Origin of the sequence: Rhodopirellula bahusiensis, from assembly GCF_002727185.1 — a bacterium.
Lineage (GTDB): Bacteria > Planctomycetota > Planctomycetia > Pirellulales > Pirellulaceae > Rhodopirellula > Rhodopirellula bahusiensis.
The window spans coordinates 1-81,302 of the sequence record NZ_NIZW01000028.1 but is presented as its reverse complement, the minus strand read 5'-3'; the positions used below and the strand labels follow the sequence as shown (position 1 = coordinate 81,302).

Below are 81,302 nucleotides of genomic sequence, written 5' to 3'. Positions count from 1 at the left end.
ACGGTCCTTCTCGTTGAAAGACTCGTAGAGTTGCTGCATCTGATTTTCGATGTCCGGTCCGTAAACGTTGTTCATAATTGGCCTCCGTGGAGTCATGACCCTGCGATTTTACACGATTGCCGAAGTTATTTCCGAACGCTTCCATAGTGCTGAGGCGAGATCAGCACGGCCCTCTGCACGGCGACGCCAGTCAGCAAAGAGTGATCCAACCAAAAATCCGGATTCAGAGAATCATCGCCGAGAAAACGGTTGTGCCGAGATGCTGAAAAGTTCGCGAAAGTTGCGGCACTCACCAGTTGATTCGCCACCCTGCAAAGCAACATGGAAGCGAGGCAGATACCGATCCAACGACGAACAGACATTCTTTGAGATTCCGGGTGCCAATTTTGCAAACACAACGACAACCTTGTCTATTTCGAGGAAGACAGAGAATCAATTCCCCGAATGGTTGCTCGTGGTTGGATGCGGTTGGCCCCCAAAAAGTTCAATCGGCGGAAACGCTGAGCGAGGTTGCATCTTGAACATCGACCGTGATGGGAAAACTAGCCACACCACCATCGTTGGCTGAAATCAGAAAGAACGATCGTTTCCCCAACGCCGCGACAGGATCCGCGGTGATGAACAACTCTCGTTCGTCTTCACCAGGCAGCACCAACAATCCGCTCAATCCGATGTTGTCGACGTAGACACCGTGGGCCGCATTGTGGCCGCTACCCGCTCCACCAAACCGAATCTCACCATTGTTCACCTCGCCTTTCGCATTTTTGCCACGGCGAAGAACAATACGAGCCGAAACGGTCGCTCCGCGAGGAATCACCAGCGTCCAATCTTCGTTTTCGGGTACATCCCGATCGATGGGTTGGATCATCGGAATCACGCTCGGAGACGTGCCAACGGTTATACCTTTGATCGTGCCAGCATTCCGCTCGACTCGACGGTTCAAAATCTCGGCATTAGCGACGACTTCGACATCAAACGGTTCAGTCGTATGGTCAATTCCTTCCGGGACAAAAACCAGACCTTCTGCCACATGCTGATCGGATTCGATGACAACGGGAAAATTGGAATGCCACCCGGGCGGCAGATCACCAATTTGGAATGAAACTGGGCCGCGAAAACCATCTTTACGTTCGATCTTCAAGTCGATCTTCCGCCCCGTCCCTGGCAAAACGCTCGCATTCATCTTTCCGATCGAAGCCGAGTACGAAGGTGCAGCCGGTCGGATTCTCAACCGGTATTGAAAGTCGCCTGAGAAATGGCCTCGCGTGTCGCGAATGCAGACGGTGTATCGTCCATCACGCGGAGCCATAAAATCTAAACGGCTCGACTCACCTGCGGTCCGCGTCGGATCATCGTCGTTTTCGTAGAACACTTCAAACACTGGCAACCCATTGGGCTCCGGCTCTTCCCCGGGTCCCAATTCGCGGACAACATAGGCCGGTTCACCCAACGCATGAGTTGTATGCGTTGTACCAAAGTAGGTGTGGCGATTGCCGGCGCCGGGGTAGACGTCAAAACCAGAGTCAGGTCCGCGCGGATGTTGCCACGTCTTCGTGACTTCGCCGTTGGAATACAGGAATTGGTTCAGTCCGATCTCCTGCCAACCAAACAACCGAAAGTCGTTGACTTGGCCGCTGTTCTTTCCGCGAAACGTGAAGTAAGTGTCGCGAACTGCCTGCAATCTGGTTCGCAAGAGCGGCTCGCAGCCTTCATCGAGTATGACGACCTTCGGATCAAGGTCGCCCGATGTGGCGTCCGCCTCGATCACCCAAGCCTCGCCACGACGAGCCGAAAATCGAAAGCAATCCTGTTCACCTTTCGAGGTCAACTTTCCGTTCACTTCAACGCCGCGCGAAACATCTGCGACGCCGTTGGTGACAACGAGCTCGGATTCATCCGACGTGGCCAGCGGGCCTACATCCAGATACACCGGTGCGAGCAAACGGCTTCCCGGCCCGGTATCACGAGTTCCAATCGCCGGCAAAGGACGCTCCACCACACGCCCATTCATCAACGCGATTCGCGCAGTCGATCCGTCAGCCGAGACCACCAAGTCGCTGGGCTTCTCACCGAGTGGTTCCATCGCACCAACCACCGACCAATCATCGGTGCGAAGCAACTTCACGTTGCCAGCTTCGCTGAGAATCACCAACCCACGTCCATCCGGCGTCAATGTCATTCGAGTGATCGGCGATTCATCAACGAATCGAGTTTGGACGATTGGATTGATTGCTGGTTCATCCTTCGAGATCAATCGCCATACTCGCAGCCGGTTGTCAGCACTTCCCGCCAACATCCACCTGCCGTCTTTTGAGAACGAAACACAGTTCACCTCGGCTTCGGGCTGGCTGAGCGTGTCCAAACGTTTCCCCGTTTCCACATGCCAAACCTTGGCGGTCTCGTCCGCACAGGCTGAGATCAAAAGCTTGCCATCGGGAGAGAACGCCAGATCAAAGATCGCTCCGTTGTGACCGTGCAATTCCTGAACGATATCGCCCGTGGCTGAATCCCATATCAAGATCTTCCGGTCATATCCGGCCGTTGCGATTCGTTTGCCATCCGGCGAAAACTGAGCTGCGTACAGCACGTCTTGGTGACCAACAAATTCTTGTGCCACCGTCCAATCAGCAACCTTGAACAGAGTCGCCTGTCCGTAGCCCCCGGTCAGCCCCGAGGCGGCCAGCAGTTGCGTCCCGTCTTGGTTGAACGTCAACGAATTGACTTTCCCCAGTTTGTTCGTGACCTCCAACGACTCGCCCGAGACAAGATTGTTCAGCGTGATCGCACCAAATATTGCGGTTGCCTGCCACGTTCCATCATCGGACCGTGCGATCGCGGTGACGGGCAACGCCACATCGCCGGCGGTGGGAACTTTCGGTGTCTTCAGCTCGCGACGGATCGGCATCTCGCCTTCGGGTCCCTCCGCACCTTCTTCAATCCAATCCGCGAGGATCACCAACTCGTCGCCGCTCGGACCTTCCATGTCATCGGGAGGCATCACGGGCTCGAGTTTGCCCGATGCCATCAGAAACATCCTGCTGCTGGAAGCCACGCCCGACGTGAGTGCCAACCCTGATTCACCTCCGCTCATCAAACCGGCGTACGTGTCCATCGCCAAACCGCCCTGCGCATCGTCTTCGGCGTGACAGCCGACACAATACTTTTGCAAGATCGGAGCTACGTCTTTGACGAAGTCGACCGCGAAGGAATTAGTCGGAAACCCAACAACAGCCAACAACAACGTGAGGCAGAAAGTCTTCATCATCAAATCGCCTCAGTGGTTGTAAGTGAACTCGACGCTGGTCAAAACGCTCCACGCAACGTCTCGCATTGCGGTCGCTTTGTCGTCTGCATATTCGTCCATGACAGAAACCAGCGATTCACGCTCGGCCGCGGTTGGTTCCCGCGACAGAGCACGTTGGAACAGCACGTCGAGAAATTCATCTCTGTCCCAGGATTCCGTCGACGCAAGACTCGGCAGGCTTTCGGGATCGTTCAGCTTTGGATTCAGTGTTTCGCCATTGGAAAGGTGCAGTACCTGAACCATCGAAGGTTCGGCATCACGCTCGCACTCACATACGATCTCACGAGGATTCCGACCGAACGTTTTCAAGAAATACGAATCCACGGCTGAGTCATAAAGTTCGATCGCTCGGGTCCCAGCTTTGTAAAAATCGGTCTTCTGCTTGTCGGCACCCGCGAAAGCGATCTCGGTGAAGGAGGTCGACGTGCCAAGGACTTGATCCATCGAATCCAGCAAGACTTCCGCCATCAATCGTCGCGGTGCGTAGTGGCTGAGATACTTCGGATCCTCTCGATTCCCCGCCACCGCCAGACTGCTTCGTTGGTAAGTCTCGCTTTGCAGAATGGTCCGCATCAACGTTTTCAGGTCGAATCCGGCATCGCTCAAATGCTGAGCCGCGGCGTTGAGAAGAGCTTCATTGCTGGCAGGGTTGCTGAGCCGAAGATCGTCGACCTGTTCAACCAATCCACGCCCGAAGAAGTTTGCCCAAACGCGGTTGGTGATCGATCGAGCGAAGTACGGATTGGACGGATCAGTCAACCATTCCGCCAAAACTTCGCGCCGGTCTTGCGGATCGTCAAACGCCATCGCTTTAGAATCGAGCGGTGCGGGAGGTTGTGGTTTGCCAAGTTTGGGCTGCACCAATTCGCCCGACGTTGAAACATACAATTGCCGCAATCCGTCGCCGTTGCGTGAATCGCCACCCCAGCCCTTCGCTCTAACTCGCGAAAACAGGTTCGCCATCGCGTAGTATTGGTCGTTCGTCCATTTCTCAAGAGGATGATTGTGGCACTTAGCACATCCGATCGATAAGCCGAGAAACGATTGACACGCACTTTCCGTCATGTCTTCGGGTGTTTGATTGACAGCGAAAAAGTTGGTGGCACCGTTGGTGTCACTGCTCCCGGTGGAGGTCAAAATTTCGCGAACCAGTTCGTCCCAAGGCTTGTTGGTTCGGACGCTGTCGTGAAGCCAGTCGTAGTAAGACTTGACCGCGACCGGTCGAAGCTTGTTCCCGTTGATCACCAAGACATCGGACCATTTGTAAGACCAGTAGTCCGTGAATGATTCGGCTGCCAACAACTGGTCAATCAACGCCTCACGTCGGTGGTGCTCCGGCATTGCGAAGTAATCATCGTGTTCTGCCTGAGTTGGAAGGCGTCCAATCGAGTCCAGTGTTGCTCGGCGAAGGAACGTTGCATCATCACAACGGTCCGAGGGCGGCAATTGCAACGTTTCAAGTTGCTGCAAATTCAGATCGTCGATGAAATTGCGACGAGGTGCGAAAGCATAAGCTTCTGCATCAACTGCGTTGGGGTAGGGCACCGTCATTCGTGCCAATGCGACCTGACTGGCATACCAAACCAGCACCGCCGCTTCACCACTTCCGTTGACTTGAACTCGCCCGTCTTCATCCACGCCCGCGACCGCCTCATCGGTGGCGGTGAACTGCGCCCAATGTGTCACGTCGCGTGAACTGCCGTCGCTGTAGTGAGCCGTCACCAAGACCTGCGAGTGATCGCCAGGATTGAGCTTCGCGTTTTCCGGTGTCACCGTGATCTTTTCGATCAACGCGTCTTCATCCGAAGGAGCCGCGGCCCCCTTCGCGATCCACTGTGCCAAGATCTCATAGTCTCGCGATTCGGTGTCCAGACGCAGGCCACCTTTGTGTGGCAACGCCCCAGTGGGCTTCGCCAGCAATAAGCTACGTCCCGGGTCCGCCATTTCGATTCGACGCCCACGAGCCTGACGTGTGATCGATCGAAAATCCGCGTCGCTGTCGTAACCTCGCAACGATAGCACGAAACCACCTTTGCCAGCTAAGGCCCCGTGACAAGCACCCATGTTGCAACCCTGTTTTGCAAGCACGCTTTGCACGTCGTTGCGGAAACTCCACCGATGCGGCTTGCCGGTTCCGCTCACCGTCACTTCGACGGACGATGTTTTGCCGGTCTCCTTGGTGGCTGTCACCTGCACCGTTCCATCGGAAACGGCATGCAGTGTCTTGCCAACAACTTTGACCACGGCCGAATCGGAGGATTCGATCTCGATGTCATCGATCACTGCTCCAGCGATCTCGTCGTTCCACTCAACGACAGACAACCTTTGCAGATCGCCCGAATGCGACATTTCAATCTGACGAGGCAGCAAGACGATCGACGAATCAGTCGTTTCCGCGATGGCCTGTGGGAGTGCGAACGGATGCACCGCAAGGATTGCAATTGCGCAAAACGTCTTGTTCATGAAGGCACTTCTCACGCGAACAACTCCTTGATTTCGCGAACACCGAAGTCAACCAGCGGAAAAGGACGACCGCCGGGGCCAGGCAATTCCGCATGCAGGTCCAGGTCCATCGCTTTGAAAATGGTCGCGATGATCTCACCTGGGTTCGTCGGACGATCCGCTGGAACACCGCCGACCGGATCGGACTTGCCGACCGCGCGGCCGCCGACAACTCCGCCACCAGCAAAGGTGCAAGAGAAACATTGCGGCCAGTGATCTCGACCGCCCGCGGGATTGACTTTGGGAGTGCGTCCAAATTCTGCGAGACCGCATACCATCGTGTCATCGAGCATGCCGCGATCGTGCAGATCGGTGATCAATGCTGAGTACGCCTGGTCGTACATCGGAGCCACAATGTTCTTCATGCCCTCGATGGTAGTGAACGGTTTGCTGCCGTGGATGTCCCAAGTGACTTCATTGAAGACCGTCAAGAACGTGTTGATGGTGACGAACCTCACCCCGGCTTCGATCAACCGACGGGCCAGCAAACAACACTGGCCGAAGCGATTCATCCCATAGCGTTCGCGTACCGAGGTCGGTTCTTTGGAGAGGTCAAACGCCATCCGCGCCTCGGGGCTGTTCATCATCCGATAAGCGGCCTCGAAGTTGGCATCGAACAACTTCGCTGATTCCGTCGCTTCGAATCGGGCCATGTGGCTCTCGATCGAATCCCGCATGCGTCTGCGTCGGTCGATTCGCACATCCGGAAGCGACGCTGGTGGCAACAGGTCGGGAACTTTGAAGTTTGGCTTGCTCGGGTCGGCCATCAACGCAAACGGGTCATAGGCTTTGCCAAGAAAACCACCGGCTTGGCCATTGGGCAAATTCCCACCACCACGTCCCATCGTCTGCGGCAACACCACATGAGCGGGCAAGTCCGTGCGGCGTCCCTGCAAATATTCGACGACGGCACCGGCATGCGGGTAGTTCACTCCACCGGTAAATTGACGACCGGTCTGCAGCATCTGCCATCCCGCATCGTGAACGGCAGCGGCCGTGTGATAGCACGATCGAACGATCGAAAACTTGTCGGCGATCTCCGCATGCTTGGGCAGGATCTCGGTCAACTCAAAGTCACCCCGCGTCGCAATCGTTTGAAAGGGCCCGCGAACCTCCGCCGGTGCATTCGGCTTCGGGTCAAACGTGTCCATTTGACTGGGGGCTCCCAGGTTGAAAATCATGATGCATGATTTTCGATCGGTGTTCTTCCCAGCCGCACCGGCTGCTTCCGCGGCCAGCAATTGTGGCAAACCAAAACCAAGCATTCCGAGGGTACCAACCTGCAGAAAATCGCGCCGGGTGGTCCCGTTACAAGTATGCGTCTTGGCACGCGAAGTCAAATTCAACATGGCTGCGGTTCCAGGGGCTGGATCGAGAGCCGATGATCGATGGTGGGGACGATCAGTGGGCGGATCAGGTGGGGCGGGAGTCGTCCTTCGACGAACTCAACCATTGTAGCTGAACACGACGCCGCATTTGGGCTGCGTTTGGTGCATCTTCGCTTTGCTTTCGGATGGGATATGATTGCAGACAGAGGTCCCAACCTCAGCAGTCATCCCCACGATTCCCCTCGAGTCTGACATGTTCGATCGCGAGTTCCGTTTCCGTTTACCAGCTTGGTCTCCCGTTCTCATTCTCGCTGCGACGTGTGTGTTCAGCGTGAACTGTTCCACCGCGTCGGCACAGTCCTCCGATAGCGAAATGGTCTTGTTCGGGCCAAACGTTTCTTCGAACAACAAGATCACAACACAAGGCGTCCGGATCGAACATCCGTCCAACGGGGAACTGAAGTTCACTGCTCCGCCGAGCGACGGGTACCCGCATGTTCAATTCGAATTCATGGACACGCCGCGTCGTCTGGACTCCTTTGATGCCTTGGAAGCCGAAGTGTTCAACCCTGGCGACAAACCGCTCAAGGTTGTTCTGTCGACTCGCAATCCAGGATCGCGAGGACGTGACGGTAGCAGTGCTGCGGCGGCGACCGTGCCAGCGAATGCGTCGGGTGTGATCCGGGTCGCATTCGGCAGTTGGCACGGACAAACCGACATCCCCTTTGACGCGAGCAAGATTCGCTCGATCACTGTGATGCTCGAGAAACCGTCGGAGGCAAGCTCGCTTGTGATCCGGAAAATTCGTGCCGTGAGCGAAACTCAATTGCTCGAACGACTGAAGACAACCGCCTTCTTTCAGAAGCAAACCCCATTCTTCGGACGCGGCATCAACATTGGCAACACCTTGGAAGCTCCTCGCGAAGGCGATTGGGGGCCACGCTTGGAAGCCAAGCACTTGGACCTGATTCAGCAAGCGGGCTTCGACTCCATTCGTGTGCCAGTCCGCTGGTCAACGCACGCTCAAACGAAGCCTTCGTACACGATCGATCCGACTTTCATGCAACGCGTTCGCTGGGTCGTCGACGAAGCACTTCGCCGGGATCTGAAAGTGATGATCAACATTCATCACTACGAAGGTTTGTACGCCAATCCCGAACAACACTCCGATCGGTTCCTCGAGTTGTGGCGCCAAATCGCGGATGAATTCGAGGGTGCTCCGCCGGAGTTGGTATTCGAAGTTCTCAACGAACCTCACGACAACTTGGACGCGGGAAAATGGAATCGCTTACTGGCAGACACTCTTCCAATCATTCGCGAAAAGCATCCTGAGCGAACGATTGTGGTTGGACCTGCGAATTTCAATTCCATTGATGCGCTGCAATTCATGACTCTCCCCCGAGATCGTTCCAACTTGGTTGCGACCTTCCACTACTACTCGCCGTTTCAATTCACTCATCAAGGCGCAGGATGGTTGGGTGATGAATCCAAGCAATGGAAAGGCACGACCTGGACCGGAACGCCTGAACAACAGAGGGCAGTTCGCAACGATCTTGATCGAGCCCTCCGCTGGAGTGTTGAAAACGAAATCCCGATCTATCTCGGCGAGTTCGGTGCCTACCAAGAAGCCGACATCGATTCGCGAAACCAATGGACTCGCTTTGTCGCCGATGAAGCGATCGAGCGCCGAATCGGAATCGCGTACTGGGAGTTCTACTCAGGGTTCGGAGTTTACGATCCTGAGAAAGAAGAATGGCGAGAAGGACTACGTAACGCGATTCTTGGGAAATAGTTCTGGGCGGCGACCAAGCGTTTGAAATGAATCAATGCCAACTGGAGAGATCTGATGCAACAACCGATCGTCGCGTACCACGAGGACGACGAAGACCATTGGGTCGCTCGTCTCCAGTGTGGGCACAATCAGCATGTCCGCCACGATCCACCATGGATGAACCGCGAGTGGGTCACAACACTTGAAGGCCGCGAATCAATGCTCGGCCACCGACTGCAGTGCAAGAAATGCGACGAGCTCGCTCCGCCCGACGACATTCCCACGCAGACACCGGGGCATTGATAGTCGATTCGCCCGTACGATGGACTTCCAAGTCCGTCGAACAATCTCAGGACGGACTAGGAAGTCCGTCATACGTCTTTTGCCAACAACAACGCGACGTAACCAACCACCCGTTTCGTCGCAGACTCACCCGAGCAGCTTGGCCAGCATGGTGGCCAAGGAACGCAGTGACTCATCATTTTCCAAGCTGATCCGCAACTGAGGCCGGCCACCAGAAATCCCTCCGACGAAACAACGTAGCCGACCACGAGTGGGTCTCACAATGAGGCCTCTTTTCTGCGGGGCAGTGTTGAGCCACAGAGATCACGGAGGACACCGAGTACAGGGACGGATGAATCGACTGAGCCTCGCTTCTCTGTGTCCTCGGTGGCAAAAAGCAATCACCAACCGCTATCTTGTTACGGGGATGGATGCGGCTGGGCCAGCACCGGTACCGCGGAATTCACATGGCGAAGGCCCCTCCAATCCACCTCACTTTTCGGCCCGTCGAAGACGATTTCTTTCCTTGCCCAACGGAAGTTTGATGAATCGATCCATTAACGTCTTGCCGGTCGTTCTTTGTTTGTTTGCAACGTCATTTCTGCGGGCAGACGAACCGGCAGAAGTCGATTCGAATCGGTTTCAACAAGCCCACTCACGCACCTTCCGAGCGTTTGATTCGCAAACCGAACGAACGTGGGAAAAGCCCTTCTTTTTTGTGCAGCTTGCCGACCCTCAGTACGGCATGTTCACCGGCAACGAAGGACTGGACCAAGAAAAGGCTCTCGTCAATCAAGCGGTTAAACACATCAATCGCCTGCAACCAAAGTTCGTGATCGTTTGCGGCGACCTCACCAATGCCACGCCCGCGCAGGCCCGCTACGAAGCTCAAGTCAGCCAGTACCAGCAAGACTTTTCGAAGATCGATCCCGGGATTCCGTTGGTGTGCGTCTGCGGGAACCATGACATTGGCAATCGTCCCACCGCAGAGTCGATTGCTCGCTACACCGAACATTTCGGCGACGACTACTTCTCGTTTTGGGTTGGAGGCGTCTTCAACGTCGTTCTCAATTCAAGTCTGCTGAAAGATCCCAGCGGAGTTCCCGAGCGGTTGCAACAACAGCAAAATTGGTTGGAACAGCAACTCCAGCACTCGAGAGTGAAGGAAGCCAAGCACATTTTCGTGTTTCTGCATCACCCGTTGTTCTTGGAACAGGAAGACGAACCGGACCAGTACTTCAACATCCCCTTGGAGCGACGAACACCGTTGCTTGCCCTTCTGAAAGCAGCCAATGTGCGAGCCATCTTCGCGGGACACTACCACCGCAACGCGTACGGACGAGCCGGCGAGATGGAAATGATCACCACCGGCCCAGTCGGTCGACCGCTGGGCAAGGATCCTTCCGGCTTAAGAATCGTGCAAGTTGAAGAAACGCAGATACAACACGCCTACCATTCGCTGGATTCAGTTCCTGACACCATCGACTGAGCCTTCTCTTCGACAAGCCTGCTCACTTGGTGTCGGGTGTGCTCCTGCTTTTGCCACAGAGGTCACCGAGAACACAGAGCAAAAGGATCAATGATTTCACTCGCGCGGCCGTCTCTGTGACCTCGGTGTTCTCGGTGGCAAAATTCGCGCAACAAATTTGCCTTCGCTCGCAAACAACCGCATCACGCCAACGCCTCGCGGACTCGGTTGACGAGGGAATTGTCTCGGTCGTTCTTTCCGGGCATCAAGTAAGTTGCGGCAGCGAAGTAGCGGTTGCGCAGTTCCGGCGAAACGGCGTAGTAGTCCTCCAGCGCCGCGGAACTGTATTTGTAATCGTGCGAATCGTTGCCTTTCAGAAATGTCAACTGTCGCGCGGCGTGAATCAACTCTTCCGCCTTTCCTTCGGACTCGAGGTACCGGAACGTCGCGGTAGCGGCCTGCGAGCGATCTTGCCCAACCGCATCAAAGATTTGCTCGACGCTGATCGAGTCGTCAGGGGAGGATTCGGAAGTGAGCTTGTTGATATGCGAGTCACCGACTTTGCCGCGAGAATCCATGGCCTGTCGGAAGTGCGGGATGAATGCGGCGTTCTGCAGCAACAAACGCATTCGGTTCTGATCGCTTGCAACCGTTCGATAGGCGTACTGCAAGGCATTGGTCGAAGTAGCCGAGTGCAACGCCACAATCGCGGGTTGTTGCATCACCATTTCACCTGCGGACAAGAACAACGCGTCACTGATGGATTGAGGATGCACACCGGATTGAATCAGCTTCGCCGTTTCGCGAACGGCATCCTCAGGTGTCGCTTGACGGAGCATTTGCAGATGTTCGATCGCGGCTTCATGATTGACCTTTCCTGCATTCCATCCTGAATCCATTTCGTCGACAATTTGCTCGGTCACTCGAATTGCACGGTCGGCGGCGAGGTCGCTGGTCGAGGGGTTCGGCTCACCTGTGTGATTGAGCAGTGCGTAGGTCAGGGACCTCAGCACCGGTTCGGCGTACCTCCAACCGATGCACTGCAACGTTCGAAAACCGTTGGCGACGTAGATTGCTTTGTGACCGATGCTACGAAAGTCCCGGCAACCGTAGTGAGCCATCGACTCGAAGACTTGATTTGCCCCCGCGGAACGAACGTAGCCAGCGATGGCGGCGTCGGCGGCTTCCACATCCCATTTCTGCATCGCTTCTTCAAAGGCACGCTTGGCCCGGTGAGGTGGCGGGACAGCGGACTCGTTGACGGCCGCCATCGTCCAATCGCCCTCGTTGACGTCCTTCGATTGAGCGGACTTGAAGTAGTCCAGCGCCCAAAAGATTGGCAACCATCTGTCTTCATCGGGTGAACCAAGACTGGCCAAATGAGCTGAATTGACGACCAACACCGCGTGGAACTTGAAACCCACCGCCGGCCGAGGCTGCACGTTTCGAACTCCGGCCAACAGCAAAGCAGTCAAAACTTCGCGGTAGCTGGTCCCGCTTCGAATCTTGTCTGCGAAAGCCTGCACGACACGTTTTCGCGGAGTGTCCTCCAACAATCGAACAAGCGGTTCGATGTCATCACTGAAGCGGACAGTGTTGTGATCAAGTTTGGCTTCGGCCGCACTGACTGGCGGCAGTCCCCTCATCATGGCGACTTCAGTCAACGCAAGGGCTGCCGACCCTCCGCCGAGTAGCGTCATAAACTTCCGACGTTGCAGCGGCATCTTTCCACCGTCACTCATTCTCGGATTGAAATGGTTCATCGCAATTCTCCTTCACGCGGCACGGAACCCGTTGTTTCCCACTCAATTGTAAGGGTTACGATGAACTGACGCGAAATTTCGCACCCACCTTCTGGCGGGTTTCCTCGTGAAAGATCACGCCCGGACACTGTCCATGTTCGCTAGACTTCATCGTCAAAGCACCCGATCATTCTCAACGATTCCGTCGTCACCAACCCTCTGGGCAACATGGCTTTCAACTTTTCCAGCGTATTACATTCGCACCGAATCTTTTTCGCAGCCTTCGCCGTCGCTGCATTGGCGTTCGGTTCACATTCGCACGCGGATCAGTGGTCTCAGTTCCGCGGCGATCACGCGAGCGGCATCGCGGAAACATCCCACCCCGCTCGGTGGAGCGAGACCGAGAACGTTGCTTGGGTGCATCCGATGCGGGGCGAAGGATGGTCGTGCCCAGTCGTCTGGAACGACCGAATCTTTCTGACAGAAGCCGTTCCATCCGAACCGGACGCAAACTCGAATACGAACGACGACGCTCGTTCACGAGGCCAAGACCCCAGCCAAAAAACGTATCAATGGCAGGTCGTTTGCGTGGACTCAAAGTCAGGCGATGAGCTTTGGCGAAAGACCGCACGCGAAGGCCAACCGGCACTGGAGCGTCACAGCTCGAACACCTACGCAACGGAAACGCCGGTCACGGATGGCAAGCATGTCTATGCGTACTTCGGAATGATGGGTGTCTACTGCTTTGACATGGACGGCGAATTGGTTTGGCAGCGAGATCTAGGTCAACATGCAATGCGTGCAGGCTGGGGTACGTCCAGTTCACCTGCTTTGCTCAACGACAAGCTGTTTCTTCAAGTCGACAACGAAGAACAGTCGTTCCTTGTCGCACTTGATACCGCGACCGGAGAAGAGCTTTGGCGTGTTGACCGTGACGAACCCTCCCAGTACAGCTCGCCGATTATTTGGAAGAACAGCCTCCGCGAGGAGTTGATCGTGGGTGGTTCGAACTACCGCTCTTACGACCCTGAGACGGGCGATTTACTTTGGCAATTGAACATGCAAAAGGGTCGCAGCTCAGCCACTCCGCTGGCCGTCGGCGACCGTCTCTACGCGGGCACCGAGTATCGAAATCGTGGAGGCGAAGACGACGGCGGGGGTTTTCTGTTTGCGATCACCCCGGGTGGGCAAGGCCAGCTTGGTACGACGGAAGATCCAAGCAGCGACGAATTCATCGCGTGGAAGAATGCCGAATCAGGCATTCAAATGGCTTCGCCCGTTCTTTGCAAAGACCATCTGTACTTGCTGGAACGACGCAGCGGTGTCGTTCACTGCATCAACGCGGACACCGGAGAAATGGTTTACGAAAAACGCATTCCGCGAGCCCGCGCGTTTTGGTCCTCGCCTTGGGTGATGGGCGAAGAAGTCTTCTGCATTGACACCAACGGGACCACGTTCATCCTTGCTGGAGGTCCCGACTTTGAAGTTGTTGCCAAAAATGAAATTGACGAATTGACTTGGTCAACACCAGCCATCGCGGACGGAGCCTTGTACTTCCGCACTGCATCGAAACTGTATTGCATCCGCGATTGAATCAACCGCGCGACGTTCAGAAGAGGCATCGCTTCGTCGTTTGTGAAACGAACATCAAAGTTCGTTGTCCTGTTTGGCTTTGCGGTATTGGCTGGGTGACAAACCTGTCGCGCGTCGAAATTGCCGAGTGAATGCACTTTGGTCGGCGTAGCCGGCTTCGTGTGCGATTTCTACGATCGGCAACTGAGTGGTCTCGAGATGCTCGCACGCGAAATCGATTCGTTGCTTCAACAACCACTGTCCCGTGTTGAGCCCAAACGCGATTCTCATCCGCCGGTCGAGTTGAAAGCGGGAGAGGTTTGCGACTTCGGCCATTTCAGTCACGCTGGTCGGTTTGTCTCGATACAGTTCGGCAAACGCCACCGCTTTGGCAACACCTTGATAGTCGTCGCTGGATTTGTTCGGTCGGCCCAAATCACGAGAGATCCCCACCACGCCAACCGATTCTCCTTGCCGGCCTCGGAGGGGGTACTTGTTGGTCAAGCACCATCCCACGTCTCGCGATGCGTAAAGATGCAGTTCCAATTGCGCTTCGAGCGGTTTGCCGGATCGCAGAACGGCTCTGTCCTGCGCCGTGAAAATGGCCCCAAACGGCGCACGCAAAATCTGTTCCGATGTGCGCCCGATCAACTGTGACTTTTGCTTCAGTCCACAACGCTGAACCAGTGTTTCATTGACGACCACGTAGTGCCCGTCAGCGTTCTTGATGAAGTAGACCGTGTCGTGCAAACCATCGAACAAACGCTCGGCCGTGAAGGGCTCCGCAAGCAGTTCAAACAACTGATTTGGGAGGCTGCTGCTGGGCATGGCTTGTTTATGCGCATTTTCAAGTTGCTTGTCGAGGCTCGGACAAGACAAGCTCGTCCACCGCGAGATACTCTAGCGTCGAACTTCAACCTTTCAATTGTGATCGCAGAGTTACTTTGACATGAGCACCAGCCTACCCGCCGTCGATGCGTCCATCTTCCAAGGCTGCATTCCCGCCCTGATGACGCCCTGCGACGCCGATCGAAAAATCAACTTCGCCGGGTTGGTTCGCAAGGCACAAGAACTGATGACCGCCGGGATGACCGGGGTCGTCTACTGCGGATCCATGGGCGATTGGCCGCTGCTGACGGACGAACAACGCCAGCAAGGTGTTCGTGAATTGACCGAAGCCGGTGTGCCCGTGGTGGTCGGAACGGGTGCCCAAAACACCTCGCTCGCCGTGGCTCATGCCAGCCATGCTGCCGAAGTCGGTGCGGCAGGATTGATGGTGATCCCGCGTGTGCTTTCACGAGCCACCTCGCCCATCGCTCAACGAAATCACTTTGCCGCGATCCTGGCTGCGGCACCAACGACCCCCGCAGTGATTTACAACAGCCCTTACTACGGTTTCGAAACCAAAGCGGACCTGTTCTTCGACTTGCGAGCCGAGTTTCCAAACCTGGTTGGTTTCAAAGAATTCGGAGGTGCTGCATCACTGTCCTACGCCGGAGAGCACATCACTCACTCCAGCGACGATGTGCTGTTGATGGCGGGTGTCGACACGCAGGTTTATCATGGGTTTGTGAAGTGTGGTGCCACGGGTGCGATCACCGGAATCGGAAACTGCCTTCCACTGGAGGTTCTGAAGTACGTCGAACTGTGCGAAGCCGCTGCCAACGGCGATTGCCAAGCCGACCAGTTCGCTCGCGAATTGTCCAACGCTCTGACCGTGTTGTCGACGTTCGATGAAGGCCCCGACTTGGTCCTCTACTACAAGTACTTGTTGTACTTGCTCGGTGACACCGACTATGAATTCCAACTGAACGCGTCGGACGCTCTCTCACCGAGCCAAGCCCGATACGCCGAAAAGCAACTGGCTCTTTTCCAGACATGGTGGAAGAACTGGTCGGGTAAATCCTACTCCTGTTCATGAGCGCGCGATCATGAACGCTCACTCGTCGCCTGAGTCCGTCACCATTGTTGGGGCGGGCGTTGTCGGAATCGCTTGCGCTCACTATTTGGCGGAAGCCGGACTTGACGTCACCGTCATCGACCGCGGATCCATTGCTGCGGAATGTTCCCATTCCAATTGCGGATACATCTGCCCCAGCCACGCTCTGCCTCTGACCGAACCGGGGGCTTTCTCAGTCGCCTTGAAATCGGTCTTCAACCCGAGATCTCCGTTCCGAGTCAAACCGCAATTCAATCCAGCCCTTTGGAAGTGGATGTTGCAGTTCGCCAAACGCTGCACGCACCAGAAAATGCTGGCGGCGGGCAAACCGCTGCAGGCAATCCTGGAAGCCTCGATGAGCGAATACCATTCGCTGATGGAACGACTGAAGCTGGATTGCGAATGGAAAGAAGAGGGCCTGCTGTACGTTCTACAAACCGAACGCGGCATGGAATCGTTTGCGAAAACCGATCGCCTGGTATCCGAAGAGTTCGGCATCCCAGCGACTCGAATCGACGGAAACAACCTGCCTAAATTTGATCCCGGGCTGAAAGAAGGCTTGGCAGGCGCGTTCCTATACCCCAACGACACCTCGGTGCGTCCCGACAAACTGAACTCGCAATGGGCGTCGCATCTAAAAGAACGAGGCGTTCGTTTCGTTGAGAACTGCGAGCTGAAATCCGTCCGAAAAGAAGCGGGCCAAATCGTTGCTGTCGAAACCAACCAAGGTGACTTCACCAGCGACCACTTCGTTTTCGCGATGGGAGCCTGGAGTACCAAATGGGAATCGGCACTTCAATGTTCCGTCCCGGTCCAACCGGGCAAAGGCTACTCAGTCACCATCGAGAAACCGGATCACTCGCCCAGTCACCCGATTCTCTTTCCGGAACACAAGGTTGGCGTCTCGCCATTTGACGATGGGTTACGCTTCGGATCAATGATGGAATTCGCAGGCTATGACACCTCCATTCCCAAACACCGAATCCAACAGCTTCGCGATTCCGCTCGGCCTTACTTGGTTGCTTCCGTTGACGGGCCAGCCCAATCACAATGGTACGGCTGGCGACCGATGACCTGGGACAGTTTGCCGATCATCGGTTCGCTGCCGGAACTCAAAAATGGCATGCTAGCGACGGGGCACAATATGTTGGGTTTGAGCCTCGCGCCGGCAACGGGCCGCTTGGTTGCCGAGATGGTCACCGGTCGAACAACACACCTGGACCCGACGCCTTACTCTCCGAGCAGGTTTGAATGAACCGTCGACTGGTCATCTTTGGTTGCCTTCTTCTCTCGAGCTGGTCGTTGGGCAATGGGCAATCGCCACTGCCAGTCAATTCGGGACATTTGCTGCAGACGCCGATGCTATCTCAAGGTGAACCTGCCCCTGGGAAACGAGTGGCCGTCACTCCGATTGAATACGCAGAAACCGATGTGCACCACACCGTCTACCTTCCTCAAGACTGGACGGCAGACGGAGAATCGCTGCCGATCATCTTCGAGTACACCGGCAATCACTTTCCGGCGTCAGGTTCGACTGGTGAAGTCGCCGACGCGGGATTGGGATTTGGATTGTCCGCTGGCCAATTCATTTGGGTGACGCTGCCTTTCATCAGCAACGACAACCAACGCAATCAAATCACTTGGTGGGGCGACGAACAGGCGACGGTGGAATATGCCAAGACCAACGTCCCCCGAGTCATCAAGCAGTTTTCCGCGGATCCAGACCAAGTATTCCTCTGCGGATTTTCGCGAGGTGCGATCGCGGTGAACTACATCGGATTGCATGACGATGAGATTGCAAGCTTGTGGACCGCATTCATCACCCATGACCATTTCGATGGCGTTCGCGAGTGGAAGGGAACGGGCTGGGGCAGTCCTCTCGCAAGATATCGATCCGAAGCGAGCGAGCGTCTGAAACGCGTGGGGGATCGTCCCTACTTGATTTGCCAAAACGGTTCGTATGGAACGGAAGAGTTCATTCGCAACCTGCTTCCCGAAGCCCGCAATTTCACCTACCTGCCAGTCAACACGTCCGAAGCACTCGGACCATTCCCAAACAAGTTCGCCAAGGCAGGGCACAACGATCGCTGGTTGAATCGTCCCAGCCGATATCGTTCAGTCGCTTGGAACTGGATGAACCGCGTGCTGTCGAAACCGACGAGCAAGACGGCGAACTAAAGCGATGGTCTCGTGGAAGACGCACGTTTCCTTCTGATCGATCAAGAGGTTGGACGCGATCGACATACCGTTGCTCCGTTCCTGCACCGGCCTCAGGAAACAGTGCATCAAACCGTTTGGTGGCTTCGCTTCCACCCACGGGGTACAATCCGACCTCCAAGGCATCTCCCCCAATGCCTCCCACCCATTTGCCCCACCGCACCCACGGGGTCGTGACAACGCCTCGTTGCCTTCCTCGCGACCTCGATGACACCCAATCACGGTGTCTTGCCCTCCGCGATGCCACTCCCTCAGGCAGTCCAAATGAATTCACTCCGCTGGTATGCATTGAGTTTTTTGATCGCCGCGAGCGTCGTGGCAGCCCATGCCGACGAAGGACTCTCGGACACTCAAGTGGAGTTTTTCGAATCAAAAATCCGGCCGGTGTTGGTGGAACACTGCTATGAATGTCACAACAGCGATTCGGCTCAGGAAGGTGAGTTTGCCTTGGACTGGAACGAACCGCTGCGAACTGGCGGTCAGTCAGGAAAAGCGATCGCGGAGTCCTCCAGCAACAGTCTCTTGCTGCAAGTGATGCGACATGAAATCGAAGGACTCGAAATGCCCGAAGGGGGCGAAAAGTTGAGCCCCGCGATACTCGCTGACTTCGAACAATGGATCACCATGGGAGCACCGGATCCACGAGACGCTCCGCCATCCAAGGAAATGCTCGCCAAGTCCACGTCTTGGGAAGCCATTCGAAACAAGCGTGCCAAGTGGTGGAGTTTCCAACCGATCCGCGAGGTTCGCATTCCTGACTTGGATCAAGATTGGTCCAACCACCCGATCGACCAATTTGTGTATCGCAAGATGCACGCCAACGGTTTGAGTCCTTCCCCGCAAGCTGACCGAGTGACACTGATCCGCAGGCTGCATTTCGCGTTGATCGGATTGCCGCCGACTCCGGCCCAAATCGATGCCTTCGTGAACGATGATTCACCCGACGCATACGAAAAGCTTGTCGATCGACTGCTCGACTCGCCCCATTTCGGCGAACGTTGGGCTCGCCACTGGATGGACTGGTTTCGATACGCTCAGTCGCACGGAAGTGAAGGCGATCCGCCTATCGTCGGAGCGGATTTGTATCGCGACTACTTGATCCGCGCGATCAATGCTGACGTGCCCTCCGATCAACTGATCCGAGAACACATCGCCGGGGACCAACTCGCGCAACCACGAACCAATCCCGAACTCGGGATCAATGAGTCGATCATCGGAACGGCCCACTGGCGGATGGTATTTCACGGATTCGCTCCCACCGATGCCTTGGACGAGCGAGTGCGATTCACAGACGATGCGATCGATGTGGTCAGCAAAGCAGTGCTCGGACTGACCGTCTCGTGTGCACGTTGCCACAACCACAAATTCGATGCGATCAGCCAGGCCGACTATTACGCCCTTGCCGGAATCGTTGGCTCCACGCGGCCTGCCCGGGCGGCCATCGATTTGCCGCAGCGTTTAAACCTCCACCGCGATTCACTGACAAAGTTGAAATCGTCCATTCGGGACGCGATCACTGCGGACTGGTCGACCGACGCGGCACAAGTCACCTCTCGATTGCAGGACACGCCTGCGAATCCGAAGCCATCTGAACCACCCCGCGATCTCGTTGCCCTTTGGACTTCCCTGCAACATGAAATCGATGCAGGGAAGTCATTCCAGGAAGCGTGGCAACGCCGGGTTCAGGAGCACGATACGTTGCAAGAACAACAGCGTCAGTATGCGGAGCAAACCTTCTCCCACCACTGGAACTTTGCCGACAGCCAGTCAACCAACAACAACCCCACCAACGATTGGTTTGCCTATGGTGGTGGACTCGCCGATCCCGCGAGCACCGATCGTCAACCGACCCCCACACCGCCAGGCGAGTTTTCCGTGTCGGTGGATGATCCCAACGCTGCTCTTCGGGCGATCTATCCAGCGGGCATCTTTTCCGGTCTTCTCAGCGACAAACTCCCTGGTGTGCTGACATCCACCGACTTTCGCGTGGGCGCTGGCCAGCGCTTATGGTTGCAAATCGCTGGCGATGGCCAGGCATCCAATCGTTATGTGGTCCAAAACTACCCGCGAAACGGAACGGTTTACCCGGTCAACAATTTGGCTGGCCCCAAGGCCAAACAATGGCACTGGCAGGAGTTCAATCTAGGTTACTGGCAAGGCGATGACGCACACATCGAACTGGCCACTGCCCGCGACGCTCCTTTGTTGGTCAAAAACAGCGACCGATCTTGGTTCGGCATTCGGCAAGCGATTGTGACCGCGGCAGAGCAAAAGCCACCGGTCGACTTCCGCGAATCTCTCTCACCGATTTTCCGAGCGGCAGAATCCAAAAACATCCAATCGATGCAGGATCTCGCGAGGCTTTACCAGGATGTCATCTCGGAAGCGATCAAGGCTTGGCAAAGCGAATCCATCGACGATTCACAATCCTTGCTGTTGGACGCGTGTTTACAACACAACCTCCTGCCCAATACGCTGGCCCAGCTTCCCAAGACCAAACCGCTGATCGAACGCTATCGCCAACTCGAAGCGGAAATTCCTGTCGCGACGCGGGCTCCGACCATCGCAGAGTGGAAGGGACAGGACCAAGCGTTGTACGTTCGGGGTGACCACAAACAGCCCGGCGTCCCGGTTCCCCGACGATTCCTGGAAGCGTTTGATGCGTCCCCCTATCAAACGCAACTCAGCGGGCGCAGCCAATTCGCGGAAGACCTGATCGCGGATGAAAACCCGCTGACAACTCGCGTGCTGGTCAACCGCCTGTGGCATCATCTTTTCGGCCGCGGCATTGTGGCAACGACCGACAACTTTGGACGCTTGGGTGACCAACCAACGCATCCAGAACTGTTGGACTACCTCGCCACTCAGTTCCGCCAAAACGGTTGGTCACTCAAAACGATGATCCGCCAAATGGTGACCTCCATGACATGGAGACAGCAGTCCCAGCCAACCGAAACGGCACAACAAATTGACCCCAAAAATCGGTTGCTCTCCTATCGAACGACCACTCGATTGGATGCCGAAGCGATTCGCGATTCATTGCTGTATGTATCGGGTCGTTTGCAGACAACTCCGCCGAAAGGTTCCGTCGCGGGGAACAGCGATCGCCGGTCGGTCTACGTCCGCGTGATCCGCAACAACATGGATCCGTTTCTGGCCAGCTTCGATGCCCCGGTCCCGTTTTCGTGCAAAGGCCGTCGCGATGTGACCAACGTTCCGGCTCAAGCCTTGCTGATGCTGAACAGCCCGTTCGTGGTGGGAACTGCAAAGTCTTCCGCCCGGAGCCTATTGGCGGATCCATCGCTGAAAGACACTCCCGCCAAAATCCGAGCCAGTTGGCGACAGCATTTCGGACGAGAACCGACTCCGACGCAAGTCGCTGCGGCCGAGCAGTTCTTGCATCAAAGCGAATTGGACCACGCCAAACTCCGCCAAAAGACTTCGAGGCTCGAACAACAAATAGTTGAGGCCACCCGCGAGATCGATGCGATCCTTCTTCCCGCTCGCCAGAAATTGATCGCAGCGAAGAGCGAACTTCATGACGCTGATTTGCAGCAACCATCCACGACCGCTCCTGATTCGCCTTCCCGTCCAAGTCCGCTGAAGGAATGGGACTTTCAACGACTGTCCGAATCCGGCGCCACCGCGAAGGACCTGACACTGCATGGTTCGGCCGCGATCCAGGACGGGGCATTGATTGTCGATGGCAATGGCTGGGCGGCCTCGGATCCCTTGCCCGTGACACTGTCCACCAAATCGCTGGAAGTCGTCGTGCAATTGGATGACCTCCAGCAAACCGGTGGTGGTGCGATCTCGGTGCAAACGACGGATGGTGTGCTGTTCGATGCCATCGTGTTCGCTGAACGGGAACCGCAACGCTGGATGAGCGGAAGCGACCACAGCAAACGGACACAGAGTTTCCAGGGCACCGCCGAGGACGTCGCCAACACCGAACCGGTCCATCTGGTGATCACTTACGGCAAGGATGGAAAGATCACCTGCTATCGCAATGGTCAGGCCTACGGAAAGGCTTATCAAACGACGGTGCAGTCATTTCCAGCCGATCGCTCACACGTGATCTTCGGCATGCGTCACGGCACCGGCCTTTCGAAAGGTCGAATGCTGAAGGGACGCCTATTTTCCGCGAGACTTTACGATCAGGAACTGTCATCCGAGCAAGTCAAATCCCTGGCCCAAAACGCGACACACATCGTTTCGCGTCAAGCCATCGTTGACTCTCTGTCCCCGGCAACGCGAGATCGCCTGCTCACGCTCGAAGCACAACAGGCGGAACTTCAGCGGCAACGAGACACGAGCCCTGCGTTCCCGGAACCGCAACAGCACTGGATCGATTTCACGCATTCACTGATCAACATGAAGGAGTTCCTCTATGTCCGCTGAGCCTTCCCCGCACTATCTCGCCTCTCGTCGTCACTGGTTGAAATCCTGCAGCAGTGGTTTTGGCATGCTGGCGCTGTCGAGTTTGCAACACCGCCTTCATGCGACTCCGGCAAACCTATCGATCCAACCGAAAGCGACCAAGGTCATCCTGTGTTACATGTCGGGTGGAGTCTCGCATGTGGATTCCTTTGACCCTAAACCGGATCTGAAAAAACGGCATGGCCAAGCGATGCCCGGCAAAATCGAAAAGACTCAGTTCAACAACAATGGTTCCATCTTTGGCAGCCCTTTCGCATTCAATCGGTACGGCGAGAGCGGACTGGAAGTCAGCGACCTGTTCCCCGAAATTGGAAAGTGTGCCGATCACTTGGCGGTAGTTCGTTCCGCGACAACCACAGTGAACGAACATTCACAAGGAAACTATGTTGCTCACACTGGATTCCCATTTCTAGGTCACCCCAGCGCAGGTGCCTGGATCAGCTATGGGCTCGGAACGGCCAATGAGAACCTGCCCAGCTTTGTCGTGCTGCAAAGCGAAGGCGGCCTTCCACCCTTGGGCGGATCCGGCGTGTTCAGCAGCGGCTACTTGCCCGCCCAACACCAAGCATCCATCCTACAATCCGACCGCCAAGAGCCGATCCCTCACATCCAACCGGCTCAGGCAGCCGACATGCAGCGGCGACAGCTTGACTTCGTCGCCCAAATCGATCAATCCTTCGCAGCTCAATCACGCAACCAACAGGTCGACGCCGCGATCAAGAACTATGAGACCGCGTTTCGCATGCAGACTTCTGTTCCTGAGGTCTGCGACCTCTCCGATGAAACTGCCGCGACGCACAGGCTGTATGGCATCGATGATCCTGACCCGATGACCGCTGCCTATGGGAAACAAGCCCTGCTGGCTCGCAAGTTGGTTGAAAAGGGCGTCCGCTTTGTCGAACTGTCGTGCCTTTCGCCAGCGACGGTTGCCCCCGCCTCCTCGCATCCTTGGGATCAACATGGCAACCTCGAAACAGGACATCGCGCCATGGCACATGAGGTCGATCGTCCGATCGCTGGATTGATCCAAGACCTAGACGCTCGCGGATTACTCGACGAAACCTTGGTCGTGTTCACCGGAGAATTCGGCAGAACGCCCTTCTCGCAAGGATCCGCTGGCCGCGATCACAATCCGTTCGGCTTCAGCATGTGGTTGGCAGGAGGCGGCGTGAAAGGCGGAACGGTCTACGGCGCAACGGACGAACTGGGATACCATGCCGTCGAAAACCCGTGCACGTTTTATGACCTTTGGGCAACAATTCTGCATCAGCTTGGCATCGACCACGAACAGTTGACCTTCCGAAGCGGTGGTCGCGATTTTCGACTCACCGATGTTCACGGGAACGTGCTTCACGACATCCTTGCTTGATGAAATTTGGTGGCCATTGGTTCGCGCAAGCTTTCATCAGAAATAACCTGGCTCCCCTCGCTTCGCTTCGAGGTCGTGCAGTTGGGAAGTGCTGTGCTTGCAATGCCTTGAGAACCCCGCCCGTGCAGCGGGAGGGGTCGGAAAGCGAGCGTTCAGCGAGATTTCCGGGGGAGGGCAATCGGCGCCGCTTTCCATGCTCGGCCCCCTCCCTCACGTACGCCTGAACGGCGTCGCTCGACCTCCCCCAAAACTTCGTTTCGGGAGAGGTTCTCAAATGCTCACACCGCTAAAACGCGACCTCTATAAACTGCACGACCTCCTTTGGTGGAGAGGGGAGACTTGTTGTTATGCAGGTGCCATTGGGGAAGAACAGTTGCATCCGCTATCAATGCGGAATCCCGAATCATTGCCGCCTAGTTTGTGTCCCCGCTGACAATCAATCAGTCACCCGTCTGACGCAGAGGCAAGTGCACGTTGAACGAATGCAGCTTCTCCTTGGTTTCCTCCGCCGCACAAAATAGCACGGTTGGTTTGCCGTCTTCGAGGTACAGTTGCGGGCGTTCAAGACGGTGCACGGACTGCTGAGTTCCGTCCGCCCATGGGATGATGCGTTCCGTCACCAACGGTGAATTGGCCGGTTCCCAGTGCAAACCATCGACCGACTGAAACAATGCCAAGGAGTCACTGCCGGTTCCGTTGAAGTGTCCCTTGTGGTCGTTGACGATCGCCCAGCACGTGCCATCTTGGAACCAGATGTAAGGGTCTTCCGCTGGAAAGGCGACTCCCGGTGCGGTGAACAACGGTTTGTTCTGCTTTCGAAACGGTCCCGTCGGTGACTGAGAAGTTGCGGCAAGGTGAACGACCGGGCCTCCAAACGGCATGCGTCTTTTCTTGCCGACCGCTTTGTAAATCAACACAAACGTCCCATCATCCCGACGCAAGATCGATGGGTTGCTCACCATCAATGCATCCGACGCCGAGGCATCTTCGCTGATGTCGATCAGTGGCTCGTCAAAACGTTTCCATGGTCCGTTGGGGTGATCGGCAATCGCGACACCAATGCGTTGATTGTTGCGATGAACCATATTCAGCTTTCTCGTCGGTTCACCGTCACCCGTGTTCCCCATGTAGTAGAGATAGTACTTCCCATCGAACTCATGCACGGTCGGGTTGTGAGTGCACATGCCGTCCCACGGTTTTTCGCCTCGAACGGGCAAAGCTACATCGACGAAGTGGTATGGCCCCAGCGGATCATCCGACACCGCGTGAGCAACCTCCGAATGGGTGACCCAAGCATTGTGTCCCGACTCTCGCGGCCAGCGACTGTAGAAAAGATGGCAGGTGCCGTCGACGTCACGCACCATACTGCCGCCCCAGATGTAGAAATCCTCGTCGATGAACTTCGCTCTCGCTGGCACCGGCTCAATCATCGAGTTCAAATCCAAATCCGGCCGCGCACGTTCGCCTCGAGCGGCTTTTTCAACAGCCTCTGTTCGTGAGTCCTCTTCTTTCCTGACATTGACGCCGTGAGCATCATGCCACTTCGGCGGCACATTGCCGGCATCCCAGGCCTCAATCATCCGCGATAGCCGATCCACTTGTTCAGGATGCTGTTCGGCCAAGTCTTCGCGTTCCCAAGGGTCGTTCGCCAAATCAAACAACAGCTTTCGGTTCTTGTAGCGACTGTCAACCAACTTCCAATTCCCGTCGCGAACCGCATAGCCATACGAATCATCGCCCATCGAGTAACGCCAAAACAACGGCCGTTTGGGAAACTCCGTTCCCGCGTCGGTCAAACCGGGCAACAAGTTTTGGCCGTCCAGCTTTTCATTCTTGGTCGGGTCCAATCCTGCTGCGGCGAGGACGGTAGGAAAGACATCGAGTGCCGTGATCGGCGATTGCTCTCGAACTCCGCTCGGCAAAGTCCCTGGCCAAGAAACCAAGAACGGCACCCGAATACCGCCTTCAAACAGCATGCCCTTGTGACCTCGGTACGGCAAATTCATCGCGTGCTCACGCCGCCCACCGTTGTCGCTGTAAAAGACAATCAACGTGTTGTCGCCCAACTCCGATTCGCGAATTTGGTCAACGACTCGCCCAATGCCTTCGTCCATCCCAGCGACCATCGCTCCGTAAACCGCTCGACCTCCGTACTCGATGTGTGCTGTCTTCTGCAGATGAGCCCGGGTGGCTTGGTCGGGAGCATGCGGTGCGTTGTACGCCAAGTACAAAAAGAACGGTTCCGTCTCGTGACGCTGAATGAACTTGACCGCTTCCGTTGAAAAGTCATCCGTCAAATACGTCAACGACTTGCGATCGACCGGTTCATCACCGCGATGCACACCGAGCAAAGGATCTTTTCTTCCCAAGTCTCCCCAATAGCTCAATCCGCCTCCACTGAAGCCAAACCACTCATCGAATCCACGGCGATTGGGCCAGAACGGTTTCGCGTCGCCCAGGTGCCACTTGCCGACTGCTCCGGTGACGTATCCAGCTTCTTTCAAAGCATCCGCAAGCGTCGTTTCCGAGAGCGGCATCCCCGGCGTGTCGTCACCGTGCCACTGCGGATCCGGTTCTGGGTTGCCCTCATGCCCGAATCGCTGTTGATACCTTCCCGTCAACAACCCCGCGCGGCTGGGACTGCAATAGGGATGCGAAGCGTAGCCGTTGGTGAAGACCACGCCTTCCCCCGCCAACTCGTCCAATCTCGGTGTGGGAATCTCCTTGCAGCCATTGAAACCAACGTCGCTGTAGCCAAGGTCATCGGCAACGATCAACACAATGTTCGGACGTTCCTTGGCATCGACACTGGATGCGGTCAGAACCAAAAGGCCGACCAACATCGAGGATAGAAACTTTATTCGGTTCAACATAGCAGGCAGCAAGGTGGGAATTGAAACTGAAACGACGGCCAATGAATTCACTTCGACTTGTAGTCTTTTTCGCTGTCGACGGTGTAGCGAAGCACAGCAGGAAATCCTTTGCCGCGAGCTTTCGTGAGCTGCTGCTTCCAAACGACTCGAAGCTCTTCCAACTGTGTCTTCGCGGCAGGATCGTCGATTAAATTGTTCAGCTCGTCGGGATCACTTTCCAAATCAAACAACTCTTCGCAAATCGGTTCCTCACCTCGCAACGATGCCTCGGCATGGTTCCGATACACCGCGATTTCATTGTCGTGAATGCCATACAGCATGGTGGACGACTTGATACCAAGATCCTTGGCCACCTGAATCTTGACCGAGGCGGGAACACAATCGTTGTGGTAGTACCGGATGTATTTCCAACGCTTGTCCTGCACCGCCTCAATGCGAGGGTTGCCAAAGTGTGTCACCCACAGGTTTTCGGTGAAAACATGATCACGAATCGCGCCGCCTTGGCCGCTCAAAAGTGGCCGCAACGACAGGCCTTGAAAGGTGTCAGGCTTTTCAATCTCAGCCAGATCTAGCATCGTCGCAGCGATGTCGATCGTTTGAACCAACTCGTTGCAACGAGCCCCTTGCAGTACAGTTGGCAGTTCTGGATCGAAGACGATCATCGGCACATGCGTCGTCTGCTCGTAGCACAACGCTTTCCCACCAAGACCATGTTGCCCCATGAACAATCCGTGGTCGGAACAGAAGATGATGATCGTGTTGTCGTCCACGCCTTCTGTCTCGAGCTTGGTGCGTAGGTTTCCGATCAAACGATCGATCCCGGTCATGGATTGCATCTGCCGAATGGTGCGTTCTTTCAACGCCTCGGGAGTGTCGACAAAGTTGTAGCTGGCCTGCCGCTCACTCGCTCGCAACACATCCGCTGGCAAACGTGGCGTCTCAATCTCGTCCTTCGCAACGTAGTGCTCCGGCAAAGGAATCTCGATGTCACGGTAGAGCGACTTGTAGATTTCATCATCGCTTTCTCGCTGTTGCATGGTGCCCGTTCCCGCACTGTGCGGCAGGTTCAAACAGATGCTCAAGCAAAACGGTTTGTCCGCCGGACGTTCGTCCAGGAATCGCACCGCACCGTCCAAGCGATGTTCATACGACATAAAATCCTGAGCACCTTCGTTGACGATTTCGACTTGCGTGTCGTAGGCCGCCCCCTCAAAGATCTCGTGGACGTCTTTGGGATAGAAACGGATGTGCCCGTGTCCGGCGTAGAAGTAATCAAACGACTCTTCCATCAAACTGCTGTTGTAGCCGCCCTTTCCAATCGGCGCGTGGTTCTTTCCGACATAGCCGGTGTAGTACCCGTTCTCTCGCATGATCACAGGATAGGACTTCGCCCATGCCTCGGGCGCGACACTGGTTCCTGAATTGAAATTCACACCGTGCTTGCGTTCGTACTGGCTGAGAAAGATCGAAATCCGACTCGGAGTGCAGATCGCACTGGTCACATAGGCTCGATCAAAGAACACGCCTTCGCGAGCCAACTGGTCGATGTTCGGCGTCCGCGTCAACTCGTTTCCATCGCAGCCCATCATTCCGTAGGACTGGTCGTCCGTCAGAACGAATAAAAAGTTCGGTCGAGAATCCGCAGCAGGCAGGCTGGTAGCACACAGCGCCGCGAAAAACAGCAAGATTGGTGCAAGTCTTTTCAAAGAGTGGATTCGCATGAGTTCGGGTTTATGAAGGGAAGAGCAGGGCAGGGGAGAAAGAGCGGGAAACAAACCAAGTTCACTCGGTCGCGAAAACACAAAGGTTGTCGAAATCGATGCTGCTTCCATTCACCGTCATTCCGAACTGAGTCTTCGTCGGATGAGCGAAACCGGTAGAATCCAACGAGACCACCTCTTTGCCATCGAGGTGAACAGTCATCACGGTCCCATGGATGGTCAGTTCCAAGTGATGCCAAGTGCCCGGCTTGGCTTGGATGGCGGCGGAGGCTTGCGTGCGAGCCAACAGGTCCTCCAATTCTTTCTGCTGTTCCGTCGGCAGCGATTTCGTCTTTCGTTTCTCGCGAACTTCCAGATTCATCAAACCGAATTTGTCATCGCTGATCATCATCCGTTTTGGTGTCAGTGATGCACGAGCCACATGCCCGGCATGCACGGATTCTTCATTGTTGTCGTCGATCACAAAGTTGAAGCGGCTTCCGCCATTGAACCGGAAGTCAAACGACACATGAAGATCGCCAAACTTCATTTGCTTTCGCATGGTGGAGCCATGGTCGTCCCGAATTTGTTTGCCGAACAAGACACCATCGCGGATGCTCCATCCGGCCTCCATTCCTCGCCCGGTCCGATAGCCTTCGCCCAGCGTCGAACGACCTTCGAAGTCATCCTCAAACAAAACTTTGGTTTCGGGCAATCCCGAGGATGCTTCGTCGGCGACGAGCGTTGAATGTGTCAACAAGGAAGTCGTCACAAACGCTACGGAAAGGATGGGTCGAAACATAGTTTGGGTTTGGAAAACGAGAAGGAAGGTCAATGGAAGGAAACGAATGACAAGGACGGGATATCGCCTCATTCACTGATGTGCCGTGGACGAGCCTGGAACGATCCAGATGTTGCGAAACCGGTTGGGATTGCCATGGTTCTGAAGATAGATCGGACCTTCCGCCACTTCGGGTCTTGGACCTGCTGGCCCGCCCCCCGTTCCCTCGGGCAGTTCCACCCGGTCGTGAATCAGGACACCATTCTGGGTCACCGAGATCACTGCGGACTGGATCTTCTTTCCGTCCTTGAATCGAGCCGCGGTGAAGTCGATTTCCATGCTCTGCCAAGCCAGCGGTGGCAAGCAAACATTCCAATCGGCTTCGCGAATTCCGTAGATGCTGCCGCACCACGTGTTGACGGGTTTCAACATGACCATGTCCTGCCATGCCTCGGGACTGGGGTCCAATCCAAAGTTGTCAGAGATCTGCACCTCATAGGCACCGACCGCGAAAACGCCACTGTTGCCGCGATGCGGATGACTGATCGGTGGCTCGGGTTGCAGCGGAATTTGAAATTCAAGGTACAGTCGGAAATCCTGAAACGTTGCTTTGGTTCTTGCTCCCGCTTTGAGAACGCCATCCTCGATCTTGCCGTTCTTCCAAGCGTTCGTGTTCGTGCCATCGAACAACACGATCGCGTCAGCCGGCGGCTTCTTTCCGACAACCGATGCACTGCGATCAATCTTTTGCCAGCCCACAACACGCGACTCGATTCCTTCGCGATCCGACCACTCATGCACGACAGGACTGCCATCCCAACCTGTGCCGGGAAATCCACCGTCGTACACCGAAACGTAGAACCGGCCCTCAGACGGAGTGACCTGCATCGCTTGATCGTCTCGAACAAATTCGCCGACAAACTCAAAGCCATCGAATTCCGCTTGAGCTTTCGCAGCGTTGGTCCAGACGACGGCATTGGGATATGGCTGAATCTTCGGTTTCGTTTTTGCGGTCGTGTCCGCGGCCATTGCGCCGCACACAGGACCAACAACCAGCAAAAAGAGAGCACAAAAACAGACCGGCACTTTGGAGCGAGTTTTCATTGACATCGAACACGTGACTCGATCGGGGAAGACAACTTCATAGGGAGGCGCATCATGCGGGGAAGGCAAACGCCTCACATGTCGATTTCATAACCAGACCGATAGGGTCGCTTCATCATCGCAGCGGCCTGTTCATCGCCAACGACACTTTCCGTCACTTGATCCCACTCGACTTTGCGTCCCAACCGACAACAGATGCCGGCCAAGTGACACACGTTGAGCATCTTCATGTGGGAATGCACGTCGGAAATCGGCAGCACTCGATTGTCAATCGCATGCATGAAGTTCGCCCAGTGTGCAGGGCGGTCATTGCCTTCCATGGGCATCCCGCGATAAATCTTCGAAATCGCATCTTCGGCGAGCGGGTTCGATTCCAAGTCTTCAACGGGTTTGCCAACCAACTTGCCGCGATTGACAAAGATCCGGCCTCGTTCGCCTTCAAACAAAATCCCATTGTCGACGTCGTGGCGAATGTTCATCTCGACATCGCCATCCGCGAAAGCGACGCGAAGATCAAACGCTCGTGCGGTGTTGTAGCGATTGTTCTGCAGCGGCATTCCGTCGCGAAACTCCACGTCATGTTTCGCGGTCCCGGCAACCGAAACGGGGTCGTTGTTCTGCCCCGCCGCGGCGATCCCCAGCATCGCGATGTCGACATGGTGGGCTCCCCAGTCGGTCAATTTGCCTCCGGAGTGTTCGTACCACCAACGGAAGTGCGTGTGCCCATTGGTGTAGTTCTTGTCCGCTCGCTTGGCGTCCTTCGCATAGCGATATTCCATTTTAGGACCGGGTCCCAGCCAACGATCCCAGTCCAATCCTTTGGGCACGTCGGCGACGGGAATCTCGGGACTCCATCCACCCGCGTCGATTCCGACGATCAAGCGTTTGAGTTTGCCCAGGCGACCTTCCGCGATGATTGCCAGAGCACGATTGAACTTGTCGAAACTGCTGCGTTGCTGCGTTCCGACTTGAACGACACGTCCGGTTTGCTGTTGAACCTTCCGGACCAACTTTCCTTCGTCGATCGTCAACGTCAGCGGTTTTTCACAGTACGCATCTTTGCCCGCCAACATCGCCTCAATCAAGATTTTCGCGTGCCAGTGATCAGGCGTTGAAATCTGAACCAAGTCAATGTCATCACGAGAAAGCACTTCGCGGTAGTCACGAAACAATTCGGCTTTGCCATCACACAGCAATTCGTTGCCATGCTTCAGATGTTCCTCGTCGACATCACACAGCGCGACCAAGTCAGCAAATTCTTTCCCAACGGGCGAAGTCCGTGTCCCATTTCCGCCGACGCCGATCAACGCAAACCGTTTGCGTTCATTCGGTGACTTGGCAAGTGATTGCCGAACCGGCAAGGCCCACGGAGTCAGCGTTGCCATGGAGACAAATCCGGCGGTCATCAAAAGATCTCGGCGAGACTTCGAGGCAGGGGGAAAGCTCATGAACAATCAATCGTGGAGGGCTGAGAATGTGGGTGTGAAATGCGTCACTCATCGAACGAGCGAGCCAACAAATGAGTCGCGCCGCGTGAGTGTCACTTCCGTTTCGCCTTGTTTCGCTCTTGTTCACGGATGGTCACGCCCGGCCGTTGCATCTTCGAATTCACGTCACGAAAAACCCAGGGCTCCCAGGCCTTGCGAGCCGATTCCCACTGTTCCAACGAACGAGTCGGATACCAACTTGGCCATCCGAATTTCTCGTAGTCGTACTTGCCCGCATTCGCGTGAACCCACTCATCGACAGACCCCGCAGGCAGCGTTTCCGGATAGACGTCCAGCGCACGAAACTCGTCGCTCACACCTTTGTCTTGAATCACTTCACGACGCCATCGCTTGAGTTCCCGTAGCATTTCTTCTCGAACATTGGCGTACTTGGGATCGTCGACGACATTGTGGACCTCGTGCGGATCCGTTCGCAGATCGTACAGTTCCAACTCTGGTTTTGACGGAGCAAAGAAAGCCGCTTGTTCGGGTGTGAGTTCGCCTCGCATGTGCATGACGTTCATTTCAGCCAGCACCGGGTAAGCCCCTTCCTTGTACTGGTTGTATTGGCAGTACGCTCGCTCAGGCATCAAGTTGTGAATCAGCTTGAAGTCGGCGGACCGGATCGCTCGCATCGCATCATGCGTTTCGTCCATTTTGTCTCGCGCGGCAAAGACATACTGACGATTCCGAACCTCTCCGCTCAACAGATTCTTTCCATGCAGAGGCACGGGGGCATCGATCCCAGCAGCTTCCAAAATCGTCGCGCAGATGTCGATCGACATCACCATGTCATCGCTGACTTCACCCGGCGAAACCTTGCCAGGCCAACGCATGATCATGGGAATGCGAATGCCACCGTCGTAAAGAAACTGCTTGCCGCGAATGTGGCACCGACCATGGTCTCCGACGAAGAAAACAATCGTGTTGTCAGCGAGACCTTCCTCGCTGAGTCGTTTCAGTATCCCGCCGACCTCACGGTCAACCAATTGCATCTGCTCCAAACCGTTGGCCCAATCACGTCTGACAAAAGGCGTGTCGGGATAGTAGGGCGGCAACTCAACATCTTCGATCGCGATGGGCCGTTGCGGGTCGCGTTTCCATTGACGGTGAGTGCCACCGAACGTGATCCGAGCAAAGAAAGGCTGCCCGTCGGCTCGTTGGTTCCAATCGGTGCCATCAAACAGTTCGTTCTTCTGGTCTGGCAAGAAATTGCAGTCAGTTTTGTAGCTCATCAATGCGGTGAAGTAGCCCGCATCGGCAAACAGATGCGGGATTGGCCGAATCCCGTGCGGCAACGGTTGCTTGTCATATTCCCGATGCTGGTTGGCACCAATGAAGTTCTGGTGGAACCCCGTCATCATCGCTGAACGCGAAGTCGAACAGACCGGCGAAGTTGTGAAGGCTCGTTCGTACCGAATCCCTTCGGATGCCAGCTTGTCGACATTGGGTGTCTGGATCCCCCTTGTGCCGTAGCACGACAAATCGGGGGACCAATCTTCAATGGTGATCCAAAGCACATTGGGACGGTCGTCCGCGAAGGCAGCGGAACCATTGACGACACTGACCGCGAAGATCAGTGCGAATGATAGGAATGTTTTCATTTGAGAACCAAGTGATTGAGTGGGAATGTGTTGGTGGTGATGTGGGATGGGATCAATCGTTTTCGGATGGGACGCCCTCGTAGACGCGAATCCAGTCGACCCACATGATGGATTTGGTCAAATCGGCGAGCTCACTGTCCGTTGGCGTGATTCCTTTGTCGGATCGCCAGGTCTGATCTTCGGCATCGATAATCAAATGCATGGGTTTGCTGAGTCCATTGCCTTTGGTGTAGCCATGCGGATCGATGATCGATTCACCCGAAACTGTGCGGACCTTTTTTCCGTCGATGTAGTACTCCAAATTCCATGGGTCTTTCCAAAACACACCGGCCCGGTGGAATTCTTCCCGCCAATTCGACCCGTCCTCGTACCAAGAACCTTCATCGGTTGGCTGGTAGTCTTGGAACGGCTCACGGATGAACACGTGATGACTGATGTGCAACCGCTGAGCGGTCCATTCCTGGCCCGGACGTTGGCTCCCATAGGCTTCGATGATGTCGATTTCTTCGGTCGAGTCCGGGCTCAACATCCAAACGTTCGAAGCCAAAACGAGGCCGCTGATCTTGACACTGGCTTCGACATAAAGCGGATAGCGGAACGTCTCTTTGGAAGAGACCGCGCCGGTGTAGACGAGGTCCGTCCCTGGCTTCCGTGACGCATGGATGCCGAGGTGCCCATCGTTGACGTAGGAATGCCCGGAATTGAATTCTGTGCGACCAGGTCCTTTCCAAGCATTGATGAACGAATCGTTCCAACGCTTGGTGAATTCTTTCGGCTTTCCCGTCGGTTTCGCGACGTAGTTGAAATCATCCGACACCGGGTGCAACTTCCACGTCGTGCCCGATTCTGCCGAAGCCGGAACTTCCAGTCCGTCCCAATCTTCCGCAAGCGACACGGACGCAGCGAAACAAACCATCACAAAGGCAGCGGACCAACTGGCCCGGCAACAAAATGAACCAAACATCAAAGACTTTCGAAGAAATTGTTGGAAAAGACAGCGACCACGGACCACTTCAGTAGGCGCCGTTTGTCCCGAACATCTCTTTCTTGGATGGACGTGGACGGACACGGACCGAGTGATCTGGCTCGCCCGTCACACGGTCAAACTCATCGGGTGTTCGTCGACTTGGCAAGTAATCGCCCGTTCGCTGCGTCCAATCGGTGAGTGCGGTTTGCAATCGCGTGCGTACCGAGTGATAGGCCGGGTCCTCGAAGCGATTGTGCTGTTCGCCGGGGTCGCGTTGCAGATCATAAAGTTCCCACTTTGCACGAGGTGCAGTGAAACAAGCCGATTGTTCGGGCGTGAGTTCTCCCGCGTCATACAAACGAAGCATGGCTTGCCAAGTCAGGCCCCGTCCCGCGTCAGCGGATGGTGTTGGAGGGAGGTCGACGTAGTCATTGCGAATCAACTTGTATTGCTGGGTCGCCACGGCGCGAGCATGGTCCTCGTAGTCGTGCCAGTGATCTTCCGCAAAAGCGAATTCGCGATGCGATTGCGTGCTGTCTTTCAAAACCGGAACAAAGCTTTGGCTCGAAGCGCAGAATGTTTCGCTGCCTTCCACGCCAGCCAAATCCAAGAACGTGGCACCAATGTCAACCGCGCTGACCAAAGCCTTCGTCGTCTGGCCCGCCTTGACTTGGTCGGGATAGCGAACGATCCACGGGGTTCGGATTCCACCGTCGTAGAGCGATGTCTTGTCACGAGGGAACGGACGGCCGTTGTCGCTGATGAAGAGAACGACCGTGTTGTCAGCGACGCCCTGTTCGGCCAGTTTTCGCATCACCTTGCCGACGTAGGAATCGAGACGCCCGATCTCGTCATAGTAAAGACGCAGGTCTTCGCGGACATCAGGAACGTCTGGAAGGTGCGGCGGAACGATCACGTCGTCGTGTGTGTGAGGTGGATCCAGGGCACCGTCGTTGTATTCGCGGTGCGGGTCCAGAGCGGCCAACCACAGGAAAAACGGTTGATCCTTGGGACGTTCCTCGCAAGCTCGTTCCCAATCTTCGCAACCACTGGGCTGCGCCGCGATCATCTTCGCAGGTTGCCCGTCTTTTCCACTGGGGAGTACAAAACCGGCCGTCGAGGCTTCGTAGATGTTGTCGAAGTGATCGCGAACAGCGTCACCCATGTGCCACTTGCCAGCCGCGGCGGTGTAATAGCCCGCTGACTGCAATCGCCCCACGAATGTGTCGCTTGATTCCGGCAACGGCCAGTGCAACTGTTCCGCGCCCGTGTTGTGGGGATACTTGCCCGTGATGATGCTCGCACGGGATGGGCTGCATGAATTCGTGGTCAGGTAAGCGTGTTCGAAACGCATGCCTTCCGCTGCCAGGCCGTCGATATTGGGAGTTCGAATCGCCGGATGACCATAGGCTCCGCAATCGTCCCAGTTCATGTCATCCGCGATGATCAGAACGATGTTCGGAGGGGACTGAGCCATCACGGACGAAGTGATGCAACAAGCGATCAGAGCAACAAGGAATCGGTGCACGAGAATCCAGCGGGAGAGAGGCGGGTAAACGTTCGCGGTTCCAAGAAACACGAACATCAACGAAGATGACTCGAGTCGACACGAAGCCCCTGCGGCGTCGACAACGCCCTTCAGTGGTCCTATGCGTCAATCATCGAGCCTTCAACGGCTCACCAGTCTACACCGATTCCAAGATTCTCGCGCCGGTTCTCAACGCGTGAAAACGAGTTTTCGATCAATCCAAACGTATAGATCCCAGTCGGTTCAGGGGAGACTCCCGCACCCCCATTCACACAGAGCCTCTATACATTTCAAACGGCATTTCTCTTCACTTTCGAAAACCGTTTCGCATCAATAGATTGTCTGCAGATCCTCGTCACCACGACGTGCGTGAGTCGTGTCGATGGACTGACCAAACACCCAATCGGTCCCGCGATCCCCATCGGAATCGTCCACTGCACCGTCGGCAATCTTTGCATCCAACAGATCAGTGACCAAATTCGCCATTCGGTCGGCGGGAGTCAGCGACGAATTGGACCAATCCCTGAGCAGTCGATCCGCAGAGATTTCGTCGATGGCATCGGCGATCAGAAGATCGTCATCAAAGCCTCCGTCGATTCGATCAGCACCATAGCCGCCGACAATGACGTCGTTACCTGACTGGCCATTCAGTCGATCATCACCGGCTCCACCATCGAGGAAGTCGTTGCCGGCACCACCACGAAGCTCGTCGTCACCGGCTCCGCCATACAACCGCACCGGAATGGTGAGAGTACGATCGGCAGAGACATCGTCATTCCCATCGCCACCATAGACTTCAACTCGGCTGATGTCAGAGAAGATATCGCGGGTCCAAGAGCTGCGTCCAGTTCGCGTTCGAACCTCAACCGAATTTGGTTCCAGACGAACGTCTTTCAAACGGATGTCGTTGTCGCCTTCCGTCCCACCAACCATCAAGATGAACTGCCCCGATGCGTGAGGGTCGGACTTCAGTCGGTGGTCCAGCACTTTCAACGTATGAGTCATCGTGCCCGCACCGTTTTTGGTGTCCACCGTATCCACTTCCACGGTGTAGTCGTCGGCGACGTGCAAGGTGAACACAACGGACTGCCCCGCACCGGTCTGCACCAATTCTCCGGAAGAATCCTTGACCTCCCACAAATAGCTGACGATTGCACCATCGGGCAGCGACTTGAATGTTGCCGAGTAGCTGATGGGTTGTCCAGTGACAGCGATGAAGTCTCCATCGAAATCGACGTCCCGTTCGGTCGGTACTGCCGGATCATCCGGATCGCCATTGCCCGGATCATTTTCGTTTCCACCAGAATCAATCTGCCAACCCACCGGGGCGATCGCTCCCGCAGCCGCATCGAGGAAGAGCTGCTTGTTCACGGAAGTCATGTTGTCGAAGCGGAACGCACCCAACTCTTCCTGCGGATCCAACTTCGGATAGTTGCCACCATCGTTGCGGATCCAGTTGTTCCCCAGACCATCGGCAAGCGTGTCGAAACCATTGCCGCCCAAGATCGTGTCGTCTCCTTGCTCACCATCGATGTCGTCGGCCCCGACCGCCCCCATCAACATGTCATTGTCATCACCTCCGCGAATGTGATCGCCCTGAAGTGAGATCGTCACACCATTCAGACTGGATGATTCCAGGAACGTACGCATCGAGTCGTCGATGAATTCCAGATGGTAATTTGACCGTCTCAGGGAGGTGAATGCGGCGGGATCGTCAATCGTGATCGCAGCAACCATCGAGGCATGATCACCGAGAATGACATCGCTGCCGGCATCACCCTGAAGCGTGTCTTGCCCCAAGATCCATTGGCCACCCATTTCAGCGTGACGCAATTCGGGCGCCATCGCATCGGTTGTCGAAGCTGCTTGAGCCTCCCGTCCAACGCTGCGATCAAAGCTGGTCGCATGATCCAGTCGATCCAGATTGGCGATTTGATCCAACATGGCTTCAACGTGCTGGTCCAAATCACGCAGTGCATCGTCATCCGCGGGCGTGTCGCGGAGCAGAGGTGACACCAAAACGCCAAAATCGCCACCGATGAAATCGTTGCCTTCACCACCTTCGATGGTGTCGTTGTCGATCGAACGGTCCAAGGTCGGCACGTAAGCGATCCGATCCAGCGATGGCCGCCGAGCGAGCTCCTCAGCGACGTTGATCAGCCGCGACTGGTGACGTTCGTCAAGATCGACTTGCTGCAACCGAAGCTGTTCGAACAGGTTCTGCTCAAGAGCACGCAGTGAGTCAGGGTCCAGTCCAACGGCACCTTGCGAATCGGGGAAGTCGCCCTCTTCGCCGGTGACGTAAGGAGCGATCATCAGTGCATCGCCACCAACCATCGTGTCGCTTCCCGCATCTCCAAAGAGACTGTCGTCGCCGAATTTCAATTGGTAGTGCTGAACGTACTGAATGTCGTTGCCAGCGATCACAGGCAACGTCGGTCGCGCGGCTTCTGCATCGTCAAGCAATTGATCAATCAAGTCGAGGTGACCGCGAGAGACCAATTGAATCGCATCGTCCGAGAGAGTTCGATAAAGATCGAGTCGCCGCAACAACTCGGCCGCGTTCTCGGCAACCGTTCCAGCACCAGGAATGGTTTGGGTCGACGGCAATTCCACCAGCGCGTTGTCACCAATGATGGTGTCCGCACCATCTCCTCCTCTCAGTTCATCGCTAGCAACGTCGATCTCGCGTTCAACAACCGGTTCAGCGTTGATGGAATGTTGAACCACACCACGGTCCAAAGAGGCTGACTCCAGTGCATGCATGATGCCCGCGATGGTTGCTCGGACACGTTCGATGGCTTCATCAACCGGTGCGATTCCTGACTGCAGGTCGCTGTTGACGATCCATTGGTCGCCCACAATCCAATCGTCGCCGCCTTCGCCGTGAATTGTATCCTCTCCACTCAACACATCGGTGTGACCGAGGAAATCGGGTGTCAGCATCACCGAGGCAGACAAACGCAAGTTGTCCATCGTCGAGATTCGGTCGTCGTTTGCCCAGTTGGAAAACACAGCGTTGATGTCCGTCACGCGGTCCCAGCGAGGTCGCTCCGCCACCAAAGCACCGGGTTCGGCCACAAAGTCAGGAACCATCAAATGCCCCAAGCCTGGCAAGTCCAGCTCGATCCCTGATAGCGAATCGTAGCCCGACACGGCCGCAATCAGACGCGTCGCGTCAATCATCTGTGGCAGATCGGTCTCGTAAGGAGCGACGTTGATGCCGTGATCACCGATCAACAAATCATCGCCGAGTCCACCGCGAAGATTGTCGTCGCCACGTTGCCCAAGAACAATGTCGTTGCCATCACCGCCGTCCACCGTGTCGTCGTCCGCGTCGACGAGATCAAGCAGCAACGCAACCGTTTGGCTGATGCCTTCCGAGTTCGTGTGCAATTGCCCAGACGGCAGGTGCATGCTGGCCAAGACCATTTGGTCGGCATCCAACAACCGGTCGATCAAATCGGCTGGTGCGTCGATCAGACCGGTTGGCCCGAGCGGAATGATGTCGATCACCCGAGCAATTCGCTCGGTGAGAATGTCGCGATGCCAGACGCCATCGGAATTCAATTGAGGCGTCTCGTCCTCGTTCGTATCTCGCAGAATTTGTCCCGCATCCGCGAGAATGAAGTCGTGCCCGTCATCACCATTGATGGTGTCCGCCCCCAAACCGCCGATCAATTCATCATCGTCCGTTCCGCCGTGAATCAAGTCATTTCCGCGTTGCCCAAGAATCACATCGATTCCAGCGTCGCCTGACAGAATGTCGTTGCCACCAACCAGATCGAGATCGTCAAACGGTTGCAGCTCACGCACCACAACGTGGTCAAAGGGAGCCAGGTATGTCGTCCAGGTACCGAGTTCGGTCCCGATCAACTCGCGAGTGATGATGCCGTTGTCACCAAGCAAAGCATCCTCGTCATCACCACCTTCGATGGTGTCGTCACCGTCGCTGCCGAAGGGAACGTTGTGGCCGCCGACCAAATCATCCTGCCCGGCACCACCACGAATGACATCGTCGGCTTGTCCGCCCCAGATGAAATCGTCGCCATCGTCTCCGTCAATCGTGTCGTTCCCACCGCCATCGGTCAGTTCGATGAAGCGGCTGATCACATTGCGATCGGCGGGGCGGGTGAAATCGACTTCACCGTGGTCACCCAAAATCACATCGTGCTCGGAGCCACCCGAGATCAGATCGCCATCAGCGCCTCCGACCACGATGTCATTGCCACCTCGGCCAAAGATGGTATCCACCCCGCCTAAGGTCGGATCGGTCGTGTTCAATTGCTCGCGAATTCCGTGGTCATCAAACTTGATTTCACCGTTATCGCCAAAGATCACATCCTGCGAGTTGCCACCAGTGATCGCGTCATCGCCACTGCCACCCAACAGGATATTCAGTGCGTCTCCAGCGGTGATCGTATCGTTCCCGCCGATGTCAGCCGTCTGCGTCGCGATGCGAACCCGAAGACCAGTACCGGCATCGAACGTCGCGGTTCCTTCGTCTCCGATGATGATGTCGGGCAAGTTGTCGCTACCGGCAAGCAACTGATCGTCGCCCGAACCGCCAAACAAAATCTTTTCGCCGGCACCTGCGGTGATCCAGTCATCGCTGCCAAAGGTTGGCTCGTTGGTGGAGACCTCAATCAGAATCGCAGCCCCCGAAGCGACATCAAAATCAGCCGTGCCACCATCGCCCACGATGATGTCGTTGCCCGATTCCCCAACACCAGCGACTTCGGCTCGATCGTAATTGATGTAGTCCGACTCGAAGCCACCAAAGATGATGTCGTTGTCATCCCCGCCTGAGATCAGATCTTTGCCACCAGCATCAGGTGATTTTGTCTGCACCAAATCAAGGGCGCTGGCAATCACCGTCCCGGTCGCATTCGCATCAAGCGGAGCTCTTTTAATCACACCCGTGTCACCCAAAATGACATCATCACCGGCTTCGCCGAAGACATCGTCGTCGCCGGCACCACCAAAGATCTGGTCCGCACCAGCACCACCGCTGATCATGTCCACATCGCCTTCGAGGTCATCCACGGTGATCAAGCGAGTTGGACCGCGAACGATCCCATCGGTCTGATCCTCGGGATAGGTCGAAATCCGAAACTCGCTGGTCGCATCAAGCGTCTCGGTGAAATCAGGAGAAATCGACAGCGTGTTTTCGTCGTTCACGGTGATCAATCGCGGGGTCTGCAAGAACCCGGTGCCGTTGTTGATGTCGACCATCAAACCAACCAAGCCATTGTCGAAGACGTCTTTCAGTGGGAACGCCGCATTCGCATCGACAACATTTCCGTCTTCGGCAAAGCCACCGGTCACCGTTCCAAGAATGGGGTCGGGGGCATCGCCCAAACGCGTCACGATGGTTGTGTGTCCATTTGCATCCGCAGCGGTTGAGTAGTCCACGCGTCCGCGGTCACCGAACAAAATGTCGTCCCCAGAACCGCCAATCAACGTGTCTTTTCCCAGCCCACCGAACGCGACAACGCCCAGCGTCGAAGCCGATGCGTCCACAACGTCGTCACCACCTTGAGCGTTGATCGCGATCGGGCCGTCGGCCAAATCCGTGATCGTGTAGGTGTCTCCCACAGCAGGTATTTCGATCCAGTTGCCTAGCAGATAGATCGTGTCTTCCGTGTGTTCAACGATCGTGTAGGTATGTCCCGTTCCGACCCCGCTGGTCATCGTCACTTTCATACCGACCAGCTCATTCTCCCCACCAAAATGGGCGGCCGAATCAAACAAACTGGCGAACTCCGTCTCCCCTGCATCGGTGGAACACGTCACCAAACTTGTCACCTCATCGGTCTTACAGTCAACCGATCCCGTCATCACATCGGTGATATCCTCTGCAATCACATCCACATAGAACCGATCGCCTTCGCGGTCAGTAGCCGGCCAGTAGACATCGTCCCCACCATTGATGATGGTCCAGGTCTGGAACGATTCATCCTCCGATGTTGTCGGATCATCCGCACGCTTGTGAGTGCCGAAGACGTGGAAGTCATTGTTGCCGCGGCCCAAGGAGATTTGCAGAACTTCAAGGTTCCCATACTGGATGCCTCCCGGTTGAAGTCGTCCCCCCACGGTGACGTCAGGTCCCGTATTGAGTCCCCACAAACGGTCCGCCGTCAGATACCCGGTGCTGTCCGCCGGACTGTCTTCGTCGTGCACGAACATGTAGTCAACGGAGGTTTGCTCATTGACAAAGAAGTTCAAACTCTCCGAAGTGATCGCAAACTTTTTGACCAGATCGTCTGACTGGATGAAGAATGACGTGGCATCGGCTGCGATCGATATCCAATCCGCCTCCACATCAATCGTGATCAAGCCATCGGGATCAGCCACCGCCGATTTGATCACAGCGGACGATAGCATTTGACCATCCGCATCATTCAATTCGATGGTCCGTCCGTACAGATCGCCGACGTTCGCAATCCCAAGCCGCAATTGTTCTTGCCGCGAAAGACGTAAATCCACGCTGGAAGTATGAGCACCCGCTTCCAGTGAATCCAAGTCTCCACCAAGGCCAAACCGCTCATTGAGCGTCACCACCACCTGGCCGTCCTGCACGGTCGCTTCGGTGATCAATCGGAATTGTCCGACGACTGGATCACGGGGACTGCCTTCGGCTGGTTTGGTCGCGACAACTTCAAACGTTCGTCCCACCAGCGACTGAACGTTGCTCAAATCTGACACCAGTCCGGCAGAGAACAACTGTTCGCTAGTCAAAGTATTGAATGTCACCGTCGTTCCGACAATCGATTCAACTTCGCCGGTGGCCGGCTTCACGTTGGTTTCTTGAGGCAAAATCTCAGGGTTGCCTAAACCAGCCAACGAACCATCTCCCCCCGATCCGTTGACAATCACAGGCCCCAGAATTCCGCTCAGCGTGTTCGGTCCCGGTGCGAACACTTTGGTATCACCACCGTCGACCAACAGATCGTCGATGACTCGGACGCCAATCCGAACCGGAACGTCCCAGTTTGTTTCGTCAAAGGCGACAATCAGGTTGTTGGCATTGTCAGGATCGACTCGGACTCGTGAGGCATCCAATCCGTCTAGATTAAAAATTTCGACCTGACGAGCATCCGTCCGAACACCTCCGGTACGGGTCGTCTTGGTCACTTCCGGCGTGACAACAACTTCCACAACGCGACGCCCTGCGGCAACGTCATCCACCGGCGGCGATGTCAGCACCAACTCATAGCGATCCTCACCCCAGGTGAGTGTTCCATTGCTGGTAACCATTCGCTGTTCAGCGTTCCCGGACACGATCAAAGTCAGCTCGCTCGTCTCGTCTGGAACCGTTTCCCAGAGGGTGTCCAAGGTAATCTGATTGCCTTCGTTCGCGATGATCGTGGCAGTTTGCCCCACGCCCGTCCCATCACTCACAGTGACCGTCTCGCCCACAACGTCACTGGTTGGAATCGCATCTCCATCCAGTTCGAGCACCATGAATGGAGTTGCTCCCTCCACCACGTCAGTCGAACCACCAGTTTCTCGTACCAAAACGGTCGGCGCATCCGCATCGCTGATACGCACCAGAACTGGGTGAGTGAAGGCGTCGCCAAATCCAGGATTCACATAGTTGTAAGAGATCGTCAAATCACTGCCTGAAACTTTGACGACTTCTTCTCCCGCGAAGAAGACAATCTTGTTGCTGACAATTGCATAGACGGGTTTGGACTCGGTTCCCGCAGGAACGGTGTCGTCTTTCAGTTGGAGATTTTGACCTTTGTACTCAACGCTGGTGACTCCTGTGGGACGTTCACTCAGACCAACCCATTCCACTGCGGCGGTCTCGGGAATATTGAACTGGTCCACTTTGCTGAGTTCTTGATCCAGATCCTCGGACCCCAGTTCCAAACTGATCTGGCTGACATGGAACCCTTCGCGGATTTGATCCACCAAACCAATGATCATCACCTCTTGAACGACGTCCCAATTGCCTGGGGTGAAAACCAAGGAGTTGGAAGCGATGGGATGACCGTCGGTGGTTTGCAAACTCAGTTGAACATCGTCGTAGACCAACCGCATCGTCACATCGGAACTGGGCTGACGAGTCAACTTCAAACGCAGCACATCACGCTCGCCGAGTTGATCGCCGTCACCGCCTTCGATCACAGCGGTCACGGTGTCCTCACCTAAAATGCCATCGGTGGATTCGGAGAGATCCAGGCCATGCGTTTCGTCGACCACGATGCCGGCTTCGTCGTTGTCGTTGACTTCCACACTGACGCTCGAAACGGCCAAACCATCGAATCGAGCGATCCGATACACGCTCTCTCCTGCAACAGGATCCGTCCGCCAATCGCCATTCAAAATCAAGGTATTCGCGTCGATCGCATCCAAGATCAATCGGCGTTGACCAGCCCCAGGGCCGCCCACAATTTCAATGGTCGCGCCGCGAAGTCCTTCGGCACCAAACTCAACCGCAGTGAAATCGGCATCGCTGTCAACGAACGTCGTTCGCGTGTCCAACTCGGCGGGGAAGGATGGATCGGCCGGCAAACCAACCGGCGACTCATCGAAATCTGAAACTCGTCCGACCAACGAGTCGTCGACGGCGATTTGATAGCGACTGTCCAACGCAGGCGGGTTCGTCAGACTCCATCCACGATCCAGAGTGAATTGGACATCGCCGCCTATCCCAGGCACCAAGTTGCTATTCGCAACATCGATGTGGAATTGCAAATCGAATGAGACACTGGATTTGAAATCGTAGTAGTCATCCAGGTTATTGACTGAATCCGACGGAATCAGTCCGAGTTCCAAACGTCCGTCCGTCAGTGCAGCCTGCAATTGCGACTGAGTGAGAGGAATCGAGGCTTGTACGAAACTGTATTGGCGACCGGAATAGTCGTTGAACAAGACGTCCAACTGCGATCCATCCAGAGTCACTTCGATGGTTTCACTGTTGTAATCCAAATCAGCGACGAAACGCAGATTCAACATACCGCCGGTCGTTGGCGTCACCGATTCCCCACCGGTGCTCAATTGCATTGCAAACGTTTTTGGATTCGACCGATCAATCTCGACTGCACTGGATGCGAACGTGACAACTTGATCAGCACCGGTGATGAACCGGCTTTGTCCCACCCCGGATCCATCAATGATCGTGATCTGGCGGCCAAGAAAATCTTTTGGCTCTTCGATCAACGGGTTCGTCGGATCACTGGGATCGTTGACCGTGAAGGTGGTATTGCGAATGTCGACCGGATGCCCAGCTTCAGTCGATTCAGCCAAGACGATTGAATAATTGCTGGACGTGTCCGGCAAATGAGTTCCGGCCAACCAAGAGCGATCGACAGTCAACTGCAAGTTTCCGCCGACCAATCGAGCATCGGTGATTCGACGTGTCTGAGTGGTCAGCCCATCCGATGAAGTGACCGTGATGGTTTCCCCAACGAATTCGTGGGACGGTAAACTGGTCTCAATCGTGATCGTCGGTGAATCGCTGAGCACCAGCGGAGTCCCCACGATGGTCGTTGCGGTCGACGACACGATGTGGTTGATCACGGCGGACTGTTTTCCTTCGAAAGCAGCGTCGTCATAGGAGAACGTGTCGGACTCAGACAACTCATCACGAGTGAACAATCGCCCCGTATCCAACTGAACTTCATCATCCGCGAGAATGTCGACCCTTTGTGGGATGAACCAGTTCTCAGACGTGAACGTCAACGTGACAGCGGATCCGTCCGCCTTTTTCTCTGATCCTGGCGCCACACTGCTCAGACGAAACGCCAACGCACCCAGTTCACGTCCCGCGGTGCTTGGAAGCGGAGCGAGGGCCTGGACCAAAACATCGAAACCGCTCATGGGAGCTTGCGTGAGCACGATCTCGTAGAAGTCGACCACGCTTGCATCCACCGCCCCGGTTTCGCCAACGATCGTGGAGCCGTTGGATGTTCGAATGACAACAAAGGGCTCTTCGTTGTCCGCCACGTTGGACGACACGCCATGCAGCTTCAGATCTTCATAGCGAAGGTCACTGCTGTATGACATGTTGTTGGTGACGATGCCGCTGTGCCCCTTCAGGTCGTTGCTGACAACCGGAGGTGTGTCGCCGGACAAGTTGAAGGTGTCATCGCCCAAACCACCAAACAGTTCTGTCAAGAACTTCTCGCTGGTGCTTTTAACGTAAAAGCGATCGTTGCCTTCCGCCGCGTCGACACGCAACGATTCAATGTTCGTGAAGTCGATCGTCAGCCCCGCGCCGTAGACACCGTCTTCCGTGATCACAAAGTCGTCACCGAATTCGGTGCCGATGACCGTCAGCGTGTCGAATCCATCGCCACCGTCGATGTTGACCGGAGCGTTGACGGCATACTGAACCAAGTCGGCACCTGCACCGCCAGTGATGTCTGTGCGAGCACGCTGGGGTTCTCGCGATCCGACCAACGCGAACGCGCGAACTTCGAATCCATCGTCGCCTTCGTTCCCGTTCAACGTCAAAACCGCTTGGTTATGAAAAACGACGAAGTGATCGTCGCCCAAACCACCGCTGATGGTCATCGGCTGGCTGATTCCGTTGGACAAAAAACCACGCGTCGTTTCGATCGTCGCGAAAACGTCATCCACCGAGACATTCGCGTCCACTTCGGTGCGTTGCGAACGGAACAATTGCCCGACTTGGAAGGCATCGTCTCCATCACCACCATCGATCGTCACTTCCGCTGCCGTGTCATCGATTGCGAATTGATCGTCGCCCATGCCACCTTGAACGAGAATCCGTTCGACGCCCAAATAGTTGACTCTTTGGACCGATGGGTTGTACGCAGCCTCATCCGAGGAATGATCAGGATCCGTCAGAACAGCCACAAACGCGTTCGTTCCGCTAACGCTCGCCCGCAACAAGAACTGGTCGGGATCGATTGTCCCAATAGCGTCGAACACATCCACACCCGACATGCCAGTGTCAAGAATAGAAAGCAGCGAGTTCACTTTCCCGCGAGCGAAGTAGACCTTGAACGTGTCGTCGCCTTCTTCGCCATCGAGACGATCGTTGCCATCGCGTGAGTACACGAGGTCGTCGCCATCACCACCGTACACTTGGTCGCTGCCAAGTCCACCGTCCAACAAGTCGTCGGCCGCGCCACCTTGCAGTGAGTCATTGTGATGCTGGCCATACAACGAATCGATGTCCGCTCCGCCATCCAAGGAGTCATTGCCGAGCCCACCGAACAAGATGTCCTCACCCGACTCGCCATACAGAGCATCTCGCCCGGGACCACCTTCCAATCGGTCATCTTTGGCACCGCCGACGATCATGTCGTGGCCGATGTTCCCCAACAAGAAATCAACTCCGTCGTCTCCGTGCAGCGAGTCATTCCCTTGCCCGCCATCGATCAAGTCATCTCCATCGCCACCATGCAAATCATCATCGTCACGCCAACCGCGAATGACATCGATTCCAGGACCGCCATAGATCGTGTCCCGGCCGTCACCGCCAAACAGCCAATCCAATCCTCCCGTGGAGCCGACTTTCAAATCGCCCCAGATCGAATCGTCGCCGAGCCGTCCATTGATTGAATCGTTCCCGAGTCCACCGACCAACTCATCGGGCCCACTGCCACCGAACAACACGTCGTCGCCGGCTCCACCATCGAAGGAAACCATGCGAGTCACATTGGCGTGAACGAATAGCAGGTCATTCCCAGTGTCAGCGGAGGCTTCAATCAGAGAGACGCTGGACGCATCGAACCGTTCGGATTGCGATCCAAATCCAGAGACAACGATCTCATTTGTCGCCGGGTTGTAGCCCACATAGATCGCTTCGTTTGCATTGTCTGTTCGGTAACCGCGAGTCGAAGATTCTTTGCCAACATTCAGCTTCAGGGTCCCGCCCGACAACGTCGCCAAGTCAGGCGAAGTGAACGCTTTGTCCTCCAGAGGGATATTGAATCCGATCGTGAAGATGTTCACACGAACGTCAATGACCGTGATGAACAGAGCTTTGATCTTCAAAAACGCATCGCCGCGAACTTCGATTCGCACACTCTTGTCAAACGCATTCTCAGAGTCCCCAAACGTCAGCAGCCCGTTGTCATCCACCGACGTTTCGGTCAGCACATCGAATTCGCTGGCTCGAATGCGCCCGTCGCCATTGGGATCGTGAAAGTTGAGATCTTGCCCTGTATGGAACGACATTTCCACGCCGACCTTGAGACTGCCAAGCGCGGTTCCAAATTTCCGAAAGACACCCACGCCGATTCCGCCAAGGATTCGCGATTGTGGAACATCTGTCAGTCCATAGCTGGTCCCAATTGGCCCGCTTTCATTGCCACCTATCAGAGATGGATTCAGATCGACGCCGTCAGTATCGTCGAAGTAAAATCCTTCGATGATCGCATCCGGATTCCCCGAGTCTCGGTAGAGTTCGAGGCCGGTTGTGTCGACCGCAACGCCATAGTCCATGCGTGCTTCGAATGAGACGGACACAAATGGAGTCGGAGAACCGTTGCTGACGACGTCGCAAATTCCGGAACTCGCGAACGCGGAACCAAACGGCACTTCGCAGAAGAACGTTTTCTTGTCCAAGGGAAAGTCTTGATACAGCGTGAACTGCAATTCAGGCGTGCTGTAGTGCAGCAGATTGCTTTCCGCCGCTGACTTGCCGTCAAACGTGGTGTCACCGATGAGCAACCCGAATGCCTGATTCAAAATGGGCAACTCAATGGGATCGAATCCTTTCAGGGCACTGTCGATCGGAGAAAAGACTTCTCGGGTCACTCCGCCCAACAAGTCAAAACCGTATCCAATTCCTCGACCAGGCAACGTCTGAGTCATCAGGAAGCTGGCCGCAGCCTGCTGAGCAGACGCAAGCGGATCGTTGAGGACCGCGTTGATCTGGCCCTTGATGGATCCTGAGTAGTCACCCACTGCGTTTTGAACACGAACATTGACGGCCTCCGACCAGGGAACGACTTCATCGGCGACAAACGAGGAAGTCACCGACAGAACGGTCTCCGAAACGGAATCGACTGTGTAAGTACCAGCATTGGCGCCACCCTCGATCCGAATGGTTTGTCCAGATTGAAATCCTTCGCTCGTCCACGTCGAGGCGTTGCCCACCATCCGTGGCACCGAAATGGATGAGCCAACCGAACTGAAACCCTCACGTGAGATCCAGGCTGTGTTGCCGGAGACAACTCCGACTTTGTAGACGCCGTTGAAGCTCGCACTGCCCCCCGTCAAATTTTCGACGGTGAGCGTGAATCCTTCCGTCACGCCATAGGTCGACCAAGGCACACTGCTCGTCAGTGTCGATCCGGCAAAGGCGGAGTACCCCCAATCAAATGTTTGATCTGTCAGGACAACATTCTGACGCGCAATCGAACCATCATTCGAATCGAACACCAAGTCGGGACTTCCGCTCAAACGCAAAGGAGCGTCCCCAAAGTCACCTTTCAATCGTTCCGCGTTGCTGGACTCATCGTAGATGCTTTCGACGGTCGCGTTTCGGCTCATCGCCTCACTGACACTGACATCAAAACGCCCCATGTCGATCCAGTGCTGCCCCGTCAAGTCGTTGATCGCGGTCAGCGTTCTCTTCGAGTCAGCAAAACCGATCAGGTCCAAGTAATTCGTGAATCCGGTATGTGATGGCGTGCCGCCGTCGACCAATTTTCGAATCACATCGGCGGCCCCCGCAAAATCGCCTGCCTCACTGCGACCACCAAAAATGCCGGGGGCCGACGCATAAGACGTCCGTCCAAACAAGGCGGACAAGATCGGCATCGCTTCGCTGGTCAGAAAATCAATCACTCCATCCATGGGCTCCAAAGCCGCACGAAATCGCGTCAGAGACGGGCCCAAGAAATCACGCACAAAACCGACCAATTCAAATTGGACGTCGTTGAACGCGATCTCGTCTGGAGTCCCCTTGGTCAACAACGAATCGCTCAGGCCCCAGTCCCAGTTGGTCACGTCCAACTGAGCTCGGAATGGTGGGAACGCTGCCGTGCGAGGCAAATTGGTTTCCAGTTGAAGCGAAATATCGTTGAGAACAATTTCTTGCCCAACTCCAGTGCCCTCCGTCAGGGTGAGAAAACCTGACAGCGGAGCCGCCGTGAATCCGTTTCGCGGTGCGACGGGGAATTCGGGTTGCGAATCCAGATCGTTGACCGACAAACGTGTCTGGCTCCCGTTCTCGTTAGGATCATGCAAATCAAAGACAAACGTCCCGGTGAACTCCGACTGGTCAGGCGTCGCATCCCAAACGCGATAGGGAAGCACACCCATCTCCGCATCGAAACCATGTTGTTGATTGGAACGGATCCGAACGCCAGCGACTCCACTCGCATTGACGGTCAGGCCATCTTCCAAAGTCAATGTGCGACCAACGGCATCGATCGCCGAAATGATCCACGATCCATCATTCGATCCGGCATTGTCGACTGTGATCGTGTCCCCCACTCGAAAACCATCCTCGAGCCAGCTACCGGCACCACGTGTGATGGTCTGTTGGCTAGCATTGAAATCGACGGCGTTTCCGCCAGTCATCGAAACCGTCGAAACCTGCACTTGGATCCCCTTCGTGGGGCCTTCAGGGACAACGCGATCATCTGCCAGGCTGGAAGCGGCAAGAGCTTCATCGGTGGCCGCGAGCGTCAGTTCGGTACCCAACGAATCAATTGCAGTGATCACGAACCGACCGTCGTTGTTTGCCACGTTGTCACTGCCTTCGACCTCGATGATTTGCCCGACCTTGAATCCGTCAAAGATCCAACTGCCTTGATCTCTCGAAATTTTGGGCTGGCTCAAATCCGTGTTGAAGAACGAAAGCGAAGGCTCACCTGACAAACTAGCCACATGATTTGGCAGTGAGATGTCCAGACTGACTTCCACTTCGTTGTCTGACGCAACATCGAGGTAGACACCATCCAGAACACTCACGCCGACGATCAGCGGCATTTTGAAGCCAAACTTCACATCCGCGAGGGCTTCGGTCGTCAGCCCCAAACCAGGCAACAACAAATCCAAATCGATTGGGAACTGGAGACTCTCCGGAGTCATCTCCAAATCCATTCGATACTCGACACCGGTCACCAATTCGCGGCCACTGGCGGTCACAATCGTTTCGCGAGTCACTCCCACATCGTCGATGTTGACGAACGTGTCGGGATTGGACAGCAGGGTGCTGTCTTGCAACCATCCGAACCCGCCCGGTCCAAAGGCATCGAACAACGCCACGTGAACGGAGTCCATCGTGATGCCGGATCTCGGAAGCAGATCAAGGTTGGCATAGACCGACTCACCGATTTGATCCAGAAAGTTGGCTGCGTCAGCCAATTGCTTGCCAACCAGCGGCAGGTCTTGCCCCAACAACGCGGTGTCAAACACATCGTCCAATCCACGAAACAATCGCTGGACGCCGAGTTTGAACCCTTCCATGGAATCGGTCAGCGAAAAGTTCTGGGTCAACGTTTCAAACGTCGCCCATTCGCCTGGATTCCCGGACATGTTCGTCGACAGGGTCGAACTTCTGCTCGGATTGGCCGCTGCGATGTCGTTTAGATTGGTGACCTCAACCGTGATATTGGGAGTCAAGTGAGTAGGAGCGTCTTGCGGGATCACAGATTCCGGAAGCACGAGTCCGAAACTCCCCTTGGCTTCTCCTGCGACATCAATCTTCGTGGTGACAGGGAGAGCAGCCCCCTCCAACGCCTTCGCTGCGTCGACATCGCTTTGCAACTTCACTTTATAGGTAGCGGAATCAGACGTGCCGACAACACCGTCCAGATTCAACGCAAATTGACCACCAAAGACTCCGACCGCCATGCTTCCCAGCACGGCGGGGAAGTTCATGGACTCGGCCGATGACGCTTTGACATGGAACTCAGCTCGAGTTCCCTCATCAGCATTGGGATCCGAAACCAACTTGGTGGCTGGAGCATCCGGATTCGTCAAATCCATGCCGACAACAACATGCATCTCACCATCCGCGACCACATCCAACAGACTGGTTCCCGACGAGTCAACAATTGCAGCGACCTGCCGCAGCCCCAAGGCCTGCAGGTTATCGCCAGCCGCATTCAGATCGTCACCCAACGAAGTCAGATTCAGAGTCAACGGGAGCGAAGGATTGATCTGCTCCAGCAGGTAGTGCAGATCAAACAAGAGCTGCGACGTAGCCTTCTCGAAACTCAGCGAAGTCGCCAAAGTTCCGGCCAGCGAGTTCATTGTTCTCGCGGACGTGTCATTCAGCGCTGCGTGAAGTTGCTGCAACGTTGAGATGGGCAAGTCACGAATCTCGTCCAATCGCGTTTCGAAGTTCTCACCAAACCCCAACATCGAGCCCACCGACTTGGGCAAACCTGGCAGGGACTTCCCGAGTTTGGACTGCGTTTGCAACTCAAACAAATACTCGCTCACCGAATCGAGTGTGCTCAAGAAGTCATCCATCGTGACGGATGCCAACGATTGAAGCAGAGCACGAACGTCATCGTCACTGCTCATCGTCGGCACCAAAACCTCGTCGCCTGATTGGACGTCGAAAACGTTTCCGACAGACACATCAAACGGGGTGGTTCCCGTGGCACCGTCAATCGCAACGCTGGGATACGATCCAACCTGCAATGACACATCAAACGCTGACGCTGTGACGACATTGCCACCCTCAAGCAGCATCGAAAACGGATCTTCCAATCCCGCATTCAAACGGTCCAATGTCTTCCCACGAAGAGTCAGATCGGCTTGAAAGCTGGCGGCATTCACAGACACCGCGGAAACCGCCACATCCAAGGGACCGTAGATTCCGGTGCCGGCTCCCAGCGTGCCTTCATCCAAATCCATGGATAGCTGGATATGTGGCTCGGCAGCACCCTTCAACTGAAGATGGCGACTCGGGGTATCGCCATGCAGCGGCGAACCAACGACTGTCCGCTCCAAATCACCTTCGCGTTGGTCATTGGTCAAACCAAGCCCAAAGGCCGCGGCCGATTGATTCGCCGCACTGACAAACAATCCATTGTTGACTTCGAATTGCGACGTCGCATCCGGTTGGACATCCCAACTTTCCGACAACATCAACACATCATCGGTGTTGGACAAAATGGTGCGAGTTTGCCCCTCGCCTACCCCGCCCGTGATCGTGACCGTTCGGAAGGCAAGCGTCTCACCAGAGAATTGCCCCGTCGCGTGCAGCTCATCATCCGCCGTGTTCGTTTCAGCGGTTCCCGTGATCACACTTTCGATCACGGTCTGATCCACGATCTCAATTCCCGCACCGGCCAGTCGCACACCAAAGTCCCAACTGGCACCAGGATTGCCGGAATCATACAACGTCAGCCCGGCGGCCTCGGCGGCGTCAGTGATCTTGTTCATTAAGTCACCGAGTGTGCCCACCGTTTTCTCGAACAGCATCACCTCGTTGCCATCCACCTCAGTCGAAACAGACGCCCCGAAGGCCAAAGCATCCGCGATGCGTCCGCTGACCGAAAAGGCAGACGCCCCGGTCGTCTTGTCCAGAAATCTCAGGCTCGACCGTGCAGCATCAATCGTTGCCGTGAACCGCTCGCTAGTCACGCCCGCGTCCGTTGCGGATGCGTTGATCAGCTCAAACAACTCAGCCAATGTTGCTGCAACATTCCCGGTGGAAGCGACCGTGTCATCCAGTTCCACATCGAAACCGCTGCCATCGTTCAGAGTGACACTCAGATCACTGCCGCTGCCGCCCACGATCCCAAAGTCTGCAAGCGGGCGTCCCCCAAGCCCGAGATCCAAGTCAACCGAAAACGTCGTTCCGTCGCCGACACGAATGTCTAGATCGGCAAGAAAGCCATCGGTGTCTTGGGTGACCGACACGCCTCTTCCGTCATTGAGCTCCGCCAGCGGAGTTGCCAGCGCCACATCGCCTCCGACCTCGGTCAAAAGCAATTCAAATGGAAAACGCATTTGGATTCGAGCGTTCGAAACGTCAATCGTTCCGGCTGAAAGATCGATCTGTTCCAGGTCACCCATATCGATCAACGACATCGCATTGTCGTTGAGATCCGCAATCGATTGATCGATCACGATCTCAAAGGAAAGCGTCGGTCCGCCGCTCGCATCCGCATCGTAGGCAAGGCCCGTCACAACGCTCGCAGGCAGATCCTCGATTTGTTCCGCAAAGCTCTGAATCGATGCAAATTTGGGCCCGTTGACCGGCGCGACATCGATCACCCACTCATCGCTTGTGTCTCCGAGAACGTCACGTTCCACCGCGACCGCGTCGAGACCTAAGTTGCCGACCGCGGCGTATTCTTCCCCTTCGGAATTCGTTTCAGCGGTGAACTGAAATGTCTCATCTCCCGTTGTGAGATCGGCAAGCATCAATCCAAGTTTCGGATCTTCGACCAATTGCAATTTGCTTGAGTCGTTGACAGCATCAACGATTAGCTGGACCACGTGACCCAGCGTCTTCGGATTGCCAGCATCCAAATCGATGGGATGCGTCTCACCACTTCGAAGTTGCAAGACAAGGTCGGAATCGCTGTCCTCGCTAGTCCCGAGCGGGTCTCCACCATTGACCGTCAAAATTGAAGTCGCCGACGTGTGTTGTGGCAATCGAATCGGCTCGACAATCAGACTCTCGTAGACACCTGATACATCGACCAAGTCCGCGACCGTGAGACTCTCGGTGAGTGGCACAACGCTCGAATCAACTGTTTTCGCGGACAGCGTATCCAAGAAGACCGAAAACTGTTCGGCCATCTGCAGCAGAGTGGTCGCATCGGATTGGAAGAACGGATCAAACTCCGAAGTCGTCAAGTCTTCCGACAAAACTGGATCGGCTTCACTGTAAAGATCGTCACTCCACTGAATGTGAACCGCTTCGCTCTCGGAAATCCCGCTGATCCCCGTCGCCACGGCATACAGATCGACGTCCAATTGAGCCGATGGGTTCGCATCATCGGAGAGCAATTCCATTCGATCGGAACTTTGCAATTCAATGGTCTGGACAACTCCATCGCTGGCCCCTCCATCCTTCCCATCCAACGAAGACAATTCGCTCACCGGGAGTGTCGTTTCGAAATCAAATTGCAACGAACTCGACGCCGACGCTGGACCATGCTTCCCAACTTCCAATCCCAACAACCCTGCGTTGAGCTTGAAGTCGGCGTCAATGTCATCAATGGTTGCCGTGACCCGGACATCATCGGTGAAGTCAACGAAAAAGTATGGGACGGATGAGACATCCCAGCCGATCGACAAATCCCACGTGAATCCAGTTGTCAGGTTGGCTTTTAGCTCGTCAACACCGAGACTATTCTCGAGGGTCCCGTCCATATTCAGCAAAGAATCCGGCAACGACAAGTCAACACTCGAGTGCACCAATTCAGCCGTGATTTCCAGTGCCAAGGTCACTCGATCAGACGTCCCAATGATCTCCGCGTCAATCTCCCAATTCAGCAAGGCGTCTCCCAACTGGCTACTTGCCTTCACCGACTGCAGTTCCTCCAGCAATCCCCAAACATTGATTTCCGGTGAACCTCCGGACGAGAAATAGCTGGCCACCGGATTCGCTATTTTTTCGCGAAAGATCTCGCCGATCGGCAAGAAACTGCCCACCGACTTTTGATTCAACACACTTTGATTCTCTAGCAAACGATCGTGGGTGACGAGTTCGTCACCCAGGCTTGCCAGTTCCTCCAAGCCCTCGTTGATGGCCGTCAACGCACTCGACCAGGAAAGAGAATTCGGCGTCATCGTGTACGCATTGGCGTTTGGAATCGTCGCCGTGCTCGCGCCGCCATCGACTTCAACCGTCGCGGTCCCGCCAGACAAACTGGTCGTCCATGGCGATGTCAAATGTGTCAAATCAATGGCACCACCGGTGTCATTCACCGCGACAGTTCCAAATTGATCTTTCAAGACATATCCATCCGTCCCCGCTTCTCCATCAAGCTGGATCAGATACCCCGAAAGATCACCGACGGTGAACACGTTGTCTTTTGCCCCGCCACGGATTTCCACGCCCGAAATCGAACCGGTCCCCACGACGACTTTTTTCTCGTCGACGCTCATGTCGGACAGAGCAGGATCGTCCTCACTGATGAACGTGTTGCTACTGATCTGAAATGATTCGGTTCCGTGAAATTCGACCACCTGAAGATGATACTGATTGTGCACATCGTCATCTCCCGCCACGAGCAACGTGTCCCCTGACAGCGAAACATCACTGGCGAGCAAACGCCGGTCTTCCAAGGATTCCAAGCGAGCCCGACGCCGTCGATTCAGAGCACGTCGAGTACGGACCTTGCGTTCGCTGCCGTCTCGCACCCGCTTCGAAGCTCGGTTGGATCGTTGACGGAGTTGTTTCAGAAGGTGTTCGATATTCAAAGTTGCTCTCCAAATCCATTTGGCTCCCCCAGAGCGATGCAGTGGAACCATGCACTGGGGATGATCAAGCCAATCCTTTGACTTGAATCAAAACCGCTCTTTCTCAACGGTTTTTTGACAGGGTCAGATTTAGTGCCAGCATTAGTCGGCTTCCACCCAGTTTCGCGCGTTTCACGAGATTTTTAGTCAAATTGATTTCGCCCTTTCGCTGCGATGCCAACCCCTGCTAAGAGAACACCTTACGACAACATGATTGACATTTATCGAACGACTTCGTGACCTCGAAACGTTCACCGCTCGCTCCCAATGAAAGCGACTTTGACGTGCCCCGCCTTGATTCTCCACGTGATTTCCGCAACTTGAAATTGGCATTGCTCTGCTCGCCACTCTGTCTGGCGTTGCTTGCGTTCCATTGGACCAGCCCTCTCCGTGCCGACGACGATCCAGTGCTGACACTGTCTGACTTCCAGGCTCCCGGCACAAATGATTTCAAAAGCGAAGCCGCCCCGGTCAATTTCAGCGAGATTCAACCGATCGATCTGGATTCTCGATTCGCAGAGATGCAAATGCGAATCCAAGAACTGGAATCCAACCGATTCGACGATCGAAGCACGCTGCGACAAACAAGCGAAGGCCTTCAACCCAAACCCGAAGAAGGACGCCTGTTTGCCACCTTCGAAAGCGTCCTCGTCCAGCCCACACAGAGCAACAGCACGGCGATCATCGTTCAAACCGACGAAGGGTTTTCACACATCGGGTTCCCTTGGCAAATCGAGCACAGCCCGAGGATCCAATTCGGTCGCGAAGCGGAAGACAACACACTGGGCTGGCGAGTTCGATTTTGGGAATTCCGTCACTCAGATGGTTTGATCGCCAATGATGCAAACGGACTAATCCCAACCGGAAACGAAGGCACAGCGGGCTACTTCATCGAAAACGGTGACATCCTGACTGGCCTCGCGTTCATCAACGAAGGCGAATTCCAAAGCACCGTGCGAACCGATGTGATCGACTGGGAGCTCCAGCGGCGAATCGCCAGCCCAGTGGATTTCTATGCCGGCATTCGATACGCCAAAGTTGCCCAAGGCTACTATGCCTCCACCGACGAAGGCACCATCCAAGGTCACTCCCAATTTCGAGGAATGGGACCGACCATGGCACTGCAAATCAACCATGTTCTACCGGTCGAAAACTTGCAACTTTTCGCGAATCTTCGCGGCTCGATGCTCTACGGAGCACGCAAGTTTTCCGCCACCGACAGCCTCACGCCTTTGGGTAACATTCGCCAAACCATCGGCGACATTGACTTGCGTCCCGGTGACGACTCGGCTGATTCTCTGGTGGCCAATGCCGAAATGCAAATGGGACTTCGCATCGTGATGACCGATCATTTTTCAATGACCGTTGCGATGGAAGCGATGCACTACAACGGCGTTGGCGGCCCCAACCCAACCGGAGTCTTCACTGGTCCCGACGGCGGCCTCAACGGAGACTCACCGATGGACGACAACCTTGGGTTTCTCGGCCTGACCGTTGGATCCCAGCTGAATTGGTAGCCGGAACCGCTCCGACGTTCACTCCACGCCCATTGCTTTGCGAAGCACGGGATCAAACACGTCGGCCTGGCGCATGAAACCAAGGTCGCTGGCGTGAGAACCATCGGTCGCACCGTCACCATCGGTTCCATAAAGCTCATCGCCAGCGATGTAGTGCAGCCCCGTCACGCCGTCGGCAAGCAGCGACTTGTACGCCGCCTGCAGAGCCTCATGATTCGCGGTGTGATGAGCATCACGTGCTGGCAAGATCCAACTGTTTGTGTTCCGGCGATCTTCCACCAAAACAATCGGCGTGTCCGGTTTCGCGGCACGAATTTGCTTGACCAACGGAACGCACCTCTCGGTCACCATCGCAGCATTCATGTTGGGCAGGCAATCGATGACATAGACCGCTGCGTCGACTTGGACCAAGAACTCTCCGACTTCAGCATGCATCTTTCCATTGCCAGAAAAGCCCAGGTTCACGACGGGCTGATCGAAACGACGTCCCAAAATCGCGGTGTGGACCATACCAGGACGGCTGGCACAAGCTCCATGTGTGATGCTGGTTCCGTAGAACACGATCGGCTTCTCACGTGTCGGCAACTGTTGGAATTTGCTGTCCGGCGAAACACCAATCTTCAAAGACTCGATGCCATTGTAAAGCGGAAGGTAAGCGGCGTACTCACGCATCCCCGGTGCCAATGAATCGATGACCTTTGTTTTGACTTCTTGTGATGTCGGGCGAGTGACCTGCACCCATCGCCAGTTGCCTTCACCGTCGCGGGCATAAAAATCGACCCCGCTGACTCCGGTCGCAGGCATGTGCGGCATCGCCAGATTCTTATTCAGCAATTTGTAGTGCGCGTGAATGGAGGTGGCATCTGTTTTGAATCGAACCATCATCCCAGCAGAATGACGACTCAGGTTCCAAACGTTTGATGTCACCGAACCGTTGGCGGACGCCGGGAATCGATCAAACCATCTCGCACGTTCTTGGTCGGCCAAGATCCTTCCTTCGATGTTCTGCTCCGCGACGTCGTACCACGCGACGCCGTCCTCGACCGTTCGCCCGGTCGCCATCTCCGGATCCAAATTGCCGATCGAGTCGGCAACCTTCTCTTGAGCCTCAACCGGGACGATAAACCAAGGCAACACAGCGACGAAAATGAACCATCGAATCTTCATTTGGAATGACTTTCTGATGCGGGGCAGGGGAGGGAAGGAGACGGATCCTGTTGCGGATCAATCCAGCTTCTTCGCTGAACAAAGAGGCGGCTGACCAACATAGTCGCCCTGAAGCTCCCAATGTGGGACAGCGACATGGAGCAGGGCAGGGCAGTGCGGCTTTGCAGGGACAGCACCCCCGAATCAAACGATGGTCACACCTGGTTGATTCGGCTTCCCAATGATTTCAACCGGAATGCGAACGCGATCATTGCGATGCTGGAGATAATCGCTAGTGCTCCCAAAATCCTGACCAGCGTCAGCCCAAATCCCATCGGCGCGGCCAACAGGGCGATGCCGATCAAAACAGAAAGCACGCCAGCCAAGATCAACCAGCCTTCGCCTTGGATGTGTCGACGATCTTGAATCGCAGCCGCGATCTCAACCACACCCGAAACGACCACCATCGCACCAATGACGCTGATCACAATCGTCGCGGTCAACCCAGCGACCAACATCGGATTAGCAAACACGAATATGCCAGCCAAAAATTCGATCACGCCTCGAACAATCGTTCCCGTTCGCGACGGAGTGTCACCGACCAATCCCGCGATGATCGCCATCACACCATCAAACGCCAAGAAGAATCCGGCGACTTGGGCAAACGTTGCCAACGTCATCCCGGGTTGAAACAACGCGTAGATGCCCAGAACCAACAGCAACAAACCTCGGATCAGCGGCAACCACCAAAGCGACGCCACATCCGACAGCACGTTCCGCATCGTGTCCTTCGGTTCTAAATCAGACATGCTTCGATTTCCCAAGCCTTCAAGTGGATTCGCGTGATTGCAGAGCCGAGTTGGCCACTCCAACGTGATCTCGCCCAGCGATACGCGCCGGCATCGAATTCAATCTTCGCACTTTGAGAGCAGCAATCCAACCGACCATCGGGCTTTTCCCTATCCGTTCGACTCGTTTTCGCTGCCAAGTGTCGGCATCACTCGATGAACTTCGATCTCCTTCATGGAAGGCATTCTTTCTCAATCGCGGGGCAGGGCAGGGCGGATGGAGTAGCCGGAATGTGCATTCGGCTCCACAATGGCATGGGAATCGCCACGGGATTGCAATGCGATGGCAAATGGTCGCGGTCGCAATTCACTCCCCCGATCAAACGTTCACGACTGAAAACGATCTCACCAAAGGAATGTGCACGATGGAGTCTTCTACCCAACCGCAATTTCGTTTCACGCGCCGAATCGTGATAACGACTGCATTGTTGCTGATTGGATGGACGCAGCCCGCGACCGCGCAGATCAACGAAGAACAAACGGTCCAGGCCGCGACCGCGGTACTGAACGAAACGATGTCCACGCCATTGAGCCAAATCCCAGCACAAATGTTGCAGGATTGTCACGGGGTCGCGATTGTCCCCAACGTGATCAAAGGCAGCTTCATCGTCGGTGCTCGGCACGGAAAAGGATTGTTGTTCATCCGCGATCCCGACGGCACCTGGCACGCTCCGGTGTTCATCACCTTGACCGGAGGCAACGTCGGTTGGCAAGTTGGTGTGCAAGCCTCCGACATCATTCTGGTCTTCAAAACCGCTCGAAGTGTCCAAGGCATCCTCTCCGGCAAATTGACCTTGGGTGGCGATGCCTCCGCCGCAGCCGGGCCGGTTGGACGCCAAGCCGCAGTGGCCACCGATGGTCAACTGCAAGCTGAGATCTACACCTATTCCCGAAGTCGTGGATTATTCGCGGGAGTCTCCATCGACGGAACGGTGCTTCGAGTCGATCAAGTCGCGACGGGCATGTACTACCAAAGCCCCGCACCCGGCCAACCGGTTGTAATCCCCACCTCGGCGGCCCAGCTGACCCAGGCCATCGCTCGCTACGCCGGCCAACAAGTGCAGGTCACACCGCCTGAACCCCAATCACAATTCGCTCAACAATACCGGAGTGATCGCCCCGCGGTGCTGCAGGATCAGTTGCTGCAAATCGCTCCTGAGCTCTTCAAGTTGCTGGATCCGCAATGGACGGCTCACTTGGCACTGCCGCTGTCAGCCAACCCAAACGAAGTGCCTGACCCCAACGCGTTGGCAGCCGCGGTTGCGAAATACGATCAAGTCGCGTCGGACCCACAGTATGCATCCTTGGCCGGACGTCCTGAGTTTCAATCCGTTCATAGTCTATTGAAGCACTACCAACATTCGCTGATTCCGAACGCTCAAACGCTCCAGCTTCCACCTCCGCCGATCAACCGTTGATTATCCTCTGAGTCGCACCTTCGCCCCGCAACTCTAAACGAACGATCGAATGCGTTTTCTTCTGCTTCTGCTGGCATGTCTGCCGCTGACCGTTTCATCCGCCAACGATTCGCGACCCAACATCGTTCTGATCATGGCGGACGACATTGGCATCGAAGGTCTAGGGTGCTACGGCGGAGTCTCTTACGAAACGCCTGCACTGGATCAATTGGCCAGCGATGGCGTGCGGTTCACCCACGCGTACTCGCAACCGTTGTGCACACCGACCCGAGTCCAACTCATGTCGGGCAAGTACAACCATCGCAACTGGAAGACGTTTGGAATCCTCGATCCAAACGTGAAAACCTTTGGTCACCGAATGAAGGAAGAGGGCTACGCGACAGCGATCTTTGGCAAATGGCAACTGCAATCGTACGACCCGCCCGGATATCCCGGTGCCGATGAACGCCGCGGAACAGGCATGCATCCCAAGGACGCGGGCTTCGACCAGTACGCGTTGTTCCATGCCTTGCACACCGAAGACAAAGGCTCACGCTACGCCAACCCAACGATGCTGGAAGGCGAAGCAGGGCAGGGCGGTACGCTGAAAACTTACGCGGGTCAATTTGGCGAAGACATCTGGGTCGAGAAAACGATCGACTTCCTCCAACAAGAACGCGACGAACCCGCCTTCGTTTACTACCCGATGGCTCTGCCTCACTGGCCCTTCGTGCCAACGCCAATCAGCGACGACTGGGATCCGTCGCAACCGGTCGTTGAACAACTGAAGTACTTCAAAGACATGGTGGAGTACATGGACATTGCGGTTGGGAACTTGATCAACGGCCTGCAGTCCAACGGTTTGCGAGAGAACACGATTGTCATTTTCTACGGCGATAACGGGACGCACCTGAAAGTGGTCTCCAAGCTCGCCGACGGTCGATCCATCCAAGGTGGCAAGGGCCTGACCAAGCAAACCGGCATTCACGTACCGTTGATCGTGTCCTGGCCAGGCCACATCCAACCGGCCGTGAGTGACAAGCTGATCGATGCATCGGATTTCTATCCAACGTTGATTGAATTGGCGGGCGGCAAAGTGGTGGAGGATCCAACGATGGACGGAATCAGCTTCGCCCCGGAATTGTTTGGCAAACAGGGACAGGAAAAGGAATCCCTGTTCTTTTGGTACGACCCGCGTCCCGGCGAAGACAAATCGCAGTTCACTCGCGAAGTGTTCGCACTCAATCGAACCCACAAGTACTTTCGCGACGGACGCTTGTTCCGCTTGACCAATCGACCGCTCGAAGAAATTGCCATCGACCTGGATCAAGCGACCGAGCAAGATCGAGCCGCGATGAAAGAGCTTCAACAACGCATCACCGAGGCGATGGCGGGAATCGATGAACCACCGTTGCTCGACGCCACCGGCCATCCAATCACCCAGCAAATTTCGCGGTAGCGTCGTGTGGACTTGCACGATCTGGCTGGCAAACATGCGGCCGCATCGGAACCAGATGCTCGAAAGACGAGCATCGCCTGCAGCATGAAAGCTTGGGATGAAACAGGTCGGCAAGAGTTTTTCGGAATCTGAAATCTTTTGGCAAACGCCACTGTTCCCACGTGCAAGCGGGGCGAACGCTGGACTTCGAAATGTTTGGTGTCATGGAACGCATTCGTTTGCGCACGCTTTCATCCCGGTAGGGATTAAGAAAGGCAGGAGCTGGAAGAAAAGTGGCATCCGCGATCGGAGCGTCAACACCAAACGTTTCGCAGCCCAAGCAAACGCTCACATGGTTCTGCCCGATCTTTCCTGCCTACCTGCCTAGCAACACTCCTTGGCGTTTGGAATGCGATACAATTCGGGCCTCCTGCCTGGACCCCGCCTTCCTTCCCACCTGCAGAGGTCGACGCATGCGTCCGATCGTTCAGATTTCGTTGGACCTGACCAACATTGATGAAGCCCTGGAAACCGCCGAACTTGCCATGCGAGCGGGCGTGGATTGGTTGGAAGCGGGAACACCGCTGATTCTCGCCGAAGGCTTGCACGGCGTGCGTGAACTTCGTGCCGCGTTTCCCCAAACACCAATCGTCGCCGACCTCAAAACGATGGACGGCGGGTACCTGGAAGCCGAGATGATGGCCAACGCCGGCGCGACCCACGTCGTGGTGATGGCTCGGGCTCATGAAGAAACGATTCGCTGCGTCGTCAAAGCGGGTGCTGACTTTGGTTGCCAGGTCATGGGCGACAACATGGTCAGCGAAGACATGGTCGCCGGTGCCAAACGTCTGGAAGACCTGGGGTGCGATTACGTGATCCACCACATCGGCTACGACGAACGCCGAGGCATCGCGGCTCGCGGCGATCGAATGCCAAGCCCACTCGACCAATTGCGTGAAGTCGTGCAAGCAGTCGAGGTTCCCGTTCAAGCCGTTGGTGGATTGTCGATCGAGCAAGCCATTGAGTGTCCCAAGTACGGCGCCCCTCTGGTGGTTTTGGGAGCACCGCTGACGATCGACGCCGACGCGTTTCGCACCGCCGATGGTGATTTGGAATCCTCCCTGCGAATGATCTGCGAAGCCGTGCATGCGCAAGAGGTCGCCTAACAGCGACAGCGACAACTAGCTCTCTGTCATAACCCGCAGCGTGAGCAAGGGATGGAGTTGCCCGGAGCTCCTCGCGATTGCTCTCGAATTATCAGACGTTCCGAATCTTCTTCACTTCGTCAATCAACAGGCAACCCCATGCAATCCGCCGCGGTGGTGAACTACGCTCCGGAACCGAAATCCGTCGAAATTCGCGAAATCGATCGGCCTGAGATCGGCTCGCAAGATGTCCTGCTGGAAGTCTCCCACGTCGGCGTCTGCGGCAGCGATCTTCATCAATGGACCGCACATCATTCTTGGCCGGTGAACTACCCCGTGGTTCTGGGCCATGAATTTGGCGGACACGTCGTGGAAACGGGAAATGACGTGGAGGGCTGGAACGAGGGTGACCGCGTGGTCAGCGAAACGGCCGCGATCATCGATTCCAACAACCCCATGACGCGGCGTGGCCTCTACAACTTGGACCCCACACGCAAAGGGTTTGGCTACGGCGTTGACGGGGCAATGACTCGCTATGTTCGCGTTCCCTCGCGAATTTTGCACAAGGTGCCCAAGTCGCTCGCGTTTGAACACGCTTGCCTGACCGAACCATGCTGCGTCGCCTACAACGCAGTCGTTCGCAACGCACGCATTGAACCGGGCGATCGAGTCATCGTGATGGGTCCCGGAACCATCGGCATCCTATGCGCCGCCATGGCCCGTCTTTGCGGTGCCGAGGTGGCTCTGGTTGGACTGGAATCCGACCGACATCGATTGAACATCGCGGAAGAACACTACGGCTGCCAAGGCATCATCGGTGATCCCACCAACTGGGCCAACGAGCGTGATGGGATGGGATGCGACGGCGTGATAGATGCCGCCGGCTCCAGCATCACGCTGGAAATCGCCATGCAAGTTGTGCGTCCCGCGGGATGGATCAGCAAAGTCGGCTGGGGACCACAACCGCTCGGCTACAACCTGGATCCACTGGTTCAAAAGAATGTGACTTTGCAAGGAAGCTTCAGCCACAACTGGCCGATTTGGGAACGCGTCTTGGCTTTGCTCACAAGCGGACAACTGAACGTCGCACCGATCATCGGAGGCATCTGGCCGATCGATCAGTGGCAGACCGCTTTCGAAAAAATGCACCGCGGCGAAGTCGTCAAATCGGTGCTCCAACCCATCTGATCCCAGGTGGCATAGGCTTCCAGCCTGTGTGTGCTTCACAGGCTGGAAGCCTATGCCACTTTCCTTCAACAGACAGCAGTCCAATCATGCCCCAACTGGCCGCGTTTCCCAAAGCCTACATGACCGCGTTGTGCAAAGACGGTTCGATGAAGCTGGCCGAGTGGTTTGAACTTGCCTCGACGCTGGATGTTCAAGGCCTGGAGTTCTACGCCGGCTTTCTAGAACTGGACGACCAAAGCAACTGGCCCTCGCTTCGCCAGCAGGTTGAAGACCTCGGGATGGTCATCCCCATGCTGTGTTGTTCACCCGACTTCACGCACCCAGACCAAGCCTTCCGTGACGCTCAAATCCAACAACAATTGCGTTGGATCGAGATGACAGAAACACTTGGTGGCAGCTACTGCCGAGTGCTCAGTGGACAGCGACGCCCCGAACTATCCAATGAAGAGGGCATTGAGTTGGCCGCCGACTGCATCACCCAGTGCCTTCCCTACGCTGCCGATCGCGGCATCACGCTGATCCTCGAGAACCACTACAAAGATGACTTCTGGGAGTACCCTGAGTTCGCGCAATCCATGGACGTCTTTTGCGACTTGGTGGATGCCATCGACCATCCGAACTTCGGCGTCAACTACGACCCCAGCAATGCGTTCTTAGCCGGCGACGACCCACTGGAATTGCTTCGCCGCGTGTCTCACCGCGTCGTCACCATGCACGCCAGCGATCGCTTCCTGATCGAAGGCACACTGCAAGACCTTCGCGCCGAAGAAGATGGCTCGGTCGGTTACGCTCAAAGACTCCGTCATGGTGAAATCGGCAAAGGCCTGAATGATTATGATGCCATCTTTCGAGAATTGAAATCCAAAGGATTCGATTCCTGGATCAGCATCGAAGATGGCGTGGATGGAATCGACCAACTTCGTCGCAGCGCCGACTTCCTACGCGGCAAGATTTCTCAACACTGGAATTGATTCGACCGTCCCATCCCACCTGCATTCCATCCACTCATTGTCTCACCTCGAAAGAACGCCGCTCATGTCCAGTCGCCGGCCAGCAACCATCGACCCAACTCAACCTAAAAAGCTTGCCCGATTCGGTTTCGCAATTGCGGCTTGCCTGTTGCTAATCAGCCTCCCATGGAAGCCTCTCTTTGCTGATGAATCTGACATCGATTTGCTGGCCAATTCTCGCATCACGGTCGTTGGAGACAGCATCACGCAAGCGGGACACTACGTTTCGTTCCTGTCGTATCAATTGCAAAAGAGTTACCCCAAACGAACCTTCGACATCTATCCACTGGGATTGTCGAGTGAAACCGTCTCGGGACTGAGTGAAGACGGACACGCGGGAGGCCGATTTCCACGGCCATGTTTGTTCGAACGATTCGACCGCTTGCTCACCAAACTCAAGCCAGAAGTTTTGATCGCATGCTACGGAATGAACGATGGAATCTACCAGCCGCTGGAAGAAAGCCGTTTCGCAGCGTTCCAGAACGGCATCCAAAACATGATCACTCAAGCCAAACAGGCCGGCGTGAAGAAGATCTATCTGGTTACACCGCCGATCTACGACTACCAACCAAGAGATGACTCATTCAACTACGAATCCGTGCTCAGCGAATACGCTCGCTGGGAAACGAAACTGAACATTACGAATGTCAAAGTCATCGACCTGCACACAGCGATGCTTGCCGCCCGAAAGCAACGTGACCAACCGTTTTCAAAAGACAAAGTGCACCCCAATGAAGACGGGCACTGGTTGATGGCACAAACCATCGCGTCCGCACTCGGAGCCAGCGAAACAAACATGACATTGGCAGAAGTCAAAGCGGATCCCGTTTTCGCGTCGATCGATGCGATCCGCAATCTTCGCTGGAAAGCCTGGATGAACCACATCGGATACACGCGAGAAAAAACCTACCCGCCGCAACCTCTCGGCGGGTCGGAAGCACTCGTTGCCGAGCAAAAAGAAGCGATCAAGACGCTCCTTTCACGCTAATACGTGCGAGCCAAATGGCCGCTAACCCTCCGTTTCGCACATTTCTCCTACTTAAGAAAGAGGCCGAAAAGTTGCTTCGATCGCCCCATGAGAGGGTCACTACTCGATAGACTAGGGGAGCGTTGTCGATTTGTTTCCCCCCAGCTTTTGCTAAGGAGCCGGATCGCACACGCAGGCATGCGGTTGGCCAGCGTTCCAATGGCAAACGCGAGTTCTCCCGGCCCGTGTTCAAGCGGCATGCTTCCCACCACAAAGTCATCACCCGGGCTAAGACTCGCAAGCGATGCCTGAAAAGGTCGTTCGTCGCAAGCGTTTCTTCCCGACGCGACACATCGAGGCAAACGCAAGTGATCCCCACCTCTCTCCTGCATCGGCTTTCATTCCTATTCGGATGTGCAGGGATCGTTCTGGGAACGGCAGTCGCAAACGCTTCGTCACCTGCGTCTCGCGATCTGTTCGAAATCCACGTTCGTCCGACGCTGATCAAACACTGCATCCAATGCCACGGCGAAACCGAACAAGAGGGCGGCCTGAAACTGACATCGCTGGGCGCGCTACTGGAAGGCGGTGACTCCGGCCCCGCGATCGTTCCTGGCAACGCGGACGACAGTTTGATTCTGGAAGCGTTGCGGTTTGAGTCGTTTGAAATGCCTCCCGCTGGCCAATTGGATGCTCCAGTCGTCGACGGCTTTGCCAGCTGGATCACCGCCGGAGCACCATGGCCGGAAGATCTTGTTCTCACCCCGATGCCGATCATCACCGAGGATGACCGAGACTGGTGGTGTTACCAACCGATCGCTGATCCAGCCGTCCCCGACGTTGATGATGACAACTGGTGCCGAAATGAGATCGACCGATTTGTTCTCGATCGTTTGAAGCAAAAGAACTTGCGTCCCGCGGATGAAGCCTTCCCTTCGCAGTTAACCCGACGCTTGCATTTCGCACTGACCGGGCTGCCACCAACTTGTCCGCCTCCAACCAGCAACCAACACGACGCCGCCACACCGGACGACTGGTACGAGGCACAACTCGACGAACTGCTTAGCAGCCCCGCCTATGGTGAACATCAAGCTCGCTATTGGTTGGACTTGGTTCGCTATGCGGACTCGGATGGTTACAACGCCGACCACGCGAGGCCGCACGCGCACCTCTTTCGTGACTACGTCATCCGATCGTTCAACGACGACAAACCGTACGATCGTTTTGTTTGCGAGCAGCTCGCCGGCGACGAAATCGATCCCGGCAATCGCGATGCTTTGATCGGAACGATGTATCTGCGGCATTGGATCTACGAATGGAACCAGCGTGACGTCGAAGGTCAATGGCAAGAAATCATCAGCGACATCACAGAGACCACCGCCGATGTTTTCTTGGCTCAAGGTCTGAAGTGTGCTCGATGTCACGACCACAAATTCGATCCTTTGTTGCAACGTGACTTCTTTGCTCTGAAGGCGTTCTTCACTCCGCTGCTGCCTCGCGAAGACTTCCCCGTCGCTGACATTGACGCTCGCACGAAGTATCAAGAGCAACTTGCCAAGTGGGAATCGGCTACCGAATCGATCCGCGACCGACTCCACGAAATTGAAACCCCGGCCTTGCTCGCTCACGCGACCCGTGAAGGCGTCGACAAGTTCACGCAAGAAATCCAATCCATGATTGCTTGCCGGCAATGCGACCGATCCGAATACGAACATCAAATCGCGTCGCTGGCCTCCAACCAATTCGACCTTCATCCGGACAAACTGCCCGAGTACCTGGACGGCGAAGCGGAAACGGAACGCAAGTATCTGCGCAAGCAACTCGCTCAGTTCAATCACCTGAAACCCAAGCCGCTTCCCAAGCTCCCATTCGTCGCCGGCGACGTAGGCCCAAATTCACCTCCAACGCTCATCCCCGATCAAGACACATCGCCGATCGATCCGGGATACCCAACGATTCTGGATCCGGAACCAGCTCAAATCATGGAGATACCCGAGGTCCTGCAATCAACCGGCCGTCGATCGACGCTGGCCAAATGGATCACCGATCCCGCCAACCCACTGACTGCTCGCGTGATCGTGAACCGAGTCTGGCAGCAACACTTTGGTCGCGGATTGACGGAAACGGCCAGCGACTTCGGTCGGCTCGGCACGCCACCGTCGCATCCCGACTTGCTCGATTGGTTGGCGACTCGGTTCATCGAAGACGGTTGGAGCCTCAAAAAGCTGCATCGACGGATCCTGATGTCCGCCACCTACCGACAATCATCGACGCGCCCGATGGACGACCATATTTCGGAAATCGATCCACAAAACGTTTGGCTGTGGCGAATGAATCCAAGGCGATTGTCGGGCGAAGAAATTCACGATGCGATGTTGGTCGCCAGCGGAGAAATGGCGACGGACAAGCGAGCCATCTACAAGAAAATCAAACGAAACAAACTCGATCCGTTGCTCGCTGCGTTCGACTTCCCCGACCGAGTCCGCAGCCAAGGCAAACGCCACCGAACGACGACTTCTCCGCAAGCGTTGTTGCTAATGAACAACAGCTGGCTGCACGACCGAGCCAAACGCTTGGCCGAAGAATTCGCTGGCGAATCGATCGACGAAATGGTCAACGAAATCCACCCTCGATTGTTCCACCGTCCCGCGAATGAGTGGGACCGTGAACGAGCCGCCGGCTTCATCTCAGCCTATCCATCCGAATCTGATGATGCGAACGATCAAGAAGCGAAGACCGCTCTCCTGCACGCCTACCTTTGTTCCAGCGAGATGATTTATGTCGATTGAAACATCCGCCTCAACCAACGGCTTCTCACCACGACTTTCGTCGCGCAGAGAAATGCTGCTGCAATGTGGTGGCGGCTTTGGTTCACTGGCATTGGCAGGCCTGCTGCAAGACACCGCATCGGCAGGCCCATCGTCGGAGGCTCCCTCGCCGCTGGCATCGAAGCTGGTTCATCATCCAGCCAAAGCTAAAAGCGTGATCTTTCTGTTCATGGATGGCGGCCCTAGCCACCTGGACACGTTTGATCCGAAACCTGATCTCGACAAGTTGGCGGGCAAGCCAATCCCAGAGAGCTTCGGTCGCGTGCTGACTGCCATGGGTGAATTCGATTCACCGATCATGCCGACCCAGCGAAAGTGGGCCCAACACGGCGAAGGCGGACTTTGGATTTCGGATTGGTTGCCGCACACCGCGAAGATGGCGGACGAGTTGGCCGTCATTCGTTCTTGCTGGACCAACGGCATCAATCACTCCGGCGGCATCTGCCAAATGAACACGGGCAGCCAATTCGCTGGGCGTCCTTCGCTGGGCAGTTGGGTGACCTATGGCATGGGCACCGAGAACGAAAACCTGCCCGCGTTCGTTGTCATGCAAGAAGGCAAAGGCCGAGTCATCAACGGGGCCCGCAACTGGGGTGCAGGCTTCATGCCCGCGATCTATCAGGGCACCACGATGCAGCGCACCGGGTCACCGTTCACCAACCTGGACCGCCCCAAACATGTCGCGGGTTCGCAACAACGAGCGGCACTCGACTTCTTGAGTGATCTGAATCAGGCCCACGCTGCCGAACGTTCCGACAACAGCGAATTGGAGGCGCGGATTCGCAGCTTCGAACTCGCCTACCAAATGCAATCGCACGCTCCCGATGCAGTCGATTTGTCCCAAGAGACCGAGCAAACCAGATCCCTGTACGGGCTCGACCAAAAGGAAACCGCCGACTACGGGCGGCAACTTTTGATGGCTCGTCGCTTGGTCGAACGTGGTGTCCGGTTCGTACAGTGCTATCACGGTGCGGGCAGCAAGTGGGACGCTCACTCCAAAATTGAATCCAATCACACACGCATGTGCCGAGGAATGGACTTGCCCGTCGCGGGATTGATCCAAGACCTCAAGCAACGCGGACTGCTCGACCAAACGTTGATCGTTTGGGGCGGCGAATTTGGACGGACGCCGATGAGCGAAAAAGGTGACGGCCGCGACCACAACCCGACTGGTTTTTCGATGTGGATGGCCGGCGGCGGCGTGCAAGGCGGCCAAGCCTACGGCACCACCGACAATCTCGGCCTGCACGCCGTGGAAGATCGCTTGCATGTGCACGACATCCACTCCACGATCTTGCACTTGATGGGCATCGATCATCGAAAGCTGATTTACTTGCACAAGGGCCGCCCCGAACGCATCGACCAAAACGAAGGCCGCGCGTACACGAAGATCGTGAAACCGACCTAGAAAAAATTCGCTACTCGGGGAAGGATGGCGTTGAGCCAAAAGAGCAGAACAGTTGCCCCCAACTGTTCCGTCAGGCAACTCTGGATCGCCTGGCAACGTCATCTCCAAGCCAAGCTGAAACACGTTCGCGCAGCGTGTCTCGGCAACACCACCCGCCCACGCAAACGTTTGAGACAAACGTTCTACTCTGGGACATCCACAAAAACGCCACGCGGCCCGGCATTCAAAACCGGTGTTGAGCCCAATGTCACTTGGCGTTCCCAATCGCTATGGATGTGCCCGCAAACCGCGAACCGGGGCTTCTTCGCCAGGATCGTTTCGCGAATGCTTTGACTGCCGCGAATCTTGCCGGCGCTGTCGTGATCGACCGTGTCCAACGCGGGTGAGTGCGTGATCAGGATCGCTCCCTCAGGACATCCCGCCAGCATTTCGGTCGCCTGCTCTTCGTCGAAGTCATAACTCCAATCGCCAAACGGAGTCACCGGGATCCCGCCGCCAACGCCCCAAACCGGGACGGAGCTTCCGTGAAGTTCGATCTCGCATCCTTCTCCGTGCAAGACAATCGCGGCCTGCCATTCCACAGTCGCATCTCGCAACTCTTCCACTGTCTCACCGTTGCCGGGAACCAGCACAGTGGGCTTGGTGATCGATTGCAGAACATCCAGCGTGTCAGCCAAACCTTCGTGCCGATTGGCGAAGTCGCCTGCACCGAGAACCAAGTCCGCTTGGTCGGCGAGTCCCACCAATCGCTTCGCAGCTTCTTGGTCACGATGCAGGTCACTGAAACAAAGAACTCGAATGCTCATGCGCTAGTCTTGTTGGGAAAGATTGGAAGAAAGAGACAAAGCAAAATCACAACCCGCAGCGTTAGCAAGGACATCCCAAACAAGCACGTTGGCCTCACCGCTGAAGCGAGTGCCTTGCTGACGCTGCGGGTTATGACTTGCCGCGACACGGTGCAATCGATGAACGGTTCCAATTGCTAAGTCGCGTTGGCCATGTCGGTCAATTGGATGGTCGCACGGCTTTGTTCTTTTTCGAGGTACGTGCGTCCAAACTTCACGTTGACGTGATCCCAAGGGAGCTTGTCCATCATCTCGTACTTCTGATGCACCTGTTGATCGACGTCGATACCAGCGTCCTCGATCGCTTGCCACCAACGTTCTGCGTCGAGGTGTTCGGTCCAACCATCCATGCGAGCCCCGCGTTCCCAGGCCAGCCGAATGGCTTTTCCAGTCCGGCGGTCACCTCGGCTGATCACGCCTTCCAGCAAGCTGGTTTCAATGTCGTGGCACTTGATGTTCACGCTGCGAATCTTGCGACGTTTCCACAGGTAGTCGTGGGCCCACTTGAAATATTCGCGAGACTGCATCCCGTTCCATTGATACGGCGTGTGCGATTTCGGAACGAAGTTCGAAACACTGGCCGTGACTCGCGCGTAGCGGCCGTTGACCTCTTTGCCGACCGTCGAAATCGTTTCGGCCAAGTCCACGATGCCGTCCAAATCGACTGGCCGCTCGCCAGGCAAACCGCACATGAAGTACAGCTTCACGCTTTCGAAACCGTTTTGGAAAGCCGACCGGCATCCCTCGATCAAATCGCTGTTCTTGATCTTTTTGCGGATCTGTTGCCGCATGTCATCGCGAGCCACTTCGGGTGCCAACGTCAGCGATTTACGCCGTGTGCTACCCAACAATTCTGGCAGCGTTCGCAACTGGTCGTTGACTCGCAAACTCGGCACGCTGATGTTCACGTCCAGCGGCACGAAGACTTCATGCAACCGTTTCACCAGCTCGGCAAAGTGCGGGTAGTCACTGCTGGAGAGCGACAGAATGCTGATCTCGTTGAAGCCCGTGCTGCGATAGCTTTCCAACGCCGCGTTGACGATCGTGTCGACCTCGCGAATTCGCAGCGGTCGTTTGATCACTGTGCTTTGGCAGAACCGGCACAGGTGCGGGCAGCCTCGCATGATCTCGATCGCGATTCGGTCGTGCACGCAGTTGACGTACGGCACAATGGGCTCGGTCGGCAACGGCATGCCATCCAAGTCACTGATCACGCTGGGTGCGATTGTCTCCGGCACGTCATCGCGAGTTCGAATGATCGATCCGATTCGGTTGTTGTCGGAATACTGTGGCTCGTAGAACCGAGGCACATAAGCAAACGGCAATTGCTGAGCCACGCGAGCCAAGGCGTCTTCGCGTTGCTTCCGGCCTTCTTCACCGGTCACGAATGTTCCGTCGGGCAAGCGGGCCTCTTCACGAAGGCTGAGCCACAACTCGCAAACCTCTGGCAGCGCCGGTTCGCCGTCGCCGGTCACCATCACATCGAAGACGTCGGCCATTGGCTCCGGGTTTTGACAACATGGTCCTCCCGCAACCAACAACGGATCCGCCATCGTCCGGTCAACGGCGTCGAGCGGTATCCCGCCGAGGTCGACCATCGTCAACACGTTCGGCGAGCTGATTTCGTACTGCAGCGACAATCCAATGACGTCAAACTCGTTCAGAGGCGTGAACGTTTCCAGCGTGTAGAGCGGCAGGTTGTGCTCACGCAGTTTCGCTTCCATGTCCGGCCAAGGCATGAAGACTCGCTCAGCACACCAATCGTCTCGCCGATTGATCATCGAATACAGGACTTGCAGCCCGTGATGGCTCATCCCGATCGTGTACGCATCGGGGAATCCAACCGCGATTTTCCCGCGTAGTTTCCGATGGTCTTTGACGATGATGTTGCGTTCCCCGCCAACATACTGAGCCGGCGTTTGCACGTGAGGCAAAACGCGAGATTCGAGTTTTCGTCGGAGTTCGTGATGAATCATAAAATACTGGCACCAAAGACGGATCGAGTGGTCAAGCGACAACCGGGTGTCCATTAAAGCGAATCCGGCCGCCGGAGTCATCCTCAGCCTCATTGGGGAATCGGCTGGCGTGGGATAAAACGGAGGATCAGAACGCTGAGCGGCGAGAACGCAGTCCAAATCAAACAGAGAACGAAAAAATGAGCGAATACGAAAGCGTCGGCAAGGTTTCCGATTTCGAGGACAACGTGGGCAAAGCGGTGCCCGTCGACGGCCGAATGGTCGCGGTTTTTCGCAAAGGCGACGAATGGTACGCGATTGACGATTTGTGCCCTCACATGGGTGCGTCCTTGGCCGAAGGTCACGTCGAAGACCACTCGGTGACTTGCCCCTGGCACGCTTGGCGATTCTGCATCAAAGACGGCACCTGGGAAGACAACCCGCGAACCAAGGTCGACTGCTTCGATGTCAAAGTCGAAAACGACGAAGTTTGGGTGCGAGAAAAGCCGGACGTGGAATAGCAACGCGTTTCCCCGCATTTGACGCCTGCGTTCTCTGCTCGCCCCCACCGCGAATCCACAATTCAAACCGAATGACGCAAACAATCTTTCTGGGATGGAACCAACCGCTGCTGGTCTCAAGCCTGCAGTGGCTGAAAGAAACCAACGGGCCGAAAACCAGAACCAAAGGCGACTGGGATTTGTCGCACTTGGATTTGGTGTTCCCCTCCCGCCGCGCGATCGACCGAATGAAGGAGCTTCTGCAAGCCGAGGCCATCGCGGCGAAGCGAACCGTGGATCTCCCGCGAATGCTAACGGTCGGCGACCTGCCCTCCAGGTTGTACGAATCCGACGCGGCGGCATTGGACTTCGAACAGACGTTGGCCTGGGCGCGAGTCCTCGCGGCCGCCAACCAAGATGACTTGAGCGTGCTGATTTCCACCCCACCGGCACCCGATGCCGCCGACGCTTGGTTGGAACTGGGTGGCACGATGCGGCGGCTGCACAATTCCATCGCGGCCGAAGGCCTGACCTACGCCGACGTCTTGGCAATGTGCGACTCAGCCGGCGAGCGTCGTCGTTGGCAATTCTTCGTCGACTTGATGAAGGCTTACTTGGCGGAACTCGCCGCGGCGGGAAAAGCCGATCCCAACGAAGCCCAACTTGACGCGATTCGCAACAACGCTTGCCGCGCGACTCGGCCGCTGGTGCTGATCGGGACCACCGACATTTCCAAACTGCTGGTCTCGATGTTGGGCCAAGTCGAATCGTCCAAGAACTCGGCTGCGATCACGGCTTTGGTGGCAGCTCCCGACACCCACGCGAAACGATTCGATTCGTTTGGAAACTTGAACGCCGGACGCTGGCAATCTCATTGCTTGCCTTTGCAAGACGGCCAACTGATTCCCACCGGGGACATCTCGGATCAGACCGCTGCGGTGATGGAAACGCTGTCGGAACTGGGCCAGAAATACCGCATCGACCAAATCACGATCGGCGTCACCGACGAATCGCAAGTCGAACCGATTGAGAACCGCTGTGACTTGTTGGGCGTCGCGACGCATCGCCATTTGGGACACCGCGTCGGTCAAACCGCCGTCGGACGATTGATGCACTTGATTGTCACCTATCTGCAACGACGGACTTGGCGTTCGCTGGCGGCACTCGTCCGTCACGCCGACGTGACTCGGTATGTCAGTGAGCGTTGCCCTGACCATCCCGAATCGGAAATGTGGTTGCGAGAGCTCGATCAACTTCTCTCGTCCGCCTTTCCCCAGTCAGTCGACGAGCCCCTTCCTGAGGAAGTCCAGCAAACCAAAACCGCCAACCAAATTCGCGACGTTTTGGATCACTGGTTGTCGCCGCTGATTGAAAACACCGAACCACAGCCGATTCGGCAATGGAGCGAAACGCTTCAAGCAATCTTGCTCGAGTTGCATGGCGAAAACGCTCAGTCGCTTCTGCCGGTGGATCCCGATGCCGCCGAAGAGTCGGAAGAAACGGAGCCTAACGCTTCAATTTCCAGAACCCAGCAAGCCCTGCGTGCCGTCTTCCGATTGCTGCACCGATTCGCCGACCTCAGTCCGTCGCTCGATGAGCCGGTCGAAGGTTCCGTCGCCGTTGAGATGCTCGCGTCACGCATGAGCGAAGTGCGTTGGGTCGACGATCCCTCGCCGACTGAAATTGAATTGCTGGGATGGTTGGACCTTGCTCTCGATGATTCACCAGCCCTCGTGGTTTGCGGATTGAATCATCCCTTCGTTCCCGAAGCCCAATCAGGCGACCCGTTCTTGCCGCAGTCGCTGCGATCGACACTGCATCAATCCGCCAACGATCGCCGCTACGCTCGCGACGTGCATGCGATGCAGCAATTGCTGACGTCTCGCGAAACGGTGCGTTTTCTCGTCGGTTCACACTCCGCCGACGGATCACCCACACCGCCGTCGCGTTTGCTCGCCGCGGCGACGCCGGAAGAAGCCGCCAAGCGGGTTTGTGATTTGCTGACGGTTCCGCGACCCAAGATCGAGATCGAACCGATCCAGCCACCTCCTGCGGTCCGCGTTGATTCCCAAGCCTTCTTCGCTCCCCCGCCACCGGAACCCGGCCGGACAATCGACACGCTCAGTGTCACCGCATTCTCTGCCTACCTCGCTTGTCCTTACCGGTTTTACCTGCGCCATGTTTTGAGGCTGCGACCGCTGGATGATTCGCCGTTGGAGTTGGCGGCCAACCAGTTTGGCGACCTTGTCCACGGTGCACTCGAAGAGTTCGGAAGAAGCGACTACAAGAACGAAACCGATCCCAAACGCATCGAAGAAGCCCTGATTGAAGAGCTGCACAAATTCGCGGCAAAACACTTTGGCGACAACACCTCCACGACGGTGAAGTTGCAAGTTCGCCAAGCCCAACGACGTCTGAAAACGGTCGCCCTTCGACAAGCCGAACGTGCCTCTGCGGGCTGGCAAATTCACGCGGTGGAAGACGCCGTCGATGAGAAAAAGATCCACCCCATCACCGGCAAACCCAAGAAGCCAACGGGCATCGAACTGGACGGCCAGTTCACGGGCCTGCGTGGGCGTTTTGACCGCATCGACTTTCACCCAGAAACCGGGCGTTGGGCGATTCTCGACTACAAAACACACGGTCACAAACCGGAAAAGAAACACCTCAAAAAACTGCCCGATGGATCGACTCAGTGGGTGGATTTGCAATTGCCGCTGTACCGTCGTTTCATTCCCGATCTCGGGATCGATGCCGAGCCGGTGGATGTTGAACTGGGGTACTTCAACGTGGCCGAAAAAGACACGGAGACGCAAATCAACCTGGCCGAATTCACCCCTGCACAATTTGCCGCCGCAGACGAATTGATCCACCACTGCGTTCGCGAAATTCGTGCGTGTCACTTCGAGCCCAATCCCGACGGCGTCGAGTTTGACGACTATGAAATGCTGATGAATGAGAGCGTGTTCATTCCCATGGACGACGACACGGAGGCCTTCGAATGAGCAACCCATCCGAACACCCATTGTTTGACGACAACCCGTTCTTCGACGAGGACGCCAGTCCTTCAGAAGCCGAAATGCTTCATGATGACGATCGCCTTCCCGAGGACGAATCGCTTCCCGATGAATTGGACTTTGTCGTTGATTCCCCGGCGACGCTCCAGGAAGCGTTCGAGCCAACCTTGGTCCGAGCCTCCGCGGGCACGGGCAAGACCTACCAACTGACCGCTCGGTTGCTGAAGATTCTGCTGACCGGTGCGCCACCAGAAACCATCCTCGCGACCACATTCACTCGCAAAGCCGCCGGGGAGATTCTCGAGCGAGTCTTGATCACGCTCGGCAAAGCCGCGATCGATCCGAGCGAAAAAGCGATCGCGGAATTGCGACAACAAGTCGGCATCGAAGGCTTGCCGCGTCACGTCTGCGGGCAACTGTTTCATCGCTTGCTGAGAAACATTCACCGGCTGCGCATTTGCACGCTGGACAGTCTGTTCTCGCAGCTTGCCCGAGCACTGCCGTTCGAATTGGACCTTCCGCCCGGTTGGCGTTTGACCGACGAGGTCGAAGAAATCTGGTTGCGACAAGTCGCGATTGGGAACCTGATCGAATCCCTGCAACCGGCGGAGACCGAGACGCTGATCTCCATGCTCAGCCGCGGCGATGTCAAACGCAACATCGCTCGCGAATTGATCGATGTGGTTGAGAACACGTACAACCTGGCGCGCCAAGCCGACGTGGAACGCTGGGACCAATTGAAAGTTCCTGAACTGCCTGAGTCCGCCGACATCACACGCACGGCAGGCATGCTTCGATCGGCCGAGGTCCCGCAAAAGTCGCTCGTCAAAGCCCTCGAATCCGCAGCCGAAAGCCTCGAAATTCGCGAATTTGGTCCGCTGGTGGAAGCCACGCTGACCAAGAACATCGCCAAAGCACGTTTGCATGGTGAAGAAGTCAAATTTGGACGCAGCAAGTTCCCGCCGGGTTTGGATCCCGAGTTCGACTTGATCTACGAAGTTGCTCGGCATGAATCGCTGTCTTTGCTGCGGGCTCAGAACCACGCCACCGGCATGTTGGTCGACCACTACGACACGTTGATTCAGTTGGTCAAACAAGCCCAACGAGCACTCGCGTTTGATGACATCGCAGTTCGCTTGGCCGGTGTGTTCACGCAGCTCGACAACCACACGCTGCAAGACCGACTCGATGCTTCCATCGATCACTTGCTACTCGATGAATTCCAAGACACCTCGCCGGTGCAGTGGCAAGTCCTTCGATTACTGGCTCAATCGGTCACCGGTGAATCGACCGACTCGTCGTCCAATGTCTTGGATCCCAAACGTTCGAAATCGTTCTTCTGTGTTGGCGATACCAAGCAAGCCATCTACGGTTGGCGCGGAGGCGTGGCCGAGATCTTTGATGCTGTCGACAAACAAATCCCAGGCATCATTTCCAAGCAGCAAGACGAAAGTTATCGCAGCAGTAGCGTGGTGCTCGACGCGGTCACGGACGCGTTTCAACATTTGCCTCGTCACCCAATGGCCGAGGGAACGGATCCGCCCAACCCCGCCGACAAGGCGACTTACGAAGCCAAGGCCCTCAAGCGATTCGCCAAGCGTTTTCCCAAGCACACCGCTGCGAGAAAATTGCCGGGCTACGTTCAGTTTCGAACCGCGGAATTGAACCTGCAACCACCCGCAGACTCCGACGCCAAGACGAAGAGCAAACCGTCCGCGGCTGAGATCCAAAAGGGATTGCTGGACGACGTTGCCAAACAAATTGCCGAGCTGCACCACCAATCACCGCACCTGACAATCGGCGTGCTGACTCGCACCAACAGCACCGTCGGTGCACTGATCAATCGACTGGAACACCTCGATGTCGACGTCAGTGCCGAGGGCGGAAACCCGCTGGTCGATTCCGTCGCCGTGCGTTGGATTCTGTCCGCGCTGATGATGTGCGAACATCCCGGCGACGGTCGTTGGCGTTTGCATGTGGCGAGCAGCCCGCTCCAGTTTGTCTTGCCGCTGTCGGACAGCGATGGCAAAGGCGAAGCCGCCGATCAGCTTCGATCTCGAATCGAGGACCAGGGTCTCGCCAAAACGATCCTGTTTCTCGCGAAAGCGTTGATGCCTCACTGCGACAGTCGTGAGAACGTGCGTTTGGAACAACTGATCGAATTGGCAACGCTCTACCAACACACAGCGGACAGTCGCCTGCGTGACTTCGTCGAACTGGTTCACGAAAAGCGTGTCCAGCGTCCGCGGGCGGCGGTCGTTCGAGTGATGACGGTTCACCAATCCAAAGGGTTGGAATTTGACGCTGTCTTCTTGCCCGAGATCCACAAAGCGTTGCTGGGACAATCACCACAATGCTTGGCCGACATCCCCGAGATTGGCCAACCCGCACGCGGGCTCAGTCGTTCCGTCGGCGAGGCCCAATGGCACTTCCTTCCCAAACGCTGGCAAGCCGTGTTTGGCGGCTCCGTTGCTTCCCGTTTGACCGAAGCGATGTGCTTGCTCTACGTCGCCATGACACGAGCTCGGCAAGGTTTGTACTTGGTGATTCCGCCCGCCGGAAAGAAGGACTTCAACAACAAAACCGCCGCCTCGCTGCTGTATCACGCATGGAAGTGCGAAGCCGACCCAACCTCCGAAGGCGAAGTGTTGTTCGAAAGCGGCGACGCGAATTGGTTTGGCGATTCGAAGATTGAACCGATGGCCCCATCAACCGAAAAGGAAGACGTGCCAAGCCGCCGGTTGTCATTCGCGTGATCGACCAGAGTCGCATCAAGCGAATCAACGACGGCCCCATCCGGGGCGATGGTCTTATGGGCCGCCAACGATTCTCGGGGCTGCCGCACCGAGCTACTGACGCGGACTCCTCCGGAGCCATCCACGAAATCGCCCCGGACGGGGCCGACTTTCTTAGCTCGGGGTGGAAGCCCCGAGAAACGTGAATACAGGCGAGATGTTCAAAACGCCCCGGACGGGGCCGGCGTATCGCTACACTTGAATGCTCTTTCCAACACATTCACCCGAGGTGATTTCCGATGGCGTACACCAATTTGCGTGTCCATTTGATCTGGAGCACCAAGGATCGAAAACCATCGATCGCCGAAGCATTCCAAGAAGACATCTACGCCTACATCGGTGGCATTCTTCGCAAACGCAAACATTCCCTCTTGGCCGCCGGCGGGGTCGAAGACCACATCCATTTGTTGGTCAGCATGCATCCAGCGCAATCGATTTCCGATTGTGTGCGTGACCTGAAATCCAACTCAAGCGTTTGGGTGCACGAACATTTCCCGAAACGGAAAACCTTTCAGTGGCAGACGAAGTACGGAGCGTTCTCTGTCAGCGAATCCTCCGTTGAATCTGTCAAGACATACATTTCGAATCAAAAGGAACATCACAAGAATTTGACCTTCAAGGAAGAGTTCACGGCGCTGTTGCGCAAACACGGCATCCAGTTCGATCCTCGTTACGTGTTCGAATGAACGGAAACGTGTCGCCCATCCCACGACGGCCCCGTCCGGGGCGATGGTCCTATGGGTGGCCAACGATTCTCGGGGCTGACACCCCGAGCTACTGACGCGGACTCCTCCGGAGTCATCCACAAATCCGCCCCGGACGGGGCCGACTTCCTTAGCTCGGGGTGTCAGCCCTTGTCTTTACCCACAACTTTTCGATCTGGTTTGCTCCGCCAGACGCATTCCGTCAAGTAGTAGGGTGAGTTCTCGATAACCTCGCCAGAT

At 55.9% G+C, this 81,302-nt stretch carries 41 protein-coding genes; 22 read left to right on the top strand and 19 right to left on the bottom strand.

The features are described 5' to 3' along the window. Positions 1-125 precede the first annotated feature (125 nt). The 4 genes from CEE69_RS26500 to CEE69_RS26485 form a co-directional block, all read right to left on the bottom strand. A complete protein-coding gene (locus tag CEE69_RS26500) occupies positions 126-362 on the bottom strand; it encodes a hypothetical protein (RefSeq protein WP_233215669.1) in 237 nt (78 codons plus the stop codon). Between the two features lie 122 nt (positions 363-484). After that, on the bottom strand, positions 485-3,265 hold the full coding sequence (locus tag CEE69_RS26495; protein ID WP_233215668.1) for a WD40 domain-containing protein: 2,781 nt from the start codon (positions 3,263-3,265) through the stop codon (positions 485-487). Between the two features lie 9 nt (positions 3,266-3,274). After that, the gene (locus tag CEE69_RS26490; protein ID WP_233215667.1) at positions 3,275-5,767 is read right to left on the bottom strand and encodes a DUF1553 domain-containing protein; all 2,493 of its coding nucleotides are present in this window, start codon (positions 5,765-5,767) and stop codon (positions 3,275-3,277) included. Between the two features lie 11 nt (positions 5,768-5,778). Then, positions 5,779-7,155 (bottom strand): DUF1501 domain-containing protein, encoded by a 1,377-nt coding sequence (locus tag CEE69_RS26485; RefSeq protein ID WP_099263592.1) that lies wholly within the window; start codon positions 7,153-7,155, stop codon positions 5,779-5,781. Positions 7,156-7,387: 232 nt separating this feature from the next. Between CEE69_RS26485 and CEE69_RS26480 the strand changes: the two genes are divergently transcribed. The 3 genes from CEE69_RS26480 (at position 7,388) to CEE69_RS26470 (ending at position 10,676) form a co-directional block, all read left to right on the top strand. Continuing rightward, positions 7,388-8,926 carry a glycoside hydrolase family 5 protein gene (locus CEE69_RS26480; protein WP_099263591.1) on the top strand — a complete coding sequence of 513 codons (1,539 nt, stop codon included), beginning with the start codon at positions 7,388-7,390 and terminating at the stop codon, positions 8,924-8,926. A gap of 54 nt (positions 8,927-8,980) precedes the next feature. Continuing rightward, a complete protein-coding gene (locus CEE69_RS26475) occupies positions 8,981-9,208 on the top strand; it encodes a DUF3565 domain-containing protein (RefSeq protein ID WP_099263590.1) in 228 nt (75 codons plus the stop codon). Between the two features lie 523 nt (positions 9,209-9,731). Continuing rightward, on the top strand, positions 9,732-10,676 hold the full coding sequence (locus tag CEE69_RS26470) for a metallophosphoesterase (protein WP_099263599.1): 945 nt from the start codon (positions 9,732-9,734) through the stop codon (positions 10,674-10,676). A 182-nt stretch (positions 10,677-10,858) separates the two neighbouring features. Here CEE69_RS26470 and CEE69_RS26465 read toward each other — a convergent pair whose 3' ends face one another. Continuing rightward, on the bottom strand, positions 10,859-12,418 hold the full coding sequence (locus CEE69_RS26465; RefSeq protein ID WP_099263589.1) for a hypothetical protein: 1,560 nt from the start codon (positions 12,416-12,418) through the stop codon (positions 10,859-10,861). A gap of 207 nt (positions 12,419-12,625) precedes the next feature. Between CEE69_RS26465 and CEE69_RS26460 the strand changes: the two genes are divergently transcribed. Beyond that, positions 12,626-13,990 (top strand): outer membrane protein assembly factor BamB family protein, encoded by a 1,365-nt coding sequence (locus CEE69_RS26460; protein WP_099263588.1) that lies wholly within the window; start codon positions 12,626-12,628, stop codon positions 13,988-13,990. A 54-nt stretch (positions 13,991-14,044) separates the two neighbouring features. Here CEE69_RS26460 and CEE69_RS26455 read toward each other — a convergent pair whose 3' ends face one another. Further along, positions 14,045-14,797, bottom strand: coding sequence for an AraC family transcriptional regulator (locus CEE69_RS26455; protein ID WP_099263587.1), 753 nt, complete (start codon positions 14,795-14,797; stop codon positions 14,045-14,047). Between the two features lie 121 nt (positions 14,798-14,918). Between CEE69_RS26455 and CEE69_RS26450 the strand changes: the two genes are divergently transcribed. The 5 genes from CEE69_RS26450 (at position 14,919) to CEE69_RS26430 (ending at position 23,934) form a co-directional block, all read left to right on the top strand. Beyond that, the gene (locus tag CEE69_RS26450) at positions 14,919-15,890 is read left to right on the top strand and encodes a dihydrodipicolinate synthase family protein (protein ID WP_099263586.1); all 972 of its coding nucleotides are present in this window, start codon (positions 14,919-14,921) and stop codon (positions 15,888-15,890) included. A gap of 10 nt (positions 15,891-15,900) precedes the next feature. Next, positions 15,901-17,163, top strand: coding sequence for an NAD(P)/FAD-dependent oxidoreductase (locus CEE69_RS26445; RefSeq protein ID WP_099263585.1), 1,263 nt, complete (start codon positions 15,901-15,903; stop codon positions 17,161-17,163). Further along, positions 17,160-18,086, top strand: a complete 927-nt coding sequence (locus CEE69_RS26440) for a hypothetical protein (protein WP_099263584.1) — start codon at positions 17,160-17,162, stop codon at positions 18,084-18,086. The genes CEE69_RS26445 and CEE69_RS26440 overlap by 4 nt, the downstream gene beginning before the upstream one ends. 303 nt (positions 18,087-18,389) lie before the next feature. Next, on the top strand, positions 18,390-22,526 hold the full coding sequence (locus CEE69_RS26435) for a PSD1 and planctomycete cytochrome C domain-containing protein (protein WP_158231078.1): 4,137 nt from the start codon (positions 18,390-18,392) through the stop codon (positions 22,524-22,526). After that, the gene (locus CEE69_RS26430) at positions 22,516-23,934 is read left to right on the top strand and encodes a DUF1501 domain-containing protein (RefSeq protein WP_099263582.1); all 1,419 of its coding nucleotides are present in this window, start codon (positions 22,516-22,518) and stop codon (positions 23,932-23,934) included. Before CEE69_RS26435 ends, CEE69_RS26430 begins: the two co-directional genes overlap by 11 nt. Before the next feature lie 440 nt (positions 23,935-24,374). Here the strand turns inward: CEE69_RS26430 and CEE69_RS26420 are convergent, their stop codons facing one another. From CEE69_RS26420 to CEE69_RS26380, 9 genes are all read right to left on the bottom strand, one after another. Then, positions 24,375-26,807: a sulfatase-like hydrolase/transferase gene (locus CEE69_RS26420; RefSeq protein WP_233215666.1), complete on the bottom strand. Its 2,433-nt coding sequence runs from the start codon at positions 26,805-26,807 to the stop codon at positions 24,375-24,377. Between the two features lie 47 nt (positions 26,808-26,854). Then, positions 26,855-28,528, bottom strand: coding sequence for a sulfatase family protein (locus CEE69_RS26415; RefSeq protein ID WP_099263580.1), 1,674 nt, complete (start codon positions 28,526-28,528; stop codon positions 26,855-26,857). Between the two features lie 61 nt (positions 28,529-28,589). Further along, on the bottom strand, positions 28,590-29,264 hold the full coding sequence (locus CEE69_RS26410) for a family 16 glycoside hydrolase (protein ID WP_233215665.1): 675 nt from the start codon (positions 29,262-29,264) through the stop codon (positions 28,590-28,592). A gap of 117 nt (positions 29,265-29,381) precedes the next feature. Continuing rightward, positions 29,382-30,317 carry a 3-keto-disaccharide hydrolase gene (locus tag CEE69_RS26405; RefSeq protein ID WP_315852546.1) on the bottom strand — a complete coding sequence of 312 codons (936 nt, stop codon included), beginning with the start codon at positions 30,315-30,317 and terminating at the stop codon, positions 29,382-29,384. 149 nt (positions 30,318-30,466) lie between these two features. Then, complete coding sequence (locus CEE69_RS26400; protein ID WP_099263579.1) at positions 30,467-31,840, bottom strand: Gfo/Idh/MocA family protein; 1,374 nt, start codon at positions 31,838-31,840, stop codon at positions 30,467-30,469. A 92-nt stretch (positions 31,841-31,932) separates the two neighbouring features. Next, complete coding sequence (locus CEE69_RS26395; RefSeq protein WP_099263578.1) at positions 31,933-33,483, bottom strand: sulfatase family protein; 1,551 nt, start codon at positions 33,481-33,483, stop codon at positions 31,933-31,935. Positions 33,484-33,535: 52 nt separating this feature from the next. Next, positions 33,536-34,447 (bottom strand): family 16 glycosylhydrolase, encoded by a 912-nt coding sequence (locus CEE69_RS26390; protein ID WP_199169956.1) that lies wholly within the window; start codon positions 34,445-34,447, stop codon positions 33,536-33,538. A 49-nt stretch (positions 34,448-34,496) separates the two neighbouring features. Continuing rightward, positions 34,497-35,978 carry a sulfatase family protein gene (locus CEE69_RS26385; RefSeq protein WP_099263595.1) on the bottom strand — a complete coding sequence of 494 codons (1,482 nt, stop codon included), beginning with the start codon at positions 35,976-35,978 and terminating at the stop codon, positions 34,497-34,499. A 330-nt stretch (positions 35,979-36,308) separates the two neighbouring features. Continuing rightward, positions 36,309-56,315 carry a calcium-binding protein gene (locus CEE69_RS26380; protein WP_143549339.1) on the bottom strand — a complete coding sequence of 6,669 codons (20,007 nt, stop codon included), beginning with the start codon at positions 56,313-56,315 and terminating at the stop codon, positions 36,309-36,311. A gap of 275 nt (positions 56,316-56,590) precedes the next feature. Between CEE69_RS26380 and CEE69_RS26375 the strand changes: the two genes are divergently transcribed. Further along, complete coding sequence (locus CEE69_RS26375; protein WP_099263576.1) at positions 56,591-57,871, top strand: Lpg1974 family pore-forming outer membrane protein; 1,281 nt, start codon at positions 56,591-56,593, stop codon at positions 57,869-57,871. An 18-nt stretch (positions 57,872-57,889) separates the two neighbouring features. Here CEE69_RS26375 and CEE69_RS26370 read toward each other — a convergent pair whose 3' ends face one another. Continuing rightward, on the bottom strand, positions 57,890-59,038 hold the full coding sequence (locus CEE69_RS26370; RefSeq protein ID WP_099263575.1) for an SGNH/GDSL hydrolase family protein: 1,149 nt from the start codon (positions 59,036-59,038) through the stop codon (positions 57,890-57,892). Between the two features lie 194 nt (positions 59,039-59,232). After that, complete coding sequence (locus tag CEE69_RS26365) at positions 59,233-59,826, bottom strand: HdeD family acid-resistance protein (RefSeq protein ID WP_099263594.1); 594 nt, start codon at positions 59,824-59,826, stop codon at positions 59,233-59,235. Between the two features lie 317 nt (positions 59,827-60,143). Here CEE69_RS26365 and CEE69_RS26360 point away from each other — a divergent pair, with 317 nt between their 5' ends. From CEE69_RS26360 to CEE69_RS26320, 8 genes are all read left to right on the top strand, one after another. Next, a complete protein-coding gene (locus CEE69_RS26360) occupies positions 60,144-61,283 on the top strand; it encodes a lipid-binding SYLF domain-containing protein (protein WP_099263574.1) in 1,140 nt (379 codons plus the stop codon). Positions 61,284-61,332: 49 nt separating this feature from the next. Then, the gene (locus CEE69_RS26355; RefSeq protein ID WP_099263573.1) at positions 61,333-62,721 is read left to right on the top strand and encodes a sulfatase-like hydrolase/transferase; all 1,389 of its coding nucleotides are present in this window, start codon (positions 61,333-61,335) and stop codon (positions 62,719-62,721) included. 272 nt (positions 62,722-62,993) lie between these two features. Continuing rightward, on the top strand, positions 62,994-63,866 hold the full coding sequence (locus tag CEE69_RS26345) for an orotidine 5'-phosphate decarboxylase / HUMPS family protein (RefSeq protein ID WP_233215663.1): 873 nt from the start codon (positions 62,994-62,996) through the stop codon (positions 63,864-63,866). A 138-nt stretch (positions 63,867-64,004) separates the two neighbouring features. Further along, a complete protein-coding gene (locus CEE69_RS26340) occupies positions 64,005-65,033 on the top strand; it encodes a zinc-binding dehydrogenase (RefSeq protein WP_099263570.1) in 1,029 nt (342 codons plus the stop codon). Positions 65,034-65,119: 86 nt separating this feature from the next. Further along, positions 65,120-66,004 carry a sugar phosphate isomerase/epimerase family protein gene (locus CEE69_RS26335; protein WP_099263569.1) on the top strand — a complete coding sequence of 295 codons (885 nt, stop codon included), beginning with the start codon at positions 65,120-65,122 and terminating at the stop codon, positions 66,002-66,004. A gap of 64 nt (positions 66,005-66,068) precedes the next feature. Beyond that, positions 66,069-67,031: an SGNH/GDSL hydrolase family protein gene (locus CEE69_RS26330; protein WP_099263568.1), complete on the top strand. Its 963-nt coding sequence runs from the start codon at positions 66,069-66,071 to the stop codon at positions 67,029-67,031. Positions 67,032-67,378: 347 nt separating this feature from the next. After that, positions 67,379-69,799, top strand: a complete 2,421-nt coding sequence (locus tag CEE69_RS26325) for a PSD1 and planctomycete cytochrome C domain-containing protein (protein WP_233215662.1) — start codon at positions 67,379-67,381, stop codon at positions 69,797-69,799. Continuing rightward, a complete protein-coding gene (locus CEE69_RS26320; protein WP_099263566.1) occupies positions 69,789-71,246 on the top strand; it encodes a DUF1501 domain-containing protein in 1,458 nt (485 codons plus the stop codon). The genes CEE69_RS26325 and CEE69_RS26320 overlap by 11 nt, the downstream gene beginning before the upstream one ends. Before the next feature lie 182 nt (positions 71,247-71,428). Here CEE69_RS26320 and CEE69_RS26315 read toward each other — a convergent pair whose 3' ends face one another. Next, complete coding sequence (locus CEE69_RS26315; RefSeq protein WP_099263565.1) at positions 71,429-72,052, bottom strand: metallophosphoesterase family protein; 624 nt, start codon at positions 72,050-72,052, stop codon at positions 71,429-71,431. A gap of 176 nt (positions 72,053-72,228) precedes the next feature. After that, positions 72,229-74,067 carry a TIGR03960 family B12-binding radical SAM protein gene (locus CEE69_RS26310; RefSeq protein ID WP_099263564.1) on the bottom strand — a complete coding sequence of 613 codons (1,839 nt, stop codon included), beginning with the start codon at positions 74,065-74,067 and terminating at the stop codon, positions 72,229-72,231. Positions 74,068-74,246: 179 nt separating this feature from the next. Here CEE69_RS26310 and nirD point away from each other — a divergent pair, with 179 nt between their 5' ends. The 4 genes from nirD (at position 74,247) to tnpA (ending at position 81,044) form a co-directional block, all read left to right on the top strand. Next, a complete protein-coding gene (gene nirD / locus CEE69_RS26305; RefSeq protein WP_008654473.1) occupies positions 74,247-74,567 on the top strand; it encodes a nitrite reductase small subunit NirD in 321 nt (106 codons plus the stop codon). Positions 74,568-74,638: 71 nt separating this feature from the next. After that, entirely contained in the window at positions 74,639-77,551 is a 2,913-nt protein-coding gene (locus CEE69_RS26300; protein ID WP_099263563.1) for a PD-(D/E)XK nuclease family protein, read from the top strand. Next, positions 77,548-80,319 carry a UvrD-helicase domain-containing protein gene (locus CEE69_RS26295; protein WP_099263562.1) on the top strand — a complete coding sequence of 924 codons (2,772 nt, stop codon included), beginning with the start codon at positions 77,548-77,550 and terminating at the stop codon, positions 80,317-80,319. Before CEE69_RS26300 ends, CEE69_RS26295 begins: the two co-directional genes overlap by 4 nt. Before the next feature lie 278 nt (positions 80,320-80,597). Continuing rightward, positions 80,598-81,044: an IS200/IS605 family transposase gene (tnpA, locus tag CEE69_RS26285; RefSeq protein ID WP_099263560.1), complete on the top strand. Its 447-nt coding sequence runs from the start codon at positions 80,598-80,600 to the stop codon at positions 81,042-81,044. Positions 81,045-81,302: the final 258 nt, after the last annotated feature.

Bases quoted from the DNA above. Each gene is read 5' to 3' on its own strand.
- CEE69_RS26460 (WP_099263588.1), top strand. From the start codon at position 12,626: ATGGCTTTCAACTTTTCCAGCGTATTACATTCGCACCGAATCTTTTTC.
- CEE69_RS26480 (WP_099263591.1), top strand. From the start codon at position 7,388: ATGTTCGATCGCGAGTTCCGTTTCCGTTTACCAGCTTGGTCTCCCGTT.
- CEE69_RS26360 (WP_099263574.1), top strand. From the start codon at position 60,144: ATGCGATGGCAAATGGTCGCGGTCGCAATTCACTCCCCCGATCAAACG.
- CEE69_RS26485 (WP_099263592.1), bottom strand. From the start codon at position 7,155: ATGTTGAATTTGACTTCGCGTGCCAAGACGCATACTTGTAACGGGACC.
- CEE69_RS26465 (WP_099263589.1), bottom strand. From the start codon at position 12,418: ATGAACCATTTCAATCCGAGAATGAGTGACGGTGGAAAGATGCCGCTG.
- CEE69_RS26390 (WP_199169956.1), bottom strand. From the start codon at position 34,447: ATGTTTGGTTCATTTTGTTGCCGGGCCAGTTGGTCCGCTGCCTTTGTG.
- CEE69_RS26320 (WP_099263566.1), top strand. From the start codon at position 69,789: ATGTCGATTGAAACATCCGCCTCAACCAACGGCTTCTCACCACGACTT.
- CEE69_RS26475 (WP_099263590.1), top strand. From the start codon at position 8,981: ATGCAACAACCGATCGTCGCGTACCACGAGGACGACGAAGACCATTGG.
- CEE69_RS26370 (WP_099263575.1), bottom strand. From the start codon at position 59,038: ATGAAGATTCGATGGTTCATTTTCGTCGCTGTGTTGCCTTGGTTTATC.
- CEE69_RS26445 (WP_099263585.1), top strand. From the start codon at position 15,901: ATGAACGCTCACTCGTCGCCTGAGTCCGTCACCATTGTTGGGGCGGGC.
- CEE69_RS26415 (WP_099263580.1), bottom strand. From the start codon at position 28,528: ATGCGAATCCACTCTTTGAAAAGACTTGCACCAATCTTGCTGTTTTTC.
- CEE69_RS26500 (WP_233215669.1), bottom strand. From the start codon at position 362: ATGTCTGTTCGTCGTTGGATCGGTATCTGCCTCGCTTCCATGTTGCTT.
- CEE69_RS26430 (WP_099263582.1), top strand. From the start codon at position 22,516: ATGTCCGCTGAGCCTTCCCCGCACTATCTCGCCTCTCGTCGTCACTGG.
- CEE69_RS26330 (WP_099263568.1), top strand. From the start codon at position 66,069: ATGTCCAGTCGCCGGCCAGCAACCATCGACCCAACTCAACCTAAAAAG.
- CEE69_RS26470 (WP_099263599.1), top strand. From the start codon at position 9,732: ATGAATCGATCCATTAACGTCTTGCCGGTCGTTCTTTGTTTGTTTGCA.
- CEE69_RS26315 (WP_099263565.1), bottom strand. From the start codon at position 72,052: ATGAGCATTCGAGTTCTTTGTTTCAGTGACCTGCATCGTGACCAAGAA.
- CEE69_RS26420 (WP_233215666.1), bottom strand. From the start codon at position 26,807: ATGTTGAACCGAATAAAGTTTCTATCCTCGATGTTGGTCGGCCTTTTG.
- nirD (WP_008654473.1), top strand. From the start codon at position 74,247: ATGAGCGAATACGAAAGCGTCGGCAAGGTTTCCGATTTCGAGGACAAC.
- CEE69_RS26310 (WP_099263564.1), bottom strand. From the start codon at position 74,067: ATGATTCATCACGAACTCCGACGAAAACTCGAATCTCGCGTTTTGCCT.
- CEE69_RS26450 (WP_099263586.1), top strand. From the start codon at position 14,919: ATGAGCACCAGCCTACCCGCCGTCGATGCGTCCATCTTCCAAGGCTGC.
- CEE69_RS26455 (WP_099263587.1), bottom strand. From the start codon at position 14,797: ATGCCCAGCAGCAGCCTCCCAAATCAGTTGTTTGAACTGCTTGCGGAG.
- tnpA (WP_099263560.1), top strand. From the start codon at position 80,598: ATGGCGTACACCAATTTGCGTGTCCATTTGATCTGGAGCACCAAGGAT.
- CEE69_RS26490 (WP_233215667.1), bottom strand. From the start codon at position 5,767: ATGAACAAGACGTTTTGCGCAATTGCAATCCTTGCGGTGCATCCGTTC.
- CEE69_RS26355 (WP_099263573.1), top strand. From the start codon at position 61,333: ATGCGTTTTCTTCTGCTTCTGCTGGCATGTCTGCCGCTGACCGTTTCA.
- CEE69_RS26295 (WP_099263562.1), top strand. From the start codon at position 77,548: ATGAGCAACCCATCCGAACACCCATTGTTTGACGACAACCCGTTCTTC.
- CEE69_RS26400 (WP_099263579.1), bottom strand. From the start codon at position 31,840: ATGAGCTTTCCCCCTGCCTCGAAGTCTCGCCGAGATCTTTTGATGACC.
- CEE69_RS26365 (WP_099263594.1), bottom strand. From the start codon at position 59,826: ATGTCTGATTTAGAACCGAAGGACACGATGCGGAACGTGCTGTCGGAT.
- CEE69_RS26395 (WP_099263578.1), bottom strand. From the start codon at position 33,483: ATGAAAACATTCCTATCATTCGCACTGATCTTCGCGGTCAGTGTCGTC.
- CEE69_RS26300 (WP_099263563.1), top strand. From the start codon at position 74,639: ATGACGCAAACAATCTTTCTGGGATGGAACCAACCGCTGCTGGTCTCA.
- CEE69_RS26440 (WP_099263584.1), top strand. From the start codon at position 17,160: ATGAACCGTCGACTGGTCATCTTTGGTTGCCTTCTTCTCTCGAGCTGG.
- CEE69_RS26495 (WP_233215668.1), bottom strand. From the start codon at position 3,265: ATGATGAAGACTTTCTGCCTCACGTTGTTGTTGGCTGTTGTTGGGTTT.
- CEE69_RS26405 (WP_315852546.1), bottom strand. From the start codon at position 30,317: ATGGCCGCGGACACGACCGCAAAAACGAAACCGAAGATTCAGCCATAT.
- CEE69_RS26340 (WP_099263570.1), top strand. From the start codon at position 64,005: ATGCAATCCGCCGCGGTGGTGAACTACGCTCCGGAACCGAAATCCGTC.
- CEE69_RS26335 (WP_099263569.1), top strand. From the start codon at position 65,120: ATGCCCCAACTGGCCGCGTTTCCCAAAGCCTACATGACCGCGTTGTGC.
- CEE69_RS26435 (WP_158231078.1), top strand. From the start codon at position 18,390: ATGAATTCACTCCGCTGGTATGCATTGAGTTTTTTGATCGCCGCGAGC.